Here is a 115,343-nt window from a genome sequence, read left to right on the forward strand (position 1 = left end):
AGTGGTTGGGGCCGCTGCTCCAGAACGCTTTGACAACGTTGCCGTCGGCTCGGGTCAGGCCGCCCTGCCCGTCGTAGCGGACGTCGGCGAGGCCGGGCGCGGTGCCCGTTTTGTTGCCGACGACCGGCTCCTTGAGGCCGACGAGGAGGGACCTGGGGTCGGCGGGGTCGAGGCGCGCCGTCCCGAGCGGCCAGCGGGCGCCGCCGATCACCGCGTCGAGGTGGCCGGCGACGTCGGCCGGCGGTGCGGTAAGCGCGTGGGCGAAGTCCAGGCGCAGGGTACGGCCGTCCCGCTCGACCGTGGTGGCGATGGCGCCGTCGTAGTCGTAGCCCTCGGGCAGCAGGAACGCCGACTGCGGTACGGCGGTCTTCACGCCGCCGGGCGGGGTCCAGCGCAGGTGGAGGTTGGAGCCACCGAAGTGCTCGAAGTACTCGACCTTGATGGCGTAGGACCGGCCGGCGGTCAGCTCCACGGGGGCGGCGGTCTGTTCGCGGTCCCAGTCGTCGACCCAGTGGTCGATGAGGAGGCGGCCGTCGACCCAGAGGCGGAAGCCGTTGTCCCCGATGAGGGAAAACGTTGTCGGACCGCTCTTCTCCGGCATGATCCGGCCGGTCCAGCGGACGCTGACGTCGTCGGAGCGGCCGGTCGCGGAGGCGAGGCGGGACTCCAGCGAGGGGAAGTCGAGCTGCGGGTCGAACCCGGTGGCCTTCAGCTCGTGGAAGTCGAAGGCGCCGGGGGCGGTCTGGGTGTAGTACTCGCCCTTGAGGCCATGGACCTCGACGGGCTCGTCCAGGGCGGTGCCCGGGGTGGCGGTGCTCGCGGTGGCGGTCAGGCCGGTGAGGCCGAGGGCCGCGGTGAGCAGTAAGGCGAGTCGGGCTCTGAGTCGTCCGGTGCGCACGGGTCTCCCTTCAACGGGGTCGGCTGGCGGCTCGTTGACACTCTGCTTGCCTGCGCGCTCGTTTACATCGTTGAAACGAGCGGCAGGTGGCATTCGAGCACGAGCTTCCGCTTCCCGTCCAGGGGCATGACAAGACCGGGCGGCACCGGGCGGTGCACTCGGGCTACGACACTCGCTGCCCCTTGCCCAGCGCGATCACGCCCGCCTTGGAGACCGTGTACAGCTCGGCGTCCCGGCTCGGGTTGACGCCGATCGTCGCACCGGGCGGCACCTCCACGTTCTTGTCCAGCACCGCGCCCCGGACGACCGCGCCGCGGCCGATGTGGACGTTGTCGTGCAGGACCGAGCCCTGGACGACCGCGCCCGGGTCCACCACCACGCCCGGGGAGAGGACCGAGCGGGTGACCTGGCCGCGGATCAGGCAGCCGGCGCTGATGATCGACTCGCTGGCTATGCCGCCCGCGTTGAAGCGGGCCGGGGAGAGCTGGCCGGAGTGGGTGTAGATGGGCCACTGGCGGTTGTACAGGTTGAAGGCGGGGCGCTCGGCGATCAGGTCCATGTGGGCGTCGTAGTAGGCGTCCAGGGTGCCCACGTCCCGCCAGTAGCCCTGGTCGCGGCTGGTCTCGCCGGGCACGTGGTTGGCGCTGAAGTCGTAGAGGGCGGCCTCGCCGCGGTCGGTGAGCTGGGGCAGGATCGAGCCGCCCATGTCGTGGACGGAGGCGGGGTCCTCGGCGTCGCGCTGGAGCGCCTCGATGAGGGCCTTGGTCGTGAAGATGTAGTTGCCCATGGAGGCGAAGACGCACCCCGGGTCGTCCGCGAGGCCCGGCGGGTCGGTCGGCTTCTCCAGGAAGCCCTGCACCGTCTGCCCGTCCGAGCCGGGCGTGATCACGCCGAAGGCGGAGGACTCCTCGCGCGGCACGCGGATGCCGGCCACGGTGACGCCCGCGCCGCTCTCGATGTGCTGGGCGAGCATCTGGCGCGGGTCCATGCGGTAGACGTGGTCGGCGCCGAAGACGGCGACGTACTCCGGCTGCTCGTCGTAGATCAGGTTGAGCGACTGCAGGATGGCGTCGGCGCTGCCCAGGTACCAGCGCGGGCCGAGGCGCTGCTGCGCGGGGACCGGGGTGACGTAGTTGCCGAGCAGGCTGGACATCCGCCAGGTGGTGGTGATGTGCCGGTCCAGCGAGTGCGACTTGTACTGCGTGAGCACGCAGATCCGCAGGATGTCGCCGTTGACCAGGTTGGACAGCACGAAGTCGACCAGGCGGTACGTCCCGCCGAAGGTGACCGCCGGTTTCGCGCGGTCGGCGGTCAGGGGCATCAGACGCTTGCCCTCTCCGCCGGCCAGCACGATGCCCAGCACCGAAGGTCCGCCACGCCGCATGGCCGCTCCCCTCACCGCGATTGCCCCATGCCTGCCCCTGACCTGGGACGGCTAAGCCTGTTTCAGGATCTCCTCGTACAACCGCACCGTGCGCCGGGCCACCGCGTCCCAGCCGAACTCCTCCACCGCCCTCTCCCGTCCGGCCTCGCCCATCCGCCGCGCGGCCTGCGGATCTCCGATCACCGCGTCCAGCGCCCGGGCGAGTCCCGCCTCGAAGTCGTCGTCCAGAGGGACGAGTACCCCGGTGCGGCCGTCGTCGACGACCTCGGGGATGCCGCCGACGCGGGACGCCACGACGGGGGTGCCGCAGGCCATCGCCTCCAGGTTGACGATGCCGAGGGGTTCGTACACCGACGGGCAGACGAAGACCGCCGCGTGGGTCAGCAGCTGGATCACCTCCGGGCGCGGCAGCATCCGCGGGATCCAGAAGACGCCGTCGCGGACCCGGCTCAGCTCCTCGAACAGCTCGCGGAACTCGCGGTCGATCTCCGGGGTGTCCGGGGCGCCCGCGCAGAGCACAACCTGGGCCGCCGGGTCGATGCCGCGGACCGCGCGCAGCAGGTGGTCGACGCCTTTCTGCCGGGTGATGCGGCCGACGAACAGCACGTACGGGCGGCCGGGGTCGACGCCGATCCGGGCCAGGGCCTCGGTGCCGTGGTCGGGGCGGTACAGGCCGGTGTCGATGCCGTTGTGGACGATGTGCACCCGGTCCGGGTCGAGGGCCGGGTAGCAGCCGAGGATGTCGTCCCGCATGGCACCGGAGACGGCGATGACCGCGTCGGCGGCCTCGATCGCGGTGCGCTCGGCCCAGCTGGACAGGTCGTACCCGCCGCCGAGCTGCTCTGCCTTCCAGGGGCGCAGCGGCTCCAGCGAGTGGGCGGTCATCACGTGCGGGATGCCGTGCAGCAGCTTGGCGAGGTGGCCGCCGAGGTTGGCGTACCAGGTGTGCGAGTGGACCAGCTCGCGGCCCTCCAGGGCGGCGGCCATGGACAGGTCGACGGAGAAGGTGCGCAGCGCGTCGTTGGCGCCGTCCAGGCGCGACCAGGGGCGGTGGCGCAGCACGCCGTCGGTGCGGCCCTCGCCCCAGCAGTGCACGTCGAGGTCGACCAGCGGCCGCAGCTCGCGGGCGAGGAACTCGACGTGGACACCCGCGCCGCCGTACACGTCCGGGGGATACTCCCGGGTCAGCAGTCCCACTCGCACCCGGAACCCCCTGCTGCTCGGCGGCTGTTCCCCTTCATGGTCACCCAGATGCGGCGTGCGGGGAAGAGCGCGGGGGCCGGACGAAGCAGCAGTCGCCGCAGACCCCGCCGCCGGGCACCCGGTAGTACAGGCAGCAGCTGCGCCGCCGGAAGGCGGTGCCGGTGAGGTTTCCGGTGCCGGCGAGGTACGGATGGGCGAGCAGTTCGGCGGTGCGGGCCCGGGCCTGTGCGGCGGCGTCGGTACGGCCCTGAGCGCGCGCCCAGCGCTCCAGCTGGCGGGCGGCGCCGGTGAGCGCGGAGGCGGCGTTGCCGCGCAGCAGCCCGGGCGCGAGGCGGTACCCGGCCCGCAGAGCGGCCTCCAGGGGCCGCAGATGACCGTCGATCACGACGTCCGCCAGCCGGTCCGCGGGCAGCGGTCGTACGGCGTCCAGCACCAGGTCGTCGGGGGCGCTGCCGTCGGGGTCCCAGCGCAGCAGCCGCGGGTCGAGGTCGGGGACGGCGCCGTGGAGGACTGCGCAGGCCAGGGGCGCCGACCACAGGCGGGCGGCGAGGCCGAGGTGGGCCACGGAGGCGGCGACGCGCGGCTCGGGGGCGCGCAGGGCGGCGGCCACCTTGCCGACGCGGAAATCCAGTGGATTCCCGTAAACATCCGACGTTTGATGGTCGTACACCTGCGCGAGCGCGGGTGCGGACGGGGGCGGCCCTCCGGTGGTGCGTAGGAGGAAGTAGCCGCCGAGCGGGCGCAGCGCTGCGAGGTCGGGGTCGAGGTCCACGACCAGCAGTAGTACCAAGCCGGGCGCCGGGTGCGATCAGGGGGCCGTCGGGGTCGCGCCCACCCAGGGGAGGAGGGCGCGTGCGGCGTACTCCATCGGCAGTAGGACCCATTGCGTGCTCAGGGACGACGACGGGAACAGCGGAAAGGGGCATCGTGTTGCCTATGGAAGCCGACCGTTCGTCGCGCCGGGCCCATGGCCCCCGCCTCACGCAGAGGAGCAGCTCATGAGCGCCCTCGCGTTGTCCGTGCTGCTGTCGCTCGTCTCCGCCGTCGCGTACGCGGGCGGGGCGATCGTGCAGGAGCAGGTCGCGGTGTCCTCCCCCGGCGAGCAGTTCGCACCGCTGCGCCGCCCGGGCTGGTGGGCCGCGGTGGCGCTGAACGGGCTCGGAGCGCTGCTGCACGTGGTGGCGCTGGCGTACGGACCGCTCAGCCTGGTGCAGCCGCTGGGCGCCCTCACCATCGTCTTCGCGCTGCCGATGGCGGCGCTGTTCGTGCGCCGCCGGGCCGGGGCGACCGCGTGGCGCGGCGCCATCATGGCCACGGTCGGTCTCGCCGGTCTGCTGTCCCTGGTCGGCAACGCCGACGCGCAGTCGCTGAGCACCCCGCAGCGGGTGGGCGCGGCGCTGGTCACCGGTGTCGCGGTCGCGGCGCTGATGGTCGCCGGGCGGGCCGCGCACCGGCACCCGGCGGTGCGCAGTGTTCTGCTGGCCACGGCCTCCGGCATCGCCTTCGGCATGTCCTCGGTGTTCACCAAGACCGTCGCGGTCGACTGGACCGGCGGCGTCACCGCCTCCGACGTGCCGTCGCTGGGCGTCATCGCCGTGTTCGCCGTCGCGGGCGTGCTGCTGTCGCAGGCCGCCTACCAGGGCGGCGGGCTGGCGGCGCCGCTCGCCACCCTCACGGTCGTCAACCCGGTGGTCGCGGCGGCCATCGGCATCACGATGTTCGACGAGACCTTCCGCTACGGCACCACCGGCACCGCGCTCGCCCTCGCCTGCGGTGTCGTCGCGGCGGGCGGCCTGATCCTGCTGACCACCGAGCGGATCGAGCGGACGCCGGTGGTGGAGGCCGGCGGGTTTCCTGCGGTGGACGGTGCGAAGCTTGCGGCACGGGAGGCCGAGGACCTCCCGGTCGCGGCCGCGGTGACCGGGCCGAGGAGCACGGAAGGGGCGCCGTCGGCGGCCCCCTCCGGGGTCGTGCCGTCCGTGGCGACCCTGACGGTCCTGGATCCCGGGCTGCTCGTCCCGCGGCAGCAGCCGGTCCCCGGCCCGCTGTACACGGACGACGAATACGCGGCATCCGGGCCGTACGGCGAACCGGAACGGGCCGACGCGGCGGGCGAGGGGGAGGAAGCCGGCCCGTTGAGCGCGATGGGCGCGCTGGGCTCGGTGGGCGCGGTGGCGGGCCACTTCGCGGTGCTGAACGTCGGCCCCTGCTACGGCGGGGCGTTCGTCCCGGCGGTCGTCCTGGACCGCCACCGCCCACGCGTCAAATCCTGACGCCCCCGGCCCGCAGATACGCCAGCGGGTCGACGTCCGAACCGAAGCCGGGCCCCGTCCGCACCTCGAAGTGCAGATGCGGGCCCGTGCTGTTGCCCGTGGAGCCGGAGCGGCCGATGCGCTGCCCGCCGCCCACGCTCTGCCCGTCCCGGACCGAGATCGCCGACAGGTGCGCGTACTGGGTGTAGCGGCCGTCGGCGTGCCGGATCACCACCTGGTAGCCGAAGGACCCGCCCCAGCCGGCCTCGACGACCGTGCCGGGCGCGACGGCCTTCACCGAGGTGCCGGTGGGGACGGGGAAGTCGACGCCGGTGTGGTAGCCCTTCGACCAGGAGGAGCCGGCCGCGTGGTAGGGCGTGCCGACGGCACCGGCGCTCACGGGCGCGACCAGGGCGCCGTGGCCGGTCCTGCGCTCGTTCTTGCGCTCGGCCTTGCTGTCGTGGTGCTTGCGCGGCGCGTCGTGCTGCGGCGCGGCCTTCCTGGACGGGGCCTTCTTGGACGACGCCTTCTTGGAAGGGGTCTGCGGGGTCCCCGTGGCGGTGTCGTCCAGGTGCAGCCGCTGCCCGGGCAGGATCAGGTCGGGATCGGCGCCGATCGTCTGCCGGTTGGCGGCGTACAGGCCGCGCCAGCCGCCGCGGACGTGCTGGTCGGAGGCGATGCCGGAGAGGGTGTCGCCCTGGACCACGGTGTACATCTCGGCCTTGCCGGCGCGGGACTGGGGCGTGGTCTGGGGCCGGACGTCCGCCGCGGAGGTCCTGACGGTGCCGGCCGCCTTGGTGCGGACCGCGTCCGGGTGGATGTCCGGGGTGTCGCCGCCGCGGGCGAGCCCCGCGCGCACCGAGCACTGCGGCCAGGCGCCGGGCCCCTGCCCGTCGAGGACACGTTCGGCGACGGCGATCTGCTCGTCCCGGGTGGCCAGATCGGCGCGCGGCGCGTACCGGGTGCCGCCGTACTCCTCCCACGTGGACCGGGTGAACTGCAGGCCGCCGTAGAAGCCGTTGCCGGTGTTGATGTGCCAGTCGCCGCTGGACTCGCAGGCCGCGACCTTGTTCCAGGTGCCGACGTCGGCGGCGTGGGCGGCACCGGCGCCGATGAGGGGCAGCGCCATCCCGGCACCGCCCGCGGTGACGGTGAGCGAGGCGCGGTTGATCCTGTTCGGCTGGTACCGGCGGTGCCGGCCGCGTACGGCCATGTCTGAAGCCCCCTAGCCCTGCGTCGGAGGGGCCAAAAGTAAGCGCCGCGAACAGGCCATGACAAGACGGCAATCGGCCGCGCACCACGTCAAGTGGCGGGTATACGGCGCTCCTTGTGCCCCCGCCGGGCGCACGTTGAGCCGCGGGGGCGCATCGGTGCGTACTGAAGCCTGGCGGGTCACGTGGGCGTGGCCCGCGGCCGCGCGTCAGGATGGGCCGTAGGCCGTGTCCGCGAAGCCGGGACCTTGCGGACAGGGCCCAGCACGATACTGACGAGCACGACCGACACTTCCAGGAGCAGGCGGTATGAGCACTTCAGCGCAGATCGGCGTCACGGGTCTGGCGGTCATGGGCCGCAACCTCGCCCGGAACTTCGCCCGCAACGGCTACACGGTGGCCGTGCACAACCGGACGGCGGCGCGCACCCACGCGCTCGTCGAGGAGTTCGGGCAGGAGGGCGACTTCATCGCGGCCGAGACCGCCAAGGAGTTCGTGGCGGCGCTGGAGCGCCCGCGGCGCCTCGTGGTCATGGTGAAGGCCGGTGAGCCGACGGACGCGGTGATCCAGGAGTTCGCGCCGCTCCTGGAGCCCGGCGACATGATCATCGACGGTGGCAACGCGCACTTCGCGGACACCCGCCGCCGGGAGCGCGACCTGCGGGAGCGGGGCATCCACTTCGTCGGCATGGGCGTCTCGGGCGGTGAGGAGGGCGCGCTGCACGGCCCGAGCATCATGCCGGGCGGCCCGAAGGAGTCGTACGACTCGCTCGGCCCGATGCTGGAGAAGATCTCCGCGAAGGCGGCGGACGGCGCGCCGTGCGTGACGCACGTGGGTCCCGACGGCGCGGGTCACTTCGTGAAGATGGTCCACAACGGCATCGAGTACGCCGACATGCAGCTGATCGGCGAGGCGTACCAGCTGCTGCGGGATGTCGCCGGGTACTCCCCCGCCGAGATCGCGGAGATCTTCCGCACGTGGAACACCGGGCGGCTGGACTCCTACCTGATCGAGATCACGGCCGAGGTGCTGTCGCACGTGGACGCGGCGACGGGCAAGCCGTTCGTGGACGTCGTGGTGGACCAGGCGGAGCAGAAGGGCACCGGCCGCTGGACCGTGCAGATCGCGCTGGACCTGGGCGTGCCGGTCTCGGGCATCGCGGAGGCGGTGTTCGCGCGCTCGCTGTCGGGCCACGCGCAGCTGCGGGAGGCCTCACGGGGGCTGGCCGGCCCGAAGGCGGCGCCGCTGAACGAGGCGGAGGCGGCGGCGTTCGCGGACCGGGTGGAGCAGGCGCTGTACGCGTCGAAGATCGTGTCGTACACGCAGGGCTTCCACGAGATCGCCGCGGGCAGCGAGGAGTACGGCTGGGACATCGACCTCGGTGCCGTGTCGTCGATCTGGCGGGGCGGCTGCATCATCCGGGCGGCTTTCCTGGACCGCATCCGCGCCGCCTACGACGCGCGGCCGGACCTGCCGAGCCTGCTGTCCGACGAGACGTTCGCGCGGGAGATCGCGGACGCGCAGGACGCCTGGCGCGAGGTCCTGGTCTCGGCGACGCTCCAGGGCGTGCCCACGCCGGGCTTCGCCGCGGCTCTCGCCTACTACGACGCCCTGCGCGCCGAGCGGCTGCCGGCCGCGCTCACCCAGGGCCAGCGGGACTTCTTCGGCGCGCACACCTACCGGCGCGTCGACCGGGACGGCTCGTTCCACACGCTGTGGGGCGGGGACCGGTCCGAGGTGTCCGCGTAGGGGCTGCTGACCGCTGCTGACACGGGGTCAGGAGCTGTCGGCCTGCGTTAAGTGGATGAAGGGCCCTCCCGTCTGGCGGGAGGGCCCTTGCGCATCCCTGGTCGGGGCCTTTGCCGATCCGGTGGCCGGCCCGCACGCCCCGTGGTTCAGCTGAGCGGCGGCCCCGGCTCGGGATTGGGCACGGGTTCGGGGCCCGGCGGGACGGGAGAGGGGTCCGGCGCGGGAGGGACGGGTGAGGGGTCGGGCGCCGGCGGAACCGGTGACGGGTCGGGGCCCGGCGGTACGGGCGACGGGTCGGGGCCGGGAATCGGCCCCGGGGGCGGTCCGGGCGGCGTCGGCTGCGGTCCCGGGGGCTGCGGGCCGGGAGGCTGCGGACCAGGGGGCGGCGGCTGCGGGCCGGGAGGCGGGGGCGGGGCAGGGCTCGGCGGGGGTCCGGGGGCCGGGGGCGGCTCGGGCGGCGGCACCGGGTGCGGTTCCGGCGGCGCCGGGTCCGGGCCGGGCGTGGGACCCGGGTGGACGGGGTCGGGGAAGGGGTTGGTCATCGTGTCCTCCGGCCAACAGGTCGACCTTGGCTCTGGACTACTCCCCCGCCTACCCGGAGGCGCCGCGCGCAGTCACCCACGGGGAGCAACGGGCAGGGCCGGGTGGCGCACGCGGCGCGAGGGGCTCAGCGGCGTACGACGGCCTGTTGCAGCAGCTGCTGGAGCTGGGTCTGCTGTTCTCCGGTGAGGCCGGCCAACGGGGAGTCCTGGGCCAGCAGTTCCAGGAGGCGGGCGCGCAGGGCCGTGCCCTCGGCGGTGAGGACGAGGTGGCGGGCGCGGCGGTCGGTGGGGTGGGCGCGGCGTTCGACGAGGCCCTGCTTCTCCAGCCGGTCGACGACGAAGGTGGCGTTGGAGGGCTCGCAGCTCATGCGGTCGGCCAGTTCCCGCATGGTCAACGGGCCGGTCATCTCCCGCAGCGCGGTCGCCTGGGGCGCGGTGAGGCCGAGGGCGGCGGCGCGCACGCGGACGTGGTCGGCGATCTGCTGGGCGAGGCCGTTGACCAGACCGCACAGTTCCCGCTCGGCGACGGTCGGCTGCTGCGGGGAGTTCGTCATGGCCTCATCCTAGCAACCCCATCAAGCCTGAACCTTTCTAGCTTGAACGTTTCGAGCTTGATGCTTATGGTTTCCCTGACGCGGCTTCAGAACCCTTTCCCCCGAGCACTCGACGAGGACGACCGATGACGACGACGAACCTTGCAGTGGACGACGAGACCGCACGCCTGCGCCGCCCGGCGGGCATCCGCTCGATACGGCTGGGCACGACGAAGGTGTCGTTCGTGCCGGACGGGGTGGTGCTGCTGCCGCCGCGGGGCTGGCTTCCCGACACCACGGACGAGGTGTGGCGCGCCCACCCCGAGTACCTGGACGAGTCCGGCCACCTGGTGGCGAGCCTCGGCGGGCTGCTGGTGGAGAACGGCGACCGCGCGCTGCTGATCGACACGGGCTTCGGCCCGCAGTCACTGCCGGCCGACCCGGCGACGCCGCGCGGGCCCATCCGGGGAGGCGCGCTCCTGGAGAACCTGGCGGCCCTCGGCCGCCACCCGCGGGACGTGGAGGCGGTGGCCTTCACCCACCTGCACCCCGACCACCTCGGCTGGACCGACCGGCCGGCCCCGGGCACGGACCGGCCCGCGTTCGCGCACGCCCCGCACCTGGTGTCGGCGCCGGAATGGGCCGCGCGGGCCGACGGTCATGGAGAACAGGCGGCGGCACTGGAGCCGTACGTGCGCACGGTGACGGACGGGGAGGAGATCTTCCCGGGCGTACGGGTCCGGGTGACCGGCGGGCACACGCCCGGCCACACCACGTACGAGATCACTTCGGGCGGGCGGCGGCTGATCGCCTTCGGCGACGCCCTGCACTCACCGGTCCAGATCGGGCATCCGGAGTGGTCGGCGGCGGTCGACCACGACCCGGCCCGCGCCGCCGCACAGCGCCGCGCCCTGATCGCCGAACTGGCGAAGCCGGACACCATCGGCTTCGGCATCCACTTCGCGGACGTGGTGTTCGGCCGGGTCGGGCGGGGCGAGTCCGGCCCGGTCTGGGAGCCGGTGGACGAGTGAGCCGGGGGCGCGCGCCGCAACCGTCTCGGCGTCAACGCCCCCGTGGCTGCCCTCTAGAACCGCCCGGGGTGGGCCGCCAGCCACGCCTTGGCCGCCCGCAGCAGCTCCGGGTCGGCCTCGGGGGCCTCCTCCGGGTGGCGGGCGGCCCACTTGACGACATAGGGGCAGAGCGGGGCGACGGGCACCTGCTCGCGGGCGGCGATGCCGTACAGCTCGCGGGCGAGCGAGCCCGCGATGCCCTGGCCCTCGTGGGCGGGCTCGACGATCGTGTGGACCGGGACCAGGGCGCGCTCGGGCGCGTCGAGGACGAAGTACTCGATGTGGCCGACGACCTCGCCGTCCGCACCCAGCGCCTCCAGGCGGCCGGCCGCCCGGTCGTCGCGGATCTCGATGTCGCTCATGGGCTCGCTCCTGGTCCGTCGGGGTGCCTGCGCCGATCAGCCGGTCAGGCCGGGACGGCCTGCGGGCTGCGCTCCTGGTCCGAGCCCGGCACCGGCTCCGACGGGTCGGCACCCAGCGCCACGATCCGGTTGTCGTGGTCCACATGCACCACTCGCGGCTTCAGCGCCCGCGCCTCGGCGTCGGAGACCTGAGCGTAACTGATGATGATCACCAGGTCACCGGGGTGCACGAGATGGGCGGCGGCCCCGTTGATCCCGATGACCCCCGACCCCCGCTCGCCCTCGATGACATACGTCTCCAGGCGGGCGCCGTTGGTGATGTCGACGATGTGCACCAGCTCACCGGGCAGCAGATCGGCGGCGTCCAGCAGGTCGGCGTCGATGGTCACCGATCCCACGTAGTGCAGGTCGGCCTGGGTGACGGTGGCGCGGTGGATCTTGGACTTGAACATGGTGCGCAGCATGTTGAACTCCCGGAAGACGGCTCCCTGCCTGCTTCCTGCAGGTCAGGGGCGGTATCACTGTACAACTGTCACGCGCCCGACTCGAAGATTGTGAGGAACATCGCTTCACTCTGAGGAAAGGGCTCCCCACCTGCAGTTCCGCGCGAGCCCGCTTACTACGAGATTGCGGACGATGGACCTCCGGCGCTCACGCGCCGCCCGGCTCACTCTTCGGCGTCCTCTGCCGGAACGGCCACGCCCAGCAGGGCGAGGCAGATGTGCAGTACGGCGTCCTTCAGGCCGGGGACCTCGCCGATGCGCCCCTGGCGCAGGAGGCGGCAGACGGCTTCGTGTGTAGCGTCAGCAGCGGCCATGTAGGCCTCGTCGGGGACACGGCGGTGACCAGGAATCCTGGCGCGCCAGGCGCGCATCGACTCGGCGAACCAGGAGCGGCAGGCGTCCTGGTGCTCCTGCGCACGTCCGCCGGCCGCCGCCGTCTCCAGGAAGAACGCTTTGGCGAATTCCGGCTCTTCGGCGATCAGCCCGAGAAACGCCTGGATCGAGGCACGAAGCGTCGCCACAGGGGAGAGCGACTGCGTCGACGAGCGGGCGAACGACGCCTCAAGCCGCTTGACCATGAGCTCGCGTCCCGTCTCCGCAGCGGCGATGAAGCACTCCCCCTTGTCCGCGAACAGCTCGTAGAACGTCTTGCGGGACACGCCCGCCCGCGCCGTCACATCGGCCACGGTCGTGGTGAGGTAGCCCTTTTCGGCAACCACGGTCGTCATCGCGTAAAGCAGCCGCTGGCGCTGCGAGCCCGTCACACGCTCCCTCGCGAGCCCGTGCGGCCCGCGGGGAAGGTCGGTCAGGCTCGGCTGCAGCAGCGGCCGGATCGGCTCTCTCATGAGTGAGAAACAGTCTGGTACACGTTATAGACGCAAGCGTTTCTCACTCGACGTCATCTTACGAGGAAGCAGGAGCGCACCTTCATGAGAAAACCAACATCCCTTTCGGTGCTGGCTGCCTTACCGGTGGCCGTCGCGGGGATCGTGGCCACCGCCCCGGCCTCTGCGCAGACAGCCTCCGCGCCGGCGACCTTCACGGTCGACTCCACCCAAGACGCCGTGGATGCCGACGCGTCCGACGGTCTCTGCCGCACCGCCGTAGGCACCTGCACCCTGCGTGCGGCGGTCATGGCCGCCAACGCCCGGCCCGGCAGCACCATCGAGCTGCCCGCCGCCCACTACCGGCTGACCATTCCCCCCGACCCCGACCGGCTCAACAGGCGCACCGCCGACCCGGCCAGAGGCGACCTGAACATCCTCGAACCGACCACCATCCGGGGTGCCGGTGCGCGGGAGACCATCATCGACGCCGACGGCATCGACCGGGTCTTCCGCATGGGCGCCGACACGCAGCTGTCCGACCTCACCGTCACCGGAGGAGACGCCAAGCAGCGGGAGGTGCCCGTCACCGACCCCGGCGGAGGCGGCATCGCCAACGGCAAGAACATGACGCTGCGCCGGGTGACGGTGACGGGGAACCGCGCCGGCTACGGAGGCGGCATCTTCAACATCCCCGACTCCCACCTGACGCTGATCGACAGCACCGTCAGCCGCAACACGGCGGGCGAGGCCGGAGGCATCCGGTTCGATGACACCGGCACCGTGGTCAATTCGACGATCGCGGACAACCGCGTGACCGATGACTGGGACCGGCCGGGCAGCCTGTCTGGATACGGCGGCGGCATCGACATACGCGGCATCGGCCTCGTGGACATCCGCAACTCCACGATCACCGGCAACACCGCCACCGACGGCGGCGGCGGGATCAACATCGCCCCTGCCTACCTGGACAGCCTGCCGGGCCCCGTTACCGACCCCGTCAACCTGCCGCTGGGGCACCTCGCGCTGAAGAACACCATCATCGCCGGGAACACCGTCGGCCACACCCCCAGCGACTGCAAAAACGTCTTCGCCGCCATCGAGTCACGGGGCAACAACCTCGACAGCGGAAACACCTGCCACCTCACGGCCGAAGGCGATCTCCCCACCCGTGATCCCCACCTCGCACCCCTGGGTGACAACGGCGGTCCGACGGACACCGTGGCCCTGCTGCCCGGCAGCCCCGCCCTCGACGGCGGTGCCGACTGCCCCTCCACCGACCAGCGCGGCGTGCCGCGGCCTCAAGGCCCGGCATGCGACATCGGAGCCTTCGAACACCGGCCCTGACGTCCGCCCCGCACCTCGAGGACTCTCCGTGCGCGCGGAGTGCTCGGGGTGCGGATCTCCCGAGAGAAGCCGAGGTGTGACCTTCGCAGCGGGCGCAACGTCAGCAAGTCGTGCTGACCAGGGGAACCTCTCTCATGCCCATGACCTGCCCTGGCCGATTGCCGACTTTTCCGCACACCACCAATCGACATGGCCAGCGGCCTGCACATCCTGCCGCCGCTGACAATGGTGGCTACTGAGCGACGTCGACCGCGGCGCGCGAAACGTCGCGCTGCCGGAGGGTGATCAACGTCCCCATGCCGGTCCCCCGGCCCTCGGCTCGACGGCCGTAGGCGGGCAGCTGCCTCACCGACGAGAAGGCTGAGCCGCTCGTTCAGGCCGGAAAGGCCTCAGTATGCCAAGACGTTGCAGCTCAACGATGTGCTCTGCCGCGCGCCGCGGTGCTTCCCCGCCCGCCACCAGCACACCCGCCTCTATGTTGCGCCGAACTGCGGACTCGGTCAGGTTGGCGCTACCGAGGAAGAGGGTTCGGCGGTCGGCGACCGCCAGCTTGGCGTGCTGGCGTGAGCCGGCGTGTTCGACCGGGTTCCGGGCCCATACCCACAGCACCAGCCCGGGCACTGAGGCGAACGCTTCGGCGGGTTCCCTTCCCGAAAGAAGTCCGCCCGAGCCTGCCAGCGTCTCGACCACGACGTGCATCTCCACGCCCCTCTCCGCAGCCTCCCTCAGCGCTCGGGTCAGCGCCGGATACGGACGAGCGGCGTACGTCATGGCCAGCAGTTCGCGTTGCGCCCCGTTGATGACCTCAACGAGCACCTGGGCTGTGGCGCGCACCGGTACGGCCGGTGTCGAGGGACCACTCCACACTGTGCGGACACGGACCGTGTCCCGAGCCTGTCGTTGGGCGGCCACATAGCCGCGCACATAGGCAGCCGCCTCGGCCGGCGCCACCGACTCCGACTGCATCGCGTCACAGAGCCGCGCTACGGCCTCGCCGACTCCCGGGCTCTCCAGTTCGGTCAGTATCCGTTCCCTGGAACGTGCCTGGGCCAGCAGACCGGCGAGGTCCTTGCTCCGGGAGAGTCCGAGAGCCGCGACCGCAGGTCCGACAGCGGCCTCGAATGCGGGGCGGCTCATGGCAGCAGACCGACCGGTGTCAGGACCGGCTCCTTGTCCCCGGCCAGCGGGACGAGGAAACGACGGTCAAGGAAGCGGTTGCCGCGTTCGCAGGTCGTCTCGGACACGAACAGACAGACGTGGCACGCGGCTCCGTGCAGGAAGTCGGCCGGGTCGTGCGGCAGGCGCTCAGCGCACAGAGGATCGGCTGAGCAGTGACTGGCGTCGGCCAGGGCCCGGCGCACGATCCGGTCGAACTCGCGTTCCTCAGCGAGGGAGACCAGACCACCCAGGGTGCCCTCAGAGTCCGGTACCGCGGTGTAGATGAGGATGCCCGTCCTCGGGTTCTGTTCATCTCCCGCGTAGATCCGTTCGGCGAGCGAGGCGGAGTTGTAGCCGCATTCCAGGGCGATGGTGCGGATCAGCAGGTGGGAGAGGGTGTGCAGGGCGATGTAACGGGCGCCGGGCCAGCCGGAATAGGGGTCGAAGTCGCTCGTCATGCGGTCCGACTTCCGATTGGCACGGAAGCGCGCGTACGCCTCTCTGTGCGCCTCCATCTGCGGGGACTTCTCCATGCGAGCGACCCACTCGGCCATCAGGCCGTCCCGCACCCGCAGGAAGACACCCTCGCCGCGCACCTCACTCGCGGGCACCCAGTTGCGGGCCCCGCGGGACAGTTCGACGCGCGTGGCGATCTCCGGAGATTCCGGGTCCGGCGCATCCAGCCGGCTGAAGCCGATCAGCGCCCGGGCCTCGCGCAGTCTCTCGACCTGCCTGATGTCCCCGAAGAACTCGCTGAGACGGGACGGCACCGGGACCTGCCGCAGCGCGAAGTCGTCGCTGGGGGAGGGGATGGGCCCGGAAAGGGCGTCCCATTCCGGTCCGAACAGGTCCGCCTGGACGTCGGGCGCGGAGGGAGCCGGGCCGCCCGCCCCCTGCTTGCGCGCTGTGATCGCCTCGACCACCGATTCGGCGTCGAACTCTTTCAGGAAGGCGAACTTGGGCATGCGCGCCATGAAGTCGAACTGCCCTCGGTCCTCGATCAGTTCGAGGTCGGGCCAGTGATCGTCGAGGAGCTTGTCGATGTCACCGCCCTGCGCCTTCGGCAGTGCCAGGGCGCTCAGGGTGAGCGGGAACCACTGGTTCGAGGCGCCCGCCACCATCAGGACCGGTTCCTGTGCACAGCCGTTCGGCTCGTAGGTGCCGAGGTGCGGGTGTCGTCCGCGGCACGCGGGCAGGTTCCGGCGCCCCCGTTCGCCCATCGCTTCCCGGATGTTCCGCTTCACGCCGCAGGCGACGCACTCGATGGTGACGTTGGCGGCCTGGTTGCCGCCGTGGTCCTTCATGCGCAGCTTGGGACGCGGCGTCCTGGCGCAGTTCTGCCCGTGGTGGACGTAGGCGGTGTACGGGAATTCGTCGAGATGACCAGCGGTGCAGACCAGGGTGAAGCGGGCGGCCACGGCGAGCGGCTTGCCTCGCTTGCAGTCGTGGACGAACTTCGCCTCGTGCGGTGTCCGAGCGTTGGAGTTGACGAAGGCAAACTCATCCGAGTCGATGGCGGCCAGCACGTTGCAGGCGGTGCAGCGCAGCCATTGGGGGAAGGGCGTGACGGGCACGCCGACTCCCTGGGCCGCCCAGCCCTTCGGGTCAGCGTCGGCGCCCTCGAGCCAAGGAGCGGCTCGCAGTTGTTCGACCTGTCCGCGCCCATAGCGCTGGAGCGAGCGGTTGACGGCGGCGCGGAGGCGGGGCTCGTCGATGTCGTAGTCGGTGACACCGGAGTGGCTCCAGGCGTCGATGCCCCGGATCAGCACGGAGAAGTTCGGCAGATCGACAAGGGCGCCGACACCGGCGGTGAACATGAGGTGGCTCGGCCGTACGGCACCGACCCTGCGGTTGCTGCCATGGGTGCTCATCGCTGTGCCTTCCTGACCGTGTCGGCCGTAACGGGCCCGTACTCGTCACTGTCCACAATGGTCGCGGTGTCGGGGTCGGGGTCGGAGTCGGTCGCGGGCGTGCCGAAGTGCCAGTCGGGACCGCTGCCCGAGGGCTCTTCCAGGAACACGCCGCCGCCGGGCAGGAGCAGATTGATCTCATTCTCCGTCTCACGCATCGACATGCCGACGGTGAGTTCGGTCCACCGGGATCCGTCCGCCCGCCTGAGCAGTCCGTTCACGACGGTCTTCTTGTGCTTCTCCTTGCGGTAGCCGAGTGCCGCAGTGCTCTCGTCCCGCTTTCTGCGCCATTCGTCCTTCAGTCGGTCCAGGCGTTCACTGAGGTACTGACGGGGTCGGTCACCTCCCACTCGTTCCGCTCTTTCCAGCAAACGCCGTTCGACGTCCTGCGCGAGCGGGCCGTCGAGGTCGACGTGGTGGGCGTCGAGGTTGCGGGAAGTCTCGTACGTCCTGTGCCGCAGCGCGGCGACGTAGGTGGCGGCGACACCCCGGTCGAGTGCACGGCGGGTGTAGGGAGTGACGGAGAGAGCTTCCACCTGGCGGTAGAACGTCGCGTGATAGTGCTCGAAGTCCTCGTAGTGCGCGAGGTCGCGGGGACGCGACCAGTTGTAGAGGGTCACCACCAGACCGGGACGCCTTGCGTCACGGCCGACCCGGGAGGACGCCTGGATGTATTCGGCGGTGTTCTTGGGCTGACCGACGACCAGCATGAGGCCGAAGCGGGAGACGTCGACGCCGACCTGCAGCATGGAGGTGGCGAGGACGACGTCGACCGCTTGATGCACGGCCGGCGTCATGGACGCCCGGGGCTCTCGCTTCTCCTTCATGGCGGCCGCGTACTCCCGCAGGAAGGCCCGCCGTCGTACCGAGGTGTCACGCTCGGGGTCGAACTCGATCTCCAGCCGCTTGAGGGCCGAGCCGATGTCCGCAGAGGAGATGCGTGAGGTCAGCTCCTGGATGCTGAGCATCCCTGCCTTGCTCACAATGCGGTCCGAGAGTGTGTCCTGGCCCTTGCGGCTGCCGTTGGCCCGCACGCGGGTGGTGATGTCGTCGTCCATGTATCGCCGCATGCCGGCAAGTTCGCGGGTGGCGTTGAAGTAACCCACGAGTGTCATGTATGGGTCCGCAGGCTTGCCGTAGTCGTCGAAGAGCTGCTGTCCTGCGAGCAGGAGAATCTCCGCGACGCGGATCTCCGCCGCCTTCAGCCGTGTGCCGTGCGCGCACACGCCCAGATAGCGGCGGCCGGGGTTCTCCCGGCTGAGCTCCACCTGCCGGGAGAAGAAGGTGTCACCGACGTCCAGCACCTGGGGCGGGAAGACGGCGACCTCGCGGCCGAAGACACCGCGTACCTGGTCGGCGGCCCGCTTGGTGGTCGCGGTGGACGCGACGATCTTGGGGCCGGTCTCATGGCGCCGTCCGTGGGCGTCGGTGAAGCTCCACGTGCACAGCTGGTCGACGGCGGCTTCGAAGAGGCCCACGGTGGTGCCGAGCGCTCCGGAGATCAGGTGCAGCTCGTCCTGGATGATCAGGTCCGGGGGCCGCAGTCGGGTGACGGGCTGGGCGGTGACGCCGGGCAGGTCGCCCCTGGCGTTGTGCCGTCCGCCGCAGCCGGTCTTGGCGTCCAGGTCATCATGGCGGTAGCCGTGGCGGGGGCACAGCTCGGTGACCCTGCCGAACAGCAGGCCCGCGTAGCCGTTCCACGGAAGCTGAGCGAACTTGTCTACCGTGGCGATCAGCAGCGAGGGCGCAAGCCGGTAGATCTCCTCATCGACCGTGAGGACGGGGATGCCCTCGCCGGGCGCCTCGCGACGGGAGAAGGGGCAGCGGTCCTCTCCCTCCCCGCGCGGGCAGTAGAGCAGGATCCGGCGGCGTCCTTCGTCGTACTCCATGTTCGAGCGGGCGGTCAGTCCGCTGCCGCACCACGGGCAGCTGAGGACCTGCAGGACGCGGGCGTGCTTGTCGCTGGCACTCTCCTTGGCCTCCGCGATCTGCTCCTTGGCCTCCTCGAACCAGTTCGGCGAAACGGAGGTGCCCACCCAGAGCCCGATGCGGAACGGCGTGGAGCCCCACCTCTGATCCCGCGCGACCTCCTCGCGGCGCAGCACCTCACATGCGCTCACCAGAGCAGCGGCGCGCTGGAACTGCTGGGCGGTCAGCAGCCGCAGGGTGTAGCGCATGAGCACGCCCACCCCGGCGTCACCGCTGCGCGCCTCTGTTCCCGAACCGATCGTCCCCTGCAGACGCCTGAGCGCGAACGTGTAGGCGGCAAGGCCCAGGTACGCCTCGGTCTTGCCACCGCCGGTCGGGAAGAACAGCAGGTCGACGAGGGCTTGGCGGCCGGTGCCGCGGTGCGGGTGGCCGGGCTGGGTGAGGGAGGCGATGTTGAGCAGGACGAAGGCGAGCTGGAAGGGACGCCAGCTGGCCCCGGCCTTGCCCTTCCCGTGGACCTCTTCCTGGGCTTTTCGGTAGGAGAGGGGGTCGTTCTCATGACCGGCGCGGGCGGCGGCGATCGCGGTGTTGCGCCTCTGCAGCGCCATGGCCTGGTTGGCGAATCGGAAGGCCGTGAGGGCCGTGTCGTCGGCCACGAGCCGGTCGATGCCCAGGGTGATACGGTCGCAGACCTCGAGTGCCTGCTCGATCGCGACCTCGGCCGATTCACGCAGTTCGTCGGGGAGCGAGCGGGCGGCCCTGCGCTGCTGTTCCAGCCAGGTGCCGTACCCGTCGGCCAGCGGAGCCAGGGCGGCGCTGAGTTCGGCGCGACGGTCGGGAACGGCGAGTGCGGCCAGTTCGTCCATACCCAGCTCCAGGCCCTGAAGCAGCTCCTGCTCCTCGAGCGCCGGCGCGGTGGTGGCCCTCACGTCGTATTCGGGGAGCCAGACGGTGGTCAGGCGGTGCGCGTTGCGTTCGCCGTCGCGGACATGCGCGTGAACAGCGACATTGCGGCCCTTGGCGTGGCTGAGGCTGTCCCGGTAGAGGAGGCGCAGCCGCCGCTCCTCGGCGTCCTCGGGCGCGTTGCCGCGACTTGCCGCGTCGAGAGGATCGTCGACGGGCAGAAAGACGGCGGCCTGGTCGTCGGGAAAGGCGGTGACGTCGATCTCGGTCTGGAAGAGCCAGTGGGCGTCGCGTGCGTCCCGGCTGTCCGGCTGCCGGTTGACGAGGGCCAGCTCGACTATGCGGAGATCCTCAGTACCCGCGCGGCTGGTGTGCCGGCGTACCTGTACGTCCAGAACCACGGCCTCACCGCTGAGTTCGACGGCCCGATCGGTCGCGCCGGTCACGTCGATGTCCACCAGGTGCTCGACGGGCTCACGCGACCAGACCCTGCGGGTCGTCCCCCGGTCGGTGGCTTCCTCCGTCTGCGTGTAGCGACCCCAGCGCACCGTGGCGCTGAGTGTGCCCACGGAGGCCGGGACCGTGAAGGCCAGCCCCATCGACGATGCCCAGATGTGCCCGGCGGCCTGCGGGCTGAGCCGGTCCTGCAGGTCGCTGTCGTCACCTTCCTGCTCGTCACCCGACTCACCGTCCGCACTCTGGGCGGCCGCGCGCGCGATCCGGTCCGTCGTGACGGCCTCGGGGCGCGGACCGAGCATCCCGACGAGGTAGCGGTCGCGTGGCCCGGAGGATGCACTCGGAAGGGTTTCCGTCTCACCGTCCCAGGGCCCCAGCAGATCCCGGCGGATGTAGGCGACGAGTGCGTCCCGGACTGTGTAGGAGTCCCCTGCGCGGAAGGTTTGGGGAACCTCGTCGAGCGGGTGCGGGACAGCGGCCTGGGCAGGCTGGGCCGGCATGCGGTGGGTCCTTTCGGACAGATCCGTTGGAGCGCGGTGATGCGCCCATGGGTGGCAGCAACAGAAAATATAGATCGTTGACTCAGTTCACACAACGATTATGGGGAGCTTCGTCACTCGGCGGCCCGATCAGTCTCTAGGCTGTTGCTCGCCCACCGCCCGCCCACGGCTCGAGGACGCCCATGCCCCGTCTCGCCCTCTCCGACGACTTCGTCGAGGACCTGATCTCCCTGCAGAGACCGGTCCAGAAGGAGGTGAACGACGCCATCCAGATGTTCCGCGGCCTGACCGTGCCTCAGCTGCATGCCAGTAAGGGAATGCACCTGGAGAAGCTCGAAGGGGCGCGCGACCCTCGGATCCGTACGATCCGGATCACCAGGTTCTACCGGGGAGTTCTCCTCGCTCCGGACGACGGGAGCGGGCTGTACACACTGCTGCGGGTCGCACCGCACGACGAGGCGATCAACTGGGCCTGCAAGCGCGCCTACTCGGTCAACGGTGCCACCGGCGGCCTGGAGGTCCGCAACGTCGAGGCCCTCGAGCAGATGGAGACCTACTTCGAGACCAAGGCGGTCGAGACCCCGGCGCGGCTCTTCGCCAGGCACTCCGACACCGTCCTGCGGGATCTGGGTATCGACGAGCAGGTCCTGCGGCTGGCACGGGTGTGCGTCACGACCGACGACCTGACGGTCATGGCTCCGCCCATGATGCCGGCCGACCAGTACGAGGTCCTGGAGTACCTGGCGGCCGACTACTCGCCCGAGGACGTCTGGGAGCAGCTGATCGCCCCGCGCGGGCAGACGGTGCGCACGGCTGAGGAGCGGCCTGCCGTCACCCTCAGCGAGGCGATCCTCAACACACCCGACCGCATCGTGGAGGTCACCGGCCCCGGCGAACTGGAACGGATCCTCGCCGAGGACTTCTCCCGCTGGCGTGTCTTCCTGCATCCCGCCCAGCGCCGGTACGCCTACCACCCGGGCTTCAACGGGCCGGCTCAGGTGACGGGCGGTCCCGGCACCGGCAAGACCGTCGTGGCCCTGCACCGGGTGCGGCATCTGCTGCATCACGGAGGTGAGGGTGACCGGATCCTGCTCACCACCTTCACCAATGCCATGGCTGCCGCCCTGCGCGACAGCCTGGCCCTCCTGCTCGGCGACGCCGACGCCCACCTGCTCGACCGGGTCGACGTCACGACGGTGGACTCGCTCGCCGCACGGGTCATACGGGAGGCGCGGGGCAGCTCACCGAAGCCGTTGTCGGCGGCAGCAGAGAAGAGCGCATGGACCCGTGCCGCCGCACGCGAGAACCTGCCCTGGTCGGAGCGCTTTCTCGCGCAGGAGTTCCGGGGTGTCGTCCTCGCCCAGGGACTGCGGACGCCCGAGGAGTACCTGCGGTGTGTGCGCAGGGGGCGCGGCACGCAGGTCGGGCGGGTGCAACGAGCGCGGCTGTGGCGGGTCATAGAACGGTTCGCGAGTGATCTCGCCTCGCGCGACTCGGCGACGTACACCATGCTTTGCGACCAGGCCGCCAAGATCCTTGCGGAGCAGGGGCCGCGTTACCGTCACGTCGTGGTGGACGAGGCGCAGGACCTGCACCCGGCCCAGTGGCGGGTGCTGCGCGCCAGCGTCGCCGAGCAGTCCGACGACCTGTTCCTCGTCGGTGACCCCCACCAGCGCATCTATGACTCTCGGGTCTCGCTCCGCTCGCTGGGTATCGACGTGCGAGGGCGCACGTCCCGGTTGCGCGTCAACTACCGGAGCACGGAGGAGATCCTGCGCTGGTCGGCGTCACTCCTGGACGGTCAGCCAGTGGGCCGGCTAGGCGAGGACGACGACGATGACGGTGGCCGGGACTCGCTGCGGGGCTACCGGTCGGAGCTGCATGGCCGCGTGCCGGTGGCTCGTGGCTACGCCAGTCAGGACGACGAACTCCGCGCGCTCGTCGAACAGATCCGGGTCTGGGTTGACCAGGACAGGGTCAAACCGTCCGAAGTGGCGGTGTGCGCCCGTTTCAACACGCTGGTCGACGCCGTCATCGCGCGTCTGCGCCGGGAGGGCATTCCGGCGGTAGCCGTGAGGGACGACCCGGGGCCGGAGGTGTCGGGGGTGCGTGTGGCGACGATGCACGGGATGAAGGGTCTGGAGTTCCGCTGCGTCGCCGTCGTGGGTGTGACGTCGAGCGTGCTTCCCTTCGCTCCGCAGGTGACGCCGGTAGACGAGGACGCCGTGCAGCACCGTTCGGATCTGCTGGCGGAGCACTGTCTGCTCTTCGTGGCGTGCACGCGGGCGCGTGACGCGCTGGCGATCTCCTGGAGCGGAGAACGGAGCGGCCTGCTGGACCCGGTGGCCGGCTGAGACGCACAGGGCCCTGTCACCCGGACACGTAGGTGCGGGTGGACAGGGCCGGCTGCCGGTGTGCTCAGACCCGGATCTCCCGTACGACAACCGAGCGCGCCTTGCCGTTCGACGCGTCGTATGGGATCTCCCGTCCGGCGGGCTGCCACATCAGCGCGTGGCCGAGAGGAGACGACGGGGAGACGATGTCCGCTTCCCCCGTGGGCAGTTCGGCGACGGCGTACAGCGTGTCCTCGTCGAGCACACCGTCGAACTCCAGGACCAGCAACGTGCCCGGGACCACGACGTTGGGGACGACAGGTTCCCGCCCTACACCGACGGAATCGAGGAACGTCCGCAGGAACGCAAGGCGCTTCGTGCGCCGGTCGCGCTGGTCGGCATGGGTCCTTCTGAGGAACACCAGCTGCGCCGCGTCCACCCCCTCGGGAATCTCGTGGGGAGCGTCCAGGGCTGCCTGCAGTTCCTGCACCTCGCGGACCAGCCGCTGGAAGGCGGCGGCAGGGATCTCCCGGACCGGCAGTGAGCCTCGGGCGACCGAGGCCGGCGCCGGCTCGGGCTCCAAGGCCCCGGTGGCGCCCGCACGTGTCCCGGTGACGGCCCGGTGCCCCGAAGCAACCGTGGGCGGTTCCGCCGCCGCGGGCATCGCCTCCCCGGCCGGATCCCGCAGCAACTCGCGCGGGTCCGAAGGCTGCGGCGCGGTCACCGCGTCGGGCACGGCGCCGATGTCGGTCGTCGCTTGAGGGTCGCCCGTCTCCTCACTCTGTTCACTGCGCGGCTCCCCCCCGTCCGGCACCGGCTCGATGCCCAGGCGATCCAGCTCCGCCCAGAGCGGCGTCAGTGCCTGCTCCCGGTCGAGATGGAACCGACTGCCCCGGATCCGGACGAACGTCCAGTCGACCCGTTCCAGGTCGCGCTGTCTGGCCGCCGCGGTGGAGGCGTCCTCGCCCTCGGCGAAGGCGTCCCCGTCGCAGGCGACGGCAAGCCGGCGTGTGCCGCCCTCCACGACAAGGTCGAGGGTGTGACGCCCCACCTTGTATCCCGGGCGGACCCGATAACCCCGCGCCGTCAGTTCCAGGTACACCTGCTGCTGGAACAGACTGTCGAAAGCTTCGTGCCTGACGTCGGGCAGGACGTCGCCTTCGACCGCGGCGGTGTCCTCCTCCACGGGCCTCGTGAGGTGGTCGAGCCACCGTCGGCGCAGATCGTTCTCATGGAATTGCTCGACGCGCGCGCTGTGGAACACCCACACCTGGTCCTGGGCGCGGGAGGCCGCCACGTTGATCCGCTGCTCGTAGGTCTTGCCGTTGAAGCCACCAGGGACGGATCCAGCGGCGGTGGACGGCGAGTTGACGCAGGAGATGAACATGACGTGCCGCTCGTCGCCCTGGAAGTCCTCGGCGTCACCGACCCGGATGCGCCGCTCCTCGCGCTGCTCGTAGTCGAGACGCTCGGCAAGCAGGTTCTCCAGCTCCGTGAGATGCCCCTTGCTGGCGCGGAGGCTGATGACGCCCATGGTCTTCCCGTCGTAGGCAGGGTCGGCGCAGCAGCGCACGACCGCGTCGACGAGGGCCTCGGCCTCGGCGGTGTTGGTCAGCCGGGAGTTCGCGCCGACAGCTTCGCCGTGCTCGACGAGGATGGTGCGGACCGGGGGCAACCGGTCGGCGCCGTACTGCCGAAGAGGAAGCAGCTGACGGTTGTAGCAGAGGTCGTTGGAGAAGGAGATGATCTCCGGCATGCACCGGAAGTGCTCCTTGAGCATGAGCGTGCCACGGCCCGCCGACAGCGCTTCGGTGAGGTCGAAGAAGCTCGAGTCTGGGCCGAACAGGCTGCGCACGTCAGGCTCCAGCGCGGTGAGCAGCCGGTCCCTGAGGTGGAAGTACTCGTCCTGCTTGAGGCCGACGTTGGACGGACTGACCTGCTTGCTGTCGCCTACGACCACCATCCGGTCGGCAAGCCAGCTCAGCAGCATCGCCTCCAGACCGGACTGACTGGCCTCGTCGACGATGACGACATCGAACATGCCGGGCTGGTCCAGGGGCACGGTTTCGGCGACTTGGTGCAGCGGCATGATCCAGGCCGGCACCGCGGTCTGCGCCTTGCGCAGGGCCGCCTGCGCGTCGCGCCGGTAGCGTTGCTGGTACTTGCCCTTGATACGCCTGGCGGCTTGCTGATAGGCGCTGAGCGCCCGGGACTGGTCGCCAGTGAGCAGACCAAGGCAGCGGTGCCAGGCTCGGGCAGCGGCGAGCCGCGCGAGCAGGATGCGGGCTTCGTCGTCGGCCTCCGTCAGCCGCTTGCGCAGCGTGCGTTCGGCCTCTGGGTCGGTCAGCCGCTCCATGCGCTCCCGCCATGCGGACCAGGCCCAGGCCTGGGCGAGCGAGGGCAGCCGGGTGTCCCAGGCGGTGTCCTGGTGCGTGCCGGTGATCCGCTCGGCAAGGACGGGGAAGGCCTCACGGACCCGGGTGAGCGCCGCGTGCTGTTCTGCCCGCAGCCGGGCGGCTTCGCGCACCTCGGCCATCTCTTCACTGAAGGAGCGGTATCCGTCGGGGTCCCGTTTGCGTACGGCGTCCAGGGCCCGCAGAACCGCGGGCGCGACACCCGGCCGGTCGCTCCAGGCCCGCAGCAGCTCCTCAGTGTCAGCGACGGCTCTGCGGGACTGTTCGGCCGCGCGCAGTGTGGTCGCCGCGCGCAGCAGGCTCCGTACGGCGTTCTCGACCGACGCGTCGTGCCAAGTGGCGGCGGCGAGTGCCGGTGAGGTGGCCGCGGCGGTCAGGACGTCGGTGCGCGTGGCGGCGACGGCGAGCAGCGCGTCGAGCACCTCGGCCTCCTGACGCAGCCGGGCGAGGCGCGGTCCGTGCCCGTGCCAGGCGGCGGCGGGGGTGCTGCCCCACTCGGTCTCGACCTGTGCCAGGCGCAGTTCGAGCTGGACTCGGGCAAGCACCACGGCCGCTGTCACCGTTTCCTCCGGTGCCCGCCCGTCCACCCGTACGGTCTCCGCGAACGCGCCGACCGCCTTCGCCAGCTTCGAGCGCATGCCGAGCGGGCCGCGCAGCTTCTGGCCCTGGCCGAGTCCGTCGTGCAGGCCGGTGGCCTGTGCGAGCGCCGTGGCAGGGTCGTACTGCTCCAGGCCGCTGACCATGGACGTGCCCAGTGTGGTCAGCAGGGCGTCGACCGCTGCCAGCGTCTCGGTCACGGCGGCCCGACGGCTGCGTGCCTGCCAGTCCTGCCCTTCGGTCACCTCCTTCAGGAGTGCCGCGGCCCAGGCGCCGGCCGGGGCGGCGAGGGACGCGGCGCGAGCGCGGGCAGCGGAGAATGCGTCCAGAGCCGAGGACAGCCGATGCTGTTCCGCCTCGCTGAGGCTCCGCACGGCCGTGTCGTACTCCGCGCACAGGGGAGCCTGGCGCGCGGCTGCGTGCGCTTCCTCGGCCGACCGTACGACCCGCACGGCTTCCTCGAAGTCACCGGGATCCGGCAGTTCGGTGGGTCCGGGTACCTCGGCAGCCAGGGTCTGGTGGTGCGGCGTGAAGGCACGGGTGGTGTGCAGTAGGCGAAGGGCCTCGCCGGCGCTCAGGCTGGGCTGTTCCTGCGGGACCGGGCCGAGCCAGTCGTGGCGTCCCGCTTCCGCGGTGAGGCGCTCGGCGATCTCCTGGAGACTGCCGCTGTAGTCGCCGATTTCCGCGCCGAAGCGGTGGGTCTCCTGCTCGCGCAGTACGGCGAGGTCGCGCAACATGGCCTGCTGGCCGGTGCGGGCCTTGGCGAGGCGCGACTGGAGCGTCTTGACCTGCTTCCGGGAGGCCTTCTCGTCGTAGCCCGCGTACTCGCTGAGGATCCTGTGCACGGACGCCTCGAGCTCGCGCTGGGCGGCCGCGCCGTCCTCGGTGCGACTCACGCACAGGTCACGGATCGACTCCGGCAGCTTGTCCCGGAGCACGCGCAGGGCGCGCGGGGTGTGGCTGGTGATGAGGACTCTCTTGCCCTGCGCGAGCAGGTCCGTGACCAGGTTGGCGATGGTGTGCGTCTTGCCGGTGCCGGGCGGCCCCTGTACGACGACGAGCCGATTCGCGCGCAGGCGTTCGGCGATGGTGCGCTGTTCTTCGTTGGCGGGCAGCGCGAAGTACATCTCGCCGCTGCTGTGAACCGCACCGTCCTCTTCCGCCGCTGCGAGGTCGGCCGCGGTGAGCGCGCCGCCTCGGCCTGCGATGTAACTGAGCAGTTCGGTGGGCGGGGTGCCCGCGTCGATCTGCCGGGCGATGGCCTTGAGGGCGTCCATGGTCGAACGGCGGCTGCGCTCGCGCAGGATGAGTGCGGGCGTGAGCCCCACCTGCGGGACGTCGAGGCTGCGCGGCTTGGCGCGCTCCACGGTCGGCAGGTAACTACCCGCACTATGCGCGGCGTTGACCCAGCTGCGCAGGGCGGTGTGGACGGCGTTCAGGTGTTCGGGGTCCGTGACGTCCGAGGCACCTTCCAGTACCTCGACGATCTCCTCCCGCACGGTGCCCGGTACGTGCTGAGCCCCTTCGAGCATGCCCTCTTCGAGTTCCAGGCCCGCGCCGGTCGGGTCCGGGGCGGCGGTGAGCGTGCCTGTGGACGGGTCGAGCCGGAGGGTGGCCCGGTGGGTGACCAGGTGCCGTTCCACCCGCTGCCCCGAGGTCGTCTGCCAGGTCAGCCGACCCAGGCCGAGGACGAGTTCGTAGGATTCGCCGAGGTTGGCGGCGTCCTCGTGCATCTTGTGCAGCCGGTCGTACAGCCTGACGACGGGGTCGATCGCGCGGCGCCGCTCCGCCCAGGCGAGCCACTCCTGTTCCCAGGCGGCGTACAGCTTCTCGATCTTCTCGCGGTGGGGGTGCTCGTCCAGCTCGTGGTAGGTCTTGTCGAGCGGGATGCCCTGCGACCAGTCGGGAAACTCGGGTTCGATGCGCCGGCGCAGGTGTGGGGCGCGGGTCTCCTTGAAGTCGCGGATGCGGGTGTCGTCCACCCAGGGGGCGAGCAGGGGCTCGGGGTGCGGCGCGTCCTCGCGTTCGGGGCGGGTGACGGTCAGCCAGGCCGGCTCGTCGGTGGCGAGTACGCCGTCGATCACCACGTCTACGCCGTCGTCGTCCGGCAGTTCGTCGAACCACACGATGCCGGCCGCGCCGTCGAGCGTGCGCACGGGGCGGGTCTTGGACTCCTCCGCCTCGGCGAGGAAGCGGAAGATCTGCCGGACGCGTGCGGCGTCGAGTTCGTCCGCGGAGAGCTGCGGTGGGGGTTTCGGCGTGCCCTGCGGCCAGGGACCGGCCGGCTGGGCGGGGACGGCGTCGAGCGCTCTGTCGGCGCTGCCGCCGAGGCCGTCGGGGGCACCGGCCTCCGAGCCCCCGGGCGGCGACAAGTACGCTGCGCCGGTACTGGTGCTCGCGCCGCAGATGGCCGGCGCGGCGGCCGCGGCCGTCGTGAAGGTGACGCTCTCACGGTCGTGCGCGTGCCGGAAACGGACCTCGATGTCGAGGTCGCCGGCGGTTCCGGCCGGAATGCTGTAAGCCCACGTGGCGGATACCCTGCGTCCCGCGCGCAGGGTGCCCTCCAGCTCATCGTCGAGCACATCACTTCGGTGATCCTGCACCTGACGGCCCGTTTTGCCGTACGGCCCGCCCCGCACCAGCAGGGCGATGCCGTCGACGTCGATGGGGCCACCGGTACCGTTGCTCAGGTGCAGCGTGCAGCGCACCAGGTCGTCGCCCGGCCGAAACCCATGGCTGTCGTCGGCGTCGACCAGTTCGTACGGCACGACGTCGTCCACGCGCACGTACAGGCCATCGTCGTACTGGTAGACCGAACCGACCGACTGCACACCGTCGACCGGCCCGCTCTGATCCTGATTCACACGCCACCCCCACTGCTGCTGAGGACCATCTGGTGGCCCGTTTCAGTGACATCGCGCCCGGCCGCCTCAAGCCGGCCACAAGGCGCCCCCCGGCGCGCGAACTTGAGTGTGAACTGAGCACACGCGGGGAGCGTATCAGCAAGCCCGCCACTTCTCCCCCGCCCAGGAGGTCCGCGAACACATATCGCCACTGATGAGTGATCCAGAAGCGCATCCAGCCACCCGAGACGCCGTCACGCAGGCCACCGATCCAGCGGACAGTCATTGACTTAGTTCACACTTACAAGGGAGGATGCTTACCGCGTCACCGTGCATCTCGTGACGCCACTCCCTCAGGAAGGTGCTCGCGCCATGCACATGCAAGTAGTCGACGTCTCGCCCCAGTTGGCGGCAGAGTGGCTCACCCGCAACACCAACAACCGGCCGCTCAGCAAGAGCACGGTGCAGCATCTGGCCGCCCAGATTCAGCGCGGTGAATGGCAATTGACCCACCAAGGCATCGCCTTCGACGAGGACGGTGTTCTCATCGACGGGCAACACCGCCTGGCGGCTGTCGTCAAGGCGGGCGTCACCGTGCAGATGACCGTCGCACATGGGGTGCCGCGAACGGCGTTCACCGTGATGGACACGGGCCGCAAGCGCACGGGCCGCGACGCGCTCGCCCTCGCGGGTGAGACCAACGCGACGCATCTGGCGGCCGCGCTGCGAGGACTGCACCTGTACCGGAACGCCCCCAACTCCTCGTGGAGCGGCGGATCGTCGATCACCAGCAACGACCAGTTGCTGGATCTGCTCGCAAAGCACCCCGGCATCCGCGACGCCCTGCACCACGGCATCGCTCTGAACCGAGGCTGCCGCATCACCGTCACGGCGGCGACGATCGGCTGGTACGTCACGACCGAGGCCCGGCCCGACGTCGACCAGTCCGCATGGGAGGAAGGAGTCGTCACCGGCGCGCGTCTGGAGCCGGGCGACCCGCGTCTCACGTTGCGCAACACCATGCTCAACCTGGCCCTGGGCAACGCACACCGGCGCCGCGACGACTCACGCGAGCACCTTCTCTACTACCTCAAGGCGTGGAACGCATGGATCGAGGGCCGCAGCATCAAGCTGCTGCGCCGCTCTCCCAACGAGACGATGCCGCGTATCTCCAGCCGCTCAACCCTGACATCGGCGGACAACACTGCCTGAAGTGGCTTAGATTCAACGAACGGCCGCTCCTAGGAAAGGAGGCGCATGCGCGCCCAGGAAATCACCTTCCTCAAGCTGGTCCAGGGGGACAAACAGTTCCAGGTGCCGCTCTACCAACGCACGTACAGCTGGGGCAGGGAGCAGCTCCAGCGGCTGTGGGAGGACGTCGGGGAACTCGTCGAGCAGCACCTGGCAGGCGAGACCGCGGCTCCTCACTTCCTCGGTTCGGTGGTGCTCGCACCGGGCCAGATCCAGGCGGGCGGGGTGCAGAGGTGGCTGGTGGTGGACGGACAGCAGCGGCTGACCACGCTGATGCTGGCCTTCGCGGCGCTTCGTGACCATCTGAAGGAGACCGGTGACGAGCGCGGTGTGGACCGGGTGCACCGCCAGATACTGGTGAACGAGTTCCACGAGGGCGCGGACCACTACCGGTTGCTGCCCACGCAGGCGGACCGTGAGGCCTTCACCGCCTGTGTCCAGTCCCGTGCCGACGCCGGCGGAGGCGACAACATCGGTGCTGCCTACCGGTTCTTCCGCGGCGCGCTCGCCGAGGGCCATGAGACGGGCGAAGAGCGCTGGACGGCCACGGTCGAGACGGTCCTCAAGGATCTGTTGTCCATCGTGGAGATCACCGCCGAGTCCGGAGACAACGTCTACCGGATCTTCGAATCCATCAACAACACCGGGGTCGGACTCAGCCAGAGCGACCTCTTGCGCAACTACGTGTTCATGCTGCTGCCCAAGCGAGGCGAGCGGATCTACCAGGAACTGTGGCTGCCCATGCAGCAGAGCCTCGGTCCGAAGAACCTCGAGCTGCTGGTCTGGTTGGACCTCGTGGTGCGCGGCCACTACAAGACCAAGCAGAGCGAGATCTACCGCGAGCAGCAGAAACGGCTGCAGCCGCTGGCCGGTGACGAGGACGCGCTGCAGCGCGAGATCGAGCAGTTGGCCGAACGGGCCGGGAGGTTCCGGCGCATCGTCGACCCGGCACGTGAGCAGTCCCCCGCCCTGCGTGCGGTCCTGGAGCGTCTTGCCTCCTGGGGCGGTCAGACGCACTATCCGCTCGCGCTGCACCTGCTCGACCTTGTCGCTTCAGGAAGGACGACGTCCGAGGACGCGGCGCAGGCGCTGGGCTATGTCGAGTCCTATCTGGTGCGGCGCCTGATCTGCCAGACTCCGACGACCGGCCTCAACCGGATCTTCATGGAGGCTCCGAAGGAGCTGGAGACCGATCGGCCGGCCGCCGAGGCGGTACGGCGGTTCCTTTCCGGACGGCGCCGTCGCTGGCCGAGCGACGAGGAACTGCGCGAGGCGATCCGCACCAAGCCCTTCTATTGGAGCGGCCGTCCTCCGCAACGAAGCTACATCCTGCGCCGCTTGGAGGAGAGTTACGGCGCATCTGAGCCGGTGGACTTCGCCAAGGCGTCCCTCAGCGTGGAGCACGTCCTGCCGCAGCGCCCCGCTCCGGCGTGGTTCGACCTCCTCGCCGAGGAGACGGAGCCGAACCAGACGCCGCAGGAACTGCACGACCTGCTGGTGCACACTCTGGGCAACCTGACGCTGACAGGAGACAACGCCAAACTGTCCAATCATCCCTTCGAGCGCAAGCAGCAGATCCTCGACTCCAGCGCCCTGCGCATGAACCTCGAGATCTCCTCGGCACAGCGCTGGGGCAAGGCAGAGATTCTGGAACGGGCCGACCGTCTGTCAGAGCGCGCGGTCAAGCTGTGGCCGGGCCCGATCGGCGGGGTGAAACCGGCCGGCGAGGAGTCTCCGGGCTGGGCCGAGCTGCGCGCCGCGCTCGTGGCGATGCCGAGTGGGACGTGGACCACGTACGGCGATGTGGCCGAGCTGATCGGCAGCCATCCGGTGGCCGTAGGCGCCTACCTGGGCGCCAACCCGACGGTGATCGGCGCTTACCGGGTACTCACTGCGGAGGGCAAGATCTCGCCTGCCTTCCGCTGGGCGGACGGCGACGACCGGCCGCCACCGCAGGAGCTGCTGACGAGTGAAGGAGTGCGCTTCGACTCCTGGGGCCGGGCGCATCGTTCGCAACGCCTGACCGCCGCGGAGCTGGCCACCCTGCTGGGCAAGGACGTCTCACAGCAGGTGTCGCACGACCCCCTGCCCGAAGGTGAGGACTCGGCGGCGGCCGAACGCTTCCGATCGCAATTGCAGGAGCACTGGCCGGACGCGTACCCCGGCGTGCTCGCGGCCCTCGACTTCTGGCGCAGACAAGGCGGTTACGTCAGCTACGGCCGTTACGAGGAGACCAGCTGCTTCCCGATGCTGGACACCGGGACGAGCCGTGGCCCGCACTTGCTCTGGCCGGTCGGGATCTACCCGGTGAGCGGCACGGTCGAGGTCGTCTTCCAGTACCTGAAGTCCCGCACGCCCTTCGACGACACGCAACAGCGCCGGGAGCTGCTGAACCGTCTGAACAAGATCGACGGCATCGACCTGCCCGAGGCGAAGCTGGAGCTGCGTCCTTCCTTCCCTGTCAGCGTCTTCGCCCAGCACAGTGAAGGGATCTGCGAGGTGCTGGACTGGTTCGTCGGGGTGGCGGCGCTGGATCTGGCGCGGCGGGGCTGAATGCGGCTGGCATGTCGAAAAAGAGGGGGGATGAATCGTGCAGCTGATGTCCGACCTTGTGTTGGTACGCAACGATGGGACGCACAGAGACAAGACAGGCACGACTTGTTCCGGCGTGATATCCCGAGCAAGCGCCATCGAGTGGGAGCTACGGCTCCCGGGGCGACCCACGCTGACGGTGCACGACAACCATTGGGTGAACGGCGAGCGGGATCTGGTGCTCTACAAGCCCACGGTTGTCCCCGAAATGCCCGCCGCCCTCTCAAATCTGCACAATAGGCTGCGCTCGGGCATCTCCGGCACTCCAAAGCATGGAGAACTGCGGGTCATGGTGTTTCCCACGTACGTCGACACGCATGACAGACCACGGATCAAGAAGTCCCTGACAACAGCAGACTTGGCGGACGAAGTCGGGCTGCCCCACCTCAGAGAGCTGACCGCCCGAGTGGGGGTCAGGCTAGCAAGCGCGTTCGACCGACCCGATCTACCTCCGGTTGACCTGGACGACCCGCAGAATGAGAAGTCCCTTTAGCACGCCTTGTTCTTTCCCGCCGCGGACGACGAGACACCCGTGGTTGCCTTCGTCTGCTTCCGGGTCGTGCCTGTGCTGCGGCACATCGGCTGGCTGTCTCCGGACGACGGCTGAGGGAGGAGACAGTTTTGCCAGACCGACTCTGCACAGGAACAGTTCGCGGGCTCAAGGGCCAGACTGTCTGCTTCACGGGTCGTGTTCTCGTCGACGGCGCGTGGACGGTCAGATCGGACTGCGCCAAGAGAGCAGGACAACACGGAGCGATCCCCAAGACGGATTTCTCGCGCAAGGTCACACTGGTTGTGTACGGCGATCTGGCCAGCAAGGTCGTGACCGACGACCGTCGCACCTACAGCAGTACGCTCGTGGACGCCGAGGCCGAGCGCAGCCAGGGCCGGCACATCTGTGTCGTGGACGCAGACGGCTTTTCGAACTTGCTCAAGGAGCGTCCCGCGCCTTGCCTGGAGCTGAGAAGTGCAGGCGCCGGGCGTGTTCGTCCCGTCGCAGCCGCTACGACCGAAAGCCGCATTCTCGGCCGTGTCCTCCGAATGAGAAGGACGGGCCGACGACTGCCCGGTGATCTCACACTGGACCTCAGTCGTCTCGACAAGGCGACGGCCGCACACGAGGCGACGATCGGCGCGCTCATAGCGCATCTGTCACGCCAGGACATCGAAGTACACACGTACGCTCCGGGCGCTCCGGCGTTCGACGCCGGTTGGTCACGCGGCGATGAGGTGTTCGTGGCCGAGATCAAGAGCCTGACCGGGGCACGTGAAGACCAACAGATCCGCTTGGGCATCGGACAGATCCTCGACTACACCCACCAGCTACGGACTGCGTTCCCCAGCACTCTCATACGTCCGATCCTTGTACTGGAGAAGCCCCCCACTGATGCCCGCTGGACGTCGCTTGCGGGCAGTGTCGGCCTACGACTCACCTGGGCCCCCGGCTTCTCCGGAATCTGATCGATCGGCGGAGGGGCAGTGCCGCGCTCGGGGTAAGGCCGCCACGCAAGCGGACTGCCCTGCCCGCGGCGGGACCTCGGGGCCCAGCTCAGGGTTGACCCTCAACCTTGTCGAGGGCTCAGAGTTCCATGTGTGGAGAGCGAGATGCGCAGCATCGGGGAGATGGCGCGGGACAGCGGACTGGGCGTGAGTGCGCTGCGGTTCTACGACCGTGCCGGTGTACTGGTCCCCGCCTGGGTGGACCCGGTCAGCGGCTACCGGTGGTACGACCCCGGGCAGCTGGAAGAGGCCCGGTTGCTGGCCCGTCTGCGCCGGGCCGGCATGCCTCTGGCGGACGTCCGGATGGTTCTGGTGGGCTGGTCCACCGCGGACACGGACCTCGTGCGGGGACTCCTCCAGGCGCACCTGCGCCGCCTCGAACGGGGTCTGGCCGACGCCCACGGTGAGTTCTCCACACTCCGAGCACTACTCGACGAACGGGAGAACCCCATGACTTCGCTCGGCACGGCCACCGTCGAACTGTCCGTTCCCGCCCCCGAACTGGCCGCCGCACTGGACGCGGTCCGTTTCGCGGCCGGCTCGGACCCGGACCTGCCCATGCTCGCGGGTGTCCTGTTCGACATCGAGGGCGCGGCACTGAGCGTCGCGGCCACCGACCGCTACCGGATGGCCGTCGCCCGGACCGCCAGCACCGGATACGACGGGCCCCGCGTGCAGGCCATCGTGCCGCTGCCCCTCGCCGACGCGATGCGAGCGCTGCTGGACGGCGAGGCACAGGTGCAGCTCGCCCTGGACGGTGACCGGGTGTCGCTGACGGCCGGCGACCGGCAGACGGCCGGCCGGTGCCTCGACCACGACTTCCCCGACTACCGCCGCCTGGTGCAGCTGCCCGAAGGCCGCCGGGCCGTCGTCGGCACGGCCGCCCTCCAGGAAGCGTTGAAGTCCGGCCCGGTCCGGAGGGGCGAGCTGAGCAAGCAGGACGGAGAGCACTGCGACGTCAGCGTGCTCAGGGTGGTGGACGACGGCACGGTGACACTCTGCGAGGACGGTGACGAGGGCCAGGACGATGTCGCCGTCAACCGCCGCTTCCTGCTGGACGCGCTCACCGCGGGGGATCGTGACGAGCTGATTCTGGAGTTCGGCGCCCCCACGGCCCCGATCGCGATCCGCCGGCCCGACGACGAGCGGGCCTTGTCGATCCTGATGCCGGTCCGCCTGGAGGACTAGCCTCCGCGGCGACGGGCTGTCGAGGGTCCGCCGAGCCAACGGCGGGGCCCTCCGCATTGCTCACTGCTGTGCCTTTGGGGCGCACCGCCACCTCCCTTGAACTCCCGCACGCGCCCTGCCATTTGGCATGCCTCTGACCCATACTTCGCAAGAGGGATGGTCCCGTTTGCCGTCCGGGGCCTGAGGCTGGGGCTGGGGGGAATCATCGATGGGTGACGCACGTCTTCTGTGGCTCCAAGAGGCCATTTCGGCCTTCGGCGCCGAATGCAAGCGGAACCTCGCGGGGCCCGGTGACCGCGAAGCCGCCATTCGCGGCCCTCTGGAGCAATTGTTCCGCACCATGGCCGTGCACCATGCGAGGGACGAGATCACTTGGCACCCGGAAACGCGCATCCCCCATCTGGGAGTGCGCCCTGACTACGCTGTACGCGTCAACACGGACGTGACGGGCTACATCGAGGTCAAGCGGCCGGGAAAGAGCATCGACCCCGAATGCTTCACCGGCCACGACAAGAAGCAGTGGGAACGGCTGCGTGACCTTCCCAACCTGCTCTACACCAACGGCACCCATTGGAGAGTCTTCCAGTACGGCGCACAGCTCGGCGAGGAGGTCGTCCTGTCTGGCCCCCTGAAGAGCGCCGGGGAGAAGCTGAAAGCCGGCGACCTCGCCGCCTTCGACGCGCTGGTCCAGACCGTACTGTGCTGGGAACCACCGAAGATCCGACGTGTTTCTGTACTCGTCCAGCACATCGCCCCGCTGTGCCGCCTGTTGCGGGAGGCCGTACGGGAACAACTGCGGGCCGAGGTCGGGCTCGACGCGGCCGACTCCACGGCCGACCGACCCTTCATCGGACTCAGAAGCGACTGGCGCCGGCTCCTGTTCCCCACCGCCGACGACGCCACCTTCGCCGACGGCTACGCCCAGACAGTCACCTTCGCGCTGCTCCTCGCCCGAACGGAGAACATCCCGGTCACCGGCAGCAGCTTCCACGAAATCGGCCGTCGCCTCAACGCCGGCCATGCGCTGATGGGCAAGGCTCTCCAGCTTCTCACCGACAACGTCAACGAGCGGTTCGAGGTGACCTTGAACCTTCTCGCCCGCACCGTCGCGGCCGTCGAGTGGGACGTCATCCGCCAGGGCAACCGAGACGCCTACCTTCACCTCTACGAGTCGTTCCTCTCCGTCTACGACGACACCCTCCGTCAGCGCAGCGGTTCTTACTACACCCCACACGAGGTGGTGGAGGAGATGGTCCGCCTGGCCGAGGAAGTGCTGCGCACCCGTTTGGGCAAGGCGCGCGGCTACGGCGACGAGAGCGTGCACATCGTCGACCCCGCCATGGGCACCGGCACCTACCTTCACACCATCATCGAGAGGGTTGCGCGACAGGCGGCCGAGCGGCATGGCGAGGCCATGGCGCCCGACGCGATCGGCAGGCTCGCCGAGCGCCTGTACGGCTTCGAGCTCCAGATGGGCCCGTTCGCCGTCGCCGAACTCCGCGCGGCCGACCTGCTGAAGAAGCACGGGGCCCAGCTCCCGCCCGGCGGCCTCAACCTCCACGTCACGGACACGCTCGACGACCCGTACGTCCAGGAGGAGCAGCTCGCCTCGACCTACGCGGCCCTGTCGGTGTCACGTGCACGCGCCAACCATGTCAAGGCTAACGTGCCCGTCACCGTCGTCGTTTCGAACCCGCCGTACGACGACAAGGCCGAGAACCGGGGAGGCTGGATCGAGAAGCGGGTGAAGGGCCAGGGCCGCCCTCCCCTGGACGATTTCCGGCATCCAGGCAACGGCCGTTACGAGCATGCGCTGAAAAACATGTACGTCTACTTCTGGCGCTGGGCCACCTGGAAGGTGTTCGACGCGCACGCGGACGACCGTCACGGCGTCGTCTGCTTCATCACCCCGTCCGCGTTCGCCACCGGGCCCGCCGGGCGAGGCATGCGCGATTACCTGCGCCGTACGTGCGACGAGGGGTGGGTCATCAACCTGTCGCCGGAGGGGCAGCGGTCGGACGTGGCCACCCGCGTGTTCCCGCACGTCGCTCAGCCGCTGTCCATCTGCATCTTCGTACGGCGCGCGGATCACGCCGGCGACCTGCCTGCGCGCATCCATTACCGGGCGCTGCACGGGAGGCGGGCGGAGAAGTTCGAGCAGCTTCGGCAGGTGCGGCTGGATGACGGGGGCTGGCGGGATGCGCACGCGCAGGGGGTGCGGCCTTTTACACCGGCGACGTTGTCGGGGTGGGATGAGTATCCGGCGCTGGAGGATTTGTTTCCGTGGGGAAGCCCTGGAAACAAGACCAACCGGTCGTGGGTGACTTCCCCCTCCGAGAGCATCCTGCGGAGGCGGTGGGCGCGCCTCGTGGGTGAGTCCGATCCCCAGATGAAGGCACTACTGTTCAAGGTGACACGAGACCGTCAACTCGGCAGCCGCCCAGCCTGCTTACCGGGCTTCCCGCACCCTGACCGGACCATGCGTGACGAGGCCGACCCTCAGCCCCGGCTGCTGCGAATAGCGCTGCGCAGTTTCGACCGCCACTGGCTCGTCGCTGACAACCGGGTACTCGACTTCCCGCGGCCCGACCTGTGGGAGTCCCTGCAACCCCGGCAGTTGTTTCTCAACCAGCAGAGCAGCCACGAGATCAGCGGCGGTCCCGCGCTGGTCGCGACCACGTTGCTGCCCGACACGCACCACTTCAACGGCCGGGGCGGAAGGGTGCACCCCGTTCTCCATCCGGACGGCACCGGGAATGTCCCCAGCGGGCTGCTCCGCTATCTGGCCGGCGCACTCGGTCTCACCGAGGTGGCCGTGCACGACCTCGCGGCGTACGCGGTGGCTATCGCCGGGCACAGCGCATTCACGGAACACTTCGCCGAGGACCTCCTCACCCCGGGAGTTCGGTTGCCTCTCACCCGCGACCCGGACCTCTGGAAGGAGGCAGTTCGCATCGGGCACGAATTCCTGTGGGCGGCGACTTACGGAGAGCACACGCTGCCCGACGGAGCGCCGGCTCCTGACGAGGACAGCATCCGTTTTCCTCAGGGCGATCCCCGGCAGGTGCGCTACGTGACCGGGATAGGCGCCGATGTGCCCGACACCCTGGCGTACGACGAGGAGACGATCACGCTTCGGGTGGGCCCGGGCGCTTTCACAGGAGTGCCGCCGGCCGTATGGAACTACGAAGTAGGCGGCATGCGCATCGTAAAGAAGTGGTTCGGCTACCGGAAGGCCTCCCCCACCAGCAGGAAGACCAGCCCGCTCGACGACATTCACGTCACGTCCTGGCCGCGCGAGTGGACGGAGGAGCTGATCGACCTGTTGTCCGTCCTCCGGCGGCTAGTCGACCTCGCACCCGCGCAGCAGGCACTCACCGCGAAGATCGTGAGCTCGCCGGTCATCACTGCCGCGGACCTCACCACAGCGGGCGTTCTTCCTCCGCAGCCCGGGGCAAGACGTGCACGACGTCGCGTCGTCCTGGACTTCGGCCAGTCGGACAAGTCATGAGAGGTCGGCGCCACCCGCCTCTCCGGTGCGGACATAGGACTCGGCCTGCTCCAGGGTCCACGTCCCTTCCGCGAGCCGTTTCAACGCATGCCCTGCGGGACGCGGCGGCGCGCCCCGGGACACCATGTCAGCGAAGGACGCCACCGCGCTCAGGCGAGCCGTCAGCTCGTCGCACTCCGCCTCGCGCAGGGCCGCCGCACCGAGGGGGGTCAGCCGGAGGATGTCATGGTCGTCACCGCTCTGTTCGACCAGCCCGGACCACAACAGCGCCGGCAAGGCATCCCGGACCTCGTCCGTGTCGAGGTCCCGGGCCGCGTAGGACTCCGGCGCCGTCTCGGGCGCCGGGAGGTCACACAGATCCATTTCCCGCAACAAGTGTTGCTGGAGCGGCGACAGCTGGCCGCTGGGAACAAGCATGCCTCCAGTATTGCGCGCGGCGGGCGGATACGACGCCCGACACCGAGGAGTTGATACGGCGGTGCGGAACACTCAGAGCATGACGGAGGCCAAGATGGACCTAATGCCTACCGGGACTACCGTCCCTGACCGTGGCGAAGTGCTCGTGCAAGCGATCCCGTTCGATCGGGCCCGTTGGCTGCCCCTTCTACCCAGCGTCGACTGGTGGCCGCCGGAACTCGACGACTGCCCGACGGTGGCGGGTCGGCGGAGGGTCGACCGCAAGACGGTCTTCGGTGTAGCCCGCCGATCGGACACCGTCGTAGGCCGTCGGCACTTGCTGACCGCCGCGCTCGTGTGGGGCACGGGTACCAAAGCAAGGTCGGTCATACGTCGCGCAGCCGTCTTCGCGGCCAATTCCGCCGGGGACATCGACGCACGTCTGGAGGCAGCGTTGGGCACGCTCGAGGAGCAGGGCCCCGTCGCGGCGTACTACGCCTTCAACAACGACCAGCACATCAAGCACCTGGGCCCGGCGTTCTTTACGAAGGTGCTCTACTTCGCCGGTCCCGAGCAGTCCGAGGGAGCGTTGCGTCCGCTGATCCTAGACCGCTTCGTCGCCCTGGCGCTGCGGGCTGCCGATACCGGAGAGATGTGGCCCACAAGCGGTTGGACGACGCCGTGGTACCGCCGGTACTTGCTCCTCACCCACGAGCACTCGCTGCAAGTGGGTGTCGCCCCGGACCAGATCGAAGCCGCGTTGTTCGCCCGGGGCAAGCAACTTGCTTGATTTCCAGGAAGTGCCTCCTGCGGCAACACGCCGAGCTCAGTTGTCCGCCTGCTCCACAGAGTCGGGCGGAGTGGACGTCGGCAGCGCTTCCTCCTCCCGGAGCAATCCCATCACGCCGATCACGTCATCATCCTGCACGAGGTCGGCGTCGTCGTAGTCAAGGTCACCGGTCAGGTCGCCGCCCGTTTTCTCGATCAGGAAGCGTTCGCGATACGCGTCGCGCGCGGAAACAGCAATCCGATCGATGAGCAGGTAGCTCAGCCCCGCGCCGACAGCCATGCCGGCGACGGGCACGAACTGGCCGAGCTTCTTCTTCGGTAGCTGCTGCGTGAACTTCAACGCGAAAGCCTGGGCGATCTTGGTGAGAACCTTCTCGTTCAACTTGGCCCAAGGAGCATTCTTCATCAGCAGCTGTGTGAGTTGAGACAGTTCGGCGTAAGCGGCCGTCTTCGCTGATGTGCCCGTGGACATTCCGAGAGCGATCACGGACATTACGAAGATTTCCTCTTCGGGATCGCTCGGGTCGTAGCCGTAGTAGAGAGCTGTGGCGGCGACCGTTCGAGTGGAAAGGGCGAGCATCATCGCGGTGTCGGCGGCCATCGCCCCGGCCACGGTTCCGAATCCGGGTGCGGCACCCGCACCTGCGCCGGCGATTGTTCCGGCGCCGGCGAGGACCTCGCCGCCTGTCACGGCCGCGGCGGAGCCAAGGCCGGTTGCAGCGGCCGAGAGCGCGTGCCCGTACCGGAGCATGTTGTGCCTGGTGACCTCATCGACGACACGCATGTCGAGCTTACGGATCTCATCCAACCCGGCGACGTCGTGCCCCGCGCGTCGATACTGTTCGACGACACGTTTCTTGCTCACGGTCCTACTTGCGGTGTCTCCCACAGCCTTGCCGAGACCCCTTGCTGCTCCGCTGTAGGCGGCAGCCACTTTGTCGGCGCCCGGGGCGCTCTTCACCTTCTGCCCGAGCGAAGCGAGTCGGTCCCTGGCCGACTGCGGCAGGATCTTCCTCGCCTCCTTGCTGAGGGATTCCGCCTTTCGCTTCTGCAGTTTGTCCCACTCCTGCTGTTCGTAAGCAGAGAGAGTCATGTCATCGCCCCCCGTTGTCAGAGTGTTTAAAAGCAGTAGCACTTGATCGCGGCCATGAGTCCCCGCCAATCGACGAGGGACTGGCTATAGCTGTCTGCCGGGGCCTCGGGCGGATCCGCCAGGCTTGCACGGCTCCGGAGTTTCCGGGTGCGGCAGTTCCCGGTGGGAACGGGGCTCACTTCGGCCTCGTCTTCGGCTCGACGTTGCCGACTCCGGGTAGAGGACGTGCACCCTGCAAAGGGTCCTTCGTCTTCTTCCCCCGCCGCGTCTTCTTCCCCCGCTCCGCCTTCTTCACTGCGGCGGTCTTCTTCGCGTCGCCCGCTCCTTTGGCACGCCGACTCTTCCTCGGCTTCCGCGCCGGTGTATCCGGTCGGTTGTCCAGCCAGCGGCGGGTGATGGCCATCTCTGCGACCAGCTCGGTGCATTGCGGCTCCGGCAGTCTGGTCAGCGCCTCTTCTGCCCGCGCCATGAGAGCCGCGGCGTACCTGGGCCTGGGGCCGCGTCGCTGCCGTGCGCTGCGGAGGGCGTGCCGAATCTCCGTGTCACGGAGGAGGAGGACACCGGCGAGTTGCGATTCCGGCTTCCACCGGGTCGTCGACTGTCGGACCGGGCCGCCCTGGACATGCACGATGGTCTGGTGCTGAGCGGGCTCCGCACTGTGCTGGGGGGCGAGCTGACCGTCCGCGGTGAGCGGCAGCCGCGGCGGGGCCGTGCGGGACGGTACCCCGTACACGGCAAACGCCCGGTCCGCCTCACGCTGGCACCATCGCTTGAGTACCGCCGCCGTCGCGGGGGCCCCGCATCCGACAGCGGCGACCACGCTCCCTACGTAGACCGGCGGGTCGCTCTCCCCGGTCCTGATCAGCGCCGACAGCAGCGGACTCCCCTCACCGCCCCCGGCACGCTCCACGGCGACCAGCAGACCGACACGGTCCGGGACGGACAGCCCGAGCAGGTCGCTTCCGGCGGTCCGGGCCAGCGCCTCCCAGGTGGGCCGGGTCCGGAACCTAGCGGCGCTCACCAGCGCCTCCCTCAGCGCGAGCACCTGCTCCTCTCGGGACCGCGGCACCGGCACCGCCCCGCGTCCGGCTCCCGCCTCGGCGGCCGGGCCGGCACCCGAACGGCGGCGCGGCTCGACTCCCGGGATCCGGAGCCCCGCAGGGGTCATCGCACAGGCGTCCAAGGGCACCCAGTCGGTGCTGCGCCGGGGGTCCTCCGCCCTGAGTCGGATGCGCCGTACCGCGCCGTGCGTCTCGAAGCGGAAGCGGAGCAGGTATCCGTACTCGTCGTACAGCTCCTCCATGGTCTCCGGTTGGGCCGTGCCCGGCCCGAAGACCCAGTCGAGGGTGGCCGATTCACTGGAGAGCCGCCGACGGGCCTGCTGCCACTCGGCGTGCGCGAGCCTGCTGAACTGGAAACGCACGTGCTGCTGTCTGGCGGTGCCGACCCTGAAGTCGACGGCGTCACCGGGGCCGGATCCGAGGTTGCGTGCAGTGGCCCGCCCCTTCAGCCTGTTGCGTCCCGCCCATGCGGCGAGGTCGTCCTTGATGAAGAGGTGGTCCGCACTGGCCGCACCGGTGGCCGTGCGGTGGCAGGAGGTGTGGGGCCGGTGAGCGAAGTGGCAGACCTTTTCGCGGTACAGACGGTCCGACAGCTCATTGCCGCAACCACCGAGCTGGGTGCCACACCAGTAGGTGTAGGCGGGGTGACGCCGACGCCAGCGGGTCAGTTCGTCCGCGTCCGTCGGCAGGATGATCGCGCGTCCGGAGTTCGGGCCCCCTATCACCGCCGTCTGCACGAGACGGCCGTCTGAACCGTTCACGAATCCCCCCCGCCCCCGGGCCACGTGTGCCTGCCTGCCGAAGAGCGGGCGGGCGGCGATTGATTGGCCCAGTATGTTGTCCGTGCGCTGAGTTCACAAGAGGTTGAGGTCATCTCCGGGATTTCGGCCACAGCCGCGCCGCCGGTGGCATAGGTTCAGCGGTCGTCGGTGTCCGGGAACGGGAGGTCACATGCAGAGGGGCTCGCTGGAGTACGAAGAGGCTCTGGAGGCCGTGATCGAGATCCTGCGTTCACGAGCGCGCAAAGGCGCGGCGCCAATTTCGTACGGCGACCTCAGCAGCGAACTCGCGCGCCGCGGTCATCACGTCCCGGCCCACGAGGGCCTCATGCGCTACCTCCTGGAGGACGCCTCGGTTCGGGAAAGCCCAGACGGATCGCTGCCCCTGCTGTCGGCCCTCGTGGTGCTGAAGGACAGCGGCTGGCCGTCCGGCGGCTCCTTCAAGCTGGCCCGGCGCGCACCGTACAAGCGGCCGGGCGACGACGTACTGCTGTGGACCCGGGAGATCGAGAAGCTGGCGGAGCACTACGCCACTCGTTGACCGTCTCCTTCAGCCCGTGAGGCGGGTCCGCACCTCCGCCCAGACGGTCTTCGTGAACGCGTCGCGGACCGTGCATCCCCAGCGGTCGGCGCAGGCCTGGACGAGAAGCAGTCCCGGCCCGACGTCTCGTCGGCGGGCTGTGGTGTCGTGCGCGATGGCAGGCGCTCGGGGCGGGTGTCGGTCACCTCGATACGGAGCGTGTACGGCAGGAGGATCAGCAGCGCGAGGCGGAAGTCGCGGCCGGGGAGGCTACCGTGGCGGACTGCGTTGGCCGCGAGTTCGGCGGTGACGAGGGCGACGGTCCGGGCGGGGTCCGAGTCGTGGGGCAGGCCTGTCACTCGGTGAACTGCTGGACGGCGAGTTGGCGGGCCAGGCGGGCACCGCGTCTTGTGCTGCTGAAGCGCAGGGTCAGGTGGTGGGTGGGGTCGGGGGTGGGAGTGTGGGGCGGCTGCGCCTCGTCGGTGAGCTGATGCTGTGTCACGGTGACAGGCTGGGGCGGCGACTGGTCCGCTGACCAGGTACGAGGGCCGTACGTCGGTGTCGTCGTACGGGGTGGGTGGCTGGCCGTCGGCTCCGTTGTACGGGTCTTGTACGGGCGTTGTACGGGTTCTGCTCGTGTCCCCTTTGCGACGGGCCGCGTTGAACATGGCCCATTGGGTGGATGTGCAGCGGGGTGCGCTTCGGGACGGAAGGGCGTGGGCGTGTGAAGGCGGTACGGGACGGGCGGAGCGGGCGGGCGCTGAAGGCCAAGGAGGAGGCGCCGGATCTGCCTGGCGTGTGGTCGGCGTACGGTGTGCTGCTCCAGCAGCTGCGGAAGCGGGCCGGGTTGAACCAACAGCAGCTCGGGGACGCCATCGGTTACTCGTTGGAGCAGGTCGCCTCGGTCGAGCAGGGACGGCGGCCGGCGAAGGCGGCGTTCACGGTGGCGGCGGATCGGGTGCTGGGGGCGGGTGGGGTTCTGGAGGTGCTCCAGGATGAGGTGGATCGGGCGAAACTGCCGCGGTTCTTCCGCAACTTCGCGCTCATCGAGGCCGAGGTCGTCAGCCGCTTCTGCTGCACTGGTTCAAGAGCAGCTACAGCGGATCGGACGGCGGCGACTGCGTGGAGGTGGCCACAGGTCTCGACGTCGTGTACGTACGGGACTCAAAAGCGGTCGGCAACGGGCCTGTGCTGCAGGTCAGCCGTGACGAGTGGGGGGCGTTCTTGGCCCTTGCGGCGGAGTAGGGCCGGTACAGCCCCGAGCGGAACGACGGGCTCGCGCATGTCTCATGCGGAGACATGCGCGAGCCCATTGTCATGCCGTCGGCTCAGAACAGTGCGCCCTCGGCGCCCTCACCGAAATCCAAACCACCTGGCGCGGCAAGCTGCTCCTTGCGCTTCCGCACGGCCTCGGGAAACGGCGGCGGCAAGTCGGGGTGCTTCTCCCGCGCCTTCTTGTCCGTCACGCCTTTGTGCAGCCCGAGATGCACCTCGTCGGCGTATGCCTGGTGGTTCAACTGGCGGAGACGGTCGATGATCTCGGTTCGGGCTAGGAGGCCGATGGTGTAGCGCGGGCCCTGGTCGGTCTCGTGGAAACCGTGATCGAGGGCGTAGGTCTCATGAGTCGGGTCGGTGGGCGGAGTTTGCCCGGACTCGTCGAGTAAATCATGCCAACCATATGCCTCCACGGTCGCCTTGTCGATCTCTTCGTGAATGGATCGGAGCTCGACGATCTCAGGGTCTTGACAGGTAGCATCGTGGAACAGGTTGTAGGTCGCTGTGAGACCCATGTTCCGCGCCCGCATCAGCTCGCCCCGGAAGGTGTGCAGGCGGGTTCCAGCAACGCGAAGACGGTCGGTGAGCCGTGGGCGGACCAGAGTTTCAAAGACATCGGAGGGGCTGTAGTTGAGGTCTGCCTTCATGGTCGAGCTGCGGTCGAGGGCCCACCAGTAATGTGGTGCGCTGCTCAGCAACCCCAGAAGAGCCGGGTCGTCGGAGGCAAAGATGCCAAGCTTGTGCGAGAACACGCGGCCTGTCGGCACCATAACCGGCATGACAACCTTGCTCACAAGTGTGATCACGATGCACTGATTCAGTGGTGCGATGGCCGCACGCAAGCCCGGGGCTAGCTTTTCGTACTGCCACCACTTTTCACGAACAGCCTTCTTGTCATCACCCAGCCGGTCCCGTTGAGGCTTAACCAAGAGACGCACCCGCTCCAGCGCCGCCGCGTACTTCTCAGCATCCGCCAACGTTGAATCCCGGAAGTCAATAATTTTTCGACTTGCGGAACACGTGGGACTGTTGTTCAAGTCCTGGCCGTTGAGATAGTCGAACAAGACCTCGCGCGACAGCGGGTCCTGCGCGATCAAATCGTGTGCATCGGCCGGATCCATTACAAACCCGATCCCGTTCACAAAGTTCCCGATGAATGCCGTTCCAGCGCTCATCGAGAGCTTCTCAACCCATGACGATTCGCGCGACCTCGGGTTCAGTGACGTCGTGATTCCATGCGGCACCGTCATCCCGTTCAGAACATACGAAGCCGCTTCGGCCACGCGGGCCCTACTTGTCCACACCGCGCAGTATTCGAGCACCGCCGAGCTCGAAGGCCAAGGCGCGCTCTTAATTGCACGCCGAACGGTGACCGTTTGGGACTCCAGCTGGTCGAGCCCGACTTCCCTCGAATCTCCCTGCGCCAACGTATTCGTGGCAATGAGCCCGGTCTGACCAAAGCTGTTCAGTAGCTCATGCGCCCGAAGTTCAAAGTAGGCGACGAGATCTGCATTGCCTCGCATCCCACCAGCGAGGAAGTCAACGAGGTACTCACGATAGGCTTGCCCGAACGGTGCTGTGAGCTTCTTCCCTCCCAGAAAGGGCGGGTTGCCGACGACCGCGTCGAATCCACCCCGCAGCGAGAACACCTCTGGAAACACCAACGGCCAATGCACCGGCCGCCGCTCCAACGCCCCCTCCGGCAACTCAGCCGCCAACCACTTCTCCGCCGTAGCCCGAGCCTCCCGCACTACCTCGGAATCGTCCCCAACCCCCTCCTCCACGATCTGCCGCACGATCCACGCAGCCCGAGGAAACAGATCCCGAACCCGCTCCCCGCCCTCCTCCTCGTACCAAGGCACCCGCCCAGAAGCACAAGTGGCCAGCGCGGCCCCCGCGATCAGGTCCCCTACCAGCCGCAGCCGCCGCGAATGCCGGTTGACGGCCTCCAACCGCTCCCGCTTCTTCTGCAGTGCCGGCAGGTCCACGCCCTTGATCGCGGTGATCGCCAGCCGCTCCTGCGTCAGCTGGTCCACCAGCTCCCGCGCCTGCTCGGCCAGAATGTCAGCCTGCTGCCCCGGCTTCATGTGCACGGACTGGATCTGCTCCATGCTGTGCACACCCAGCAGCGAGTCCCCGCACACCAGCCGGTCGTCCAGGAACGTGAAGGGCCGACCCGGGTCCATCGACACCAGCCACAGCGACAGCTTGGCCATCTCCACGGCCATGGGGTTGATGTCGACCCCATACAAACAATGCTCAATCACCTGGCGCCGCGCCTCGACCACCACCGGGTCCTGCTCCGCGTCCGCCGCGGTCACCGCGTCCACGGCCCGCCCCGCGCGGTACGTCATCGCGTCCGCACGACCTTCGGACTCCCACGCCTCGATCAGGCGGTCCGCCAAGTAACGGCACGCCGCCACCAGGAACGCCGCCGAACCCATGGCGATGTCCGCGACCTTCAGGTCGAGGATCTGCTCGGAGGACTTCAGCCGCCACTCCCCCGTGTCCGCCGTCTGCAACGGGCCCGGCTCGTACACCAGCGGCTCCAGCGCATGCAACACGACCTCCTCCGCCAGGAAGCGGGGCGTGTAGTGCGTGCCCGTGTTCTTCCTCAGGGACGACTCGGTCACGTACAGCGCACCGTTCGGGATGACCGTCGGCAGGCCACGCAAGTCATCACGCAGGATGCCGACGAACGGCAGCAGCCGCTCCGTGAGCCCCGGGTCCTTCGCCACCGCGTTCAGCCGACGCCGTGCCTCGGCCGCGTCCTCCGCACCCAGCGGAGCCAACTTCTTCTCCAGCTGCCCCGCCGTCGCCGGGGGCTTCGGGTCCTTCCATTTGTCGTGGATCGACTTCGCCAGCGTCTTCACCGACGCACCGGCCTTCGCCGCCAGCGACTCCAACTCGCGCAGAGACACCTCGTGTTCGAGGCCCTCGGGGCCAATCAACCCCACCATGTGCTCAGTTGCCCGACGCCCGTCAAAGGACAGCAGGCCCTCGTACACGTAACCGATCTGCTCAACATCCAGCGCCCGGAAGCTGAGCGTGCGAACCTCTCGGTCCTTGCCCTTGCCGACCCGGACCTCCTGCACCGCCTGGAGCATGTGCAGGACCGTGCGGTCGTCGATCGGGAGGAGCGGGGTGGTGCGCTCCAGCCACGGGTACTTGTCCGGGTCGAAGATCGAACCGTCGTACGCCGGGAGGTGGAATCCCGAACCCGGGTGGTCCACTCCCCCGTGCACCGCGTGGAAGAGGGCGATCAGGCGGTGCCAGGCCGACGTCGTGTGCTCCAGCGACGTCTCGCCCTCCTCGTCCGCGCGTGCCTTCAGCTCGTCACGGAGGAAGCGGGCCGAGTACGAGCGCGCGTAGACCTCGTTGTCCGCCGGCAGCAGGCCGCGTTCCTCTGCGAACAGCAGGAAGACGACGCGCATCATCACCGCCACCGCGCCCCGGTAGACCTCCCCCGCGCTCACGCCCGACGCGTGCAGCCCCGGCGCGCCGTGCTCGACCGCCCGGACGTCCGCCCGCCCTATGGCGTCCACCAGCAACTCGACCGCCTGCCGGACCTGGATGCCCAGCGCCTCGGTGACGTCCTCGCCCGCCGCCAGGCTGGCCTTCAGCAGACCCACCAGCGTCTCGGCGTCGTCGTACTCGAAGAACCGGCGGCGGCGCAGCAGCGACACGAACGCGCGCACGACGTTCCGCTCGGCCGCCTCGTTCCAGCCGATCGCGTCGAAGACGGCCGTGGTCGTCACGCCGCCGAGCGGCGCCCAGACGAGGCACCACCAGCGGCCGTCGGTCACCAGGCCGAGCGGTACGCCGTGGTGGCGCAGGAGGCGGGCAAGGCGGTCGGCGGGGGCCGCGGACCAGTCGCCGCCACCGCCGACGCGGGCCGTGGGCGCCGTACCCGCCGGGACGGTCATGCCCAGCAGCCGTACCCGCTTGGCCGCCGACTCCACGTCCGGCTCGGCCGCCAGCTCGGTGCCCGGTTCGACCAGCGCGAAGTCGGGACGTACCTCGGTGTTGTGCTCCGCTACCCGCAGGGTCAGGCGGTCCAGCCCGTCGTGCTCCGACTCGCCCTGGCGGAAGGCCAGCGCGTCGCCCCACTCCAGCAGGCGGCCCAGCACATACGCCACCCACTCGTCGCGGCCCGCCGTCGTGTCCGTCTGCCAGTCAGCATGGCGGGCGCGGAGCCTGGCCCGCTCGTCCTTCTCCAGGGCGTCCAGCTGGGGCCAGGCGCGCAGCAGGACCGGCATGGTCAGGAACGGCCCCGAGACCTCGGTCAGGTCCAGCCACTCCTGGTGCTGCCGGCGGCCGTCGGTGGCCTGGGCCTTGGCGGCGGCTGCTCCACGGCTCATGGTGCGGCGGGGGCTCATCGGCGGGCTTCCTTTGCGGGGATCACGAAGACAACGGCGGCGGGGAAGAGGTGGGAGCGGGGCTCGCGGTAGCGGGCGGCGATGGCGGCGAGTTCGCGCTCGCGTTCGGCGGGGAGGCCGTCGAGGCGCTCCTGCCAGCGGCGGCGGTCGTCCTCGAACTGGCGGCGCTCGTGGCCGGTCAGCTCGTGGGTCGACAGCAGGGCAAGCTGTTCGCCCTCTCCTTCTCCCTCTTCCTTGAGCTTGGCGCGCAGGGTGGCCTCGAAGCGGTCGAGGGTGGCCGTGATGCGGCGCTCCTCCTCCGCCCGGCGGTCGGCGAGCCTGCTCTCCAGCTGGCGGCCGAGTTCACCGGCCCGGGCCTCCAGGGAGCGGTAGAGGGGGTCGCGGAGCCTCGGCCAGGCCTCTGTCAGCTCCTTGCGGAGGTGCGGGGCCGCCTCGATGCCCTCGGTGAGCGCCTGGGACAGGACTCGGCCCTGCTCGCCCACCGACTCCCAGCGGCGGAAGCGGCCCGTGTCGCCGAACCAGCCGCCCGCGTATAGGACTTCCTCGTGCAGGCGCGTGCCGTCGGTGCCGACGAGGACGTAGCGGGCGTACGCGGAGACCAGCGTCGTCGTCACCGCCGGGTCGTCAGAGACGACCGCCGTGACACGGCTCAGGCCGATCGAGTCCGCGTTCCAGACGGCCGCGGTCAGCAGACGCGTCGACAACGCCACCAGCGGATGCTTCAGGTGGGCGAGGACCACGTCGTCCTTGGCCTGCGCGGCCACCAGCGGGGAGAACGTAAGCGGACGCTGCTCGCCCTCGCGGAGCTTGTGCGCAAGGCCTCGGGTCGCCCGCTCCCAGCTTCCCGACAGGGGCTGGACCTCGTACAGGTCGCCCGGTTCGAAGTCCTCCGCCCGGAAGGTGGAGGGCAGGAGCGGTGGCTGGTGGTCCAGTGCCAGGGCCGTGTCGACGACCCGCTTGACGTTCGCCGGCGTCAGACCCAGCGCGGTCACCGTCTCGTCGTACTGGTCGGCGAGCCGCTTCGTCTGCGCGGTGACGTTCTGCTCCGGCGCCACCTCGCCACCGGTGCGGCGGCCCTTGATCGGCTTGGGCTTGGCGTTCTCGATGTCGACCGGTGCAGTGTCGCCCGTCATGCGGCGCTGTACGGCGTCGGCGAGGACGGCGTTGACGGAGCCGAGGTCGTGCTCCATGCGCGCGACCTTCTTGGCCACGCGGGAGAGGAACTCCAGGTCGGCCTCGTAGGAGCCGGCCTGGGCCTGCTGCCAGCCGGAGCCGATGAAGTGGGTGATCTCGGGGTCGTGCTTCTGGCCCCAGCGGTCGATGCGGCCGATGCGCTGTTCGAGCTTGTTGGGGTTGAAGGGGATGTCGTAGTTGATCAGGCGATGGCAGTGGTTCTGCAGGTCGATGCCCTCGCCGGCGGCGTCGGTGGCGAGGAGGATGCGGACCTTGCCCTCCTCGCGGGACGGGTCGGTCTGGAAGCCGAGGCGGATGCGCTCGCGCTCCTCCGCCGACAGGCCGCCGTGCAGGCGCTCGACGCGGCCCCCGTCGGTGAGTTCCTCCTGCTGGAGGAGGTCGTACAGCCACTCCTGGGTGTCGCGGTACTCGGTGAAGACCACGACGCGTTCGTTGGTCCACTTCTTGCCGTCCGGGCGGCAGATGGCTTTGAGAGTGCGGATCAGCGCCTCCGCCTTGGAGTCCGGTGCCGCCTCGTGCGTGAGGGCCCAGCGCTCCATCTCCTGGAGCAGGTCCAGTTCCCGGCCGTCCTCCGCCGGGGTGAGCGAGGTGGAGCGGGTCAGCGCGTCGTCCTCGGCGTCGACCAGGCCGGTGTCGTCGAGGTCGGCGACCAGGTCGGCGAACTCCTCCAGCCATTCGGGGACTTCGGCGGCCGCCGAGCGACCTCGTGCGGGGCCTGTGTCCTCCAGATGAGAAAGGTAGACCTGGACGGTGTGCAGGAAGGCCGCCGGGGAGGAGAACAGGCGCTTCTTCAGCAGCAGGGTCACCAGGTCGGCGGCGCGGCGTCCGCCCCGGGCCTTCGGCGTCAGCTTCTTGCGTCGCAGCTCGGCGAACTCACCGAGCAGACCGTGGATCTCGCGCTCCTGTGGGGTGTATTCAACGGGGAGTTCGAGGGTTTTGCGGGTACGGAAGCGGGGCGTGCCGTCCGCGTTGGTCACCGTCGACTTCAGGCGTCGTACGACGGCGTCCTTCAGGGCTTCCTTGTCCGGCCCCTGAGGCCCGCGGATGAAGCGCTGGGGGTCGAGGAGTTCGAGCAGCGCCGTGTACGACTCCGGGTAGCCGTTGTGCGGAGTGGCCGAAAGGAAGAGGCGGTGCTCGAAGTGCGGGACGAGGCGCCGGATCAGTTTGGTCTGCTGGGAGTCGACGGCGTACACCTGCTTGGGTGCGGCCGGCGCCACGTGGTGGGCCTCGTCGAGGACGAGCAGGTCGAAGAAGCGCTTGTGCTCGCCGTCGGGGCTCTCCTCGGGGGCGCCGATGACCTCGTCGAGGAGGCGCTGGGCCTTCTGGCCGCGCAGCCAGGGCAGGGAGACGATCGTGAGCGGGTGAACGCGGAAGGGGTTGGCCGCCGTGCCGTGGGTGCGGCGCAGGCGGGCGCAGTGCTCGGAGTCGACGATGGTGAACTCCAGGCCGAACTTCTCGGCCATCTCGTCACGCCACTTGAGGGTGAGACCGGCCGGGCAGACCACCATGGTGCGGCGGGCCCGGCCGCGCAGCAGCAGCTCCTGCACCACGAGACCGGCCTCGATGGTCTTGCCGAGGCCGACGTCGTCGGCGAGGAGCAGGTTGACGCGGGGTGCGCCGACGGCGCGGGAGACCGGCTCCAGCTGGTACGGCTCGACGGCGACGCCGGAGCGGAAGGGGGCCTGGAGTGTCTTCGCGTCGGCGGAGGCCACGGCGGACCAGCGCACGGCGTCGAGGAACGCGGCGAGGCGGTTCGGGGAGTCGTAGGCGCCGGTGGAGGCGTCGGGGAGGGAACCGGCGGGCAGCACACGGCGGCCGGGCTCGACCTCCCAGATCACGGAGAGGGTGTCGCCGAAGCGGCCGTCGGCCACGGACTGGAGGTGGACCAGGGTGGCCGGACGGCGGTTCTCGTGGCCGTCCGGGGCCGGCGGGGACGGCTCGACGCGGGCAACGACCCAGGACTGACCGCGCACCTCGACCAGGTTGCCCTCTTCGGGGAGCGCCTCCGCCCCGGTCCGCTCGGTCTCGCGCTGGGCTGCTGGCGTCATAGGTGCTCTTCCCCTCGCTGTTCTCCGCCGCCGTCCGTAGACAGTTTCCTGTCTCCCCTCCGAAACGACGTGACCGCAGGCTAACACGACCCGTTACCTGTGAACAGAGATTACAAAACCATGCGCTGAAGGTGCGACTCAGCCCATCCGGCGCAGCCGCTCCAGCAGTGCCCGGCTGCGCCCGAGCCCGGCGTCCCTCACGGGCGAGGTGCGGTCCTCTTCGTCGGCCAGGCGACGCAACAGCTCCTCGGCAGCATGTCGCTCGCCGGTGCGGACCAGGAGGACGGCTATCTCATAGCGAGTCTCCAGCACGGCGGGGTGCCCCGGCCCGAGCAGGCTGCGCTGTTCTGCGAGGACCGATTTGAGATCGTCCAGGGCCTCACGGGTGCGCCCGAGCGCGCCGATGCACAGGGCGGCTCCGGCCCTGGCGGTGAGGGCGCTCGCGCGGTCCAGGCCGCCGACGGCCATCAGCTCGTGGTACTCCTCCAGGGCGCGGGCTGGACGGCCCGCTCGACGCAGGGCCTCGATCTCGGCCAGGCGGGGATGAGTGGGCATCTCCTCCGTGACGGGAGCCGGCCTGGGTACCCACGCGGCGAGCAGCGCGGCCACCTCCGCGGCGGAGGCGGGCCGGTCCTCGGGCTTCTTCTCCAGCAGCCGCTCGACCAGCGTCCGCAAGCCGTCCGGTACATCGGGACGGCGGTCGGCGAGCGGTGGGACGGGCTCGTTGGCGTGCCGGTGGTACAGCATGAAGGGGCTGCCGTCGGTGAAGGGCGGTGCTCCGGTGAGCAGCTCGTACAGGACGCAGCCCAGCGAGTAGAGGTCACTCGCGGGCACGGTCTGGCCGACGGCCTGTTCGGGGGCCATATAGACGACGGTGCCGGGTGTGGCGTTGGAGGCGGTGAAGCGGGTCTCGCCAGGGTGGGGCTCGAGCGCGGCGGCGACTCCGAAGTCGAGGACCTTGATCTCACCGTCCGGAGTGATCATCAAGTTGGACGGCTTGAGGTCGCGGTGCACCACGCCTTGAGCGTGGGCGTAGGACAGCACCTCGGCGGTGCGGCGGGCGACGTCCGCAGCCTGCTCGATGGCGAGCGGGCCGTCGTTCTTGAGGACGGCGTCCAGTGCGCGGCCCGGGACGAGGTCCATGACCAGGTAGAGCTCGCCCTCGTGGTTGCCGTGGTCGTGGACGGCGGGGACACCGGGGTGGCGGAGGCGGCTGGTCAGGCGGGTCTCGCGCAGGAAACGGCGTTCCAGTGTGGTGAGTTCGGCCCCGCGGCCGCGAGGCGCGAGCACCTTGACGGCCACGTCTCGATGGTGGTCGCGGTCGCGGGCCGCCCATACGACGCCCATGCCGCCCCGGCCCAGTTCGTGCGTGAGCTCGTACCGTCCAAGGCTTCGCCGCATCGCGCCCCGTCCCCAGTTCCGGCGCCTACCGCGCCCGCCACCTTCTGACGGCCGGGAACGCACGCCACCCAGCCGACGGGACCATTTTGTCATCGGTCACGGCGCGCCTGCGCCGTGTGTGACCAAAAAGGTGGGAGTTGCAACCACCTCCGCCTCCCCCAGGTCGCGCGGGGAGAGCGTCACAGGGGCAGTGGGCCCTGCGGGACGAGGAAGGGGCGTCGGGGATCCTCGGGCACGGTACGCCTGACGGCCAGCTCAGGGCGCCGGTCCGGCAGGTGCGGTGCGAGGGCCGCATACACCTCTGCCGCCGAGGAGGGACGGTCCTCCGGCCGCTTGGCGAGCAGGGCCGTGATCAGCTCCTGGAGGTCACTGGGCACGTCCACCCCCGCGTCGGCGACGAGGGGCGGTGGTGTGGCGAGATGGTGTGAAGCGAGGAGCGCCGGCTGGTGGGCCGGGAAGGGGGGTGCACCCGTGAGCATGTGGTGCAGCAGGCAGCCCACGGCGTACAGGTCGCTACGGCCGTCGAGCCGGTCGCAGCCGGCCAGGAGCTCGGGAGAGGCACAGAAGAGGTTGCCGACACCCTCGCCGGTCGTCGTGAGTCGCGGATCCGTGTCACTGAGCAGCTTGACCAGCCCGAAGTCCAGGATCTTCACGATCCCGTCGCGCCGGATCATGATGTTCTGCGTCTTCAGGTCACGGTGGACGAGGCCGGCCGCATGGACCGCGGACAGTCCCGCGCAGATCTGCGCGCCGACAGCAGCCGCAGAAGGCACGTCGAACCGCCCGTTGTCGTGCTGGTCGAAAAGGTACTCGAGGGTGGTGCCCTCGATCAGTTCCATCACCAGGCAATAGGTGTCGTCCGTGAGTGACGCGTCGAAAACGGTGGCGACGTTCGCGTGGTTCAGGCGCGCGGCCGCCCTCGTCTCACGGTAGAACCGCGCCAGGGCCGCATCGCGGCCGCCGGCCACGGCCAGCAGCTCGGTGGCGACGGTCTTCACCGCGACGGGCCGGTCGAGGGGCAGGTCGAGCCCCCGCCACACCTGGCCCATCACGCCTCGGCCCAGGACCGACTCCAGCCGATAACGGTCACAGAGCAGCATCCCCGGCACTGGGCTCGGCATTTTTCTTGACCTCCACATTCTCTGCACATCACGGTGGAACGAGGACCCTGTGAACAAAGTCAATAAGCGTAGTAGCCTCTCAGCACTACGGCAGCTGGGACGCCGACCAGCCCAGCCGCCAAGTACCTCGGAGACTGATCGATGAGTAGCCCGGACGTCGTACCCGTCAGCCTGGCCGAAATCGCCCGGATCGCCGGCGTCGGGCGAGCCGCGGTGAGCAACTGGCGTCGCCGCCACGACTCCTTCCCCGCTCGGATCGGGGGTACCGACGTCAGCCCGCAGTTCTCGCTCGCGGAGGTCGAACAGTGGCTGCGAGACAACGGCAAGCTCAAGGACGTCGGTCGCAAGGAGCTTCTCTGGCCACGTTTCGAGGTACTCGGCAGCCGGAACGAGTCAGGTCTGGCCGTGGCCGAGGCCGCCCGCCGGATGCGTTCCCCCAGGGCTCGGACCTCCGATCCGGAACTGTCCGCGCAGGCTCGGGACCTGGTGGCCCAGGCGGCGAGGCTGGGACGGGAAGAGGGGCCGCGCGAGACGTTCGAGTTCTTGCTGCAACGGTGGCTGGAAACCCATGTCCGGCAGCTCAGCACCACGCCACCGCCACTCGCCGCACTGATGATCCGTATCGCCCTCACAGTCCGTCTCGGTTCCAAGGACGGTGGACTGACATTCCTGGATCCGGCCTGCGGCACGGGACACCTGGCCGCCGCGGCTGTGCAGGAGTTCGACGGTACGGGGCTCGAACTGCTTGCGTGCGAGCGAGACAAGGCGCTGGCCGCGCTGGCGTCCGCCCGCCTGGGCTTCGTCGCGGAGAACCGTGACATCCGTACGCGGATTGCCGTGACCGACGCGCTGCGGGAGGATCCCTTCGCGGGCACTCAAGCGGACATCGCGGTGTGCAACCCCCCTTTCAACGAACGGGACTGGGGATACGAGGAGCTCGCCACCGACCAGCGCTGGACCCACGGACTGCCGCCCCGGACCGAGCCCGAGCTGGCCTGGGTGCAGCACCTCCTTGCCCACCTCAAGCCCGGCGGTGCCGCAGTCGTCGTCCTGCCCCCGGCGGTTGCGTCGCGCAAGGCCGGCCGCCGCATCCGTGGGAGCCTGCTGCGTACCGGGGTGCTTCGGGCGGTCGTGTCCCTGCCCCCAGGCAGCGCGCAGCCGCACAGCGTGTCCCTGCAGTTGTGGATCCTCAGAGCGGCGGCGGACAGCCCGACGGCTGCTCCCCCGAGCCAGGACGCCCTCCTGGTGGACGCCACACATTTCGCACGACCGGGAACGCGCGAGCCGAGCCCGGACTGGGATGCTCTGGGTTCGTTCGTCCTCAGCGCGCTGGCGACCCTCGACCATCCCGACAAGGAGCCACCGGAGGGAGCCGTTCGTGTTCCCCTGCTCGACCTTCTGGACGACGAGGTGGATGTCACCCCAGGGCGCTATACCGCGTCCATGTCGGAGCCCAGCCCGAAGGAACTCGCCGCGAGGTGGGGTGAGTTCAGGTCGCTGCTGACCGATCTGGCCGATCAGGCACGGCAGCTGTCCGTTCTCGAGATCGAGGCCGGCTCCCAGCCGGCCATGACGACCCTCGGAGATCTGGTCAAGGCGGGCGCGCTGACGCTGCGCGCCGGCCAGCAGCCCCCGGAAGCGGCGGCACCGACCCGTGGGGCCACGGTGCCGCTTCTCACCGTTGCGGGCCTCCTGCACGACGGCAGGCCTGGCCAGGTCCTGTCGATCGACTCGGCGCACGCCATCGCCGAGGAGGGCGACGTCGTGGTCGCCGGAGTGATCCGGGCCTTCCGAGCCTGGGTCCACCAAGGGCCGCCGATGGCCGTCGGTCCGCAGCTCTACGTCCTGCGGGTGGACTCCGAGAAGCTGGACGCCCACTTCCTCGCCGGTTGTCTGCGGGCGCCGGCCAACGGGCGTCAGGCAGGCACCCACGCCTCCAGTTCGTCCCGGGTCGATATCCGGCGTCTTCAGGTGCTCCAGCTTTCCCTGGAAAAGCAGGTGGCGTATGCGGAGACGTTCCGCCGCCTCAGCGCATTCGAGACACTGCTCACCATGGCTGACGGTCTGGGTAAGGGGCTGGCGGGCGACATGAACGACCGTTTGGCAGCAGGAGGGCTGACCACCTGACGCGTCGCGGTGTCCAGCCACCGATCAATGCTGCAGCGAATGCCGGCGTTGATGCGGTTCCCCCTAGCGAGGTCCGAATCGCCATGCCCTCTTCATATGCAAGGGTATGGGAAGCATGCACCCTGATGAGTCTGATCAGTTCCGCAGACAGCCCCCGCCCTTGAGCGACCGCATCTGATCGCCGCCCGCACGGTCCTCGACGTCGGCGGGGCGCCCCTCCACGGGCGAGCTCTCGAGCCGAGTGCCACGCCTAGCGAGCAGGACGCCGGGGCGGCGCGGGCCCTGCCATTGGTGCAAGTCAGCAAACCGGAAATCATGCGGCCCCATGCTGACCCATTGCTGACCCGAGTCCGATGATCACAATTTCGATCTGGGGGAACACCCAAACGCTAGATCTTGGACTTGAACACGGTGCGCAGCATGTTGAACTTCCGGGAGACTGCGGCTCCCTGCCTGCTTCCTGCAGGTCAAGGGCGGTCTTCACTCTACCGTCGGCACGCACTGGACTCGAAGACTGTGAGCAACATCGCTTCACTCGCACGCAGCCACTCGGACGCTCTTCCCGGTGTTCCGGATGCTCACCGCCGGGCCGTGCACCCGCCCCCGGTCCCCGCTGCCGCCCACAGTGCGATCTGCGTGCGGGAGCGCAGGCCCAGCTTGTCGCGGATCCTGTCCAGGTGCGTGGCGACCGTGTGGACCGAGAGGCCGAGCCTGTCCGCGATCTGCCGGTTGGTCAGCCCTTCGGCGACGAGTCCGGCCACCGTGGACTCCCTTGCGGTGAGCCGGAGCCGCTCGTCGGTGGCGTGGGCATCGCGCCTCGGCCGGTCCTCGTCGCTCCCGGCGCCGAGCGCGTACGCGACCAGCCGCTCCCCGCGCAGCCCACGGGCACCGGCGACGGCGGCCTCCCGCGCCGCGGCCGGCAGCCGTGTCCGGGCACGGGCCGCCGCCTGTTCCATCCTGTGCCGCCAGGGAGCCTCGGGCTGGGTGTCCAGGTGGCGCCGCGCCTGCACGCTCGCCTCGTACAGCCTCAGCGCACGCTGCATGTCCCCGCTCTCCGCCGCCACGAGGGCCAGGCCCTCCACGGGGTACAGGGCGTGGAAGCTGGCCCCGGGAGCGATCCGGAGCACCTCGGAGAACAAGGTCTCCGCGCTGTGCAGACGCCCCAAGGCCAGTCGTATGGCTCCAGCGGTGTGCAGCGCGGCCGCGAGCCGCGGCCATGGCGCTTGTTGTCTCAGCACGGGCAGACACCTCGTCATCAGTTCGTCGGCCTCCACCTCGCCGCCGGACTGAAGCAGCGCCCAGGCCAGGTGATGGGTGCACCAGGCGATGTCCTGCGGGCTGCCGGAGGAGGCGACGGCCTCCAGGCACTCCCTCAGATCCGCGACGGCCTCGGCGAACTCACCGCGGCACAGGCGCGCCGCCGCCCGGGCGTCCAGGGCGTTGGCCAGTCCGGCGGCGTCACCGCGTATCCGTTCGCTCCGCACCGCCTGCTCCCCCAGGCGCAACGCCTCGTCCAGGTCGGCCTGCTGGCAGGCCACGCGGGCGGCGAGCGCCGGCACCTGTCCGCCCAGTGCCCGGCCCGCGGCTCCCCCGAGCAGTCCGCCGAGCAGCGCACGGGCGGCCGACGGCTGCTCCTGCTGGTAGTGCACTCGGGCCAGCTCCAGTGTCAGCCGCGCCGGTACGGCATCGCCGTGGCCGGCGCTGCGGGCCAGTACCGACACGAGAGTGTCCCGTTCCGCCGCGAGCGGGCTGCCGGCCTGGTCGGCGAAGACCTCCCTGCGGCCTCCCTCGGCCAGCTCGGTGAGCCATGCGAGCGCCCGGCTCAGGGTGGCGTGAAGCTCGCCGGATGCCCGCAGGCGGTCGAGGGCGAAGGCTCGGATGGCACTCAACTGTCTGAAGCGTGTGGGCGCCGTCTCTCCCGGCAGACGTACGACGAGCGACTTCGCTTCCAGGGCGCACAGGATGCGGAACACCTGCCGCGGGCCGATGCCGTCACCGGAGCAGACCGCTTGCGCGGCGGTCGCGTCGAACCCGCCGACCAGGACCGACAGGCGCCGGAAGACCGCCTGCTCGGCCGGGTCCAGCAGTCGGTGGCTCCAGTCGACGGCTGCGGCGAACCCGCTGTGGCGTGCGGGTCCGGTTCTGCTTCCCCCGGTCAGAAGGTCCAACTGGCAGAACTGGTCGTCCAGCCCCGCCAGGATGTCGCTCAGCGCGAGCGCACGGACGTGACGGGCCGCGAGTTCGACTGCGAGCGCCAGGCCGTCCAGGCGCCGGCAGATCTCGGCGACCAGATGGCCGTTGCCGGGATGGAGCGCGAACCCCGGGGAGTTGCTCGCGGCCCGGTCGACGAAGAGCCGTACGGCATCGGACTGCATGAGGGCCGTCGCGTCGTCTCCGGCGTGGGCCGGCGGCAGGGACAGCTCGCCGACCCGGAACACGGTCTCTCCGGGCACCCTCAGGGCCTCACGGCTGGTGGCCAGGATCCGCAGTCGGGGGCAGCGGCCCAGCAGGCTCGCCGCCAGCCGGGCGCACGGCTCGGCCAGATGCTCGCAGTTGTCCAGGATCAGCACCCGGGAGGCGTCACCGATCGCTCGGACCAGCACGTCGACGCCGGTCCGGCCCGCTCGTTCGCCCACCCCCAGCGCGGCGGCCACGGACTGCGTCGCCGGCGCGCCGTCCTGGAGGGAGGCGAGTTCCACGAGATCGACCCGTGCGAAGCGCCTCGGTAATGCCTTGGCGAACTCCAGCGCCAGCCGGGTCTTGCCCACACCGCCCGCACCGGTCAGCGTGAGGAGGCGCGAACTCGTAAAGAGGGTACGCAGGGCCGACAGCTCGCTCTGCCTGCCGACGAAGGAGTCGAGCGCCGACGGCAGGGCGTTCCCACCGGCCGTCGCGACTGCGGGCGTGACGCCCGAAGCCGCCCGTCGCCGCAGCGCCCGCTGCCGGCAGGCGCCGGAGCAGTATCGAGCCGGCCGGCCCCCGTGCGGCCTCACGGTCAGCGTCGCACCGCACATGTCACACGTCCGGCTCCGGCTCATGCCCGACTCCTGGCCGCACCGCCCCGGAACGAAACCATCGCCTTCAGCCCCGTGTCTCTGCCAAGTCCGAGCCGGTCGGCTCCGGGAGGAGCAGTACGGCCGGAGTCGCGGGTGCGAGGGCCGACACGGTGGCGGGGCCGGCCACTGCGGGTGTCCGAGTACGTCAGGGTGTGGCGGCGGGGTCGATGCCGAGCACGACGGTTCCGGTCACGCCCTTGCCGAGGTCACTGCCTGCCTGGGTCAGGGTCAGCAGGGTCGCGGACCCGCCGTTGCGGTAGATGCCGTCCCGCGCGTTGAGCGTGCGGGTGGCCGTGTTGTTCCGGTACGGGGAGAGGGCAGCGATCCTGCTGTTGTAGGCCTCCGGGAAGTAGAGCTGGCCCGTATGGGACACGTGGCCACCGTGGTACGTCCCGTTGGACACGGTGCCTCCCGCATGTGTCTTGACGTGGATGTGGAGGGCCCGGCCGACGTACCAGCCGGGGTAGACGGTGGTGAACTCCGCGACACCGGCGGAGTCGGTGAGCTGCACGCCGCGCAGGAAGGTGGTGTCCGGGGTGGAGCCGCCGGCGACATAGCCGGAGTAGACCCCGAGGGCGTCGCAGTGCCAGATGTCGACCGCCGTCCGGGGCAGCGGGGCGCAGGTCGCCGCGTCGACCACCGACACGCGGAGGGTCAGCGGAGCACCCGCCTTCCCCTCCGTGATGTCCTTGCGGACCGTCTCCAGGTCCAGGTAGTACGGCCCCTCGGTCTGCTCGGGCGTCAGGACGCAGGCTGCTGCCTGCTGGGCCGCGGCCCGGTGCTCGGTGTCGGCGGTCGTCTGCGTGTCGGCGGTCGCCTGCGTGGCGGCGAGACCCAGCGCGGCCACGCCGAGGGTGGCGCCGCCCAAGGCGGCTATGACGGACCTGCGGGTGGCGCCTGCGGGAACGTCCGACGGCTGGAGGTCGCGCTGCGGTTCCGCGGAGTTGCTGGGGGGAATGTCAGTCATGGCATGAGCATGGCGCCTGTGACGGCTCAGGGGATCGCACGGACGACCCACGAGGCGACCGCGTGACGAAACCCTCCACCACGAAGGCCGCGCCGTGGGAATCGGTCCCACGGCGCGGCCCCGGGCCGCGGTGCGCAGTGCGCAGTACGCAGTACGCAGTGCGCGTCTACGCCGCCAGCGTCTCGTCCTCCTGGGTGACGGAGCACCGGCGGCCGGCGCGGTAGCGGTCGAGCAGAGCGTCCGCCGCCGCCAGGGCGTCGTCGGCGGTCCGCGCGCCGGTCATCACGCACAGCGTGTAGGTCGCGTCCTCCAGCACACGGCTCGTGTCGCCCGTGGGACGCCGGTCGTGCTCGATTCGCGCCTGGGCGAACCGGGCCAGCGCAGCACGGAGTTCCTTCTCGGCCGGAAGCAGCATGACCATCCCTCTCCCCTGCAAACACCTCGCCCGCCGGCCCTGGACTCCGGTCAGGAGCAGGCCGCAGCGGTGACTCACGCGGCCACCGCTCTGGCGCTGAACAGCGCCGGGCACACGGCTACGGTTGCCCGCACTTCACAGTCGTATACCGGGGACTTTTCGGCCACTCCCGTCGCTTCGTCGATCGTTCCCCTCCGGGCATTCCCCGGCTTCCCACGATCAGAGTCACCCGGGTCCGAGCGCGACCGTCGTCGTGACCCGGGTCAGCGCCGGTTTCCTCGGCACCGAGCCGAAGCCGAAGTGCACGGGTGGGTCGACGGGGGCCGGCGCTCCCAGGTCGGCGCCTTCGTAGGAGGCCGACAGGAGGCGGACCGGGCGCAGGTCGCGGGCGCCGTACCACTCGCGGCGGCCCGCGCCGGCGCTCCCCCGGGTGCGGACTCCGGGCAGCAGCAGGCGGGCCGGCCCGTCCGTGAGCGCGCTCCACGCCGGGCGCCGGGCGAGTGCGGCCGGCACGGCGCGCAGCAGCAGGCCCACCGGTCCGCGCGGTCCGGTGACGAAGCGCAGGTCGAGGGAGCCCGCCGTCACGGTCCAGGTGTCCGCCGCGACGCCGACCCGCACTGGCACGACCTCCACGGTGTCGAAGACGTACGTGGCGCCGATGAAGTCCGCCGTCGCCCGCGTGGGCGCCAGCAGGAGCCGCTCACCGTCGGCCCGCTCCAGCATGACGTCGCTGAACGCGCCGAAAGGTGACCGTTGCCAGTGGCCCAGCACGACGCGGGTTCCGGAGGAGGTGCCCAGGCCGGCGATCCAGCCCTCGAAGCGCAGCCTGCGCCGGCGTGCCGGCCCCTCGATGGTCATGCCGTGGCTGCCTGGGGCAAGGGCCGCGGGGCTCCCAGCCGCACGTGCCTGACCCCTTCCGAGAAGTGCACGACGGGCTCGCCCGAGGGGGCGGGGAGGCCCGCCGAGGTGGTGAGCGTCTCCTCCAGCACCTCGATGCCGGCGTCGGCCAGCGGCCACGGCTCGTGCTCCACGGGCGTCTCCCAGAGCAGGCCGAGCCGACGCGTGTACGCCCGCCAGCGCGAGGTCAGCCACACGTCCCGTTCCGTCGGCCGTTCGACGGGGCCGCCGGGGCGCACGACAAGCCGGTAGGAGGCTCGGCCCGCCCATCTGCGGCCGGAGTAGGCGACGGTCTCCCCCCGCCTGGTTACGCGAAGGGAACCGGGGTGGTACGGCACACCGGCCGCTCGCGCCGCCAGCATCAGCGGGCAGGCGACCTCCAGGGACAGGAACCACAGGCCGTCCCGGCCACCGGGGTGCCGTACATAGGTGCGCAGGTTGGTCTCCGGGAACGTGGGAACGCCGGGCAGCCCGGCCGGTACGCCGGGCGGGCGTACGTCCGCCATCACGAACGGCGTGAGCCCGACCCAGGCCGCGCCCTCGTACGCGTCCACGACCAGCGGTTCGGGCAGCAGCGCCTGCACCGCCTCCACCGGATACGACCAGTGGACGAACGTCTGCGTCAGCCAGCCCGCCCGCAGCGCCGGCAACCGCACCCGCTGCTCCGCACCGTATGCCACCACCCGTCGCGGGTCCCCGCGCATGGCCTGGGGAAACGCACGACCGCACGACCGGAGGAGCCGCCACCGCCCGTGTCCCTACACGCTGCCGTGGCCGGACCGCACGCCGTGCGTCCCCGCGTTCATCCGGACGAGGGACGCATGCGGCCGTCCAGGCGTCTGCGGTCGCGGGTGCCCGCGGATGGCTGAAACCTGGCGGGGGTGCCCCGGTGGCGACATGCGCCGCGGCGTCAGGGGTACTGCGTCGTCCCGTCCCGTCGTCACCTCTCCCCCATCCGTCCCGAGGAGCGTCTTCCGTGACCTTCAATCCCCTGGAGCAGCGGGGCATCCCGCTGGACCGCCAGTTGCGCAACTGGCGTGAGCTGAACGTGCAGCCGATCGACCCCGACCGCTGCGACCCGTACACCCGCTGCCGGATCATCACCATGAACGGCATCGAGGTGGAGGCGATCCTCTTCAGCCACCAGCTCGCCCGCAACACCGTCGACCCCGAGGTGAAGCGGCAGCTCGCGCGGACCCGGTACATCGAGGCGCAGCAGCAGAAGGTGGTCAACTGGCTGCTGCCGGGCGTGTCGTCGGTGCTGGAGACGACCATCGCCTACGAGCAGGTCGCGGTGGACCTGACGGCCTGGGTCGCGCGCATGGAGCCCGACCCGTACCTGAAGCAGGCGTACCAGTTCGGTGTGCTGGAGGACTTCGACCATCTGTACCGGTACGCCAACCTGTACGAGATGATCGAGCACCGCAAGGCGGAGTCGATCGTCGACAACCTCACCGAGGTCATGCCCGGCCGGCCGACCAGGTACCACCACCGCGACGCGTACGACAACGTCCGCGACCCGTACGACAAGACGGCCACGGACCCCCTGTCGAAGCTGCACGCGCTGACGATCATGTCGGCGGAGCAGCAGACCATGAACTTCTACATGAACACCGGCCCCACCTACATGGAGCCCATCGCCCGGCAGCTGTACCAGGAGATCGGGCTGATCGAGGAGGAGCACGTCACGCACTACGAGTCGCTCGTCGACCCGGGTGAGACGTGGTGGGAGCAGCTGGTCAACCACGAGTACAACGAGTGCTACCTGTACTACTCCTTCATGGAGCAGGAGAGCGACCCCAGGGTGAAGTCGATCTGGGAGCTGCACCTGAACATGGAGCTGGAGCACCTGCACACCGCCTGCGACCTGATGCGCCGCCACGACGGCCGCGACCCGCAGGAGGTCCTGGCGCCGGAGCTGCCGAACGTGCTCACCTTCGAGCCGAACAAGCAGTACCTGCGCGAACTGCTGGACACCCAGATGGACCTCACCACCCTCGGCGCCGGCTATGTGCGCGAGGCGCACGAGCGGTTCGAGAAGATGCAGGAGCAGATCCACGGCGGCGAGGCCCCGCCGAGCGACCGGGTCATGACCGAGCACGACGAGATGTTCGGCCGTGAGTACCGCGTCCAGACCGAGGGCGAGCACCCCGACCCCGCCCAGCGCGAGAAGTGAGGGGCCGGCCCATGTCCGATCTGCACACGCCCCAGGCCGGCGACGACCAGCTGCCCGACATCGACGTGGTCGGGCTGCTGATGCGCCAGCACGGCGACATCCGCAACCTCTTCGACGAGGTCGAGCAGAGTGAGGGCGAGGAGCGCCGGGACGCCTTCCGGCGCCTGGTACGGCTGCTCGCCGTGCACGAGACCGCCGAGGAGGAGGTCGTCCACCCGTTCGTCCGCAGCGCGGTCGACGGCGGCGCTCAGATCGTCGAGGAACGCCTGGCGGAGGAGAAGTCCGCGAAGGAGACCCTTTCGGCGCTGGACGACATGGACACCGACGACCCGAAGTTCCTGCCCATGCTGATGCGGCTGCGCACGGACGTGCAGGAGCACGCGCGGGCGGAGGAACGATACGAGTTCTCCCACATCCGCCGCAGCACCGACGTCACCAACCTGGCCGCTATGGCCAAGGCGGTCAAGGCCGCCGAGGCGATGGCCCCCACCCGGCCGCATCCCGGGGTCGAGTCGGCCACCGCCAACGTGGCCCTCGGGCCGGTGGCCGCGCTCATGGACCGGACGAAGGACGCCGTCCGCAAGGCCATGGGCAGCGGCTGACACGGCTCGCCGCCGGGCCGCCCGGCCCCAGTCCGCCGGACCGCTGGACCGCCGGACCGCCGGACCGGCATCGGAAAGTCGTCGCATAAGGTCAACGGCATGGACCTCGACCTCGCCCTGGTCCGCGCCTTCGTCGCGACCGCCGGGACCCTGCACTTCGGGCGGGCCGCCGAAGAGCTGGGCACCAGTCAGCAGGCGCTGTCCAAGCGCGTCGCGCGGCTGGAGGAGGCGCTGGGCGTGCGGCTGTTCGAGCGCCGGGGCGGCGTCCGGCTGAGCGGGGCGGGCGAGCGGTTCCTGCCGGCCGCGCGCGAGGCGCTGGCGGCGGGCGAGCGCGCGGTCGCGTCGGTGACCGGCGCGGGCCCGGTCGTACGGATCGACACGTGGGGTCATCTGTACGCGCCGATGCGCACGGTCGCCGAGGCGGTGCAGGCACTGGGCCGTGTCGGGGAGGTCCCGTCCGCTGGCCGACGCGGCCCGGGCGCGGTGCGGTGGGAGCCGGCGCCCGGGCGGGACTGGCCTTCCGTCGCGCAGGCGCTGCTGCGCGGCGACACGGATCTGGGGTTCGGCCGGGTGCACCCGCTGCCCGACGGCCGGGACGCGGGGCTCACGCAGCGGCTGGTGCGGCTGGAACCCGTCGACGTGGTGGTGGGCCCGTCCCACCCGCTGGCCGGTGCCGAGGCGCTGCGGCCCGCCGGCCTTCGCGGCAGCGTGCTGTGGTGCCCGGCCGAACTGAACCGCCTGGACTTCCTGCGCCGTTTCGCCGACGAGTTCGGGATCGCGCGGCGGCACGACGGTCCCAACCTGGGTCTGGACCACCTCGTCCGGCATCTGCGCACGGACCGCGAGGGCTTCACCCTCTTCCCGGCCGACGCGCCGCTCCCGGACCACACGGAGGTGCGCCGCGTGCCGCTGGTCGGGCCGACACCGCTGTACGCCTGGTCCCTGACCTGGCGGGAGTCCTCCCGTCACCCCCTGCTCGACACGCTGCTGCGCGGCTTCACCGAGACCGGCCGCGCCCGGCGCTGGCTGGAGTACGACCCGCGGCGAGACTGGCTCCCCGACAGCGACCGTCCGATGCTCGCGGTGGACCGGACGCCGGCCCGGTAGCGGTCCCACGCCGGTGGCCGGACCGGAGCGGCCTGCCGGTTCCGGCTCCGGGTTGGCCGAGTATCCCGTCGACCTCGCGGACGTCCGCACGGCACCGTGGCAGCGGTGGGCGCCGGCCGGTCGGCAGCACTTCCCCGTCCGCGCCCGCGGTTCCGCACAGGGCAAGTGCCGTTCGGTCAGAGGGAGATGGGCATGTCCACGTACGACTACGTCATCGTCGGCGCCGGATCGGCGGGGTGTGTCCTCGCGGCACGTCTCTCCGAGGACCCGGAGGTGCGGGTGGCGCTGATCGAGGCGGGCGGTCCCGACACCGCGCAGGAGATCCATGTCCCGGCCGCCTTCCCGCAGCTGTTCAAGTCGGCCCTGGACTGGGACCTGGACAGCGAGCCGGAGCCGGGCATCGGCAACCGGCGGGCCTATCTGCCGCGCGGCAGGGTGTTCGGCGGGTGCAGCTCGATCAACGCCATGATCTACATCCGGGGCAACCGGGCCGACTACGACGGCTGGGCGGCGGCCGGCGCCGACGGCTGGTCGTACGACGAGGTCCTGCCGTACTTCAAGAGGTCCGAGGGCAACGAGCGCGGCGAGGACGAGTTCCACGGCGCGGACGGGCCGCTGACCGTCAGCGACGGCCGCTCCGAGCACCCGCTCGCCTCGGCGTTCGTACAGGCCGCCGTGCAGGCCGGGCACAAGGCGAACGACGACTTCAACGGGGCCACGCAGTTCGGTGTCGGCCGCTACCAGCTCACCCAGCGCGGCGGTCTGCGCTGCAGCGCCGCCGTCGCCTACCTGCACCCCGCGCTGGAGCGGCCGAACCTGACCGTGCTGTCCTTTGCCCTCGCCCGCCGCGTGGTGATCGAGGGAGGCCGGGCCACCGGTGTGGAGGTGGAGCGGGGCGGCGCCGTGGAGGTGGTGCGCGCCGAGCGCGAGGTGATCCTGTCGGCGGGCGCGTACGAGTCGCCGAAGCTGCTGATGCTGTCCGGGATCGGGCCGGCCGCCACGCTGTCCGCGTTCGGCATCGACGTCGTCCGCGACCTGCCCGTCGGCGAGGGTCTGCAGGACCACTACATGACGCTGCTGAACTTCCGCACCGACGTGGAGTCGCTGCTCACGGCGGCGACGCCGGAGAACGCCGCGCTGCTGCAGAACGAGGGCCGCGGCCACCTCACCTCCAACATCGGCGAGACCGGCGGCTTCTTCCGCAGCCGCGACGACCTGACCGCCCCGGACCTGCAGTTCCACGCCGCTCCCGTGCTCTTCCACCAGGAGGGCCTCGGCGCGGCCGCCGAGCACGGCTTCTCCTTCGGGCCGTGCGTGCTCGCCCCGGCCGGCCGCGGCGCGGTCACCCTGCGCTCCCCGCGGCCCGACGCCGCGCCCCGGATCACGCACAACTACCTGGTGGCGCCCGAGGACCAGGAGGTCATCGTCGCCGGTCTGCGCATCGCCCTGGAGATCGCGGCGCAGCCGGCGGTGACCGACCTCGCGACGGGGCCGTACCTGGTGCCGGAGTCGGACACGGACGCGGACCTGCTCGCCTGGGCGCGGCGCCACGGGCAGACGCTGTACCACCCCACGTCGACCTGTGCCATCGGTTCGGTCGTCGATCCGGAGCTGCGCGTGTACGACGTGCCGGGGCTGCGCGTGGTGGACGCCTCCGTCTTCCCGACGGTGCCGCGCGGCAACACGAACGCGCCGACCGTCATGGCCGCGGAGAAGGCGGCCGACCTGATCACGGGGGCCGGGCGCTGACGCGTACCGCGCCGGCGGCCTGCCGCGCCCGGGTCGTCGGCCGTCCTCTGCGTGTTTGCTAGAGGTGCGGTCCGCGGTGAGCGACCATAGGGTCGCGGAACACTGCAAAGCCGATGAAACACCGCGAACAGGAAGAAGGACGGGCATGTCCGGCAGCGAAAGCGAGAATCCAGCAATCCCTTCGCCGACGCCCACACCGACGCGGCGGCCCAGGACGAACCGGGACTGGTGGCCGAACCAACTGGACCTCCAGGTCCTCCACCAGCACTCACCCCTGTCCGACCCGTTGGGCGAGGACTTCGACTACGCGAAGGAGTTCGCGTCCCTCGACGTCGAGGCGCTGAAGCGGGACGTCTTCGAGGTGATGACGTCCTCCCAGGACTGGTGGCCCGCCGACTACGGCCACTACGGGCCGCTCTTCATCCGGATGAGCTGGCACGCCGCGGGCACGTACCGCATCGCGGACGGCCGTGGCGGTGGCGGCAGCGGCGCGCAGCGCTTCGCCCCGCTCAACAGCTGGCCGGACAACGCGAGCCTGGACAAGGCGCGCCGGCTGCTCTGGCCGGTCAAGCAGAAGTACGGCCGGAAGATCTCCTGGGCGGACCTCCTGGTCTTCGCCGGGAACTGCGCCATGGAGTCCATGGGGTTCGAGACGTTCGGCTTCGGATTCGGGCGGGAGGACATCTGGGAACCCGAGGAGATCTTCTGGGGCCCCGAGGACACCTGGCTCGGGGACGAGCGCTACAGCGGCGACCGGGAACTGACCGGTCCCTTCGCCGCCGTCCAGATGGGGCTGATCTACGTCAATCCGGAGGGGCCCAACGGCAACCCGGACCCGACGGCCGCCGCCCGGGACATCCGGGAGACGTTCGGGCGCATGGCGATGAACGACGAGGAGACGGTCGCGCTCATCGTCGGCGGCCACACCTTCGGCAAGTGCCACGGCGCGGTGGACCCCAGCTACATCGGCCCCGAGCCCGAGGCCGCCCCCATCGAGCAGCAGGGCCTCGGCTGGCGGAACACGTACGGCAGCGGCAAGGGCCCCGACGCCCTCACCAGCGGTCTGGAGGGCGCCTGGACGACCGCGCCGACCACCTGGGACAACGGCTACCTGGACAACCTGTACGGCTACGAGTGGGAGCTGACCCGCAGTCCCGCCGGTGCCCACCAGTGGACGCCGACGGATCCCGCGGCCCGGGACACCGTCCCCGACGCCCACGACCCGTCGAAGCGGCACGCCCCGATGATGCTGACGACGGACCTCGCGCTGAAGGTGGACCCGGTCTACGGGCCGATCACCAAGAGGTTCCACGAGCACCCCGAGGAACTCGCGCTGGCGTTCGCCAAGGCCTGGTACAAGCTGCTGCACCGCGACATGGGGCCCGTCTCGCGCTATCTCGGCCCGTGGGTGCCCGAGCCGCAGCTGTGGCAGGACCCCGTCCCCGCCGTCGACCACGACCTGGTCGGCGCCGAGGACATCGCCGACCTGAAGTCCCGGATCCTCGCCACGGGCCTGTCGGTCCCCCAGCTGGTCACCACGGCCTGGGCGTCGGCGTCCAGCTTCCGCGGCACCGACAAGCGGGGCGGGGCGAACGGGGCGCGCATCCGGCTCGCGCCGCAGAAGGACTGGGAGCTCAACAACCTCCCCGAGGTGACCGAGGTCCTGCGCGCGCTCGAACAGATCCAGCAGGACTTCAACGCCTCGCAGACCGGCGGCACCCGGATCTCCCTCGCCGACCTGATCGTCCTCGGCGGGTGCGCGGCCGTCGAGCGGGCCGCGAGGAACGCCGGGTACGACATCACGGTCCCGTTCGCGCCGGGGCGTACGGACGCCTCGCAGGAGCAGACCGACGCGGAGACGTTCGCCGTGCTGGAGCCCAAGGCCGACGCCTTCCGCAACCACCTTCCGGCGGGCGAGAAGCTGTCGCCGGAGACCCTGATGCTGGACCGCGCCAACCTGCTGACGCTGACCGCGCCGGAGATGACGGTGCTGATCGGCGGCATGCGGGTGCTGAACACCGGCTTCAAGGGGTCCCCGCACGGCCTCCTAACCCACCGGCCGGAGAGCCTGACCACCAATTTCTTCGTCAACCTGCTCGACATGGGCACGGAGTGGAAGGCGTCGGCCACGGACGAGAACGTGTTCGAGGGCCGGGACCGCGCCACCGGCGAGGTCAAGTGGACCGCCACCGCCGTCGACCTGGTCTTCGGCGCGCACGCCCAGCTCCGCGCCCTGTCCGAGGTCTACGCGTGCCGGGACGCGGGAGAGAAGTTCGTCCGTGACTTCGTCGCCGCGTGGAACAAGGTGATGAACCTCGACCGGTTCGATCTCGCCTGACCGGCGCCGGCCGGCTCAGAAGGCGTACCGGATCCGCAGCCAGGGGGCCCGCGCGGCGATCAGCCCGCGCAGGTCGTGCAGGGCCTCGGCCTTGACCTGGTTGCGGTACCGGACGTTCAGGGCGCCGTTCTCGGAGCGCTTGGACTGCTGCAGGGCGGGCCGCCACAGCGCGTCCTCGGCCTTGGGGTGCCAGCCGAGGTTGACCTCGTGCAGGTCGCGGTTGTGCGTGAGCATGATCACTTCGGCGGCGGCCTGCTCCTTGACCCGCGCCGGGAGTACGTCGTCCAGGTGCTCCAGCAGCTCGCCCCAGGCCGCCTGCCAGCCCGGCCGCAGGACGACCGGGGAAAGGTTGAAGTGGACCTCGTAGCCGGCGTCGACGAAGTCCGCGGCGGCCGCGACGCGTTCCGCGACCGGGGAGGTGCGCACGTCGAGCAGGCGCGAGTCGTCCGCCGGCATGACGGAGAACCGGATCCGCGTCCGTCCGCGGGGGTCGTACGCCAGCAGGTCCGGATTGACGAACTTCGTCGCGAAGGACGCCTTGGCGGTCGGCCACTGCCGGAAGGCGTGCACGAGATCCGCGGTGTTGTCGCAGATCAGCGCGTCCACGGAACAGTCGCCGTTCTCGCCGATGTCGTACACCCAGGCCGTGTCGTCGCACTGGTTCGGCGCGGGCTTGCGGCCCTGGCGGGCGATGTGGCGGCCCAGGTGGGCGATGATCGCGTCGATGTTGGTGAAGACGGTGACGGGGTTGGCGTAGCCCTTGCGGCGCGGTACGTAGCAGTAGGCGCAGGCCATCGCGCAGCCGTTGGACGGGCCGGGCGCGATCCAGTCGGCGGACCGGCCGTTGGGGCGGGTGGTGAGCGTCTTGCGCTCGCCGAGGACCAGCGTCTCGCCCTTGACCCGGACCCAGCGCTCCACGTTGCCCTCGTTGCCGTGCAGGCCGGGGATGTTCCAGTGGGAGTCCACCTCGATCAGCCGGGCCCGCGGGAACCGCTCCCGGATCTGCCGGCCGCGCGGGGACGCGGCGGCCGCCGGTTCCGCGTAGATCTCCCGCACGGGCAGCAGACGGCGGGCCGTGTCGCCGGTGCGGAAGGCCGGACCGGCCGAGGGCTCCGCGAGGGCACCGGTCGCCGGTGCGCCCGGTGCGCCGAGGGCTTCCAGGCCGAAGAGTGTGGCGGCTCCGTCGTCGTCCGACGGGCCGGCCGGGTGGGGCATCGGGGGCTCCGGGGTGCGAAAGGACAGGACCGTCCAGTCTACGGCGAGGGCTCGCGGGGCGGCCGGGCTGCGGTTTCCCGGCGCGCCGGTGTGCGGTCGCGTTGTCAGTGCCGTACTGCATGATCGGAGAACTGATCGACATCGTCGGAGCTGGGTAGGCGCTTGGGGTCGTCCAGCTCAAGGAGGCCCTGTGCAGCCCGTCCCCGAACCGGTCCTGTCCCGCGGCACGGAGCGCGACGCGGAGCGCCCGCGCACGGCACCGGCGCGGATCCTGCCGTACCGGCGGCGGTCCGTCGCGCCCCTCCGCCCCGCCGGCGCCGACCTGCTGCGGATCATGGCCGATCCCGCGACCCCCGTCTTCCTCACGGTGCACGCCGGGGGCCGCAGGAGATACGGCTACTGGCGTCCGCTCGACGGCCGGGACGGCACGGGCAGCTGCTATGTGGCCCTGCCCACCGACGAGTGCGACGCGCTGCACGGATCCGGCCGGATCGTGCTGGGTGATCCCCTGGTGGACCCCGCCAAGACGACGTACCGGGTCCGCGCGGTGGGCACACCGGCCGGCGCGGCCCGCACCGCCCGCGCCGACCGGCCGGGAGCGCGTGCGCGGACGGCGTGAGGGCGGCCCCGCCGGCCCGTGCGGGTTTGTGAAGCCGTTGACCGGCAAGCCGGAATTCCATGAGTGAAGCGAACAAGGGAACGGATCAGAAGAACGGCACGGCGAAGCGTACGACCGCTTCCCGGACCCGATCGGCCGCCGGCAAGGCGACCCGTCAGGCGGAGCGCACCGCCCGGCAGTCGGCGGACGGCGCCGCCAAGGGCGGGTCCGCGGTGGCGGACGGAGCCTCGAAGGCGAAGTCCGCGGCAGCGGCCGGCGCCGCGGACGCGGCCCGGAAGACCGCCGGAGCGGCCGAGGCGGCGACCCGGAAGCTGGAGGCGGGCCGCAAGGCCGCCGCCGCGGCCACCGGACAGGTCACCGTCGCGGCCAGGACCGCCTGGACGGCCCTGGCCCACCGCAAGCTCCTCGCGATGGGCGTCGGCGCCGGGGCGACCGCCCTGACCGCCGCGTCCTACGCCGCGGGCCGCCGCTCGGGCCGCGCCGCGCAGGGCTTCCAGGGGCCGCTGACCCGGCTCACGGGCGGCCGCATCTGAGCACCGTGTTCCAGCCGTATCGATCCGTAGCCGAGCAGCACGGAAGGAGCGCCATGCCCGGTGTCGTGGAACGACTCAAGCAGTTCGCGCGGAGCCCTCAGGGACAGCGCACGATCGCCCAGGTACGCCGTCAGGCGGCCGACCCCCGCCGGCGCGCCCAGGCCGGCCGGCTCCTCAGCCGGCTGCGTTCGCGCCGCTGACGTCCGCGAGTCCCCGGGAGACGCGTGGCGCCGTCCGGCCTCCGCCCGTCTCCCGGGCGCGGGAAACTCACCGCGCCCCCCTCAGTTCACCCGTACAGGCAGACCGCGTGCCGGCGGTCGCGGCTCCCGCCACACCCCCCGCGGCGGGCTGTGGCGACGATGAGCGCAACCGGCTCAGGTACCCCCGTTGTGGCCGGTCATGCACAAGATGGCGGGTATATATCTCTCCCTTCCGGATCGGCCCCCACGCTTTGGTCCGGGCCTGCGGATCGCGTTAGCCTTCGGCGTATTTCTCACCCGATGATCCGTGAGAATCGGGTACGGGGCAGCCGGTCACCGACCGGTTCCCGGGGGGTCTGGGTCTCCGGTCGTCGGGGGCTCCTGGGGAGCGGAACGAGGAAGCGCATGGCCAGCAAGAACAGCGCGGTCGTCGAGACGGTGCCGGGCGACGAGGAGTTGCGCCGGCTGCTGGACGGTCTGACCGCCGTACGGGACGGTGACTTCGGCACCCGGCTGCCCGACGACGGCGACGGCCTCATGGGCGACATCGCCAAGGTCTTCAACGGCATGGTGGACCAGCTCTCCGTGTTCACCTCCGAGGTCACCCGGGTGGCCCGCGAGGTCGGCACCGAGGGGACGCTCGGCGGCCAGGCGCAGGTGCCCGGCGTCTCGGGCACCTGGGCGGACCTCACGGACTCCGTCAACGCCATGGCCGGCAACCTGACGACCCAGGTCCGCGACATCGCCCAGGTGGCGACCGCGGTGGCCAAGGGCGACCTCTCCCAGAAGATCGACGTGCCCGCCCGGGGCGAGATCCTCCAGCTGAAGGAGACCGTCAACACGATGGTCGACCAGCTGTCCGCGTTCGCCGACGAGGTGACCCGGGTCGCCCGCGAGGTGGGCAGCGAGGGCCGCCTCGGCGGTCAGGCCAAGGTGCCCGGCGTCGCGGGCGTCTGGCGCGATCTGACCGACTCGGTCAACCTGATGGCGGGCAACCTGACCTCCCAGGTGCGCAACGTCGCCCAGGTGACGACCGCGGTGGCCAAGGGCGACCTCTCCCAGAAGATCACCGTGGACGCCCGCGGCGAGATCCTGGAGCTGAAGAACACCATCAACACGATGGTCGACCAGCTCTCCGCGTTCGCCGACGAGGTCACCCGCGTCGCCCGCGAGGTCGGCACCGAGGGCCGCCTCGGCGGCCAGGCGGACGTGAAGGGGGTCCGGGGCACCTGGCGGGACCTCACCGACTCCGTGAACTTCATGGCGGGCAACCTGACCTCCCAGGTCCGCAACGTCGCCCAGGTGGCCACGGCGGTGGCCGAGGGCGACCTCTCCCAGAAGATCACCGTGGACGCCCGCGGCGAGATCCTGGAGCTGAAGAACACCATCAACACGATGGTCGACCAGCTGTCCGCGTTCGCCGACGAGGTCACCCGCGTCGCCCGCGAGGTGGGTACCGAGGGCCGCCTCGGCGGTCAGGCGCACGTCCGGGGCGTGTCGGGCACCTGGAAGGACCTCACCGACAACGTCAACGTGATGGCGTCCAACCTGACCAGCCAGGTCCGCTCCATCGCCCAGGTGGCGACGGCCGTGGCGCGCGGCGACCTGTCGCAGAAGATCACCGTCGAGGCCAAGGGCGAGGTCGCCGCGCTGGCGGACGCGATCAACACCATGGTGGACACCCTCTCCGCGTTCGCGGACGAGGTGACCCGCGTGGCCCGCGAGGTCGGCACCGAGGGCCGCCTCGGCGGCCAGGCCCAGGTGCCCAATGTGGCGGGCACCTGGAAGGACCTCACCGACAACGTCAACTCGATGGCCAACAACCTCACCGGCCAGGTGCGCAACATCGCCCTGGTCACCACGGCGGTGGCCCGGGGCGACCTGTCGAAGAAGATCGACGTCGACGCGCGCGGGGAGATCCTGGAGCTGAAGACGACCATCAACACGATGGTCGACCAGCTCTCCGCGTTCGCCGACGAGGTCACCCGCGTCGCCCGCGAGGTCGGCACCGAGGGCCGCCTCGGCGGCCAGGCCGAGGTCGAGGGCGTCTCCGGCACGTGGAAGCGGCTCACCGAGAACGTGAACGAGCTGGCCGGGAACCTGACCCGGCAGGTCCGTGCGATCGCCGAGGTGGCCAGCGCCGTCGCCGAGGGCGACCTGACCCGGTCGATCAACGTGGAGGCCTCCGGCGAGGTCGCCGAACTCAAGGACAACATCAACTCCATGGTGGAGTCCCTGCGCGAGACCACCCGGGCCAACCAGGAGCAGGACTGGCTGAAGACCAACCTGGCCCGGATCGCCGGCCTGATGCAGGGCCACCGCGACCTGCCCGTCGTCGCCGAACTCATCATGGACGAGCTGGTGCCGCTCGTCTCCGCCCAGTACGGCGCGTTCTACCTCATGGAGGACGGCGAGCAGGGCGCCGAGCTGCGGCTCGTCGGCTCCTACGGCCGTCCCGCGGACGACCCGCGGCCCGACCCCATCCCGGTCGGCCGCTCGCTGGTCGGCCAGGCCGCCCGCAGCCGCCGTACCATCGCGGTCGACCAGCTGCCGGCCGACTACGTGACGATCTCCTCCGGGCTCGGCCACACCGTCCCGACGACGCTGCTCCTGCTGCCGATCCTCTTCGAGGACCAGGTCCTCGGCGTCATCGAGCTGGCCTCCATCACCCCCTTCACGCCGATCCACCAGGACCTGCTGGAGCAGCTGCGGGAGACCATCGGCGTCAACGTCAACACCATCGTGGCCAACGCCCGCACCGACGAGCTGCTCGGCGAGTCGCAGCGGCTCACCGCCGAACTCCAGGTGCGCTCCGCGGAGCTGCAGGCCCAGCAGGAGGAACTGCAGCGTTCCAACGCGGAACTGGAGGAGAAGGCCTCCCTGCTCGCGGCGCAGAACCGCGACATCGAGGCGAAGAACCTGCAGATCGAGCAGGCCCGGCAGGAACTGGAGGCACGCGCCCAGCAGCTGGCGCTGGCGTCCAAGTACAAGTCCGAGTTCCTGGCCAACATGAGCCACGAGCTGCGCACCCCGCTCAACAGCCTGCTCATCCTGGCCCAGCTGCTGGCCCAGAACCCGCAGCGCAACCTCACCCAGAAGCAGGTCGAGTACGCGGGCATCATCCACTCGGCCGGCTCCGACCTCCTGCAGCTCATCAACGACATCCTCGACCTGTCGAAGGTCGAGGCCGGGAAGATGGACGTCACCCCGGAGCGGGTGCCGCTGCGCCGCCTCATCGACTATGTGGAGGCCACCTTCCGGCCGATGACGACGCAGAAGGGCCTCGACTTCGCCGTCACCACGGCGGCCGGCGCGCCCCGGGACCTGCTCACCGACGACTCCCGGCTGCGGCAGGTGCTGCGCAACCTGCTGTCCAACGCGGTGAAGTTCACCGAGCAGGGCAAGGTCGAGCTGCTCATCGAGCCGGCCGCCGACGAGGAGGTGCCCGCCGCCGTGGTCAAGGGCGGCTCGGTCGTCGCCTTCCGCGTGAAGGACACCGGCATCGGCATCCAGGAGCAGCAGCTGGAGGCCATCTTCGGCGCCTTCCAGCAGGCCGACGGCACCACCAGCCGCAAGTACGGCGGTACGGGCCTCGGGCTGTCCATCACCCGTGAGATCGCCCATCTGCTCGGCGGCGCGGTCACCGTGGACAGCGCGCCCGGCCGGGGCAGCACCTTCACGCTGTACCTGCCGGTGGCCCGGCCCGACTTCGAGACGCCGGTCGGCCGGCTGCCGGAGCAGCAGGCCGAGCCGGCGGTCGAGGCGCATGCCGTCGAGGCGCCCGCGGCGCTGCCCGCGCCGGCGGAGCGCACCGGGCGCCCGCGCCGGCTGCTCGTGGTGGAGGAGCGGCCGCGCGGCCTGCTGACGCTCGTCGCCGAGAGCGTCGTCGCCGACGTGGCGCGCCACCGCGAGGAGGACGTCCTGCCCTGGCCCGACGTGGAGCTGATCACCGCGGTCAGCGCCCAGGAGGCGGCCGGTGCGCTGGCCGCCGAGTCCTGCCACTGCGTGGTCCTCGACCTCGACCTGCCGGACGGAGAGGCGGCCCAGTTCCTGCGGGCGCTGGGCGGTGACTCCGCGCTGGCCGACGTACCGGTGCTGGTGCACAGCAGCCTGCGTCCGGACGCCGCCCGGGAGGAGTCGCTGCGTGCCCGGGCGGACCACGCCGCCGTCGAGTTCGTCGCCGGCCTGGACGAGCTGCGCGAGCGCATCGCGCTGCACCTGTCGGCCGAGGAGCCCGGCGAGGTCCTGTCGCTGGCCCGGACGGAGGAGCCGCAGCAGCTCACGTCGCATGTCGTGGACACCTCCCTGGCCGGGCGGACCGTCCTCGTGGTGGACGACGACGCCCGCAACCTCTTCGCCCTCAGCGGCATCCTGGAGCTGTACGGGCTGCGCGTGCTGCACGCCGAGGACGGCCGCAAGGGCATCGACACCCTGCTCGCCAATTCGGACGTCTCGCTGGTGCTGATGGACGTGATGATGCCGGAGATGGACGGCTACACCGCCACCGCCGAGATCAGAAAGATGCCGCAGTACGCCGACCTGCCGGTCGTCGCCGTCACCGCCAAGGCGATGCCCGGGGACCGGGAGAAGTCCCTGGCGTCGGGGGCGAACGACTACGTCACCAAGCCCGTCGACACCCAGGAACTGCTCGCCTGCCTGCGCCGCTGGCTGGCCCCGTGAGCGGGCCGTACGCCGTCCCCGCCGCCCGCGGGGACGCGACCGGCCCGACCGTCCGCGCCCCCGCGGCGCCCAGCCGAGGAGCATCCCGATCGTGACCATGTCCGACCAGCCCGCCGAGCCGAGGGAGCGTGAAGCGCCCCCGGCCGAGGTGGAGCACGCCGGGTCCGGGACCGGCAGCGCCGAGGTGACGCACGCCGGCGGCGGCCCGCGCACTGCCGAGGTGGCGCACCCCGGGACCGGCCCGGCCGCCGCCCCGCTGCCGGCGGGGCCCGGCGAGCCCTCCGGTGTCTCCGCGACCTCCACGGTCGGCCGGCTCGCCGCCACCGTGGAGCGGCTGCGCCAGGAGGTGCGGGCGGCGCAGGCCGAGGCGGAGGGGCGGGCCCTGATCGAGCTGGCCAAGGGCATCCTCGTGGAACGGCTCGGCTGCGGACCGGCCCAGGCGGCCCGGCAGTTGTCGGAGCTGACCGAGCAGGCGGGGGTGACGCTGCTGGAGTTCGCCGTCGACGTCATCAACCAGGCCGCCCGCGACCGGCTGTCGGAGATCACCGACGCGTTCCTGACCGCCACTTCGGGCTCCCGTCCCGCGGACGGCGGTGAGGCGGCGGTCCGCCTGCGCGCCGCCGAGAGCGGGGCGCTCGCCGCCCACGACACGCAGGCCGTCGCCGACTCGCTGCTGGAACACGCCCTGCGGCCGCTGGGCGCCGTGGCCGTCGCCGTGTGGGCGGCCGGGTCCGACGGCTCGCTGACTCTGGCCGGCAGCGCCGGTTTCGCCCCCGCCGAGGCCTCGCGCTGGCGGTATGTGCCGCCGGACGTGGTGACCGTGGCGCGCCGCGGGCTCACCGAGCGCAGCGGCCAGTGGATCGAGTCGCTGACGGAGACGGGGCTGCCGACCATCGGCCGGCACCTCTACCCCGACGGCGGGCGGGCCGCCGTACCGGCGGGCACCGGGGGGCGGATCCACGGCGTGCTGGAGATCGCCTGGCCCACCGCCCTGGAGCCGCAGCCGCCGCAGATCCTCCGTCAGGTGGAGGCCCTGGCCGAGCTGTGCGCGCACACGCTGGAGAACTTCACCCCGGGGACGGACCCGGTGCAGGAGCCGCGGCTGGTGCCGGACGTCGCCGAACTCATGGACCTGGCCGACGGTCTGCACGACCCGGCGCTGGTCCTCGTCCCGCACACCGACCCCGCCGGGCAGCTGGTCGACTTCCGCATCCAGCACGTCAACACCCGTTTCCTCGACCCCGCGGGGCGGCCCCGCGCGGTGATCAACGGGGAGCTGCTGCTGGAGGCGTACCCGATGACGGCGGGGGACAGCGAGCTGTTCCAGCGCATCGAGCGGGTCTACGCCACGGGCGAGCCGTTCCGGGCGCAGCGCATGCGCCTGACCGCGCTGGTCGGCCAGGTGCCGCTGTCGGCGGTCGCCGACATCAGCATCAGCCGGCACGGCGCGAGCGTGCTGCTGATCTGGCGGATCGAGGACGAGACTGCCCGCCTGGCCAGCCTGCTCCAGCACGCCCAGCGGCTCGGCCGGATCGGCGGCTTCGAGGAGGACCTGCTCACCGGCGGCATCACCTGGAACAGCCAGATGTACGACCTGTTCGGCCGCCCCGACACCAGCCTGCCGGTGCCGCTGGAGGACCTGCCGGCCCACGCCCACCGCGACGACGCGGTGATCATCGGCCGTTTCCTGCGGACCCTGCTGCACCACCGGCGGCCCGCCTCCGCGGCCTTCCGGCTGCAGCGGCCCGACGGTGTCACCCGGCATGTGCGGGTGGTGGCGGAGCCGGTGCAGGACGCGGACGGCCGGCTGTTCGTGGTGCGCGGCGCCTACCAGGACATCTCCGCCCAGCACTGGACGGAGGTGGCCCTCGCCGCCACCCGTGACCAGCTCGCGCACACCGAGCAGCAGGCCGCCGAACGCAACCGGCTGACGCTGCAGTTGCAGCACGCGATCATGCCCCCGGCCCAGGCGCCGCTGCAGGCGCCGGGGCTTGAGGTGGCCGTGCGCTACCGTCCGGCCGAGGCCGAGCAGCTGGTCGGCGGCGACTGGTACGACGCCGTGGTGCTGCCGTCCGGGCAGGTGCTGCTGTGCGTGGGGGACGTGGCCGGGCACGGCATAGAGGCCGCGACGAGCATGGTCGTGCTGCGCAACGCGCTGCGCGGCCTGGCCGTCACCGGTGCCGGCCCCGGGCAGCTGCTGTCGTGGCTCAACATCGTCGCCCACCACCTCAACGGCGCGGTCACGGCCACGGCCGTGTGCGGGCTGTACGACCCCGACCGGCGCGTCCTGCGCTGGGCGCGGGCCGGTCATCTGCCGCCGGTGCTGGTGCGCTCCGGGGAGGCCGCGCCGCTGCCGCTGGTCAAGGGCATCCTGCTGGGCGCCCTGCCGGACGCGGTGTACGAGGAGGCCGAGGAGCTGCTCGCCCCCGAGGACACGCTGCTGATGTACACCGACGGTCTGGTGGAGCGCCGGGACCGGTCGGTGGAGGAGTCGGTGACCCATCTGGTGACGACGGCCCGGTCGGCGCCGAAGACGCTGGACCAGCAGCTGGACCGGCTGCTGACGTACGGCCGGTCGGACACGGACGACGACACCTGCCTCGTCGGCGTGCGGGTCATGAAGGAGGCGTCGTAGCGGTCTGTCGCGGCCTCGCTCGACCGGCCTCGGTATTCGCTTCCGCGTTCTAGGTATCGGCGGGGTGTGTGGTGTGGCACGTCGTGCCGCGACCGGGGCGCCCCGCACGCGTTGGGTTTGCCGTGGCGCGGCTTGCAGTGACGGTTCTGCACACGGGTTTCTGCACCGTTCGGGACCGTCGGCCGGGAGGGCGCGCCGGCAGCTGACGGGTGACGACGGGGAGTACGGCGACGGTGTGGACGAGCGGTGGCGGTCCGGGGGGCGGGTCCGCGCACGGGGGTGCGGGCCCCGCGGTGATCGGCAGGGAGCGGGAGACGGCCGCCGTGGCCGGATTGCTGGCCGCTCACCGGCTGGTGACGGTCACCGGGCCGCCCGGGGCCGGCAAGAGCACGGTGGCGGCCGCGGCCGTGGCGGCGTCGGTGTCAGCGGGGTGGGAGTGCCTGGTCCAGGTGCGGCGGCAGGGGTCGGCGCCCGGGCGGCCCGGTGATCTGGCCGCCGACCTGGTCACCCGGCTGACCGGTGCCCCGCCGGCGGGGCCCGTCGCCCCGCAGCGGGCGGCGCGCGCGCTGCCCGACGCCCCGACGCTGCTGTGGCTCGACGACGTCGACCCGGTGCACGACGAGTGCGTCCGCCTCGTGCAGCAGGTACTGCTGAGCGCGCCGCGGACCGGGGTCCTCGTGACGTCCCGCCGGGCGCTGGGCCTGGACGCCGAGCGGACCGTGCGCCTGAGCGGGCTGCGGTACCGGCCCGCCCCGGAGGACGGCGAGGGGCCGGCGCCCGCGGTCGAGCTGTTCCTCCGGCACGCGCCCACCGGGCACGGCGCACCGGACCCGGAGAGCGTCGCCGAGGTGTGCCGGCTGGTCGAAGGGCTGCCGCTGGCCGTGGAACTGGCGGCCGAGCAGACCGCTCAGCTGCCGGTGCGGGAACTGGTCCGGCTGCTGCGGCTCAGCCAGACCTGGCTGGCGGGCCCGCGCCGGGCGCACCGCCGCCACCGGTCGCTGCGCGACGCGGCCGGATCCGCGTGGATGCTGTGCGACACGGCCGTACGCACCGTGTGGGCGCGGGCCAGCCTGTTCGCCGGGTCGTTCACCGAGACGTCGGCGGTCCATCTGTGCGCGGGCGGCGCCGTGGAGCCGGCGCAGGTCCCGTCGTGCCTGGTCCAGCTCGCCGCCCACGGGGTGCTGGAGGTGCGGGGCGAGGTCGGGGCCGTACGGGAGCACCGCTACCAAATGACCCGGCTGGCCCGGGAGTTCGGCGCCGAACGGCTCACCGCGAGGGGGGAGTTCGCCGCGGCGGCGCTGCGGCGCTCGCAGCGCTGGGGGCAGGTGGCCGCGGAGGCGGAGAGCCTGTGGGAGCGGGGCGCCCAGAGCCGTGCGGTGCGGATCGTGTCCGAGGAGTACGAGGAGCTGGCCGCGCTGTTCGCGCACGCGCGCACCGAGCCGTCGCTCGCGCCGGCGGCGCTCCAGACGGGTCTGCGGCTGTGGTTCTGGTGGGTGGCCTGCGACCGGGCCGAGGAGGGCGCGGACCGGCTGCTCGGTCTGCTGCCGCACTGCGACGGCAGTCCGCTGCTCGCCCGCGGGCAGTGGCTCGCCGCCTGGCTGAGCGCGCGGACCGCGCCGGAGACCGCCCGGGCCCTGCTGGACGACGCCTGGTGGGCCTCGGTCCTGGCCGGCGACACCGCGACCGTCGGCCGTATCGCCCATGTGCAGGGCGTGCTCGCGCTGCAGGAGGGCGACGCGCGGGCCGCGGCGGGGCACTTCCAGCTGGCCGCCGACACCATCCCGGCGCACGCGCCGGGCGGGCCCTCGGCGACGCTCAGCCTGGCGGCCCTGGCTCTGGCGCAGCTCCGGTACGCGCCCGCCGCGGCCCGGCGCAGCGCCCACCGGGCTCTGGCGCAGGCGGGGCTGCGGCAGGACGCGTGGGTGTGCCAGGTCGCCCGCTACGCGCAGGCCTGCACCGATCACGGGCTCGGCCGCCCGGGGCGGGCCTGGCAGCGGGCGCGGCGCGCGCTGGCCGACACCGACGACGGCCTGCCCGCGACGCACGGCACCAGCGCCCTGCGGCAGTTGCTCGCCGACATCGAGACCGGCTCCCCCGCCCGGCTGGAGCTGCCTGCCGCGCTGGTGCCGCACACCGCGCCGCTGCCCGCGCCGCGTCCGTCGGACCGGGAGATCCGCCTCGGCCGCGGGCCGGCCCCGGCCTGAGGATCGGTACGACACGTCGAGGTGGTCGATGTCGTCCTGAGGATCGGTACGACATGTCGCTCAGTACGACACGTCGAGGTAGTCGATGTCGCTGATGTCGACCTCCAGGTCGGCGGCACGGCGGCCGTTGTCCTTGAAGTAGATCTCCTGGAGTCCCTCGGCGACGATGCGGCGCAGCTGGGGGTCGCCGGCGCCCTGCTGCTGGGCGTCGAAGAGGCGGCGGGCGTACTCCGGGGGCAGGTGGACGGTCAGGCGGCGCACGCGCGGGTCGTCGGTGGTGCCGATGGGGGCGGTGTAGCCGAACCGGGCGCGGGTCTCGATGGTGATGCCGGTGTCGGTGGCGGCCCTGGCGCGGGCCTGCTGCCGCACGCGCGGCTGCCAGCGGGCGCGTACGGCGGCCTCGATGCGGTCGGCGATGGCCTGCGGCGGGTGCCGGCGCTCGCCGCTGCGGTAGCGCTCCACCGAGCGTCTGCTGACCCCGATCTCGCGGGCCACGGCCTGCGTCGACTTCAGCTGCCGCACCAGGAAGTTGACGCGCCCCTTGAGGGTCTTGGGCGGCTGCCGTGTGAAGGCCTCCTGCCCGGCCCGGTCCAGCGCGTCGTCGATCTCACCCGCCACGGGCTGCTCCCTCCGTCCGGTACGGCGTCACGATCACACAGGCGGCCCGCCGCTCACAACCGCCGTCCCGTGGCCGCCTCCTCCAGCCGGCCGAGGAGGAAGGGGACCACGCCCCGCTCCCGCAGGGCCAGTTCCCACGCCTCGCGGGCCCGGTCCGCCTCCCCGGCGGCGCCGGCGGGCGGCGTGGCCCGCGGCGCGTCCGGGTCGCGGGGCGCCGCGTCGCCCGGGCGGGCGGTGGTCCGGGTGAGGCGCTGCCAGAGGAGGTCCCCGGCGCCGGCGCCCACCGCCAGCGAGCCCGCGATCAGGCCCGCCGTCACCAGCCCGCCGCCGATGTAGGGGTGTCCGGCGACGGCGCTCAGACCGTATCCGGTCGGCAGGAGCAGGGCCGCGGCGCCGGCGAAGAGGAGGGAGGCGCGGACGGCCGGCGGGGGCGGCACGTCATCGGACGCCTCCTCGGCGCAGGTGCTCCGCAGGTACTCCTGGTACTCGGCCGCGGCGGCCGCGGTGATGGCCGGCCGTGCCTGCCGGGCCCGGCTGCGCAGCTGCTCCCGGCTCAGCGCTCCCCCGGCCCGGTCGAGCGCGTCGCGGATCTGCCGGCAGTCCAGGGCCTCGTCGAGCACCCGCTCGAACACGGCGCCGGTCTCCCGTACCGGCGGGCCGGCATCGGTCATGCTTCCCCCGAAGAGTCCGGAAAGTGCGGCGCGGCACGCCCCCGTCCCGGGGGACAGCCGCCCTGAACCGCGGTCACGGCCCGGGAGTCTAACGTCCGCCACGTTCGCGGGCGCCGGACGACGCGCCCTGCGCGGCGCGCCGCCGCGCGGCCCGGACCGCCCCGTGCCGACCACCCTCCGCCGCCTGCGAGAATGGACGGTCGTTCGACCGCAGGGACAGGAGAGTGCGGACCGTGGAGATCCAGAACCCCGGATCCGGGGGCCGTGAGCAGTTGCTGGCCGCGTGCGGCGACTGCTTCGGGCTGTGCTGTGTCGCGCTCCCCTTCGCGCGGTCCGCGGACTTCGCGGCGGACAAGCCGGCCGGGAAGCCCTGCGGGAATCTTCAGGCGGACTTCCGCTGCGGCATCCACGCCCGGCTGCGCGACGAGGGCTACCAGGGCTGCACCGTCTTCGACTGCTTCGGCGCGGGCCAGAAGGTCTCGCAGGTCACCTTCGGCGGCACGGACTGGCGTGCCGCGCCGCAGAGCGCGGGCACCATGTTCGCGGTGTTCCCGGTGATGCGGCAGCTGCACGAGCTGCTGTGGTACGTCGACGAGGCGCTGCGCCTCGCGGCCGCGCGGCCCGTCCACCGGGACCTGCGGCGGGCGTACGACCGTATCGACGCGCTGACGCGGCGGAGCGCCGAGGAGATCCTCGCGCTGGACGTCAATGCGCTGCGCGGCGAGGTGAACGAGCTGCTGCTGCGGGCGAGCGAGCTGGCGCGGGCGCGGATTCCCGGCCGGAAGCGGAACCACCGCGGCGCGGACCTGATGGGGGCCAGGCTCGCCGGGGCGGATCTGCGCGGGGCGAGTCTGCGGGGCGCGCTGCTCGTCGCGGCCGATCTGTCCGGGGCGGACCTGCGCGGGGCGGACCTCATCGGCGCGGACCTGCGGGACGCCGACCTGTCCGGGGCCGATCTCACGGACGGGCTCTTCGTCACCCAGGCACAGCTGAACGCGGCCCGGGGCACTGCGTCGACCCGTCTGCCGGCGGGGCTGGAGCGCCCGGGGCACTGGTGAGCGCGGGCGTCCGCCCCCGTTCGCCGCACCGGAGATGCGGCCGTCGGCGCGGCGCCGTTAACTGAAGCGCACCGGTACTCGGCGGACGGCGTCCCCTCACCGTCCGGCGGGTGCGGATGCGGGCCGGGCCGGGTCCGGAACCCCGAGACGGACCCGGCCCGGCCCACCACCCGCACGGCGTCATACGGCCGCTCCGGCCGCGTCCGCCGGCTCCTCCCCCTCCTCGTGTGCCTGCGCCCCGGCCGTCGCCGTGCGGTGGGCGAACTGGGTGCGGTACAGCTCGGCGTACCGGCCGCCCGCGGCGAGGAGTTCGTCGTGGGTGCCGCGTTCGACGATGCGGCCCGACTCCACGACGAGGATCTGGTCGGCGGTGCGCACGGTGGACAGTCGGTGGGCGATGACCACGGCCGTGCGGCCCTGGAGAGCTTCGGTGAGCGCTTCCTGGACGGCCGCCTCGGAGGTGTTGTCGAGGTGGGCGGTGGCCTCGTCGAGGACGACGACGCGCTGACGGGCCAGCAGCAGCCGCGCGATGGTCATGCGCTGGCGTTCGCCGCCGGAGAGGCGGTAGCCGCGTTCGCCGACGACGGTGTCGAGACCGTCGGGCAGGGCGTGCACCAGGTCGTCGAGGCGGGCGCGGCGCAGCGCGTCCCACAGCTCCTCGTCGCTCGCCTCGGGCCGGGCGAGCAGCAGGTTGGCGCGGACGGTGTCGTGGAAGAGGTGGCCGTCCTGGGTGACCATGCCGAGGGTGTCGCGCAGGGAGCGGGCGCTGAGGTCGCGCACGTCGACGCCGCCGATGCGGACCGCTCCGGCGTCGACGTCGTACAGCCGCGGCAGGAGCTGGGCGATGGTCGACTTCCCGGCGCTGGAGGAGCCGACGAGGGCGACGGTCTGGCCGGGTTCGGCGCGGAAGGTGACGCCGTGCAGGACCTCCGAGCCGCCTCGCGTGTCGAGGGCGGCGACCTCCTCCAGGGAGGCGAGGGAGACCTTGTCGGCGGACGGGTAGGCGAAGCGGACGTCGTCGAACTCGACGGCGACCGGGCCGTCGGGGACCTCGCGGGCGTCCGGCTTCTCCTCGATGAGCGGCTGCAGGTCCAGCACCTCGAAGACCCGCTCGAAGCTGACCAGCGCGCTCATTACCTCGACTCGGGCCCCGGCTAGGGCGGTGAGCGGGGCGTAGAGGCGGGTCAGCAGCAGGGCGAGGGGAGACCACGGCGCCCGCCTCCAGGGTGCCGCGCAGCGCGAACCAGCCGCCGAGGCCGTAGACGAGGGCGAGCGCGAGGGCGGAGACCAGGGTGAGCGCGGTGATGAACGCGGACTGGGCGGTCGCCGTGCGCACGCCGATGTCGGCGACCTTGCGGGCGCGCAGCGCGAACTGCACGGACTCCTCCTCGGGCCGGCCGAACAGCTTGACCAGCGTCGCGCCGGGCGCGGAGAAGCGCTCGGTCATCCGGGTGCTCATGGCCGCGTTGAGGGTGGCCGCCTCGCGCTGCATACGGGCCATCCGGCTGCCCATGCGCCGCGCCGGGATGACGAACACGGGCAGCAGGACCAGGGCGAGCAGGGTGATCTGCCAGGACAGGGTGAGCATCACGGCGAGGGTGAGCACCAGGGTGACCAGGTTGCTGACGACGCCGGAGAGGGTGTTGCTGAAGGCGCGCTGGGCGCCGATGACGTCGTTGTTGAGACGGGAGACGAGCGCCCCCGTACGGGTGCGTGTGAAGAACGCGACCGGCATCCGCTGCACATGGTCGAAGACGGCCGTCCGCAGGTCGAGGATGAGGCCCTCCCCCAGCGTCGCCGACAGCCGCCGGCCGAGGATGCCGAGCGCCGCCTCCGCCACCGCGATGAGCGCGATGAGCAGGGCGAGACGGACGACGGTGGCCTCGTCGCCGCCGGAGACGATCGCGTCGACGACGTGTCCGGCCAGCACCGGTGTGGCGACTGCGAACAGCGCGGTGACCACGCCGAGCAGGACGAACAGCGCGATACGGCGCCGGTGGGGGCGGGCGAAGGCGCCGATGCGGCGCAGGGTGGCCCGGGCGAGGGGGCGGCGGTCCTGCTGGGCGTGCATGACGCTGTACAGCTGCGTCCACGCGGTGGTCTCCATGCTCATGGACAGCAACGTAGAACCTCAAGCATCGTTGAGGTCAATGTCCGCCGTCCGTCACCCCGTTCGAAGGACCCGATGACCGCACGTAAGGTGTCGTCCCCGCTGCCGCAACCCGCTGTTGGCGGGCTGCCGCGATCCTCGTCCGATGTGAGCGCTGTCCCCCTCCCCGACGTCCCTCCGCTCTCCCGTTCCCCCCGTCTGCCCCGGGGGCGCTTCGTCCGCCGGATCCCCGTCCGGCAGGTGCTGTGCCTGGTTCCGCTGCTCCTCGTCACGGTCGTCGCCGTGCGGCACCGGTCGGTGCTCGCGGAGGGCCTCGCCCGGTTACGGTCGGCCGAGTGGCCGTGGCTGGTCGCGGCGGTCGGAGCGACCTGTCTGACCTGGGTGGCGGCGGCCTGCACCCGGCAGGGCGCGGTGGTCGAGCGGCTGCCGTGGCGGCGGCTGCTGGCCACGCAGTTCGCGGCGGGCGCGGCCAACCATCTGCTGCCGACCGGGCTCGGCGCGAGCGCGGTCAACCTGCGTTTCCTGACGGTGTGCGGGGTGCCGCTGGCCCGCTCGTCGGCGGCGCTCGCGCTGTATCTGCTCGCCGAGTGCGTGGGCCGGCTGTCCCTGATGGCGGCGCTGCTGCTGGTGTTCCCGGGCGCGCTGCGGTTCGGCGCGCTGCTGCCGGAGGACGTGTTCGGGCCGCTGCTGCTCGCCGGGGCCGCGGTGGCGGTGGCGGCGACGACCGCGCTGGTCGTCGTACGGCGGCTGCGGTCCGCGGTGTGCGGCTTCCTGCGGACCGCGCTGGCCGAGGCGCGCGCGGTGCACGCCCGGCCGGCGCGGGCGCTCGCCCTGTGGGGCGGGGCGCTGGCCTTCCCGGCGCTCCAGGCCACCGCGCTGGTGCTGGTGGGCCGGGCGCTGGGGCTGGCGGTGCCGCCCGGGCACATGGCGGTGGCCTATCTGGCGGCGACGGTCGCCGTGGCCCTGGTGCCGACGCCGGGCGGGGTCGGCTCGGTGGAGGCGGCGCTGGTGGTCGCTCTCGTCGCGGCGGGCGGCCCGGCGGCGGTGGCGACGGCGGTGGTGCTGGCGTACCGGATCCTCACGGTGTGGCTGCCGCTGGTGCCGGGGGCGCTGACGCTGGCGGCGCTGGTGCGGATGAAGGTGATCTGACCGGCCGGGGTCAGGAAGGCCCGCTGTCCTTCCGGGCCCGGCGCCGGGTCACCACGGCACCGGCTTGCCGTCGCGGAAGAAGCCGCCGGTCGGCCCGTCGTCCGGCAGGGTCGCCGCCCAGACCACCCCGGCGGCGCCCTCGGCCACGGGCCGGCCGCCGCCGCCCATGTCGGTGTCGGTCCAGCCCGGGCAGACCGCGTTGACGAGCACCCTCTGTGCGCGCAGTTCGCCGGCGAGCAGCCGGGTCAGGGCGTTGAGCGCGGCCTTGGAGACGCTGTAGGCGGGGGTGCCGCCGCTCATCGAGGCGAGCGAGCCGGCCTCGCTGCTGACGTTGACGACCCGCGGGTGCGGGCTGCGCTCCAGCAGCGGCAGCAGCGCCTGGGTGACCCGCCAGGCGCCGAACAGGTTGGTGTCCAGGGCCTGCTGGACCTCGGCGAGGTCGGCGGTGCGGGCCCGGGCCCAGCTGTCGTACAGGATGGCGGCGTTGTTCACGACCACGTCGACGCGGCCGGTCTCGCGGGCGATCCGCTCGGCCATGGCGGTCACGCTCGCCGCGTCGGAGACGTCGAGTTGCACGGCCCGCACCCGCTGTCCGCCGGGGTCGATCGCGGCGGCGGCCTGCTCGCCCTTGCGCGGATCGCGGGAGCCGAGCAGGACGTGGTGGCCGAGTCCGGCGAGCTGCCGGGCGACCTCGCGGCCGATGCCGCGGTTGGCGCCGGTGACGAGGGCGACGGGGGTGGGGGGCGTGTGCGGCGCATGGGGTGACATCGCCTCCATCATGGCAGCTCAACGGCGTTTTTCGTAGGGTCGATCACACAGTTCGCGGAGCTTGTCCGGGCCTGTGCGCGGCTCGGAGAATCGTCCGCCATGGGTGACGTGGGGAAGATCGATCAGGATGCCGTGCTGCGGGCACGGGCGACGCTGCTGGCCTCGGACACGCCGAGCCGCGCGCGGCAGGTGGAGGCCTACCGGGTGCTGGCCGAGGTCAGTCCGGAGTCCTACTTGCCGAAGCTGGCCAAGGCGCTGGTGTCGTACGGGTACGAACCGGAGTTCCGGGACCGGCCGGAGGCCCGGCTGGCGCTGAACGCCGAGGCGGTGGCCGTCGCGCGGCGGATCGACCCGGACGATCCGCGCCGGACCGAGGTGCTCGTCGACACCTTGCGCTCCTGGCAGTTCGAGCTGTTCCGGGCGGGCCGGCGCGCGGAGGCTCTGGCCGTGTGCGAGGAGATGGCCGAGGTGGGGCGGGACGGTTTCGCCCGGGGGCAGGTGACGAGCCCGGAGTACGGGGCCGCGCGGCTGGCCGTCGTCCTGGCGGAGGAGGGACGGCACGGGGAGGCCGCCGAACTGCTCGGGCGGTTCGCCGCCCGGGCGCGTGCGGAGAGCCCGTGGTCGGCCTTCTGGGACGGCCTGGCCCACGTGGCCGAGCTGGAGGCCGCCGGACGCCGGGGAGAGGCCCTGGACGCCTTCGCGGACCTCGTGGCCGCCGGCTGCGCCGAACTGGAGTCCGGTCGTACGTCGCTCGCCGTCCCGGTCTGGCTCCTCGTCCACCACTCCCGCATGCTCGACGCGGCCGGACGCCCGGCCGAAGCGCGCGCGGCGAGGGCGCGGGCGCTGGGTCTGCTGACCGAGCTGGACGCGACCGGGGAGCGCAGGACCTGGGGCAACATGCTGGCCTGGTGGGTCACGCTGCTGGCGCTGTCGGGCCGGGCGGCCGAGCCCGGGTACCCCGCGCCCGCGTTCGGCAGGCACTTCACGGACTGGTCGCCCGACCTGAGACAGACGTACGTCGACGGCATCGCGCCGCTGGAGGCGGAGGTCGCGGCGCTGCGGCGGGCGGCCGACGCCGACCCGGACGGCCCGCACCTGCCCGAACTGCTGGAACGGCAGCGGCGGTTGACGGTGCGCTCGGCGGTCCACCGCGAACACCGCACCCACAGCGTCCTCAAGCCGCTCCGCCCGCTCTTCGCCGAGGGCGTGGCGCTCGCCCGCCGCCTGGCCGCTCGGGCGGATCCGCGGCGGGGGCGGGACGCGCTGGCCCGTGCGCTGACCGACCGGGCCATGTTCCTGCTCGCCGGCCGTCAGTACGGCGAGGCGTACGACGACTTCCGGGAGGTCGTCGCGCTGCTGGACTGAGCCGGGGCCGCCCTCGTGGCCATGGCAGGATCGGCGGTCATGAGCATGGACACAGCGGACCGGCCGGTCGCCCTCGTCACCGGATCCACCTCGGGCATCGGGGAGGCCGTGGCCCGCAGGTTCGCGGCGGACGGGATGCGGGTCGTGGTGCACTCGCGCCGCAGCGCGGCGGCCGGGCGGGCGCTGGCGGAGGAGCTGGGCGGCACGTATCTGCGGGCCGATCTGGAGGTGGAGGACGAGGCGCGGGGGCTGGTGGAGGCCGCGCTCGACCGGTACGGGCGGCTGGACGTGCTGGTCAACAACGCCGGGATCAGCCGGCCGATCCCGCACGCGGACCTGGCAGCGGCCACCCCGGCGGACTGGCGGCGGCTGCTGGAGGTCAACCTGATCGCGCCCTGGGTGCTGTGCACGGCGGCACTGCCCGCGCTGCGCACGGCACCCGGGGGCGGCAGCATCGTCAACATCACCAGTCACGCGGGGGTACGGCCGAAGGGGTCGTCCGTGCCGTACGCGGCGAGCAAGGCGGCGCTGAACCACGTGACGTTGCTGCTCGCGGCGGCACTCGGGCCGGACGTTCGGGTCAACGCGGTGGCGCCGGGCCTGGTGGACACGCCGATGACGAAGGACTGGGCGGGGGCGCACGACCTGTGGCGGGAGCGTGCGCCGATGCGGCGCCCGGCGCGGCCCGAGGACGTGGCCGATCTGGTGGCGTCGGTGGTGGGCAGCGCGTATCTGACAGGCGAGGTGATCGTGCTGGACGGCGGGCTGCATCTCACGTGAGCGGGGCCCGGCGCTCCGGTCCGGGCGGGCCCGCCGATCTCACCCGGGCGTGGCCGACCGGCCGGTAACGTGCGGGGCGTCGCCGCAGCGAAGGGGAGACCGTCATGTCCGTCCGTGTCGAACGCCGGGGGCCCGTCACCACCGTGGTGCTGTCGCGGCCCGAGGTCCGCAACGCCGTGGACGGCCCCACGGCCGCCGAACTCGCCGCCGCCTTCCGGGAGTTCGAGGCGGACGACAGTGCGCGGGCGGCGGTGCTGTGGGGTGAGGGCGGCACGTTCTGCGCGGGTGCCGACCTGAAGGCGATGGGCGGGGAGCACGGCAACCGGGTCGCGGAGGACGGCGACGGGCCGATGGGGCCGACGCGGCTGCGGCTGTCCAAGCCGGTGATCGCCGCCGTCGCCGGGCACGCCGTGGCGGGCGGCCTGGAGCTGGCGCTCTGGTGCGATCTGCGGGTGGCCGAGGAGGACGCCGTGTTCGGGGTCTTCTGCCGCCGCTGGGGCGTGCCGCTGATCGACGGGGGCACGGTACGGCTGCCGAGGCTGATCGGCACGAGCCGCGCCCTGGACCTGATCCTCACCGGCCGGCCGGTACCGGCCCGTGAGGCGCTGGAGATGGGGCTGGCCAACCGGGTGGTGGCGCCGGGCACCGCCCGGGCCGCCGCGGAGGAGCTGGCCGCGACGCTCGCCGCCTTCCCGCAGGGCTGCCTGCGCTCGGACCGGGCCTCGGTCCTCGACCAGGAGGGCCTGTCCGAGGAGGAGGCGCTGCGGCAGGAACTGCGGTACGGCGCCCGGGTGTTGCCGGAGGCCCTGGAGGGCGCCGCCCGCTTCGCGGACGGGGCGGGGCGGCACGGGTCGTTCGGCTGAGGGCCCGCTCGCGCGCCGGTGGTGACGTCCGAGCGCGCGCTGCCGTGCGGTCCCCTCTTGGGTCGTTCTTCAGCACAGGGGACCGCACGGCCTTCCCGTTGCGGCGTCGAGTGGCGCCTCGTCCCTCATGATGCGACGCCGCGGGCCGGAGCGGGCGCAGACGTGATATTTCCCCCTCAAAGGTGTGGCGGCCCCCGGCTCCCCGGGGGCATTGTTCCGTAACCCCATGATCACGTGGCGTTCCGGGCGAGCGCCGCGCCATGCTGTCTGCCCGCCTTCCTGACGGCGCTTCAGCACCGCTGCCGGAAAGGCCCGTTCGAGTGGCGACTCACAGAAAACACGTTGCACATGACAAGTAAGAAGGTGCTCACCGTCGCCGTCCTGGCGACGGTCCTCACGTGGAGCACGGTGATGACCGTGCTGGGGCAGGTCGCGGCCGTCGCCGCGCTGCTCCCGTCCCTGGGCCTGCTCGTGCAGCAGATTGTCCAGGCCCTGACCGCACCCGACGGCTCCCGCCCGGCCGACGGCACCCCCGCCCCCGACGGGCGGCCGCCGGCCGGTGCGGGGCCCGTCGCCGCCGGCGGACAGGAGCCGCCCCGATGATCTGGTCCCCCGACGCCGACCAGCCGCCGCCACCGGACACCTTCGGGCCGGGCGGCCGCCGGGGCCGCAAGCCGGCCCCGATCTCCGACACCGCCGGCCTGTCCCACCGGGCGTGGCTGGAACCGGTCCGCAGTCTGCTGTTCGCCAGCGGCCTGACCCTCAACGACCTCGTCGACCGGTCCGGTTACTCCAAGACCCGGATAAGCGAGCTGCTGCGCGGCAACGGCTACTACCCCGCCTGGGAGATCACCTTCAGCGTGATCCGCGCCCTGGGCCTGCCCGGCCGGCCGATGCTCCGGCTGTGGACCGCGGCGGCCCGGGAGGCGCGCAAGGAGCCCGCCTGGATCCGGCACAGCATCGAGCAGGTCGCCCTCCAGCCGGAGCGTCCGCCGCTGGCGCACCGGGCGTTCACCGAGGCGATGACCCGGCCCTACACCGACTACGCGCGCGCCTTCCTGCTCACCGAGGAGCGCGCCCGGGCGGCGGTGTGGGAGACCTTCGACATCCTGTGGCTGTGCTGGAGCGAGGCCGCCACCAGCGCGGACATCCGCCGCTACGCCTGGCTGCTGCTGCGCTCGCGGGTCATGGCCCGCGCCCACCGGCGTCAGGACGGCGGTCCCGACCTGCGGGCCGCCGTCTTCTCCACCGCCGAGGTGCACGACAGCGTGCCCGGCCATGTCGTGGTCCTCAGCGAGCTGGTCGACCTGTTCGACGCGATCGGCCGGCTGCCCCACGACCAGCTGGACGTGGCCGTGCTGCGCTACCTGTGCGGCATGCCGCTGGACGCCGTCCCGGACGTGCTCGGCCTGACCCCGGCCATCGCCCACGCCGTCGACCACCACGCCCGCGCCACCCTCGAACGCCTCCTCAGCTCACACAGCCCCCGGGAGTGAATCCAGCCGCCATGACCTCCGTCGACGCCCTCCTCGCCCGTGCCCGCCTCCACCCCGGCCCCGACGTGCCCCCCGACACCGTCGCCTACGAAGACTGCGCCTATTTCGACCTCACCGCCGACCCGGCCACCGCGCCGGCCGGTGAGCCCGCCGGTGACGACACCGCCGCCGAGCAGCTCGACCGGCTCTGCGAGGTCGTCGTGACCGCCGTCGCCCCCGGCACGCTGGAGTTCCTCACCGACCAGCTGCCCGAACCACCCGCCGCCTGGCTGCTGGGCTGCGCGCTGCACCTGGCCGGCGTCGCCGACGGGGCCCGGTTCTGGTGGCAGTACGCCGCCGGCGCCGGCCACTCCCCCGCCGCCTACTGCCTGTCCCTGCACCACCACGCCCGCGGGGAGGAGCACGCGGCCGCGTTCTGGTACGACCAGACGGGCTTGGACGAGGCCGCGGAGGCCGACACGTTCCCGGTCGCCGGGGTGTGCCCGTCGCTGAGCGGTTTCCGCTTCGACGCCAGCCTGCCGACGGTGCTGCGGATCCTCAGCCATCTCGCGGCGCCCGGCCGGCGGCGTCTGCCGCACCGCGCGGACGCCGTCACGAACTACGTCGCCCGGGCCGTCGCCCACGGCTACCGGCGGCACCCGGGCGTGGAGATCCCGGTGCCCGAGCCGCGCTTCGCCGACCGGATCAGCTTCCTGCTGGGCACCGACCCGCCGTGGGCCCGCCGCATGGCCCGTGTCTTCCACCGCCCCGCGCTGCCCAGCCGGGCCCAGAGCGCCGGCTCCGCGCGGGAAGGGGCCGGGAAGGGCCGTACGGCGGCCGAGGCGGCCGATGCCGCCGCCGCGTCCACGGTGGCGTCCTGGGGGCGCCCGGCCTGAACGGCGTACGGCCCCGGAACCGGCGGACGGCCGGGGCAGGCTGCCCACCCGAGCCGCCGTACGGCTGGGACGGGTGCCGGGCGCTCACCCGTTCGGCGTACGCGGGCGGGAACCTCGGCCGGTCGGCGGCTTTGCTGGGGAGGTCAGCCAGTACACCCGCCGTGAACGGCAAGGAGTCACCCATGGGCATGATGGACAAGCTCAAGCAGATGCTGAAGGGCCACCCCGACCAGGCCGGCAAGGCCGTCGACAAGGGCGGCGACTACATCGACCAGCGCACCCAGGGCAAGTACAGCGGCCACGTCGACACCGCCCAGGACCGGCTGAAGGACCAGTTCGGCCGGGGGGACCAGGGCCCGGGCGAGCCGCGGCAGTAGCCGGACACCGGCTCCTGGGCCCGCCCCGCGGACGTCATCCGCGGGGCGGGCCCGTGTCCGCCGTGCGGACGTGGCCGGTTGCCGTCGGCACCCGTTGCGAACTGGTGTTCCGGATACGGCAGGATGGGCCGGCGCGCCGTTCCATGACGCCTCGTCGGATCCGGCGCGGTCGCACATCCCGGACATCGAGCAGGTGACAACGTGACGAGAATTCCCATCCGGCCGGTGGCGGCCCCGCGTGCCGCGGTTCGTCTTCCCGGAGGTGGCCGGTGACCCGCGCGCTGACCCTGGACGACTGGATCCTGGCCGGGATCGCCCTGGCGGCGGGCCTGTTCGCGGCGTTCCTGTCGCGGGCGGTGCTGCGCTGGCTGGCCAAGCACGCCAAGCGCACCCGGTGGAGCGGCGACGACGTCATCGTGGACGCGCTGCGGAGCGTGGTGCCGTGGGCGGCGATCGCGGGCGGTGCCGCGGCCGCGGCGGCGGTGCTGCCGCTGACCCGGACCGTGCAGCGGCACACCAACCAGGCGCTGACGGTGCTGCTGATCGTCGTGGTGACGTTCTCGGCGGCCCGGGTGATCGCGGGGCTGGTGCGCAGTGTCACCCAGTCCCGCTCGGGTGTCGCCGGTTCGGCCACCATCTTCGTCAACATCACCCGGGTGCTGGTGCTGGCGATCGGCTTCCTGGTGGTGCTGCAGACGCTGGGCATCTCCATAGCGCCGCTGCTCACCGCCCTGGGCGTGGGCGGTCTGGCGGTCGCGCTGGCGCTGCAGGACACGCTCGCGAACCTGTTCGCCGGCGTCCACATCCTCGCCTCGAAGACGGTCCAGCCGGGTGACTACATCCGGCTGAGCAGCGGCGAGGAGGGCTACGTCGAGGACATCAACTGGCGGCAGACCACGGTGCGGGCGCTGTCGAACAACCTGATCGTCATCCCGAACGGGCAGCTGGCCAAGGCGAACATGACCAACTTCATGCGCCCGGAGCAGCAGTTGACCATCCTCGTGCAGGTGGGGGTGGCCTACGACAGCGACCTGGAGCACGTGGAGCGCGTGACCACGGAGGTCGTCGCCGAGGTGATGACCGAGATCACCGGCGCGGTGCCGGACCACGAGCCGGCGGTGCGCTTCCACACGTTCGGCGACACGCGGATCGGGTTCACGGTGATCCTCGGGGTCGGCGAGTTCAGCGACCAGTACCGGATCAAGCACGAGTTCATCAAGCGGCTGCACCGCCGTTTCCGGCAGGAGGGCATCCGCATCCCGGCGCCCGCCCGGGACGTCACGCTGCGGCAGGGCGGCCTGTCCATCCCGCAGCAGCGCGCCGCCGGGGAGGCGGGCGACGTCTCCGCCGCCCGCCTCGACTGACCGTTACAGCGTGGCGGAGTTGTCGTGCCGGTCGCCGTCCCGCCGGCTGTGCGGGGCGGCGAACGACGGACTGACCGGCGTCACCGTCCAGTCGGGGTGGCCGGGCATCCGCGGCGTCTTCGTGCCGTACAGCCACTCCCGCAGGAAGCCGGAGACGTCCTCGCCGGAGACCTCGCAGGCGACGGCGATGTAGTCCTCGGTGGAGGCGACGGCGTTGCGGTACCGGGCGAGGAAGGCGCGCTCGACGGCGTCGAACGCGCTCTGCCCGATGCGCTGGCGCAGCGCGTACAGCACGAGGACGCCGCCCACGTAGCGCTGGGCGTCGAAGAGGTTCGCCGCGTTCGGCGCCGCGACCGGGCCGGAGGTCTGCCGCCACTGGTCGCCGAGCGCGTAGGTGTACTTCATGCGCGCTTCGAGCGTGGTCAGGCCGAGGGAGTCGGGCCAGCCGCGCTCGTAGCGGTAGAGCAGCCCGTAGTAGTCGGCGTGACCCTCGTTGAGCCAGAGGTCGGCCCAGGTGGCGGGGCTGACGCTGTTGCCGAAGTAGGAGTGGACCAGCTCGTGCATCATGTGCGAGCCGATCTTCTTCTCCTCCTGGAGGAGGAAGTTCGGCTTGTACAGGGTGAGGGTCTGCGTCTCCAGGCCGGTGAAGTCGAACGCGGCGGCGTCGTCGTTGTTGCAGGGCAGCAGCCCGTACGTCTCGAAGGGGAAGGCGCCGAGCCGGGCCTCCAGCCAGGCGACGAGGCCGGGGGTGAGCGCGAGGGCGGGCTCCAGGGCCTCGGCGCGGGCCACAGGGACGACGTCCCTGAGCGGCAGCCCGTGCGGGCCCTGCCGTTCCTTGATCACGTAGTCGCCGACGGTGATCTGCACGAGTTCGGTGGCGATGGGCGAGTCGGACCGGTAGCGGTAGGCGGTCCGGTCGCCCGGCAGGACCTCGGTCCCGGTGAGTCGGCCGCTGGCGACGGCCCGCAGACCGCTGGGCACGGTGAGGCGGAAGGTGAAGTCCGCCTTGTCCGAGGGGTGGTCGTTGCAGGGGAAGACGGTGTGCGCCGAGTTCGGCTGCGGGCACACCGCGAAGCCGTCGGGGGTGGGCACCCAGGCGGTGTGCGGCAGCGTGCGGCGGGGGTCGGCGCCGTACTCGACGCAGACGGTGACGTTCGCCTTCCCGGGCAGCGTACGGGCGGGGGTGACCCGCAGCTTCTCCCCGGCCTGCTCGAAGGCGGCGGGGCGGCCCGCGACGCGCACCGCGCGTATGTCCAGGCCGAGGGCGTCGAGGGAGAACCGGGTCAGCGCCCGGGTGGTGCGGATCCTGAGGGTGGCCTCGGCGTCGACGAGCCGGGTGGTGGCGTCGTAGGCGAGGTCGAGGTGGTAGGCGGCGACGCGGTAGCCATCGTTGCCGAGGTCCGGGTAGACGGTGTCGCCGAGGGTCTCCGGGCCGGGTCCGGCGTCCTGCCCGGTGGCGCGGGCGGGGGCGGCGTGGGCCTGGGGTGCCAGGGTCAGTGCGGCTGCCGTGGCGGTCAGTGCGGCCATCGGGGCCGTCACTCGGGTGCGATATCTCATGGTCCGCTTTCGCTCGGGCGGCCGGGTGGTCAGGTCCGGCCGTCGCTGGATGAGACGACGATCACCCTGCATGACCGCAAGATCCGCCCGTTCGGTTGCACCCGGGGCGGCTCGATCCGGTCCGGATCGTGGCCGGGCCCCTGTCGAGCCCGGCCCGATCACGAGATATCTTGATGTCGAGCAATGTTGCAGACGTGGAGCGGAGCACCCGGTGACTGACTCGACCATCATCTATACGCACACTGACGAGGCCCCGGCCCTGGCGACGTATTCCTTCCTGCCGGTGGTCCAGGCGTACGCCTCGCAGGCGGGTGTCGCTGTGGAGACCCGCGACATCTCGCTGGCCGGGCGCATCATCGCCGTCTTCCCGGAGTACCTGACCGAGGACCAGCGCATCCCGGACGCGCTGAGCGAGCTGGGCGAGCTGGCCAAGACGCCCGCCGCCAACATCATCAAGCTGCCGAACATCTCGGCGTCCATCCCGCAGCTGAAGGCCGCGATCGCCGAGCTGCAGGGCCAGGGCTACGCGCTGCCGAACTACCCGGACGACCCCAAGACCGACGAGGAGCGGGAGATCAAGGCCCGCTACGACAAGGTCAAGGGCTCCGCCGTCAACCCGGTCCTGCGCGAGGGCAACTCCGACCGCCGCGCCCCCGCCTCGGTGAAGAACTACGCCAAGACCCACCCGCACCGCATGGGCGCCTGGACCTCCGAGTCCAAGACCAACGTGGCGACCATGGGCGAGAACGATTTCCGCTCCACCGAGAAGTCCGTCGTCGTCGAGCAGGACGGCTCGCTGAGGATCGAGCTGGTCGCCGAGGACGGCACCACCACCGTGCTGCGCGAGTCGGTACCCGTCCTCGCCGGTGAGGTCGTCGACGCCTCCGTGATGCGCGTCGCGAAGCTGCGCGAGTTCCTCGCCGCGCAGGTCGCCCGCGCCAAGCAGGAGGGCGTCCTGTTCTCCGTGCACCTCAAGGCCACGATGATGAAGGTCTCCGACCCGATCATCTTCGGTCACGTGGTGCGCGCGTTCTTCCCGAAGACGTTCGCGAAGTACGGCGAGGTCCTCGCCGGTGCCGGCCTGTCCCCGAACGACGGTCTGGGCGGCATCCTCAAGGGCCTGGAGACCCTGCCGCACTTCGGCGAGGAGATCAAGGCGTCCTTCGAGGCCGAGCTGGCCGAGGGCCCCGAGCTGGCCATGGTCGACTCCGACAAGGGCATCACCAACCTGCACGTCCCGTCCGACGTCATCGTCGACGCCTCCATGCCGGCCATGATCCGCACCTCCGGCCACATGTGGGGCCCGGACGGCCAGGAGCACGACACCCTCGCGGTCCTGCCGGACTCCTCCTACGCGGGCGTCTACCAGGCCGTCATCGACGACTGCCGGGTCAACGGCGCCTACGACCCCGCCACCATGGGCTCGGTGCCGAACGTCGGCCTGATGGCGCAGAAGGCCGAGGAGTACGGCTCCCACGACAAGACCTTCGAGATCCCGGCCGCGGGCACGGTCCGCCTGGTCGACCAGTCCGGCGCCGTCCTGATCGAGCAGCCGGTCGCCGAGGGCGACATCTTCCGCGCCTGCCAGACCAAGGACGCCCCGATCCGCGACTGGGTCAAGCTGGCCGTCACCCGCGCCCGCGCCACCGGCGACCCGGCCGTGTTCTGGCTGGACGAGACCCGCGCGCACGACGCCAACCTGATCGCCAAGGTCCGGCAGTACCTGCCGGAGCACGACACCGAGGGCCTGGACATCCGGATCCTCAACCCGGTCGAGGCGACCAAGCTGTCGGTGGAGCGCATCCGCCGCGGCGAGAACACCATCTCCGTCACCGGCAACGTCCTGCGTGACTACCTGACCGACCTGTTCCCCATCCTGGAGCTGGGCACCAGCGCCAAGATGCTGTCGGTCGTCCCGCTGATGGCGGGCGGCGGCCTGTTCGAGACGGGCGCCGGCGGCTCCGCGCCGAAGCACGTCCAGCAGCTGGTCAAGGAGAACTACCTGCGCTGGGACTCCCTCGGTGAGTTCTTCGCCCTGGTGCCGTCGCTGGAGCACTACGCCACGGCCACCGGCAACACCCGCGCGAAGGTCCTCGCCGACACCCTCGACCGCGCCACGGCGACCTTCCTCAACGAGGACAAGTCCCCGACCCGTCGCGTCGGCGGCATCGACAACCGCGGCAGCCACTTCTACCTGTCCCTGTACTGGGCGCAGGAGCTGGCCCGGCAGAGCGACGACGCCGAGCTGGCCAAGGCCTTCGAGCCGCTGGCGGAGACGCTCGCCGCGAACGAGCAGAAGATCGTCGACGAGCTGAACGCCGTCCAGGGCAAGCCGGTCGACATCGGCGGCTACTACCAGCCCGACCCGGCCAAGGCCGCCGCGGTCATGCGCCCGTCGGCCACCTGGAACGAGGCCCTCGCCTCGCTGAGCTGACCCCGGAAGGCCCCCACCGGTAGCCCCGCCTGAATACACCCACACAGGCAGGGCCCCACCGAAAGGCCTCTTCTCCGCCCCGGCCGCGCACCGCCCGGCCGGGGCGGAGCCGTCTCCGCGCGAGGGCGGACCGTCACCTCTCCCGGGTGGCTGCCGGCTCCTCCCCGTGCTCATCCACCACGCCCTGACAACGCCGCCTCGACACCCCGGAGCCGCCCCGTGCCGACCGCCGCCCCCTCCGCCGCGCTGCTGCCCGGCGCCGCCGACTCCCCGGTGCTGCTCCATGTCCCGCACTCCGCGCGGGAGATACCGGCCGAGGTACGCGCGGACATCGTGCTCGACGACGCCGCGCTGGAGCGGGAGCTGGACCACATCACCGACGCCCACACCGCCGGGATCGCCGCGCGGGCCGCCGGCGCGGCCGGCCGGACGCCGTGGCGGTTCGTCAACCGGCTCTCCCGGCTGGTCGTCGACCCGGAGCGGTTCCCGGACGAGCGGGAGGAGATGGCTGCCGCCGGCATGGGAGCCGTGTACACACGGACCACGCACCGCGAGGCGCTGCGGCCGGCGGGCTTCGACCCGGAGCCGCTGCTGGCCCGCTACTTCCGGCCGTACGCGCGGGCGATGACCGAGGCGGTCGCGGAGCGGCTGGCGGCCACCGGCCGGGCCGTCATCATCGACGTGCACTCCTATCCGGCCCGCGCGCTGCCCTACGAGCTGCACGGCACGGGCCCGCGCCCGCCCGTGTGCCTGGGCACGGACCCCTTCCACACCCCGCCCGGGCTGCTCGCCGCGGCGCGGGAGGCGTTCGCCGACTGCGGGGAGACCGGCCTGGACAGCCCGTTCGCCGGCACCTACGTACCGCTCGACTTCTACGGCACCGACCCGCGGGTGACCGCCCTGATGGTGGAGATCCGCCGGGACACCTACATGACCGAGCCGGGCGGCCCGGCCGGCCCCGGCCTGGACCGGCTCGCCGCGGCCCTGACGCGGCTGGTGGACGCCGTACCGCTGTGACCCGGGGCCACGGCCCCTCCCCTGGAGCACTCCCGCGCGACAGCCGGGGCCGGGGCCGGTGAGGGTGGGGGCATGACCGAGGAGACCACCACCACGTTCACCGGCCAGGCGCCGCCGCCCGTGCGCGACTGGCCCGTCCCCGACCTGGACGGGACGGTGTTCGACCCGGTCCTCGCCGAGCTGATGCGTGAGGGGCCGCTGACGCGGATCCGGCTGCCGTACGGCGAGGGGTGGGCGTGGCTGGCCACCCGGCACGAGGACGTCCGCCTGATCACCAACGACCCGAGGTTCGGCCGGGCCGGGGTGACGACACGTCAGGTGACGCGGACGGCACCGCACTTCGAGCCCCGGCGCGGTTCGCTCGCCTGGGCCGACCCGCCCGACCACGACCGGCTGCGCAAGCCGGTCGCGGGCGCGTTCACGGTCGCCGCGATGAAACGGATGCGGCCCCGGGCCCGGCGGATGCTCGACGCGCTCGTCGACGGTGTCGTCGCGGACGGGCCGCCCGCCGATCTCGTCGAGCGGGTCCTTGAGCCGTTCCCGGTCGCCGTGGTCAGCGAGGTCATGGGGGTGCCGGCCGCCGACCGGGAGCAGGTGCACGCCTGGACCCGGCAGATCCTCTCCACCTCCGGCGGCGCCGAGGCCGCCGAGCGGGGCCTGGACGGCTGGATCAGGGACACCGTGCGCGCCCGCGCGGCCGGTACCGGCGACGACGTGTATTCCCTGCTGGGTGCAGCCGTGGCCCGCGGCGAGATCGGCGAGGAGGAGGCGGTCGGCCTCGCGGGCCCACTGCAGACCGGCGGCGAGGCCGTCACCCACATCTGCGGGCAGCTGCTGTACCTGCTCCTCACCCGGCCCGAGCTGATGGAGCGGGCCCTGGACGCCGAGCGGCGCGTGCCGCTCCTGGACGAGCTGCTGCGCCACATCCCGCACCGCAGCGGCGTCGGCCCCGCCCGTATCGCCCTGGAGGACGTCGACCTGCACGGCGTCCGCATCGCCGAGGGCGAGCCGGTGTACGTCTCCTACCTGGCCGCCAACCGCGACCCGGACGTCTTCCCGGACCCGGACCGCATCGACCCCGACCGTGAGCCGAACCCGCATCTGGCGTTCGGCAACGGGCCGCACTTCTGCACCGGCGCGGTGCTGGCCCGGCTCCAGACGGAGCTGCTCGTCGACACGCTGCTGCGGCGGCTGGCGGGCCTGCGCCTCGCGGTCCCCGCCGAGGAAGTCCGCTGGCGGCGCAGGACGATGATCCGGGGGCCGCAGGCCCTGCCGTGCCGGTGGGACTGAGCGTCAGCCGGGGTTCCGGTCAGGCCCGCAGCCACTCCGTGACGACCACCTCGCCGCCGGTGCGCAGCCGCAGCGCGAATGGGCCGGCGGGCGGCGCGTCGGAGGTGAAGCGGCCCAGCGCGTCCGCGGTGAGGGACGCCCCGGCCTGCGGGCCGCTGAGCACCTCGATCCGGGCCTGCCGCGGCGGCAGCAGCTGCCCGAGCAGTCCCTCCTCGGTCACCTCCACGTCGACGGTCAGCTCCCCCGCGCGGAAGGTCAGCATCCGTGGCACGTCGACGGCTCCCCTGACCGGGAGGGCGTCGACGAGGGAGTCGAAGGCCAGCTCGGCGATCCGTGCGTCGAGGTCGTGCAACGCGTAAGCCTCGACGGCGAGTTCGCGCAGTTCGGCCGGGACCGGGTCCAGAACCGCGGCCGCCCCGCGCAACTCCTCCTCCACCCGGTCGCAGTCGGGGGCGTCGTCGCCCGCGCTGCCCTCCCACGGCTCGTCGTGGTCGTCGTGTTCGTCGGTCATGCCGTTCACAGTGCTCCCCGTTTGTCGAGTCGGGCCCGCAGCCGGCGCAGGCAGCGCTGGCGCAGCGGGCCGATGCTGCCGACGGCGATGCCGAGGGCCGCGGACACCTCCTGGTAGCTGGGCGGCGGCGAGGCGATCAGGACCCGCAGCAACTGGCGGCAGCGGTCCCCGAGTTCCTCGAACTCCTGCCACAGCCGCCGGACGCGTTCGCTCTCCGCCGCCGCCTCCTCCGCGTCCAGCAGCGACTGCTCCGGGGTGCCGTCCTCGCTCACCCGGTCCAGCAGCTGAGGATCGTCGGTCAGGGTCAGCCGCCGCAGGCTCTTGATCACTTTCAGGGACTCGTGCCGCGCGGTGGTGGCCAGCCACGAGCCCGCCTTCTGCGGTTCCTGGATGCGCCCCAGGTGCTGGGCGAAGCGGAACCACACGGTCTGGTACACCTCGTGGGCGTCGGCGTCGGAGAGCCGGTGGGCCCGCACCACGGACCACACCAGCGGACTCAGCCCCTCCACCAGTGCCTTCCAGGCCGCCCCGTCGCCGTCGACGGCGGACTGGACGAGCGCGCCGACATCTGCACGGTCCACGGCTGTCCCACCCCTCGTGTACGACCTGTCATCGTACGCCGTGGAGCAGGGCGCCCCGCCCGTCACGCGGAGCCGGCCGGGGCGGTGACGGGCACCGGACGCCAGGTGGGCGGCCGCAGCGCCGGCACCCGCGCCCCCCGCACCTCGGCGGAGTCGGTGGTGGCGGCGAGGAGTTGCCGCCGGGCCGCCCGGGGGTCGGTCTCCTTGTGGGCACTCATGTGGGCGGCGATCAGGCCGGCGACGACGGGCGTGGCGAAGGAGGTGCCGCTCCACTGGGCGAACCCCTCGAACATCACCTGGTCCGGCTTGCCCGTCGGTCCGTCCTCGCTGAGCAGACCGGTGTGGCGCGGGGAGCAGCAGGTGCAGGAGTAGGCGAAGCCGTACCGGCAGGCGTCGTAGGTGGAGTGCTGGTAGACGTACGGCACGGGCGTCTCGAAGCCGGTGAGGGCGCTGGTGAGGCGCTCGCCGGGGGCCCAGGCCTTCACCCAGGGGCCGTGGTTGGAGAAGCAGGCGCCCGCCTCGCCGTCGCCGCGCAGCGCGCCGACGGACAGCACCGAGTCCTCGAAGCCGGGCAGGTCGGCGTAGGCGGCGGGCCAGAAGGGGTTGGCGCTGCCGTTGTTGCCGGCGGCGGCGACGAGCAGGGTGCGCTGCTCGCGCAGTGCCCGCATGAACGCGTCGATGCCGAGGAGGCCGTCGGTGCGGCCGTTGGAGGTGCCGGCGGACAGGCTGATGATGTCGGGCCAGCCGGCGTCGTCGACCGCGTCGAACAGCGCCTCGCCGAAGTCTGATTCGAGGATCGCGCCGGCGTCGTTGAGGGTGTTGCGGACGGTGATGGCGGTGTGCGGGGCGACGGCCGCGACGAGCCCGGCGATGAACGTGCCGTGTCCGACGTACTGGTGGAGGACGCCGTTCTCGTCGGTCTCCGCGAGCTGCGGGTCGCCCTGGGTGCGGGCGAGCGGCGGGTAGGCGCGGTAGTCGTGGACGAGCCCGTTGTCGATGACGAGCACGCCCGGGGCGGTCTCCGGGTCGTACGGCGCCTCGGCCACCGCCGGGTTGGCGCCCGAGGCGAGCGGCGCGGGCACGGGTTCGTCGCCGGGGCAGGCGTTGACCGCGATGTGCACGACGTGGTTGCGGCTGACCAGGCGCCGCCCGGTGCGCCCCTCCGCCTCGCGCAGCGCGTGCAGCGCCCCGGCGACGGCGTGGTCGGCGCGGTGGTCGCCGTGACCGGGGTCGCCGACCTGGATGCGGGTGATGCCGGAGCGGTTGGTCCGCGGGCCCGCGCGCCGCACATGGTCGGCGACGAGTCCGTCGGTGGCGTCGAAGTGGCCGCGCACGGTGTCCTCGACGAGGCGGGCCTCCTCCCCGTCCCGGGCGAGGACGACGCCCTTCTCGTAGATGAACTCGGCGGAGTCGTCCGGTCCCATCGCCAGGGGGACGCCGGGCAGCGCCCGCTGGATCTTGCCGAACTGCTCGTGGAATCGCTGGGGTGCCATGGCGTGTCCTCCCACAGAGGCGGTGGTCGTCAGTCAGAGCCGCGGTGCGGCTGTTTGATACAAGAGCCCGCCCGGTGTGACGCGGTTGCACGGGCCACTACCATCCGTGGGGTGAGAGCGGGCAACGACGCGGTTCTCGAACTGCTGCCGATGGTGTTCGCCGCCCCGGGCGACGCGCTGGCGCGGGCGGAGGCGCTGCTCGCCGCCGGTCCGCCGCCGCTGCACGCCTCCGTCGCCCATCAGGTGATCGGCATCTGGCAGCGGGACTGGGGCGATCTGCGGATCGCCCTGCACCATCTGCGGCGGGCCCGGGACCTCGCCGCGCGTGCCGACTCCGCCGAGCGGGAGGGCGATGTGCTCGGCACGCTCGGCGTGGCACTGGTGCACGCCGGGCGCACCCGGCAGGGCCTGGCCGCGTTCGAGCGGGGCGTGGTCCGTACGACGGGTCACACCCGGGCGCGGGTGCTGTTCCGGCGGGCGTACGCCTGGTGGGTGCTGGGGCATCACCGGGAGGCACTGGAGGACGTACGCCGGGCGATCCCGGTGCTGCGGCAGGAGAACGACGTCATCTGGACGGCGCGGGCGCTGACCCTGCGCGCCACCGTGCATCTGGCGCTGGGCGCGGTGGACCGGGCCGACGCCGACTTCACGGCGGCGGAGGCGCTGTGGGACACCACGGGCCAGGAGCACGACAAGGCCGACGCGGTGGAGAGCCGGGGGCTGGCCGCGTTCCGCTCCGGTGACATCCCGGCGGCGCTGCGGCTGCTCGCCGAGGCGGAGCAGCGCTACGCGCGGCTGGGGACGCCGACCTTCATGCTGGACATCCGGCGCTGCGAGGTGCTGATGGCGGCCGGGCTCGCGCCGGAGGCGCTGGCCGAGGCGGACGCGGCGATCGGGGAGCTGGACGGGATCGGCGGGCAGTCCACCCGCAAGGCGGAGCTGCTGCTGACGGCGGCGCGGGCGGCCCGGCTGGCGGGCGACCCGCACACCGCGACCGCCCGCGCGGCCGTCGCCGTACGGCTGTTCGCGGCGCAGCGGCGCACCTGGTGGGAGACGCACGCGCGGCTGGTGCTGATCGAGGCGCGGCACGCCGCCGGGCGCGCCTCGGGGCGGCTGGTCGCGGACGCGGCGGCGGTCGCGGGGAAGCTGGCCGCCTCCGGGGCGCCGGCCGCGCCGGAGGCGTGGCTGCTGGCCGGGCGGATCGCGCTGGACCTGGGCCGGACGGCGGACGCGGAGCGGCATCTGGCGCGGGCGGCCCGCAGCCGGCGCAGCGGGCCGCCGCTGGCCCGGCTCACCGGGTGGGCGGCGCAGGCGCTGCGGGCCCGGGCGGCGGGGTCGAGCCGCGGGGTGCTGGAGGCGTGCCGGCGGGGCCTGGACGTCCTCGACGACCACCGGATGACGCTGGGCGCCTCCGAGTTGCGGGCGCGGGCCACCGCGCAGGGCGCGGAGCTGGCGGCGCTGGCGCAGCGGGCGAGCCTGGAGCACGGGGGGCCGCGGCGGCTGCTGGTGTGGAGCGAGCGCTGGCGGGCGACCGCGCTGAGCGCGCCGCCCACCCGGCCGCCGGCCGATCCGGAGCTGCTGGGCGACCTGACCGCCTTCCGGGAGATCGCGGCGCGTGCGGAGGAGGCGCGGAGCGAAGGCCGTCCGGTGCCGGCGCTGGAGCGCGAACAGCGCCGCCTGGAGCGGGAGATCCGCGCCCGCACCCTGCACTTGCGGGGCGACGCGCCCGGCGGCGGGGACCGGTTCGACGCGGCCCGGCTGCTGGCCCGGCTCGGGGAGACCCGGCTGGTCGAACTGGCCGTGGTGGACGGCCGGGTGCACGTCCTGCTGTGCGGGCAGGGGCGGGTACGGCGGTTCACGGCGGGGCTGCTCGCGGAGGCGGAGGCCGAGGCGGAGCATGTGCAGGCGGGGCTGCGGCGGCTCGCCCACCCCGGCGCGGAGGCGCGGCTGCCGCTGGTGGAGGCGGCCGGGCGGCGCCTGGAGGAGCTGCTCCTCGGGGAGGCCGCCGGGCAGCTGGGCAGTGGCGCGCTGGTCGTCGTACCGCCCGGGCGGCTGCACCGGGTGCCGTGGGCGCTGCTGCCGTCGCTGCGGGAGCGGGTGGTGAGCGTGTCGCCGTCGGCGAGCAGCTGGCTGCGCGCCCGGGAGACCGAGCCGCCGCCGGGCGGCGGGCATGTGCTGGTGCGCGGGCCGGGGCTGGCGAGCGGCGGCGCGGAGGTGCCCGAACTGGCCGGGCACTACAGCGATCCGACGGTGCTGGACGAGGAGCACGCGCGCGTGCCGCGGGTGCTGCGGGAGCTGGACGGGGCGGCGCTCGCGCACATCGCCGCGCACGGCACGTTCCGCAACGACAGCCCGCTGTTCTCCGCGCTGCGGATGTCCGACGGCCCGCTCATCGTGCACGACTTCGAGCGCCTCGCGCGCAGCCCGTACCGGCTGATCCTGTCCTGCTGCGACACCGCCCGCTTCGCCTCGGTCGGCGCGGACGAGCTGCTCGGGCTGGTCACCGCGCTGCTGCCGCTGGGCACGGCGGGCGTGGTGGCGGCGAGCGCGCCGGTGAACGACGCGGCGGTGGTGCCGCTGATGCTCGCCCTGCACAAGGGCCTGGGCGCCGGGCTGTCCCTGGCCGAGGCGCTGCGCGACGCGCGGACCGCCCTGCCGGACGACGCGGTGCACCGGGCGACGGGCTGGGCGTTCACGGCGTTCGGCGCGGCGTGAGGCATTTCGGCGCGGCGTGAGGCTTTCACGCCCGGCCGCTGTCCGCGGTCTCCGTCAGCCACGGCAGGGCGCCGCGGTCGCCGCCCGTGCCGAGGCGGGTGTAGGCGCTGTACAGGTGGTTGCCGACGGTACGGACGGACAGGGTCAGGCGTTCGGCGATCTGACGGTTGGTCAGCCCGGCGGCGGCGAGGGTGACGATCTGCCGCTGCCGCGCGGTGAGTTCGCCGAGCACCAGCCCCGACAGCGCGGGGGTGCGCGCGCCCTGGCAGCGCCGCGCCAGCGCGACGGCCCGGGTCCGCGCGGTACGGGCGGCACCCGGATCCCGGTGGACGTGCGCGGCCTGGGCGTACGCCTCGGCGGCGAACAGCAGGAAACCCCGCTCGCGCAGCGCCTCGGCGGCCCGGTCCAGCGCGGGCCCGTCCCCGCGGGCGAGCGCGTCGGCGTGCGCGGCGAAGACACTCCCGCTCCGCAGCCGTCCGAGGGCCCGCTCGGGCCGCCCGAGCCGCACGGCGTCGTAGGGATCGTCCTCGCGCAGCGCGTCGAGCGCGGCGGCGAGGTCACCACGGGCGGCGGCGGTCCATACGGCGACGGTGCCGAGGGCCTGGTCCCGCCCGGGGGACGGGCGCGGGGGCGCGCCCTGCGAGGGACCTGGGCGCCGGGGCTCGGGGGCGCCCTGTGAACCGTCCGCGCTCGGCGTCCGCCCGGTCGGGTCCTCGGGCGCGGCCCTGGACATGGCGAGCGTGGCCTCCGGTACGGCACCCGACTGGGCCAGCGCCAAGGCGAGTTCCGTGCGGCAGGCCGGGTCGTGCGGGGCCTGGCGGGCCCAGGACGCGGCGTCGCGGAGTTCGCCGCGCAGGCGGGCGAACCGGGCCCGGGCGGCGGCGTACGCGGGCGGCACCGGCGCGCCCTCGGCCAGCAGCCACTCCCCCACCGGGGTCGGCAGGTTCCGTACGTCGTCCACGTCGACGCGCCGGGCCAGCGCGGCCGTCTCGGCCTTGACGGCGAGCGCCCGGTCCTCGGGGGCGGCGGCGAGGCGGCGGGCCCGCAGCCGGCCGACGGTGGCCCGCAGCACCGCCCCGTGCAGCGGGTGCGCGAGGCGTACGGCTCCGCAGGCGTCGGCCTCGATCAGGTCGTCGGCCTCCAGCCGCTCCAGGACGCCCGCGTCGAACAGGTCGGCGTCGAGCGGCGCCGGTTCGGCGAGGGCGAGCCGGTCGAGGGTCTCACGCTCCTGCGGGCACGCGCGGTCCAGGGCCGGGGCGGTGCGCTCGCGCAGGGCAGCGGTCACCGGTACCGGGCCGCGCCACGCGTGCGTGTCCGTGCCCGGGACGGCGGTGAGCCGGCCACCGGCCCGTACCGCCTCCAGCAGGTCGCGCAGGAGTCCGAGGTCGCCGCGGGCCAGCCCGTGCAGGCGGGTGACGGTGAGCGGGTCGAGGGGCGTGTCGCCGCTGCCGAGCAGCCGGGCCGTCTCCTCCTTCGGCAACGGCCGGAGCGCCAGGCGGGGCAGGAGGTCGCCGGTCCACAGCCGGGTGATCGCCTCGGGGGCACGGATGCCGTCCGTGACGAGGACGAGCAGCCGGGTCCGGCCGTGCACGGCGAGCTGGTGGACGAGGGCGGCAGAGGCGTCGTCCAGGAGATGGGCGTCGTCGACGACGAGCAGCCGTACGGCGGACAGCCGGTGCATGGCCTCGTGCAGGGTGGCGGTCTCGGGCAGCAGGGGGGCGAAGGCGGCGTAGCGGGTGCCCCGGGCGCCGGGCGTGCCGGTGACGGTGGTGTGCTCAGTGCCGCGGACGGCCTCGGCCGCCAGCCGGGTCCTGCCGCAGCCGGCCGGGCCGGTGACCACCAGCCCGGGACGGCCGGCGGCCAGGCAGCGACGGACGGCCTCCAGCTCGTCCTCCCGCCCGGTGAACGGCCAGGGCGCCGCGGGCGGCGTCACGCGGACCAGGGCCGGGGCGGCTCCGGGGCGGGGCTCGGCCGGGCGACCCATGTCCGAAGCGCGGTCCGGGTCCGGCGTTCCCCCCGAGCGGTCCGAAGGCCTCACGGTCGCGATAACAGTCGTCACACTCTTACGAGTCCGCCTGCTCATCCCTGATACAGGGCGACTTGAGCAGACCCCGACTCAGGCGCTCCCGCGCGGGTCACGGCAGCCTGGGCGCATGTCCGTTCGCCACTGCCCGCTGCCGCGGCAGTCGGCCGGCCCCGGCGCTCCCGCCCGGGCCGAGGCGAGACGGCCGTCATGTGCCGGTGAGCACACAGGGGCGGCCCGCCCGGGCACAGGGACCACAGTCCGGCACCGGGGGCGCGGCCGGGGAGAGTCGCCTTCGGGGGAGGGTGGCTCTCTCCGGTCCGCATGCCGCGGTCAGGGCTCCAGCGTCCGGGTGAACACGACGCGGGGGCGGCCCGGGCCGTCGTAGTCCTCCACCGTGCGCGCGGCGAAGCCGAGGCCGCGGTGGAAGGCGACCGAGCCGTGGTTGGTCACCGAGGTGATGGCCTTCAGGCGGACCGCGCCCTGTTGCCGGGCCCGCGCGGTGAACGCCTCGTACAGGCGGCGGCCCAGTCCGCTGCCGCGGGCGTCGTCGCGGGTGGCGATCAGGTGGACGTAGCCGGTGCCGTCGGGGGTGACGAAGCCGAAGAGGTAGCCGCGGATGCCGTCGGCCGCCCGCGCGACCAGGCACGTGGAGCCGAACTCCCGCACGATGACCGGCTGGTGGAGCGCGCGCAGGTCGCGGTCGCCCCAGTAGCGGGGGTGGTCGTCGAGGACCTGGTGGAGGTCGGCGACGGTGGCGGTGACGATGTCGCAGTCCATCGGCCGATGATCGCAGAGGACGTGCGGCCGGGGTGCGCCGGGCCCGGTCGGCGCGCCCCGGTGGCGTCCGGTCAGCGCCTGCGGCGGCGGGCCAGCAGCACCGCTCCCGCGCCGAGCAGGGCGAGGGCGCCGGCGGCCGCGGCGAGCGGGACGGTGGCGTCGGAGGTGCCGGTCCCGGCCATCTCGCCGCCGGTGCCAGGGGGCGGAACGGCCGGGGCGGACGGTGTGGGGGTCGTCGCGGACGAGGTGGGTGTGGGCGTGGGCGTCGCGGACGGTGTCGTCGTCGGAGTCCGGGTCGGCTTGGGGGCCGGTGTCGTGGTGGTCGGTGTGGCGCTCGGCGTCGGGCGCGGGGTGGTGGGCCGCGGGGTGGGACTCGTGGTGGCCGGACGCTCGATGCGGAAGGTGTCGTTGGCGGGGGCCACGCCCGTGCAGGGCACTTCCTTTCCGGTGTCGGGGAAGCGGTAGACGTCCGCGAAGGCGCCCGTCAGGGCGTACTCGGAGCCGCCGGGTGTCCTCGGCAGATTGCCCACGACGCGCACGCGGAGTTCGTAGGTGCGGGTCTCGCCGGACTTCAGCGGGGACGCGTCGATCCAGGCGGTCTCGTCCAGCTCCCGCCAGCCGCCGTCCGCGGTCCGCGTCTCGGTCTTGACGTAGTCCCGCATGTCGGGCGGGTCGGGCTCGCCGGTCTGCAGCCAGGGGTAGGCGCGGACGACGACCACGGGCAGGTCCCGCTCGCCGACGTTGGTCACCGAGGCCCTGGCGGGCTGCCAGTCCCCGCCCGCGACCAGCACGGGCGCCACGTCGACGGAGGCGGTCAGCTCGTCCTGCTCGTAGTCGCCGTAGGAGGTGGAGACGTCGGTGCAGGTGGGCAGGGCGCCGGGGTCCTCCGCCGCACTGGCTGCGGGTGGTCCGGCGAGCAGGGCGGCGGAGGCGGCGGCCGCGAGCACGGCCGGACGGTACTTCATCGACAGAGTCCTCACGGTGCGGCGGGATCGCCGGCACGTCATGTGCCGTACACCGTGAAGACCCTCCGCAACCCCCTAGGGTTGTACGGCGGTTACGGGGCTGCGGAGGCCGAGGTGGTCGCGCAGTGTGGTGCCCTCGTAGTCGGTGCGGAAGACGCCCTCCTCCTGGAGGAGCGGGACGACCTTGTCGGCGAACTCGTCGAGGCCGCCGGGGGTGAGGTGCGGGACGAGGATGAAGCCGTCGGAGGCGTCCGCCTGCACGTACTCGTTGAGGGTCTTGGCGATGGTGGACGGGGAGCCGACGAAGTTCTGCCGGTTTCCGGTGTGGATGACCAGGTCGCGGATGGACCAGTTGTTGGCCTCGGCCAGCTCCCGCCACTCGCGGGCGGTGGCCAGCGGGTCGCGGTACATGCGCACCTGGGCCCGGCCGCGGGCGAGGTGGTCGGAGTCGACGTCCGGGTCGATGTCGGGCAGCGGTCCGTCCGGGTCGTACGCCGACAGGTCCCGGTTCCACACGAACTCCAGGTGCCGCAGCGCGGTGGCGCCGCTGACCTGCCGGCGGCGGACCTCTCGGGCCAGTTCCTCGGCCTCGGCGTCGGTGTCGGCGAGGGCGAAGGTCGCGGCGGGCAGGATGAGCAGGTCCTCGGGGCGCCGGCCGTACTTGGGCAGGCGGGACTTCACGTCCCGGTAGAAGGCCTGGCCGGCCTCCAGCGTGCCGTGCCGGCTGAAGATCGCGTCGGCCTCGGCGGCGGCGAACTCGCGGCCCTCCTCGGAGTCCCCGGCCTGGAAGATCACGGGGCGGCCCTGCGGGGAGCGGGGCACGTTGAACCGGCCGTGGATGTCGAAGTGTTCGCCGTGGTGGGCGAAGGCGCCGGCTTCGGGGTCGCCCAGGAAGGTGCCGCCGGTCTGGTCGGCGACGATCTCGTCGCCGCGCCAGGAGTCGAACAGCTCGTGGGCGGTGGCGAGGAACTCCTTGGCGCGCGAGTAGCGCTCCTCCTGCGGCAGGAAGCCGCCGCGGCGGAAGTTCTCGCCGGTGAAGGCGTCCCAGGAGGTGACGACGTTCCAGGCGGAGCGTCCGCCGGAGAGGTGGTCGAGGGTGGCGAACTGGCGGGCGACCTCGTAGGGCTCGTTGAAGGTGGAGTTGATGGTGCCGGTCAGGCCGATCCGGTCGGTGACGGCGGCGAGCGCGGCGAGGACGGTGAAGGTGTCGGGGCGGCCGACGACGTCCAGGTCGTAGATGTGGCCGCCCTGTTCGCGCAGGCGGAGGCCTTCGGCGAGGAAGAGGAAGTCGAACTTGGCGCGTTCGGCGGTGCGCGCGAAGTGGACGAAGGAGCTGAACTCGATGTGGCTGCCGGCCCGCGGGTCGCTCCACACGGTGGTGTTGTTGACGCCGGGGAAGTGCGCGGCGAGGTGGATCTGCTTGGTCTGCTTCTGCGGCCTGGTCACGGTCGTGGGTTCCCTTCCGGCTCAGACGGCGTGTGCGTAGCGGTTGGCGGGGCGGGCGAGGCCGAGCAGCCCGCGCAGGGTGCCGGCCTCGTAGGCGCGGCGGAAGGCGCCGCGGCGCTGGAGTTCGGGGACGAGGCCGCGGGTGACGGCGGGCAGGTCGTGGCCGAGGACCGCCGGGCGCAGCCGGAAGCCGGTCAGCCCCGTCCCGCCGAACTCCTGGAGCAGGTCGGCCAGTTCGGAGGGGGTGCCGGTGAAGACGAGGGCGTCGCTGGTGTACGGCTCGCCCGCGAGGGTGTCCAGGCGTTCCTTGCGGGCGGCGGCCGCGCCGGGCTCCTCGTCGAGGAAGACGACCAGGTCGGCGAAGACGTGCAGCGGCTGGTCCGCGCGGCCGGCGGCCTCCTGCTCGGCGCGGATCTCCGCGAGGATCGCGCGGGCGTGGCCGGTGTCGTGCGGGGTGACGTAGCCGACGTCGGCCTGCCGGGCGACCAGCCGGTAGGGCACGGTGTCGTGGGCGAGGGCGGTGACGAGGGGCTGGCCCTGCGGGGGCCGGGGGGTGATGGAGGGGCCCTTGACGCTGAAGTGGCGTCCCTCGAAGTCGATGTAGTGCAGCTTGTCCCGGTCGATGAACCGGCCGGTGGCCACGTCGCGGATCTCGGCGTCGTCCTCCCAGCTGTCCCACAGCCGGCGCACCACCTCCACGTAGTCGGCGGCCTCGTCGAACAGTCCGGCGACGAAGTCCGCGGTGTCGGGGCTGTCGTAGGCGGTGATGCGGGGGACGGTGCGGCGGCCAAAGTGGGCGGCCTCGTTGGGGCGGGCGCTGATCTGGACGCGCAGCCCGGCCCGGCCCCCGCTGACGTAGTCGAGGGTGGCGATGGCCTTGGAGAGGTGGAACGGCTCGGTGTGGGTGGCGACGACGGTCGGCACCAGGCCGATGTGCCGGGTGAGCGGCGCGATCCGGGCGGCGGTGAGGACGGCGTCGAGCCGGCCGCGGACCTGGTCGGTGCGGTCGTCGGGGTCGAGGAAGTGGGAGGACTGCGGGCCGAGGCCGTCCTCGATGGTCACGAAGTCGAGCAGGCCATGTTCGGCCTCGGCGACCAGGTCGGCCCAGTACCCGGCGGTGAACAGCTCCCGGGGGCGGGCGACCGGCTCGCGCCAGGAGGCCGGGTGCCAGCCGGTGCCGTCCAGGGCGACGGCGAGGTGCAGCGGGGAAGCGGGGGTCGCGGTCATGCGGTGAGCGCCTTCCTGAAGTCCGGAGGTCCGGAAGTACCGTGCGGTGGTCAGGAGTTGTCGAGCGGCAGCCCGGGCGGGTTGACCTCGCTCTTGGGCAGGGCCTCGCCGGAGAGGTGCCACGCCTTGAGCCAGGCGGCGTACTGGCCGTTCGCGATCAGGTGGTTGATGGCGTCGGCGAGGGGCTGCGCGAGGCCGCTGCCCTTCTTGGCGGTGGCCGCGATCAGGCCCTGGAGGGTCTCGCCGGCGCCGGAGAACTGGCCCGCGATCCGGGTCGGGTGCGGGGTGCTCGCGGTCTGGGTGGCGTGGTAGGCGAGGTTGGGGTTGGGCCCGAAGTAGGCGTCGATCTTGCCGCTGCCGAGGGCGAGGTAGGTGCTGTTGGAGTCCTGGAAGTACTTGACGGTGAGCTTCTGGCCGTCCTGCTCCAGCTTCCGCTTCCACTCCAGCAGGATCCGCTCCTGGTTGGTGCCGGCGCCGACCGAGACGGTCTTGCCGGCGAGTACGCGGTAGTCGCCGTCGAAGGTCCAGGTGGCGCTCTTGGGCGTCTCGAAGGCGAGGTCGTCCTTGCGGTAGGAGGCGAACTCGTACTTCCGCTTGCGTTCCTCGGTGTCGGTGATGTTGGAGAAGCCGACGTCGACCTTGCCGCTGTCGATGCCGACGAAGAGGTTCTCCCAGGTGAAGCGTTTCACCTCGGGCTTGAGGCCGAGGACGGCGGCGACGAGCCGGGCCAGGTCGACCTCGGAGCCGGTGAGGGTCTTCTGGTCGCTGCCGGTGAAGCCGAGCGGCGGCGCGCCGGAGGGCAGAGTGCCGGAGCCGATGACGAGGGTGCCGCGCTGTCTCACGGCCTCGGGCAGCCGTGCGCTGATGGACTTGACCTCGGACACCTTGATGGGGGTCTCCTGCGCGGCGCCGTTGGAGAGCCGCCCCACGGTCACGGTCCCGGCGGTGTCGGTCGTGGTGGCGGCGTCACTCTCGCCGCCGCAGGCGGCCAGGGTGGTCGCGAGGACGGTGGCGGCGGTGGCCGCGGTGAGGCCGCGCAGCAGCCGGCGTCGGGTGAACAGGGAGGTCATGGCGGTTCCTCGGGCTCGTGCGAAGTGGCGGTGGGACGTGGGGGTGCGGCGGGGCGCGGAAGCGGAGCGGGCGGGTGGGGCAGGGGGTACGGCGGTCATACGGCGGTCTCGCGGCGGAGGCGTTCGCGCACGTCGGCGAGGCCGGTGCGCAGGCGCTGCAGCGGGGTCGGCGGGAGGGTGCGGGTCGCGCCGCGGGCGTAG

The 115,343-nt window shown here is 71.8% G+C and carries 81 protein-coding genes and 2 pseudogenes (2 of these 83 only partly in view); 41 read left to right on the top strand and 42 right to left on the bottom strand.

The window, feature by feature from the left end:
* The 4 genes from IE308_RS04055 to IE308_RS04070 form a co-directional block, all read right to left on the bottom strand.
* Positions 1-898: the start of a PA14 domain-containing protein gene (locus tag IE308_RS04055; RefSeq protein WP_190216606.1), read on the bottom strand. It extends 1,724 nt beyond the left edge of the window; only the first 898 of its 2,622 coding nucleotides appear in the window; its start codon is at positions 896-898; its stop codon lies beyond the left edge, outside the window.
* A 163-nt stretch (positions 899-1,061) separates the two neighbouring features.
* Positions 1,062-2,282, bottom strand: coding sequence for a glucose-1-phosphate adenylyltransferase (gene glgC, locus IE308_RS04060; protein ID WP_110633923.1), 1,221 nt, complete (start codon positions 2,280-2,282; stop codon positions 1,062-1,064).
* A 51-nt stretch (positions 2,283-2,333) separates the two neighbouring features.
* Positions 2,334-3,485, bottom strand: coding sequence for a glycogen synthase (gene glgA, locus IE308_RS04065; protein WP_190216607.1), 1,152 nt, complete (start codon positions 3,483-3,485; stop codon positions 2,334-2,336).
* 40 nt (positions 3,486-3,525) lie between these two features.
* The gene (locus IE308_RS04070; RefSeq protein ID WP_229908693.1) at positions 3,526-4,257 is read right to left on the bottom strand and encodes a (2Fe-2S)-binding protein; all 732 of its coding nucleotides are present in this window, start codon (positions 4,255-4,257) and stop codon (positions 3,526-3,528) included.
* 226 nt (positions 4,258-4,483) lie between these two features.
* Between IE308_RS04070 and IE308_RS04075 the strand changes: the two genes are divergently transcribed.
* Positions 4,484-5,758, top strand: a complete 1,275-nt coding sequence (locus IE308_RS04075; protein WP_190216609.1) for a DMT family transporter — start codon at positions 4,484-4,486, stop codon at positions 5,756-5,758.
* Here the strand turns inward: IE308_RS04075 and IE308_RS04080 are convergent.
* A complete protein-coding gene (locus IE308_RS04080) occupies positions 5,748-6,950 on the bottom strand; it encodes a transglycosylase family protein (protein WP_190216610.1) in 1,203 nt (400 codons plus the stop codon). The two genes, IE308_RS04075 and IE308_RS04080, sit on opposite strands and share 11 nt — an antisense overlap.
* A gap of 307 nt (positions 6,951-7,257) precedes the next feature.
* On the opposite strand from IE308_RS04080, the gene gnd reads away from it, so the two are divergent.
* Positions 7,258-8,697 (top strand): NADP-dependent phosphogluconate dehydrogenase, encoded by a 1,440-nt coding sequence (gene gnd, locus IE308_RS04085; protein WP_110633908.1) that lies wholly within the window; start codon positions 7,258-7,260, stop codon positions 8,695-8,697.
* 667 nt (positions 8,698-9,364) lie between these two features.
* Here the strand turns inward: gnd and IE308_RS04090 are convergent.
* Positions 9,365-9,793, bottom strand: a complete 429-nt coding sequence (locus tag IE308_RS04090) for a MarR family winged helix-turn-helix transcriptional regulator (RefSeq protein WP_190216611.1) — start codon at positions 9,791-9,793, stop codon at positions 9,365-9,367.
* 125 nt (positions 9,794-9,918) lie between these two features.
* Between IE308_RS04090 and IE308_RS04095 the strand changes: the two genes are divergently transcribed.
* Positions 9,919-10,803 (top strand): MBL fold metallo-hydrolase, encoded by an 885-nt coding sequence (locus IE308_RS04095; protein ID WP_190216612.1) that lies wholly within the window; start codon positions 9,919-9,921, stop codon positions 10,801-10,803.
* 53 nt (positions 10,804-10,856) lie between these two features.
* On the opposite strand, the gene IE308_RS04100 is transcribed toward IE308_RS04095, so the two are convergent.
* The 3 genes from IE308_RS04100 to IE308_RS04110 form a co-directional block, all read right to left on the bottom strand.
* Positions 10,857-11,204, bottom strand: a complete 348-nt coding sequence (locus IE308_RS04100; RefSeq protein WP_190216613.1) for a GNAT family N-acetyltransferase — start codon at positions 11,202-11,204, stop codon at positions 10,857-10,859.
* Between the two features lie 44 nt (positions 11,205-11,248).
* Positions 11,249-11,668: an aspartate 1-decarboxylase gene (gene panD / locus IE308_RS04105; RefSeq protein WP_110633900.1), complete on the bottom strand. Its 420-nt coding sequence runs from the start codon at positions 11,666-11,668 to the stop codon at positions 11,249-11,251.
* 203 nt (positions 11,669-11,871) lie between these two features.
* Positions 11,872-12,552 carry a TetR/AcrR family transcriptional regulator gene (locus IE308_RS04110; RefSeq protein WP_110633897.1) on the bottom strand — a complete coding sequence of 227 codons (681 nt, stop codon included), beginning with the start codon at positions 12,550-12,552 and terminating at the stop codon, positions 11,872-11,874.
* A gap of 108 nt (positions 12,553-12,660) precedes the next feature.
* Here IE308_RS04110 and IE308_RS04115 point away from each other — a divergent pair, with 108 nt between their 5' ends.
* Positions 12,661-13,878 carry a right-handed parallel beta-helix repeat-containing protein gene (locus tag IE308_RS04115; RefSeq protein WP_229908694.1) on the top strand — a complete coding sequence of 406 codons (1,218 nt, stop codon included), beginning with the start codon at positions 12,661-12,663 and terminating at the stop codon, positions 13,876-13,878.
* Between the two features lie 345 nt (positions 13,879-14,223).
* On the opposite strand, the gene drmC is transcribed toward IE308_RS04115, so the two are convergent.
* From drmC to drmA, 3 genes are read right to left on the bottom strand one after another with little or no spacing between them, the layout of a single operon-like run.
* Entirely contained in the window at positions 14,224-15,015 is a 792-nt protein-coding gene (gene drmC, locus IE308_RS04120) for a DISARM system phospholipase D-like protein DrmC (RefSeq protein ID WP_110633890.1), read from the bottom strand.
* The gene (drmB, locus tag IE308_RS04125) at positions 15,012-16,907 is read right to left on the bottom strand and encodes an MrfA Zn-binding domain-containing protein (RefSeq protein ID WP_110633887.1); all 1,896 of its coding nucleotides are present in this window, start codon (positions 16,905-16,907) and stop codon (positions 15,012-15,014) included. Before drmB ends, drmC begins: the two co-directional genes overlap by 4 nt.
* Positions 16,904-20,734: a DISARM system helicase DrmA gene (gene drmA / locus IE308_RS04130; protein ID WP_190216614.1), complete on the bottom strand. Its 3,831-nt coding sequence runs from the start codon at positions 20,732-20,734 to the stop codon at positions 16,904-16,906. The genes drmB and drmA overlap by 4 nt, the downstream gene beginning before the upstream one ends.
* A gap of 182 nt (positions 20,735-20,916) precedes the next feature.
* Here drmA and IE308_RS04135 point away from each other — a divergent pair, with 182 nt between their 5' ends.
* Positions 20,917-23,088 (top strand): UvrD-helicase domain-containing protein, encoded by a 2,172-nt coding sequence (locus IE308_RS04135; RefSeq protein WP_110633883.1) that lies wholly within the window; start codon positions 20,917-20,919, stop codon positions 23,086-23,088.
* Positions 23,089-23,152: 64 nt separating this feature from the next.
* Here the strand turns inward: IE308_RS04135 and IE308_RS04140 are convergent, their stop codons facing one another.
* On the bottom strand, positions 23,153-28,942 hold the full coding sequence (locus IE308_RS04140) for a PDDEXK-like endonuclease domain-containing protein (RefSeq protein WP_190216615.1): 5,790 nt from the start codon (positions 28,940-28,942) through the stop codon (positions 23,153-23,155).
* Between the two features lie 351 nt (positions 28,943-29,293).
* Here IE308_RS04140 and IE308_RS04145 point away from each other — a divergent pair, with 351 nt between their 5' ends.
* The 6 genes from IE308_RS04145 (at position 29,294) to IE308_RS36770 (ending at position 38,963) form a co-directional block, all read left to right on the top strand.
* Entirely contained in the window at positions 29,294-30,133 is an 840-nt protein-coding gene (locus IE308_RS04145; protein ID WP_110633880.1) for a hypothetical protein, read from the top strand.
* Between the two features lie 45 nt (positions 30,134-30,178).
* On the top strand, positions 30,179-32,725 hold the full coding sequence (locus IE308_RS04150) for a GmrSD restriction endonuclease domain-containing protein (RefSeq protein WP_110633877.1): 2,547 nt from the start codon (positions 30,179-30,181) through the stop codon (positions 32,723-32,725).
* 46 nt (positions 32,726-32,771) lie between these two features.
* Positions 32,772-33,257, top strand: coding sequence for a hypothetical protein (locus IE308_RS04155; RefSeq protein WP_229908695.1), 486 nt, complete (start codon positions 32,772-32,774; stop codon positions 33,255-33,257).
* A 128-nt stretch (positions 33,258-33,385) separates the two neighbouring features.
* A complete protein-coding gene (locus tag IE308_RS04160) occupies positions 33,386-34,225 on the top strand; it encodes a BRCT domain-containing protein (protein WP_229908696.1) in 840 nt (279 codons plus the stop codon).
* A 144-nt stretch (positions 34,226-34,369) separates the two neighbouring features.
* Positions 34,370-35,452 (top strand): DNA polymerase III subunit beta family protein, encoded by a 1,083-nt coding sequence (locus IE308_RS04165; RefSeq protein ID WP_190216616.1) that lies wholly within the window; start codon positions 34,370-34,372, stop codon positions 35,450-35,452.
* A 208-nt stretch (positions 35,453-35,660) separates the two neighbouring features.
* Complete coding sequence (locus IE308_RS36770; protein ID WP_229908697.1) at positions 35,661-38,963, top strand: type ISP restriction/modification enzyme; 3,303 nt, start codon at positions 35,661-35,663, stop codon at positions 38,961-38,963.
* Here IE308_RS36770 and IE308_RS04180 read toward each other — a convergent pair.
* Positions 38,958-39,380 carry a hypothetical protein gene (locus tag IE308_RS04180; RefSeq protein ID WP_190216618.1) on the bottom strand — a complete coding sequence of 141 codons (423 nt, stop codon included), beginning with the start codon at positions 39,378-39,380 and terminating at the stop codon, positions 38,958-38,960. The two genes, IE308_RS36770 and IE308_RS04180, sit on opposite strands and share 6 nt — an antisense overlap.
* Positions 39,381-39,459: 79 nt before the next feature.
* On the opposite strand from IE308_RS04180, the gene IE308_RS04185 reads away from it, so the two are divergent.
* A complete protein-coding gene (locus tag IE308_RS04185; protein WP_190216619.1) occupies positions 39,460-40,149 on the top strand; it encodes an 8-oxoguanine DNA glycosylase OGG fold protein in 690 nt (229 codons plus the stop codon).
* Positions 40,150-40,185: 36 nt separating this feature from the next.
* On the opposite strand, the gene IE308_RS04190 is transcribed toward IE308_RS04185, so the two are convergent.
* Positions 40,186-41,241, bottom strand: a complete 1,056-nt coding sequence (locus IE308_RS04190; RefSeq protein ID WP_190216620.1) for an EcsC family protein — start codon at positions 41,239-41,241, stop codon at positions 40,186-40,188.
* Positions 41,242-41,416: 175 nt separating this feature from the next.
* Complete coding sequence (locus IE308_RS04195) at positions 41,417-43,063, bottom strand: competence protein CoiA family protein (protein ID WP_190216621.1); 1,647 nt, start codon at positions 43,061-43,063, stop codon at positions 41,417-41,419.
* Between the two features lie 190 nt (positions 43,064-43,253).
* Here IE308_RS04195 and IE308_RS04200 point away from each other — a divergent pair, with 190 nt between their 5' ends.
* A complete protein-coding gene (locus IE308_RS04200) occupies positions 43,254-43,622 on the top strand; it encodes a hypothetical protein (protein ID WP_190216622.1) in 369 nt (122 codons plus the stop codon).
* Between the two features lie 334 nt (positions 43,623-43,956).
* On the opposite strand, the gene IE308_RS37310 is transcribed toward IE308_RS04200, so the two are convergent.
* Positions 43,957-44,103: a hypothetical protein gene (locus IE308_RS37310; protein ID WP_308440071.1), complete on the bottom strand. Its 147-nt coding sequence runs from the start codon at positions 44,101-44,103 to the stop codon at positions 43,957-43,959.
* A gap of 258 nt (positions 44,104-44,361) precedes the next feature.
* Between IE308_RS37310 and IE308_RS04210 the strand changes: the two are divergent.
* Together IE308_RS04210 and IE308_RS04215 are read left to right on the top strand one after the other, a co-directional pair.
* A pseudogene (locus tag IE308_RS04210) lies at positions 44,362-44,673 on the top strand (helix-turn-helix domain-containing protein); the annotation flags it as partial.
* Entirely contained in the window at positions 44,673-44,846 is a 174-nt protein-coding gene (locus IE308_RS04215; RefSeq protein WP_190217361.1) for a DUF397 domain-containing protein, read from the top strand. The pseudogene IE308_RS04210 and the gene IE308_RS04215, both read left to right, overlap by 1 nt.
* Before the next feature lie 83 nt (positions 44,847-44,929).
* On the opposite strand, the gene IE308_RS04220 is transcribed toward IE308_RS04215, so the two are convergent.
* The 4 genes from IE308_RS04220 to IE308_RS04235 all read right to left on the bottom strand — a co-directional run bounded on the left by IE308_RS04220 (position 44,930) and on the right by IE308_RS04235 (position 55,019).
* Positions 44,930-49,255, bottom strand: a complete 4,326-nt coding sequence (locus tag IE308_RS04220) for an Eco57I restriction-modification methylase domain-containing protein (protein WP_190216623.1) — start codon at positions 49,253-49,255, stop codon at positions 44,930-44,932.
* Entirely contained in the window at positions 49,252-52,497 is a 3,246-nt protein-coding gene (drmD, locus tag IE308_RS04225) for a DISARM system SNF2-like helicase DrmD (protein WP_190216624.1), read from the bottom strand. The genes IE308_RS04220 and drmD overlap by 4 nt, the downstream gene beginning before the upstream one ends.
* Positions 52,498-52,635: 138 nt before the next feature.
* A complete protein-coding gene (locus IE308_RS04230; RefSeq protein WP_190216625.1) occupies positions 52,636-53,898 on the bottom strand; it encodes a serine/threonine-protein kinase in 1,263 nt (420 codons plus the stop codon).
* A gap of 179 nt (positions 53,899-54,077) precedes the next feature.
* Positions 54,078-55,019 (bottom strand): serine/threonine-protein kinase, encoded by a 942-nt coding sequence (locus tag IE308_RS04235; protein WP_190216626.1) that lies wholly within the window; start codon positions 55,017-55,019, stop codon positions 54,078-54,080.
* 141 nt (positions 55,020-55,160) lie between these two features.
* Here IE308_RS04235 and IE308_RS04240 point away from each other — a divergent pair, with 141 nt between their 5' ends.
* A complete protein-coding gene (locus IE308_RS04240; RefSeq protein ID WP_190216627.1) occupies positions 55,161-57,146 on the top strand; it encodes an N-6 DNA methylase in 1,986 nt (661 codons plus the stop codon).
* A 578-nt stretch (positions 57,147-57,724) separates the two neighbouring features.
* Here the strand turns inward: IE308_RS04240 and IE308_RS04245 are convergent.
* The 5 genes from IE308_RS04245 to IE308_RS04265 form a co-directional block, all read right to left on the bottom strand.
* Positions 57,725-60,184, bottom strand: coding sequence for an ATP-binding protein (locus IE308_RS04245; protein ID WP_190216628.1), 2,460 nt, complete (start codon positions 60,182-60,184; stop codon positions 57,725-57,727).
* A 163-nt stretch (positions 60,185-60,347) separates the two neighbouring features.
* Complete coding sequence (locus tag IE308_RS04250; RefSeq protein ID WP_190216629.1) at positions 60,348-61,169, bottom strand: intradiol ring-cleavage dioxygenase; 822 nt, start codon at positions 61,167-61,169, stop codon at positions 60,348-60,350.
* Positions 61,170-61,335: 166 nt separating this feature from the next.
* Entirely contained in the window at positions 61,336-61,584 is a 249-nt protein-coding gene (locus IE308_RS04255) for a DUF5133 domain-containing protein (protein WP_110637318.1), read from the bottom strand.
* Positions 61,585-61,809: 225 nt separating this feature from the next.
* Positions 61,810-62,442 (bottom strand): hypothetical protein, encoded by a 633-nt coding sequence (locus IE308_RS04260; protein WP_190216630.1) that lies wholly within the window; start codon positions 62,440-62,442, stop codon positions 61,810-61,812.
* Positions 62,439-63,185, bottom strand: a complete 747-nt coding sequence (locus IE308_RS04265; RefSeq protein ID WP_190216631.1) for a YqjF family protein — start codon at positions 63,183-63,185, stop codon at positions 62,439-62,441. Before IE308_RS04265 ends, IE308_RS04260 begins: the two co-directional genes overlap by 4 nt.
* A 272-nt stretch (positions 63,186-63,457) precedes the next feature.
* On the opposite strand from IE308_RS04265, the gene IE308_RS04270 reads away from it, so the two are divergent.
* From IE308_RS04270 to katG, 5 genes are all read left to right on the top strand, one after another.
* Positions 63,458-64,657: a hypothetical protein gene (locus IE308_RS04270; protein WP_190216632.1), complete on the top strand. Its 1,200-nt coding sequence runs from the start codon at positions 63,458-63,460 to the stop codon at positions 64,655-64,657.
* A gap of 11 nt (positions 64,658-64,668) precedes the next feature.
* Positions 64,669-65,259, top strand: coding sequence for a hemerythrin domain-containing protein (locus IE308_RS04275; RefSeq protein ID WP_190216633.1), 591 nt, complete (start codon positions 64,669-64,671; stop codon positions 65,257-65,259).
* 99 nt (positions 65,260-65,358) lie between these two features.
* A complete protein-coding gene (locus IE308_RS04280; RefSeq protein WP_190216634.1) occupies positions 65,359-66,366 on the top strand; it encodes a LysR family transcriptional regulator in 1,008 nt (335 codons plus the stop codon).
* A gap of 192 nt (positions 66,367-66,558) precedes the next feature.
* Positions 66,559-68,115, top strand: a complete 1,557-nt coding sequence (locus tag IE308_RS04285; protein ID WP_190216635.1) for a GMC family oxidoreductase — start codon at positions 66,559-66,561, stop codon at positions 68,113-68,115.
* A 145-nt stretch (positions 68,116-68,260) separates the two neighbouring features.
* Positions 68,261-70,453, top strand: coding sequence for a catalase/peroxidase HPI (gene katG, locus IE308_RS04290; RefSeq protein WP_190216636.1), 2,193 nt, complete (start codon positions 68,261-68,263; stop codon positions 70,451-70,453).
* A 15-nt stretch (positions 70,454-70,468) separates the two neighbouring features.
* Here the strand turns inward: katG and IE308_RS04295 are convergent, their stop codons facing one another.
* Positions 70,469-71,668 carry a spore photoproduct lyase family protein gene (locus IE308_RS04295; protein WP_190216637.1) on the bottom strand — a complete coding sequence of 400 codons (1,200 nt, stop codon included), beginning with the start codon at positions 71,666-71,668 and terminating at the stop codon, positions 70,469-70,471.
* 190 nt (positions 71,669-71,858) lie between these two features.
* Here IE308_RS04295 and IE308_RS04300 point away from each other — a divergent pair, with 190 nt between their 5' ends.
* The 6 genes from IE308_RS04300 to IE308_RS04325 all read left to right on the top strand — a co-directional run bounded on the left by IE308_RS04300 (position 71,859) and on the right by IE308_RS04325 (position 82,539).
* The gene (locus tag IE308_RS04300; protein ID WP_190216638.1) at positions 71,859-72,287 is read left to right on the top strand and encodes a cell envelope biogenesis protein OmpA; all 429 of its coding nucleotides are present in this window, start codon (positions 71,859-71,861) and stop codon (positions 72,285-72,287) included.
* Positions 72,288-72,346: 59 nt separating this feature from the next.
* Positions 72,347-72,820, top strand: a complete 474-nt coding sequence (locus IE308_RS04305; protein ID WP_190216639.1) for a hypothetical protein — start codon at positions 72,347-72,349, stop codon at positions 72,818-72,820.
* A gap of 53 nt (positions 72,821-72,873) precedes the next feature.
* Positions 72,874-73,020: a hypothetical protein gene (locus tag IE308_RS04310; protein ID WP_190216640.1), complete on the top strand. Its 147-nt coding sequence runs from the start codon at positions 72,874-72,876 to the stop codon at positions 73,018-73,020.
* Between the two features lie 405 nt (positions 73,021-73,425).
* Positions 73,426-77,700, top strand: coding sequence for a HAMP domain-containing protein (locus IE308_RS04315; RefSeq protein WP_190216641.1), 4,275 nt, complete (start codon positions 73,426-73,428; stop codon positions 77,698-77,700).
* A gap of 97 nt (positions 77,701-77,797) precedes the next feature.
* Complete coding sequence (locus tag IE308_RS04320) at positions 77,798-80,335, top strand: SpoIIE family protein phosphatase (RefSeq protein WP_190217362.1); 2,538 nt, start codon at positions 77,798-77,800, stop codon at positions 80,333-80,335.
* A gap of 293 nt (positions 80,336-80,628) precedes the next feature.
* The gene (locus tag IE308_RS04325) at positions 80,629-82,539 is read left to right on the top strand and encodes an ATP-binding protein (RefSeq protein ID WP_190216642.1); all 1,911 of its coding nucleotides are present in this window, start codon (positions 80,629-80,631) and stop codon (positions 82,537-82,539) included.
* A gap of 60 nt (positions 82,540-82,599) precedes the next feature.
* On the opposite strand, the gene tpg is transcribed toward IE308_RS04325, so the two are convergent.
* Together tpg and IE308_RS04335 are read right to left on the bottom strand one after the other, a co-directional pair.
* Entirely contained in the window at positions 82,600-83,157 is a 558-nt protein-coding gene (gene tpg / locus IE308_RS04330) for a telomere-protecting terminal protein Tpg (RefSeq protein ID WP_110633796.1), read from the bottom strand.
* A gap of 53 nt (positions 83,158-83,210) precedes the next feature.
* A complete protein-coding gene (locus tag IE308_RS04335; protein ID WP_190216643.1) occupies positions 83,211-83,828 on the bottom strand; it encodes a hypothetical protein in 618 nt (205 codons plus the stop codon).
* Between the two features lie 233 nt (positions 83,829-84,061).
* Here IE308_RS04335 and IE308_RS04340 point away from each other — a divergent pair, with 233 nt between their 5' ends.
* A complete protein-coding gene (locus IE308_RS04340) occupies positions 84,062-84,886 on the top strand; it encodes a pentapeptide repeat-containing protein (RefSeq protein WP_229908699.1) in 825 nt (274 codons plus the stop codon).
* Between the two features lie 180 nt (positions 84,887-85,066).
* Here the strand turns inward: IE308_RS04340 and IE308_RS04345 are convergent.
* Positions 85,067-86,993, bottom strand: a pseudogene (locus IE308_RS04345) (ABC transporter ATP-binding protein).
* A 252-nt stretch (positions 86,994-87,245) separates the two neighbouring features.
* Between IE308_RS04345 and IE308_RS04350 the strand changes: the two are divergent.
* Positions 87,246-88,145, top strand: a complete 900-nt coding sequence (locus IE308_RS04350) for a lysylphosphatidylglycerol synthase transmembrane domain-containing protein (RefSeq protein WP_229908763.1) — start codon at positions 87,246-87,248, stop codon at positions 88,143-88,145.
* Between the two features lie 48 nt (positions 88,146-88,193).
* Here the strand turns inward: IE308_RS04350 and IE308_RS04355 are convergent, their stop codons facing one another.
* Complete coding sequence (locus IE308_RS04355; RefSeq protein ID WP_190216645.1) at positions 88,194-88,913, bottom strand: SDR family oxidoreductase; 720 nt, start codon at positions 88,911-88,913, stop codon at positions 88,194-88,196.
* Positions 88,914-89,012: 99 nt separating this feature from the next.
* Here IE308_RS04355 and IE308_RS04360 point away from each other — a divergent pair, with 99 nt between their 5' ends.
* From IE308_RS04360 to IE308_RS04395, 8 genes are all read left to right on the top strand, one after another.
* Entirely contained in the window at positions 89,013-90,278 is a 1,266-nt protein-coding gene (locus IE308_RS04360; RefSeq protein WP_190216646.1) for a hypothetical protein, read from the top strand.
* 39 nt (positions 90,279-90,317) lie between these two features.
* Entirely contained in the window at positions 90,318-91,058 is a 741-nt protein-coding gene (locus tag IE308_RS04365) for an SDR family NAD(P)-dependent oxidoreductase (protein ID WP_190216647.1), read from the top strand.
* A gap of 104 nt (positions 91,059-91,162) precedes the next feature.
* On the top strand, positions 91,163-91,921 hold the full coding sequence (locus IE308_RS04370; protein ID WP_110633781.1) for a crotonase/enoyl-CoA hydratase family protein: 759 nt from the start codon (positions 91,163-91,165) through the stop codon (positions 91,919-91,921).
* Positions 91,922-92,269: 348 nt separating this feature from the next.
* Positions 92,270-92,524: a hypothetical protein gene (locus tag IE308_RS04375; RefSeq protein ID WP_110633778.1), complete on the top strand. Its 255-nt coding sequence runs from the start codon at positions 92,270-92,272 to the stop codon at positions 92,522-92,524.
* Entirely contained in the window at positions 92,521-93,417 is an 897-nt protein-coding gene (locus tag IE308_RS04380; RefSeq protein ID WP_110633774.1) for a sigma-70 family RNA polymerase sigma factor, read from the top strand. The genes IE308_RS04375 and IE308_RS04380 overlap by 4 nt, the downstream gene beginning before the upstream one ends.
* A gap of 11 nt (positions 93,418-93,428) precedes the next feature.
* Complete coding sequence (locus tag IE308_RS04385; RefSeq protein WP_110633770.1) at positions 93,429-94,292, top strand: hypothetical protein; 864 nt, start codon at positions 93,429-93,431, stop codon at positions 94,290-94,292.
* A 182-nt stretch (positions 94,293-94,474) separates the two neighbouring features.
* Positions 94,475-94,669, top strand: a complete 195-nt coding sequence (locus tag IE308_RS04390) for an antitoxin (RefSeq protein ID WP_110633767.1) — start codon at positions 94,475-94,477, stop codon at positions 94,667-94,669.
* A 269-nt stretch (positions 94,670-94,938) separates the two neighbouring features.
* On the top strand, positions 94,939-96,033 hold the full coding sequence (locus IE308_RS04395) for a mechanosensitive ion channel family protein (protein ID WP_110633762.1): 1,095 nt from the start codon (positions 94,939-94,941) through the stop codon (positions 96,031-96,033).
* A 3-nt stretch (positions 96,034-96,036) separates the two neighbouring features.
* On the opposite strand, the gene IE308_RS04400 is transcribed toward IE308_RS04395, so the two are convergent.
* Entirely contained in the window at positions 96,037-97,590 is a 1,554-nt protein-coding gene (locus tag IE308_RS04400; RefSeq protein WP_190216648.1) for a M1 family metallopeptidase, read from the bottom strand.
* 211 nt (positions 97,591-97,801) lie between these two features.
* Between IE308_RS04400 and IE308_RS04405 the strand changes: the two genes are divergently transcribed.
* From IE308_RS04405 to IE308_RS04415, 3 genes are all read left to right on the top strand, one after another.
* On the top strand, positions 97,802-100,024 hold the full coding sequence (locus tag IE308_RS04405; protein ID WP_190216649.1) for an NADP-dependent isocitrate dehydrogenase: 2,223 nt from the start codon (positions 97,802-97,804) through the stop codon (positions 100,022-100,024).
* Positions 100,025-100,243: 219 nt separating this feature from the next.
* Positions 100,244-101,041 (top strand): N-formylglutamate amidohydrolase, encoded by a 798-nt coding sequence (locus tag IE308_RS04410; RefSeq protein ID WP_190216650.1) that lies wholly within the window; start codon positions 100,244-100,246, stop codon positions 101,039-101,041.
* Positions 101,042-101,113: 72 nt separating this feature from the next.
* Positions 101,114-102,331: a cytochrome P450 gene (locus IE308_RS04415; RefSeq protein WP_190216651.1), complete on the top strand. Its 1,218-nt coding sequence runs from the start codon at positions 101,114-101,116 to the stop codon at positions 102,329-102,331.
* Between the two features lie 19 nt (positions 102,332-102,350).
* Here IE308_RS04415 and IE308_RS04420 read toward each other — a convergent pair whose 3' ends face one another.
* From IE308_RS04420 to IE308_RS04430, 3 genes are all read right to left on the bottom strand, one after another.
* Entirely contained in the window at positions 102,351-102,842 is a 492-nt protein-coding gene (locus tag IE308_RS04420) for a hypothetical protein (RefSeq protein WP_110637310.1), read from the bottom strand.
* 5 nt (positions 102,843-102,847) lie between these two features.
* Positions 102,848-103,423 carry an RNA polymerase sigma factor gene (locus tag IE308_RS04425; RefSeq protein ID WP_229908700.1) on the bottom strand — a complete coding sequence of 192 codons (576 nt, stop codon included), beginning with the start codon at positions 103,421-103,423 and terminating at the stop codon, positions 102,848-102,850.
* Positions 103,424-103,485: 62 nt separating this feature from the next.
* A complete protein-coding gene (locus tag IE308_RS04430) occupies positions 103,486-104,916 on the bottom strand; it encodes a S8/S53 family peptidase (protein WP_190216652.1) in 1,431 nt (476 codons plus the stop codon).
* Between the two features lie 150 nt (positions 104,917-105,066).
* Between IE308_RS04430 and IE308_RS04435 the strand changes: the two genes are divergently transcribed.
* Positions 105,067-107,631 (top strand): CHAT domain-containing protein, encoded by a 2,565-nt coding sequence (locus IE308_RS04435; protein WP_190217364.1) that lies wholly within the window; start codon positions 105,067-105,069, stop codon positions 107,629-107,631.
* Positions 107,632-107,656: 25 nt separating this feature from the next.
* Here the strand turns inward: IE308_RS04435 and IE308_RS04440 are convergent, their stop codons facing one another.
* The 7 genes from IE308_RS04440 to IE308_RS04470 all read right to left on the bottom strand — a co-directional run.
* Entirely contained in the window at positions 107,657-109,615 is a 1,959-nt protein-coding gene (locus IE308_RS04440) for a LuxR family transcriptional regulator AbsR2 (RefSeq protein WP_190216653.1), read from the bottom strand.
* Between the two features lie 372 nt (positions 109,616-109,987).
* The gene (locus tag IE308_RS04445; RefSeq protein WP_110633740.1) at positions 109,988-110,434 is read right to left on the bottom strand and encodes a GNAT family N-acetyltransferase; all 447 of its coding nucleotides are present in this window, start codon (positions 110,432-110,434) and stop codon (positions 109,988-109,990) included.
* Positions 110,435-110,505: 71 nt separating this feature from the next.
* Positions 110,506-111,399, bottom strand: coding sequence for an LPXTG cell wall anchor domain-containing protein (locus IE308_RS04450; RefSeq protein ID WP_190216654.1), 894 nt, complete (start codon positions 111,397-111,399; stop codon positions 110,506-110,508).
* A gap of 75 nt (positions 111,400-111,474) precedes the next feature.
* Entirely contained in the window at positions 111,475-112,845 is a 1,371-nt protein-coding gene (locus tag IE308_RS04455) for an NtaA/DmoA family FMN-dependent monooxygenase (RefSeq protein WP_190216655.1), read from the bottom strand.
* A gap of 21 nt (positions 112,846-112,866) precedes the next feature.
* A complete protein-coding gene (locus IE308_RS04460; protein WP_190216656.1) occupies positions 112,867-114,072 on the bottom strand; it encodes an LLM class flavin-dependent oxidoreductase in 1,206 nt (401 codons plus the stop codon).
* A gap of 50 nt (positions 114,073-114,122) precedes the next feature.
* The gene (locus IE308_RS04465; RefSeq protein ID WP_190216657.1) at positions 114,123-115,142 is read right to left on the bottom strand and encodes a transporter substrate-binding domain-containing protein; all 1,020 of its coding nucleotides are present in this window, start codon (positions 115,140-115,142) and stop codon (positions 114,123-114,125) included.
* 95 nt (positions 115,143-115,237) lie between these two features.
* Positions 115,238-115,343: the 3' end of an amino acid ABC transporter permease gene (locus IE308_RS04470; RefSeq protein ID WP_190216658.1), read on the bottom strand. 875 nt of this gene lie beyond the right edge of the window; 106 of the gene's 981 nt are visible here — the last part of the coding sequence; the start codon falls outside the window, past its right edge; the stop codon is at positions 115,238-115,240.

This window comes from Streptomyces griseosporeus, assembly GCF_014656055.1.
GTDB classification, from domain to species: domain Bacteria; phylum Actinomycetota; class Actinomycetes; order Streptomycetales; family Streptomycetaceae; genus Streptomyces; species Streptomyces griseosporeus.

Excerpts from the sequence above, each read along its gene's own strand:
- IE308_RS04185 (WP_190216619.1), top strand. The coding sequence starts at position 39,460 with ATGACGGAGGCCAAGATGGACCTAATGCCTACCGGGACTACCGTCCCT.
- IE308_RS04245 (WP_190216628.1), bottom strand. The coding sequence starts at position 60,184 with ATGAGCCGGAGCCGGACGTGTGACATGTGCGGTGCGACGCTGACCGTG.
- IE308_RS04435 (WP_190217364.1), top strand. The coding sequence starts at position 105,067 with ATGGTGTTCGCCGCCCCGGGCGACGCGCTGGCGCGGGCGGAGGCGCTG.
- IE308_RS04390 (WP_110633767.1), top strand. The coding sequence starts at position 94,475 with ATGGGCATGATGGACAAGCTCAAGCAGATGCTGAAGGGCCACCCCGAC.
- katG (WP_190216636.1), top strand. The coding sequence starts at position 68,261 with ATGTCCGGCAGCGAAAGCGAGAATCCAGCAATCCCTTCGCCGACGCCC.
- drmD (WP_190216624.1), bottom strand. The coding sequence starts at position 52,497 with ATGACGCCAGCAGCCCAGCGCGAGACCGAGCGGACCGGGGCGGAGGCG.
- IE308_RS04320 (WP_190217362.1), top strand. The coding sequence starts at position 77,798 with ATGTCCGACCAGCCCGCCGAGCCGAGGGAGCGTGAAGCGCCCCCGGCC.
- IE308_RS04335 (WP_190216643.1), bottom strand. The coding sequence starts at position 83,828 with ATGACCGATGCCGGCCCGCCGGTACGGGAGACCGGCGCCGTGTTCGAG.
- IE308_RS04310 (WP_190216640.1), top strand. The coding sequence starts at position 72,874 with ATGCCCGGTGTCGTGGAACGACTCAAGCAGTTCGCGCGGAGCCCTCAG.
- IE308_RS04415 (WP_190216651.1), top strand. The coding sequence starts at position 101,114 with ATGACCGAGGAGACCACCACCACGTTCACCGGCCAGGCGCCGCCGCCC.
- IE308_RS04370 (WP_110633781.1), top strand. The coding sequence starts at position 91,163 with ATGTCCGTCCGTGTCGAACGCCGGGGGCCCGTCACCACCGTGGTGCTG.
- IE308_RS04155 (WP_229908695.1), top strand. The coding sequence starts at position 32,772 with ATGTCCGACCTTGTGTTGGTACGCAACGATGGGACGCACAGAGACAAG.
- glgC (WP_110633923.1), bottom strand. The coding sequence starts at position 2,282 with ATGCGGCGTGGCGGACCTTCGGTGCTGGGCATCGTGCTGGCCGGCGGA.
- IE308_RS04095 (WP_190216612.1), top strand. The coding sequence starts at position 9,919 with ATGACGACGACGAACCTTGCAGTGGACGACGAGACCGCACGCCTGCGC.
- IE308_RS04190 (WP_190216620.1), bottom strand. The coding sequence starts at position 41,241 with ATGACTCTCTCTGCTTACGAACAGCAGGAGTGGGACAAACTGCAGAAG.
- IE308_RS04365 (WP_190216647.1), top strand. The coding sequence starts at position 90,318 with ATGAGCATGGACACAGCGGACCGGCCGGTCGCCCTCGTCACCGGATCC.
- IE308_RS04165 (WP_190216616.1), top strand. The coding sequence starts at position 34,370 with ATGCGCAGCATCGGGGAGATGGCGCGGGACAGCGGACTGGGCGTGAGT.
- IE308_RS04080 (WP_190216610.1), bottom strand. The coding sequence starts at position 6,950 with ATGGCCGTACGCGGCCGGCACCGCCGGTACCAGCCGAACAGGATCAAC.
- IE308_RS04255 (WP_110637318.1), bottom strand. The coding sequence starts at position 61,584 with ATGCTGCTTCCGGCCGAGAAGGAACTCCGTGCTGCGCTGGCCCGGTTC.
- IE308_RS04295 (WP_190216637.1), bottom strand. The coding sequence starts at position 71,668 with ATGCCCCACCCGGCCGGCCCGTCGGACGACGACGGAGCCGCCACACTC.
- IE308_RS04090 (WP_190216611.1), bottom strand. The coding sequence starts at position 9,793 with ATGACGAACTCCCCGCAGCAGCCGACCGTCGCCGAGCGGGAACTGTGC.
- drmA (WP_190216614.1), bottom strand. The coding sequence starts at position 20,734 with ATGCCGGCCCAGCCTGCCCAGGCCGCTGTCCCGCACCCGCTCGACGAG.
- IE308_RS04430 (WP_190216652.1), bottom strand. The coding sequence starts at position 104,916 with ATGGCACCCCAGCGATTCCACGAGCAGTTCGGCAAGATCCAGCGGGCG.
- panD (WP_110633900.1), bottom strand. The coding sequence starts at position 11,668 with ATGCTGCGCACCATGTTCAAGTCCAAGATCCACCGCGCCACCGTCACC.
- IE308_RS04145 (WP_110633880.1), top strand. The coding sequence starts at position 29,294 with ATGCACATGCAAGTAGTCGACGTCTCGCCCCAGTTGGCGGCAGAGTGG.
- IE308_RS04250 (WP_190216629.1), bottom strand. The coding sequence starts at position 61,169 with ATGACTGACATTCCCCCCAGCAACTCCGCGGAACCGCAGCGCGACCTC.
- IE308_RS04385 (WP_110633770.1), top strand. The coding sequence starts at position 93,429 with ATGACCTCCGTCGACGCCCTCCTCGCCCGTGCCCGCCTCCACCCCGGC.
- drmB (WP_110633887.1), bottom strand. The coding sequence starts at position 16,907 with ATGAGCACCCATGGCAGCAACCGCAGGGTCGGTGCCGTACGGCCGAGC.
- gnd (WP_110633908.1), top strand. The coding sequence starts at position 7,258 with ATGAGCACTTCAGCGCAGATCGGCGTCACGGGTCTGGCGGTCATGGGC.
- IE308_RS04355 (WP_190216645.1), bottom strand. The coding sequence starts at position 88,913 with ATGTCACCCCATGCGCCGCACACGCCCCCCACCCCCGTCGCCCTCGTC.
- IE308_RS04280 (WP_190216634.1), top strand. The coding sequence starts at position 65,359 with ATGGACCTCGACCTCGCCCTGGTCCGCGCCTTCGTCGCGACCGCCGGG.
- IE308_RS04285 (WP_190216635.1), top strand. The coding sequence starts at position 66,559 with ATGTCCACGTACGACTACGTCATCGTCGGCGCCGGATCGGCGGGGTGT.
- IE308_RS04460 (WP_190216656.1), bottom strand. The coding sequence starts at position 114,072 with ATGACCGCGACCCCCGCTTCCCCGCTGCACCTCGCCGTCGCCCTGGAC.
- IE308_RS04315 (WP_190216641.1), top strand. The coding sequence starts at position 73,426 with ATGGCCAGCAAGAACAGCGCGGTCGTCGAGACGGTGCCGGGCGACGAG.
- IE308_RS04275 (WP_190216633.1), top strand. The coding sequence starts at position 64,669 with ATGTCCGATCTGCACACGCCCCAGGCCGGCGACGACCAGCTGCCCGAC.
- IE308_RS04375 (WP_110633778.1), top strand. The coding sequence starts at position 92,270 with ATGACAAGTAAGAAGGTGCTCACCGTCGCCGTCCTGGCGACGGTCCTC.
- IE308_RS04265 (WP_190216631.1), bottom strand. The coding sequence starts at position 63,185 with ATGCGCGGGGACCCGCGACGGGTGGTGGCATACGGTGCGGAGCAGCGG.
- IE308_RS04465 (WP_190216657.1), bottom strand. The coding sequence starts at position 115,142 with ATGACCTCCCTGTTCACCCGACGCCGGCTGCTGCGCGGCCTCACCGCG.
- IE308_RS04150 (WP_110633877.1), top strand. The coding sequence starts at position 30,179 with ATGCGCGCCCAGGAAATCACCTTCCTCAAGCTGGTCCAGGGGGACAAA.
- IE308_RS04450 (WP_190216654.1), bottom strand. The coding sequence starts at position 111,399 with ATGAAGTACCGTCCGGCCGTGCTCGCGGCCGCCGCCTCCGCCGCCCTG.
- IE308_RS04440 (WP_190216653.1), bottom strand. The coding sequence starts at position 109,615 with ATGGGTCGCCCGGCCGAGCCCCGCCCCGGAGCCGCCCCGGCCCTGGTC.
- IE308_RS04110 (WP_110633897.1), bottom strand. The coding sequence starts at position 12,552 with ATGAGAGAGCCGATCCGGCCGCTGCTGCAGCCGAGCCTGACCGACCTT.
- IE308_RS04075 (WP_190216609.1), top strand. The coding sequence starts at position 4,484 with ATGAGCGCCCTCGCGTTGTCCGTGCTGCTGTCGCTCGTCTCCGCCGTC.
- IE308_RS04135 (WP_110633883.1), top strand. The coding sequence starts at position 20,917 with ATGCCCCGTCTCGCCCTCTCCGACGACTTCGTCGAGGACCTGATCTCC.
- IE308_RS04305 (WP_190216639.1), top strand. The coding sequence starts at position 72,347 with ATGAGTGAAGCGAACAAGGGAACGGATCAGAAGAACGGCACGGCGAAG.
- IE308_RS04360 (WP_190216646.1), top strand. The coding sequence starts at position 89,013 with ATGGGTGACGTGGGGAAGATCGATCAGGATGCCGTGCTGCGGGCACGG.
- IE308_RS04100 (WP_190216613.1), bottom strand. The coding sequence starts at position 11,204 with ATGAGCGACATCGAGATCCGCGACGACCGGGCGGCCGGCCGCCTGGAG.
- IE308_RS04220 (WP_190216623.1), bottom strand. The coding sequence starts at position 49,255 with ATGAGCCCCCGCCGCACCATGAGCCGTGGAGCAGCCGCCGCCAAGGCC.
- IE308_RS04230 (WP_190216625.1), bottom strand. The coding sequence starts at position 53,898 with ATGCGGCGAAGCCTTGGACGGTACGAGCTCACGCACGAACTGGGCCGG.
- IE308_RS04380 (WP_110633774.1), top strand. The coding sequence starts at position 92,521 with ATGATCTGGTCCCCCGACGCCGACCAGCCGCCGCCACCGGACACCTTC.
- IE308_RS04180 (WP_190216618.1), bottom strand. The coding sequence starts at position 39,380 with ATGCTTGTTCCCAGCGGCCAGCTGTCGCCGCTCCAGCAACACTTGTTG.
- IE308_RS04260 (WP_190216630.1), bottom strand. The coding sequence starts at position 62,442 with ATGACCATCGAGGGGCCGGCACGCCGGCGCAGGCTGCGCTTCGAGGGC.
- IE308_RS04235 (WP_190216626.1), bottom strand. The coding sequence starts at position 55,019 with ATGCCGAGCCCAGTGCCGGGGATGCTGCTCTGTGACCGTTATCGGCTG.
- IE308_RS04445 (WP_110633740.1), bottom strand. The coding sequence starts at position 110,434 with ATGGACTGCGACATCGTCACCGCCACCGTCGCCGACCTCCACCAGGTC.
- IE308_RS04420 (WP_110637310.1), bottom strand. The coding sequence starts at position 102,842 with ATGACCGACGAACACGACGACCACGACGAGCCGTGGGAGGGCAGCGCG.
- IE308_RS04200 (WP_190216622.1), top strand. The coding sequence starts at position 43,254 with ATGCAGAGGGGCTCGCTGGAGTACGAAGAGGCTCTGGAGGCCGTGATC.
- IE308_RS36770 (WP_229908697.1), top strand. The coding sequence starts at position 35,661 with ATGGGTGACGCACGTCTTCTGTGGCTCCAAGAGGCCATTTCGGCCTTC.
- drmC (WP_110633890.1), bottom strand. The coding sequence starts at position 15,015 with ATGAGCCGCCCCGCATTCGAGGCCGCTGTCGGACCTGCGGTCGCGGCT.
- IE308_RS04400 (WP_190216648.1), bottom strand. The coding sequence starts at position 97,590 with ATGAGATATCGCACCCGAGTGACGGCCCCGATGGCCGCACTGACCGCC.
- IE308_RS04240 (WP_190216627.1), top strand. The coding sequence starts at position 55,161 with ATGAGTAGCCCGGACGTCGTACCCGTCAGCCTGGCCGAAATCGCCCGG.